Genomic DNA, 97809 nt, shown 5'->3' with positions numbered 1-97809 from the left:
CGGCCACTGTCAATGCACTGGGTGAGGTGATCAAGTATGTTTATGATGCGGCCGGCAACGTCATTGAGCGCGTGGCCTATGCCAACCGCGTGGCGATGTCGGGCGGCGGCGCCTGGGTGGCGGGAACCCTGCCCGCGCCCGTGGCAGATGCTGCCCATGACCAGCGCCTGCGCACTGTGTACGACCAGCTTGGCCGCGCCGTGCTGTCCGTCGACGGAACAGGCGCCGTCGTGCGGCAGACGTTTGACGGCAATGGCAACGTGCTGGAGCGACTGGCTTACGCCAGGCCTATAGCGCCGGCCACCAGTGCCACCGCTGCGGCCATCAACGCCGCCGTCGTGGCTTCCGGCAGCGATGTGCGCGAGCGCAATCTGTACGACCCGGCCAACCGGCTGGTGTACCGCGCCGACGGCGTCGGCGCCGTCACCCGCTTCGTCTACGACGCCAGCGGCAACGCCGTCAAGACCATCCAGTACGCCACGGCCATCGCCGGCTCGGCCGCGCCGGCCAGCGTCAGCGCCTCTGCCGCCGACCGCATCACCGTGTTTGCCTATGACAAAGCCAACCGCCAGACCTTCAGCGTCGACGCGCTGGGCGGCGTGACGAAATTCATCTACGACGCCAACGGCAATGTGGCGCAAAGGCTGGCCTATGCCGCAGCCATTACGCCGCCCACGGCAGCCGGCACGCCCAGCGCCCAGGCAATCCAGTCCGCGGTGGTCCCCGATGCCGTCAATGACCGCATCGAGCGCTTTGCTTACGACCTGGCCAACCGCAAAGTCTTTGGCATCGACGCCAACGGCGCGGCCACCGAAACGGCATTCGACGCTGCTGGCAACGCCGTGCAGCTCAAGCGCTACGCCGTGCTCGTCAATGTGTCGACCCTTGGCGCCACGGCCTCCGAAGCCGCGGTTCGCGCCTTGCTCGTGGCCGACGCGGCGAACGACCGGCTGGAAAAACGCGTGTTCGACGCGAGCAACCGCCAGGTCTACGGCGTTGACGCGCTGGGCTACGTCCGCAAGACGGTGTACGACGGCACAGGCGCTATCAAGGGCGTGACCGAATACGCCCTGGCCATACCGGCGGCCACGGCCGGCACGGCCAGTGCGATCGCAGGCGCCATCGTTGCTTCGGCCGCGAATGACCGCAGCAGCAGCTTCGTCTATGACGCCGCGGGCCGCCTGGCGGGCAGCACCGATGCGTTGGGCTTCACCGAATCGTTCACCTACAACGCCCTCGGCGAAAAACTCAGCTTCACGAACAAAAAATCTGCGACCTGGACCTACGACTACGACGCGGGCGGGCGTCTCGTCCAGGAAACTTCACCTCAGGTTGCCTTGACATCCGTGGTGGTGAATGCGAACGGCAACCTGGAGGTCAATGAGGCCGCCTCCGGCGCGGCAGGCATCGTCACGCGCCTGGCATACGACGCGCTCGGCAACCTCGTTTCCCGCACTGAAGCTTTCGGGCGTGCGGAGCAGCGGCTAACCAGCTATGAATACGACGCCCTCGGCCGGCAGGTCAGGACGACCTACCCCGCGGTGGGCGTGTACAACGCCGCCACCGACAACCTGACGACCAACGGCGCGACAGGCTTGGCCACCCGCACTGAAACGCAGCAGACGCTGTTCAGCCAGGTCAGCTACGACATGCTGGGAAACGCCATCGCCAACCGCGACGTCGCCGGCAACTTCAGCTACAAGGCCTATGACAAGCTTGGTAATGTCAGCTATGAGGTCGACAGCCTGGGCTTTGTGACGGGCTACACACGCAATGCCATGGGCGAGGTCACCCGTCTGGTGCGCTTTGGATCGGCGACGACTTTGCCGAGCGGCAACCCTGCAAGCCTGTCGGTGGCTCAGGTCGATGCCGCGGTCAACGCGGCAGGCGTCAACCACGGCATGGACCGCAACCTCCTGACCCAGTATGACCGTCTGGGGCGCGCTGTCCGGATCACCGAGCCGCAGACCTATGTCTACGACCCGGACGCCGCCAATGGCAGCCAGTATTTCATTGCGGGAAAAACCACCCGCAATACCTTTGACGCCTTCGGCAACCTGATCCGCGTCGCCTTGCTGAAAAACCCGGCGACTGATACCTGGACATCGACCACTAACTATTTCGACAAGCGTGGCCAGCAAACCGCCAGCGTGGACGCCTTGGGCTACCTGACAACCCAGGCTTTCGACGCCGCTGGAAACGTTAGCGCGCACACCGAATTCGCCACGGCGCTCACGGGCTGGAACAGCGCATCTCCCGCCGCTGCCGCGCCGACCGCCCCGGGCAGTGCCGACGACCGGACCACCCTATATATCTTCGACCGAGGCAACCGCAAGACCTCGGAAGTCAGGGTGAACGTCGAGTACAGCGACAACAGCAACGCGACCAGCGTACGCGGCAACCTGAGTACGACCTACGGATACGACAGCGTCGGCAACCTGACCCGCACGACTGACGCCGCCGGTGCCTCCACCTACAGCTACTACGACGCCATGGGCCGCGTCACCGCGATCGCCGCCCCTACGCGAGGGGGTGTGGCCGACGGCAGCTCGTTGACGCCCTTGACGGTGTTCCGCCGCGACGCCTACGGCAATGTGGTCGTCAAGACCGATCTGTCCAGCGGCGCCAGTGCCGCGAACGAGAGTGCTTACACGGCAGCCGCAGCAAATGCCGCAGACCGCACAACCATGGCGTACTTCGACCGCTCGGGCCATGTGACCCAGCTCGCGGACGCGCAAGGCTACAACCACTACAGCTCCTACGATGCGCATGGCAGCATCGCCAAGGAATGGCAAGCCGTCACCGGCAATGACGGTGTCACCAGAACACTGTTTCGGGCTTACCAATACGACAAGCTGGGCCGGCAGACCCACGTCATTGACCCGGCTTCCACCACCGTGCTGCAAGGTGGCCTCAACACGGTACAGGTCGGCTCAGCCACCACAGTAGCGGATGAGGCAGGATCGCTGACCCTGGTGGGCAGCAACAGCGTGTCCCTGACGTGGTCCAGCCTGGTCAATGCCGCGGGCGGCTTGGTGCGTGTCCAGGTCGACTACCAGACGCTATCGACCTACACCCCGATCGGCTCCAACGAGTCCGGCATTATCTATGGCGGCACGCCCAGCCATGCGGCGAGCCAGGTACAGGATTTCGGCGCCGCCGCCGCGAGTGGCGGTGTCACCCTCGGCTGGGGCAACGCCAGCGCGACGGACGGAGGCATGTCACAGCTCAGCTACATCCGGATCTGGCAACAGGATGCTGGTGGTAACTGGATCGCCAAATGGGAAGGTAGCGCGGCGCAGGCGACCGGTTCCGGCATCACCACCGTCAGCCAGGCGCAGGCCGGCGTGGTGGACACGGCGGTTGAGTACAACGCCTTCGGAGAGATGACGCGCAAGGGCGTCAATGGCGGCCGTCAGGAGTATTTCGACTATGACAACGCCGGCCATATCTGGCGGACCAACGGCGGTGACGGCGTCGACAAGGTCGCGCTCTACGATGTGCAGGGACATCAGACGGCCGACATCCGCAGCGCCGGCTCAGGCCGGGCCAATACCAACTTGCTGGCTTTCACCAGCGCTGACCAGGTTGCTGCGCTGACCGACGTGCGCCGCACCGACATGCGCTACGACGCAATCGGCCATCTCACGCAGCAGCTGCAGCCCGAGCGCCTGCAGACACAAGGCGGAGTGCTGGTGCGCCAGAACGCCACCCACGCTTATGTTTCCTCGTCTTCAAGCATCATCGGGCGCGACGAATCCGGCAACATCCTGGGCTGGACCGGCACCAATAGCGTGTCCCTGAGCTGGACCTCCCTCGCAAGCCTGGGCAGCGGCGACATCAAGGTAGTCATGGACTATGTGACGCCGGCCTACACCAGTCTTTTGGGTGCCACCATCATCGGCACCGACGAGGCCGGTCAACCCATCTATGCCAGGGACGAAGCCGGGAACATCATCGGAACGGTTGTGCAAGGCGGCGGTGCCGCTGGAAGTCGCAGCCAGATATTGACCGGCGATCAGGGGGCCAGTGGTGTCACCATGAGCTGGCAAGACCCTGCCGGCACCATCAATGGCGGCCTCAGCCGCGTCACGCGCCTGCAACTCTACAAAAAGGACCTGCAAGGCAACTGGCGGCAGATCAGCGACCAGACCAGCCTGGGCTACGCCGGCAACAGTATCGAAGTGGCCGTGCCGACCGACCCCGGCACAGACATCCAGCTGCAGTTGCGCCCTGCGGGAACGGCCGGAAGCGGCGGCTGGAGCAACGTCAGCCTGATCAATTTTGGCGATGCGCTGCGGCTTGATGCTTCCGCGCTCAGCGTCGGGAATTATGAATACCGGGTGTTGACCACGCCGCCCGGCGCTGCGACACGGACTACGGCCACCGGCACCCTGTCGATGGCCATGCCGGCGCTCTCGACCATCAGCGCACCGCTGGGGTTTGTCCAGACCGGCGTTTACGGCTGGGCAAGCCCGGGTGCGGGCGTCGAGCAAGTCTTGCGCGTCAGGCCTGCCGGCAGCACTGGTGCCTGGCAGGTCCGTACAGTGGTTCCGCGCGGTGGTGGCTATGACGGCGCCGACGTAAGCAACCTGGGTGCGGGCACTTACGACTACGAACTGCTCTGGACGCACGCCGGGGAGGGAGCTCCCTATGCGCACGCCACCGGACAGATCGCGGTCGTCGCGGCTTACACCCAGACCCAGTGGATCACCCCGGCCAACCCCGCCAACTACATTACCGGGTACACGAACGCCCAATACAGCGCGCCGGTCATGGTGCAAACGGTCACCTACAACGAAGCCGGTCAACCCGTCTACACCACAGCGTTAGGGGCCAATTACCAGTGGAGTGGCAATGTCGTTGTCGGCGTTCCTTACCCCGTGTGGACGCTGACCAGCTACACCACGGCGTACTACACCGTGCAGGTGCCGACACAAGGGCCGCCCATCATCGTCGGGTACGACGAAGCCATGCAGCCGATTTATGCGCGCGATGAAGCCGGCAACATCCTCTATCAGACGATCTACGTCCCCACGACTTACAGCTACCAGGCACCGGTGTATTCGAACGTGTGGTATTTGCCGCCGGACCCGGCCCAGTACATGACGGTCCCGAGCAAGCCCATTTACGGCCCACCCATCGCGTACCAGGTGGTTGTCGGGTACGACGAAAGCACCGGCTACATCTACGGCACGCAACTGGCCGAGCACTACCAATGGAGCGGCAATGTGGTGGTGGCCGTACCTTATGCGGTCTCTACGTATGTCCCCACGCAGTATTACGCCAACAACACGACGGTCGCGGGCAGCAGCTCGGTCAGTCAGAGTGCGGGTGCCCAGCTGGGGCAAACCGCCACGCAGAATGGGGACAGCCAGTGGGTGCGCCCGGTTGTCAACCAGAAGACCGACCGCTGGGGCAATGTGCTGGAGATCAACGACCCGCGTTCCGCCAACTGGAAAACCAGCTATCGCTACAACGCTAACAATGAACTGATCCAACAGACCCAGCCCGACAGCAACGGCAACCAGGGTGCGGCCAGCCCGGTGACCAGCATCTATTACGACCGCATGGGCCGGCAGGTCGCCATCAAGGACGCCAACGGCAACGTCAACGGCCAGGTGTTTGATGCCGCAGGCAACCTGGTGCAAGACATCCACGCGGACGCCGCTGTTTCCAGTTACCGCTACGACGCCTTCGGTAACCGGGTCAAGGCCACCGACGCGCGCGGGTTCGTCACCACCTTTAACTACGACAAGCTGAACCGCCTGCTCAGCACCGTACGCCCAACCGTCGGCGTCTACAGCGTCAACGGCGCCAATGCATTGGTCTACGTGGGCACCGGCGCCATCATCGAGTCCAGCACCTGGGACCAGGCCGGCAACAAGCTGACCGACACCAACGGCAACGGCGAGACACTGAGCTATACCTACGACCTGCGCGGCAACGTGGTGGCCACCCGCCAGCCGCTGGGCCAGACGGTGCGTGCCACCTTCGATCTGCAGGGGCGCAAATCCGGCGAGGTCGATGCCAACGGCTACACCAGCACCTGGAGCTACGACTACTTCGGCCGGCTGTACAGCCACACCGACCTGGGCGGTGCCAAGTACAGCTACACCTACGACAACGCGCGCCAGTTGACCTCGCAGACCAACACCCGCGGCCAGAGCCTGGGCTACGTCTACGACGCCGCAGGCCAGCTCACCCGCATCACCGACTACGCGCTCGGCAAAGTCACCAGCTATGCCTGGGACCTGGCCGGCCACCAGGTGCGCGAGCGGATGTCGCAGAACGGTGCGGTCTACCAGGACAACCACATGGCGTACGACGCCCTGGGCCGCCTGCGCTGGGTGCATGACACCCATGCGTTTGTCAACATCGACTACGACAAGATGGGCAACCGCACGCGCATCCAGACGCACGTCATCAACGGCGATACATCCAACGACAGCAACCGCTACTTCCAGTACGACGCGATGAACCGCCAGACCGTGGTGGATGCGGTGGACGCGGCCGGTAACCTCGGCACCCAGGGCCACCGCATCACCTATGACGGTAGCGGCAACCGCACCAGCGATACCTATTACGGGAGCAGCCGCGTCTATACCGTGCAGGTGGTGGACCACTACAACACGGTCAGCACCGGTGTTCCAGTCTGGGTTCTCAATGAGGCCGGCCAGCCGGTTCTGGACGAGTCGGGCAACCCCATCCCCATGCGGGACGAGTCCGGAAACATCGTCTACCAGACCCAGCAAGTGCCCGTGTACCGCACAGACTACGCCGCGGGCCAGGGCCAGACCACTGAGGCCTACAGCTACGACGGGCTGAACCGCCTGACCGGCGTTGTGCGCGACGGCGTGCAGCTGGACTACCGTTATTACGACGGCGCCAACCGTAACGTGCAGACCGGGCCGGCCGGTACCCTGCCGGTTGCCTATATCAACGCGCTCAACGGCGGCGCGTCCGGCGCCAGCGGCACCGAAACGCGGGTCAACCGCTTCGACGCCAATGGCCGCCTGATGCACCAGCGCGTGCTCAAGAGCGACAACAGTGCCAAGTACGAACTCGACTACAACAACTATGACGCGGCCGGCAACCTGCAAAGCTACACGCTGCAGAACTATGACGGCATGGCCTACACCAACTACTACAGTTACAGCCAGGCGCGTTACGAGGGCTACAAGGAAGCCAGCGTCTACGGCAGCAGCAGCTACTTCCAGCCGGGCACCACTACCAGCTATTACGACGTCAACGGCAACCTGTCCGCCATCACCGACAGCACCAACGGCGCCGCCAACCGGAGCTTCATCAGCGACGCAGCCGGCAAGGCCCTGTACACCAACCAGAACGGCCAGATCCAGCGCCAGCTGATCGTCGGTGGTGAGGTGCTGGGCCGCTATGGCAACGCCGGCAGCGGCGCCAACGTGGCCGACTTCAACTTCGGCTATCAGCCCATCAACGGCAATTACCCGTCGGCCAGCCCGGGCATCTACATCGTGGCACCCGGCGACACGCTGCAAAGTATCGCCAAGGGTGCCTTCGGTGACAGCTCCCTCTGGTACCGCATCGCGGAGGCCAATGGCCTGGCAGGCGACAACGACCTCAAGGTCGGCCAGACCCTGACCATCCCCAATCGCGTGGGGACGCTGAGCAACAACTTCAACACCTTCAAGCCTTACGACCCAAGCGCGATCGTGGGTGATACCACGCCTAACCTGCCAACGCCACCGCCGCCTGCGCAGGATGATGGCGGGTGCGGTGTCCTTGGACAAATTATAGTTGTCGTCATCACGGTGGTGGTGTCTGTTATGACCGGAGGCATCGGTGGCGCCATGCTGGGGTCGTTTCTAGGCCAAGTCGCCGGGAATGTGCTTGGCGTGCAGGACGGCATCAGCTGGGAGGCCATTGCCCTGGCTGGCATAAGCGCTGGCATTGCGCAAGGAGTGGAGGCGTTTATGCCAACACCGCTCAACGGGCTCACCACCGATTTGGGCAACGTGATTGTGAAAGCGGCGGTCACTAATGCCGTCACGCAAGGCATTGGTGTTGTCACCGGCTTGCAAGATCACTTTGACTGGCGTGGAGTCGCGGCCAGCGCGGTTGGCGCTGGTGTGGGTTGGGGTGTGAGCGAAGCGCTGGGCATTACCGCGAATGGCATACGCACTCAGGAGTTCAAGAGTGCCGACTTTGGTGAACGCCTCTTCAAGTCAGCGATCACCGGTTTGGCGGCTGGTACGGCCGCAGCAGTCGCACGCGGCGGCAGGATCGCTGTGCAGCAGATTGCGGCGGATGCGTTTGGCAATGCGTTGGGGGGGGCATTTGCGGACGACATGCTGACCCAAGGGCAGCAGCCGACAACGGGCGACTTTGCGCGTTTGGACCGCGCCAATGATTCAGCTCGCGCCCAAGATGAGCTTACGCGTACACCAGGAGACTTTGCGCGCTTGGACGGGGGCGGCTATCGGAGTGAGCCATATCAAGGACCTTGGACAGGCGGGCAGGACTGGGCGGAAGATGTCGCGGCACGCAGAGCAGGTAGGCCAAGTTGGGCTGCAATGCCAGTCATTTCACAGCCCCGTACCCATACCGTCCAAAGTGGCGACAATCCGGCAACCATCGGTCGTGCTTTCTTTGGCGATGAGCGAGCTGGTGCCGCGATCTTGGCCTTTAATGGGTTGAGTGCGTCAGTACAGGGCGCGCGCAACCTGCAAATTGGCCAGGTTCTGACTATCCCGAGTGACATTAGCGACTCCACTTTGAGCGCCGGTGGACGACTTATTGGCGCCGATACGGCCCTTCGGCAAAAAGAAGCCGCAGCGGCCTTAACCGCGGCTGCGGCGGCCGAGCGGCAACGTTTGGATGCATTGCAAGTAGGTGCATGGAGCGGCCGCACGAGTCTGACTGCAACCCCTACATTGACCGAACCGAGCCAAGCGTTTGTCGCACCCTATGACGAACTCGGCCTGTTCACCATGCCTGGTGCTGGGCCAATCTGGGGCGGAGTGGTTAATCCCGTTGCTAATGGCGTGTCGTCTGTTGTGAGCGGTATGGCCAACTTCAAGGCTGGGGCGCTCAATCAACTTGAGTACGAAGGTCAACTTGCGGCGCGTGCGGGTGATGACGCCGCACTGCGTAGCGCTGCCATGCGGCACACTTTTGTGGACTTGATGCTACCGGGCTCACCGCAGGAGGTGGCTTTGGGGGTTGCGGGTGGAGCGGTTATTGGCAAAGGGGTCAGTTTGTTGGCTGGCGCTACAACTCGCATTGCGGCTGAGTCAGTGAACTGGAAGTTCTTGACGAATGATATTGCTGGCGCAGTAAGTGACTATGCTGGCAATCTTTGGACAAAGATATCGCCGACTAGTTCGGGCAGCGCAACGTCTGAGTTCTTGACATTATTCCGTGGTGACGGTGTGCAGCTGGGTGAGTTCTACTCTAAAGTTGCACAAGCCCGTGGAATTGATGCCTCCAATCAGATGATCGCGAGTGCCGAACGCCAAGGCTCAGTTACAAATTTATTCGAGGACCACGGTCTAAATAGCGGAGACTCACCTTACATTGGGTTTTCTATGGCGCGCAAGGTCGCGGAGCGCTTTGCGCAGGGTCTGTCCAGAACAGAGAACGGATGGGTAACAGAAATCAAGGTGCCGAAGGATTTGTTCGAATTTAACTTTGAAAATCCAAATGGCTGGGAGAGAGAAATGCTGACAGCTACGCATCTCAGCGGTAAGTACATCGTTAGGCAATATCAGATGAATATGCCCAGCATAGCCAGGCAGGTGGGGGAATGGGGCACAACCCTTACGACTGCAACTCGTGATTGGTTAAACAAATGAAAAATTTGCTTGTCAACACGGCGTTAGTCATACCAATAGATATCGAGCGTATGGTCAATACTTGCCGATACTATTCAAATGGAAAGGTGAGGTTTGGTATTTACTCTTTTGGCACGGGGTTCTTTCCAAAAGGACCCCAGTTCGAGGAGCAAGGTCGTAGTTTGTTGGGTCAAGCTGCCAACACCCAAATGGATTTCGTCGTTAAAGAAATGGACGATAAAAACTTCTTGGTCGGTTTCGGGCAGCATGTCTTTGGGATTGTTTTTAAAGATGAAATTGAAGCCAATATGGAGTCAATTGAGCGCGACATTCAGAATCAAAACGCTGAGGAGTTTTTTATTGGAAAACCAGGTGCTCCGTTGATTCATAGACTCGTGGGTCTGGTAGCAAGAACACGGCTTCTAAAGGATGTCGAGGAAATGCATATTGCGCGCACTGTGGATGCTCTTGCATGACTTGCGGATGGTTGAGCCGCTCTGTTATCCACACGAAACCTGCTAGAAGGTTAAGAGCCGCTCTCGAACTGGGAAAAGATAAAGGACGCAACGATAGACTCTGATGAGTTTGCTGTCGCATCTGGCGATCAGATTTTCCCTGTGCAGCGGCTGCGCTTAAAGCAGCCTTGGACTTCGTACGCAGATGGTCCGGTTTCTAAAGCGCATACCCATCAAAAATAATATGCACACGCGGCGCACCCGACAGGTTCGCGGCTCTGTGCATCACCTTGTTGTCAAAGAACCAGAGTTCCCCGGGCTTCACATTGAAACGGTTGTTGCCGGACTCCAGCACATTGCTGTCACCGCAGCTCAGCACCAGATGATAGCGGTCTCTTCCCTCAAGAGACTCTTCATCGTCGTAGTGCCGGTAAACCTGGTGGTGAGCCGGTAGCTTGACCAACACAACGCGGCCCAGGGCCAGGCCCAGTTCCTGCGCCAAAGAGGTGACGAGCGCATTGGTTTTGGGGTATTTTCTGGAGAAAGCGGTTTCCTCGCTCTCATGGACGCCATCGGCGGGCAGGTAATCGCGTTCATGCTTCTTTCTGTTCCTGACCACAATGGACTGCGTGTGCCTGTGGTGATCAAGAGCCTCCTGCCTGTGGGTGTGAACGCCCCACCAATAAGGCGCAATGCCCTTCACCTCCGCGGCAATTTCACGCACATCCACAGTCTTCTGGAATACAAGGTATTTTTGTTCGCCGGGGTCTGCGGGCGGCATGGACTGCATCACGCGGGACAGGCTCCTTAACTGGCGAAAGATGCCCGCCCGTTTCCACAGGGAAAGCTCTTTTCTTTGCAGCCCCATCCGTAAAACCTCTCGCAGGCTTTCGAAATCTGATGATGTCCAGTGCGCCAAGGTGTTCAGTTGAAGCTTGCCGCCGCGGTAAAGCGTGGCCGCTGAGGCCAAGGCGACATGCAAAACCCCGGCATAGAGTTCCTCATGGTCTTTTTTCTGGGCACTCCACAACATCTCCAGATGCCCCCGCATGAAAAAAGGGTCTTGGTCCAGCAGGGTTGCCACATTCCTCAACAGCTCCGGCTCAAAAAGACTCTGGCAAAGAAGGTCTTCAAAAATGCCTCGGGAACAGTTTGCTTTTTGCATGGCAACTCAAGCGTTTTGTGTGAGAAATGGATAAGTCTTGCCTCTGCTTTGTTGTGCGAGGCCTGCGCGGGATGATGGTTTAAGTATATTCACGCCACGCGCCCTTGCCGGTGTTTTTGCACTGGCGATTGGCACCGAATCTTGAGGTGAAAAATGTTGGAAAAGCTTCTGCGGGACACTGCGGCAAATGTTCTTTGGGAAGTTGAGCGCAGTCCGGCAGGCGCTGTAGGCTCTACCCGCTTTTTGCCCACCGCGTATCGCCTGAAGGGCGTGTGTGTATGTGAAGCCGCACGCACAACTGCGTCTGACAAAAGAAAAAGCCGGATCGGTCTGAAACCGTCCGGCTTTTCGGGATGTGGTGCCCGGGGCCGGAATCGAACCGGCACGCCTTGCGGCGGGGGATTTTGAGTCCCCTGCGTCTACCAATTTCACCACCCGGGCTGCGAGGAGCGAAGCCTCAAATTATGGCACAGTGTGGCCATGAACTATCCAACCATTGAAGACGCGATTGGCAAAACGCCTCTGGTCGCGCTGCAACGCATTCACGCCGCCGAAAACGCCGCGCGCGGCAATGTCATCCTGGGCAAGCTCGAAGGCAACAATCCGGCCGGTTCCGTGAAAGACCGCCCGGCGCTCTCGATGATCAAGCGCGCGGAAGAACGCGGCGACATCAAACCCGGCGACACGCTGATTGAAGCCACTTCCGGCAACACGGGCATTGCGTTGGCCATGGCCGCCGCCATCAAGGGCTACAAGATGGTCCTGATCATGCCGGAGGACCTGAGCATCGAACGCGCCCAGACCATGAAGGCTTTTGGCGCGGAATTGATCCTGACGCCGAAAAGCGCTGGAATTGAATATTCGCGCGACCTGGCCGACCAGATGCAAAAAGAGGGCAAAGGCCGGGTGCTGGACCAGTTTGCCAACCCGGACAATCCGCGCATCCATTACGAGACCACCGGGCCCGAAATATGGACAGATACGTCAGGCAAGGTGACACATTTTGTCAGTGCGATGGGCACAACCGGCACGATCACCGGTGTTTCCCGCTATCTGAAAGAGAAAAACCCGGCGATCAAGGTCATCGGCGCCCAGCCCAGCGAGGGCTCGCGCATTCCCGGCATCCGCAAATGGCCACAAGAGTACTTGCCCAAGATCTACGACCCCCGCCAGGTCGATGAACTGGTACTGGTGAGCCAGGCTGACGCTGAGGACATGTGCCGGCGCATGGCGCGGGAAGAGGGCATTTTTGCCGGCATCTCGGCGGCCGGAGCCTGCTGGGTGGCACAGGAAATCGCCAAAACCGTGAAAGACGCCGTGATTGTCTTTGTCGTTTGTGACCGCGGCGACCGCTATCTGTCGACGGGTGTTTTTCCGGCCTGAGCCGTTTTCAGGCATAAAACGGGCTGTGGCCTATATTTGACGGGCGCAAGCAGCTATTAAAAATATAGCGTGCGACGCTGCTGGTCCTTCTTTTCCAATCTTCCTTTTTCACCATGACCCACGAATTCAGGTTTTGCCCCAACTGCGCGACGCCGCTGGCCATGGTGTCGCAGATGGAAGACGGCGGCGAGAAGGCGCGGCTGCGTTGCCCGGCCTGTGGCTATACCCACTGGAACAACCCCACCCCCGTGCTGGCAGCCGTGATTGAGTACAAGGGCCAGGTTTTACTGGCCCGCAATGCCGCCTGGCCCGGCAAGATGTACGCGCTGATCACCGGCTTCATGGAGGCCGGGGAAACGCCCCAAGGCGGCATAGCACGCGAAATCAAGGAAGAAACCAGCCTGGACACCACCTCGCTTGATTTGATTGGCGTCTATGACTTCCAGCGCATGAACCAGATCATCATTGCCTACCACGCAGTTTGCACGGGGGATGTCTGCCTGTCGCCCGAACTGGTGGACTACCGGCTCTACGACCTGGACAAGCTCAAATGCTGGCCTGCGGGCACGGGCTACGCGCTGGCCGACTGGCTGCGCACGCGCGGCCATGAACCTGAGTTTGTGGATTGGGCTACCGTGCTGAGCAAGGTGGAACCGGACGGCGACAGCAAGGCCGGGTAAAACCGGATGGACGGACAAAAGGGGCTTTGCGCTTTGCTTAAAATCGCGGCAACCCAAGGATTTTCATGAACATCGACAAAGAACTCGACACCCGCGGCCTCAATTGCCCACTGCCCATCCTGAAAGCCAAAAAAGCGCTGACGGAAATGCTCAGCGGCCAGCTGCTTCGAGTTGTATCAACCGACGCCGGCTCTACCCGCGATTTCCAGGCATTTGCCAAACAAACCGGCAACGAACTGGTCGAGCAGCAGGTTGCCGGCAGTGACTTTATTCACGTTTTAAAGCGGCGCTGATTCTGTAACAGGCGGTTATCAGGCCACCTGTTTGCGACGTTCACGGCCCGACCAGCCAATTTGCAGGTTGTCCAGGTAATTCCGGAAATACACGCCCACTTCAGGGTGCTCCAGCGCCAGCTCTACGGTTGCTTCCAGGAAACCTTCCTTACTCCCGCAGTCATAGCGTTTGCCTTCGTATTGGAAGGCATACACGTTCTCCTGGCCCAGCAGGCTTGATATGCCGTCGGTGAGCTGCAGCTCGCCACCCACGCCGGAAGTCTGCTTTCGGATGTGCTCAAAAATCGCGGGCGTCAGGATGTAGCGTCCGGCCACGCCCATGCGTGAAGGTGCCACCTCAGGCGCCGGTTTTTCGACAATCCTTTTGACTTTCATCAGGCCGGTGCTGGCGCCTTCCGTGGCTACGATGCCGTAACGGCGGGTTTGATCGAGAGGGACCTCCTGCACCGCCAGAATGGATTGCTGGACCTCGGCAAATTGCGCCGCCATCTGGGCCAGCACCGGCTGGCCGCCTTTCGGGCCGACCATCAAGTCGTCGGCCAGCAACACCGCAAAAGCCTCCTGGCCCACCAGGTGCTCGGCGCAGAGCACTGCATGGCCCAAACCCAGGGACCGGGGCTGGCGCACATAAGAAAAATTCATGTCGTCCGGCTGGACTGAGCGCACCAGCGATAGCAGTGCGTGCTTTTGGGCTACTTCAAGTTCGTTCTCTAGTTCATAAGCAGTATCGAAGTGATCTTCGATGGCCCGTTTATTGCGTCCAGTAACAAAAATCATGTGTCGGATGCCTGCGGCGTAGGCTTCTTCCACTGCGTATTGGATCAACGGTTTGTCCACCACAGGGAGCATTTCCTTGGGTTGGGCCTTGGTGGCTGGCAGAAAACGGGTGCCGAGACCAGCAACCGGGAAAACGGCTTTATTTAATGTAAATTTTTGCATCGACTTTGACCGAATAAAAGCCTAAAGTGTTGCGTTGTTGGTACAGCGCGTGGGTCGGACAAATGCCCGAATCTGCGTGAGCACAGCACGCAATCGAGAGTTTGCAGGAAAAAGGATTGACTGAGTGGACATCTTACTTCTTGATGCGTTAGTGCCCGAAGCAATGGCCTGGCTTGAAACCCGGCATGGCGTCGCCTACCATCCAGAGCTTGCCGACGATCTGACATCGCTGCGCAAGATCGCGTACAAAACCAAAGGCATTGTTTTTCCGCGCCAGACTGTGGTCACGCGCGAGTTCCTCGATTTCCTGCCCAGGCTCAAGGCCATCGGGCGCCTGCACGTAGGAACCGACAACACCGACCTGGAGGCCTGCAAGGAGCGCGACATCAAGGTCGTGCATGCCAGCAGCGCCAACGTCCGCTCCAACGCAGAATATCTTTTGAGCAGCCTGTTGTTGCTGTACCGTCGCGGCCTTGTCTCGGCCTTGATGGGACGCCGCCATCCCACGACGCAAATGGGGCGCGAGCTTCATGGCAGCACCGTGGGCATTCTGGGCCTGGCCCCGACGGCGCACACGCTGGCCGGCATGCTGAGCGGGCTCGGCGTGCGGCTTGTCGGCTATGACCCGGCGGTTCATCACACCGCGCCCATTTGGGAGCGCCTGCGCATACAGCCTGTTTCGCTGTCCGAGCTGGTCAGCCAGTCTGATGCGGTGTCAGTGCAGATGCTGTACGCCACCCGGTTCCGGGGTTTCGTGAACGACAAACTGCTGGCGGGCTGCAAGCGCAGCCAGTTGTGGGTTGGCATCAGCCGCAGTGAATTGTTTGATGAAGGCGCATTGGCCGCTGCGCTGTGCGACGGCCGGATTGAGGCCTGCATCCTGGACGGCGCTGAAGCAAGTTTCCTGGGTGACACCTCACCGCTCAAAGGGTTGAAGAACCTGTTTGTTACGCCACGCCTGGGCTCCCACACACGCGAGGCACGCCTGCGCTCGAGCTGGTATGTAGCCCACCGTATGCATGAAGCTCTGGGCACGCAGCACAGCGGCATGGACCAGTTGACCAGCACTCCCATGGGCCTGGAGCCAGGCAGTGTCCCGCCGTCGCAGTGGTCTGAACCTGAATTCATGATCAGATAGATGTTGGCCCCCACGTTCGCTCACTTCGTGTAGCTCTCTGCCCCCCGAGGGGTGCTGCGCCTGCGGTCTGGCAAAGCCAGTCCCGCGGCCCCTGCTGGTGAAGAACCATCCATCTTTTACCGTTGCAGTTGACTGGTCTTGGCGTATACGCAGCTCGCGGGTCTTACGGGGGCTCGCTTCGCATCCCGATCAATAAAAAAAGCCCCGCAATGCGGGGCTTTTTACTGGTGGTGGTCTGGCGCTTATTTCAAACGTGTCAGTTGTTCGCGAATCTTGGCCAGGGCTGCCTGGTTATCGGCCAGGCGCTTGCGTTCCTGTTCCAGTACGGCCGGGGGCACCTTGTTGACGAAGGCTTCATTGGCGAGCTTGGTTTCGGACTTGGTGATTTCTCCTGCCAGGCGGGTTTCTTCCTTTTGCAGGCGAATCTTTTCTGCCGCCAGATCGACTTCCATGTAAAGGCACAGGCGCGCTTCGCCGACGATGGCCACAGGTGCAGACTGCGCTGCAGCGGCCCAACTGGCTTCGTCGTCGAACACCTTCACTTCGCTGAGTTTGGCCAGTGCCTTGAGCACCGGGGCGACGCCCTGCATAAAGGCGGTGTCACCCAGCACATAAAGCGGCATGCGGGTAGCCGGAGACACCTTCATCTCACCGCGCAGATTGCGGCAGGCATCCACGAGCGTCTTGAGTTTGATGACATGCGCTTCTGCTACCACGTCAATTTTCTCGGGCTGGCTTTGCGGGTAAGGCGCGACGCCGATGAATTTGCCTGTTTTGCCGGCGACGGGCGCCACGGTTTGCCACAGCTCTTCCGTGATGAACGGAATCACCGGATGCGCCAGCCGCAGGATGGCTTCGAGTGTGCGGATCAGCGTGCGGCGTGTGGCGCGCTTTTGCGCGTCGGTGCCGGTCTGTATCTGCACCTTGGCAATTTCGAGGTACCAGTCGCAGAATTCGTCCCAGACGAATTGGTAAATGCTTCCAGCGACGTTGTCGAGGCGGTAGTCGGCAAAGCCTTTGGCCACGTCGGCTTCCACGCGCTGCATGGTCGATGAAATCCAGCGATCGGCCTGCGAGAAACTCAGGTAATTGTGGAATTCGCCGCCGGGTGCGCATTGCTCTTTGGTGTGGTCTTCCAGCCCGCAGTCCTGGCCCTCGCAATTCATCAGCGTGAAGCGCGTTGCGTTCCAGAGCTTGTTGCAGAAATTGCGATACCCCTCGCAGCGCTTGCTGTCGAAGTTGATGCTGCGTCCCAGGCTCGCGAGCGAAGCGAACGTAAAGCGTAGCGCGTCGGCACCGTAGCCGGGGATGCCGGCCGGAAATTCTTTCTCGGTGTTCTTGCGCACCTGCGGCGCGGTCTCGGGCTTGCGCAGGCCTTGCGACCGTTTTTCCAGCAAGGGTGCCAGTTCGATGCCATCGATCAGATCGACCGGGTCCAGCACATTGCCTTCGGACTTGCTCATCTTCTTGCCCTGTGCGTCTTTCACCAGGCCGTGGATGTACACGTGTTTGAACGGCACCTGACCGGTGAAGTGCGTGGTCATCATGATCATCCGGGCGACCCAGAAAAAGATGATGTCGTAGCCGGTGACCAGCACGCTTGATGGCAGAAAGAGATCGAGCTCTTTCGTCTTCTCAGGCCAGCCCAATGAAGAAAAAGGAACGAGCGCCGATGAGTACCAGGTGTCGAGTACATCTTCATCGCGCGTGAGTTTTCTACCGGGCGCCTGGGCCTGTGCTGCTGCCTCGTTTTCAGCGACGTAAATCTTGCCGTCTTCGTCGTACCAGGCCGGGATCTGGTGGCCCCACCAGAGCTGGCGCGAGATGCACCAGTCCTGGATGTTGTTCATCCACTGGTTGTAGGTGTTGACCCATTGCTCAGGCACGAACTTCACGTCGCCGCTGGCCACCGCATCGCGCGCCTTTTGCGAAATGGATTTTCCGGTCGGGTCCTGTTCACTCACCTTGCTGAGCGCCACAAACCACTGGTCGGTCAGCATGGGCTCGACCACCGCGCCGGTGCGCGCGCACACCGGCACCATGTTTTTGTGTGGCACGGCTTTTTCGAGGAAGCCTTGGGCTTCCAGGTCTTTCAGCACGGCCTTGCGGCAGTCATAACGGTCCAGGCCCTGGTATTGCACCGGGCCGTTCTCGTTGATCTTCGCGTCCAGGGTGAAGATGGTGATCAGCGGCAGGTTGTGGCGCAGGGCGACCTGGTAGTCGTTGAAGTCGTGCGCGCCGGTGATCTTCACCACGCCGCTACCGAATTCGGGGTCGACATAGTCATCGGTGATCACCGGAATTTTCCGGTCACACAGCGGCAGGTCGACCATCTTGCCGACCAGGTGCTTGTAGCGCTCGTCGTCCGGGTGCACCGCCAGCGCACCGTCGGCCAGCATGGTTTCGGGCCGTGTGGTGGCAATGTGCATGCCGCGCAGCGCCGAGCCGTCAGCGGCTTTCTGCGGGCCGTCGCTGAAGGGGTACTCGATGTGCCACATGAAGCTGTCGCGCTCTTCGTTCTCGACTTCCAGGTCGGACACGGCGGACTTCAGGATCGGGTCCCAGTTCACCAGGCGCTTGCCGCGATAAATCAGGCCCTGCTTGTAAAGCTGCACAAAGGTCGAGGTGACGACCGTCGACATCTTCGGGTCCATGGTGAAGTACTCGTGCTTCCAGGCCACCGAGTCACCCATGCGGCGCATCTGGCGCGTGATGGTGGTGCCGGACTCTTCCTTCCATTCCCACACCTTGGCGACGAAATTCTTGCGGCCCAGGTCGTGGCGGCTTTTACCCTCGCCCTGCAGCTTGCGCTCCACCACGATCTGCGTGGCGATGCCGGCGTGGTCGGTGCCGGGCACCCACAGGGTGTTGTGGCCGCGCATGCGGTGGTAACGCGTGAGCGAATCCATGATGGTCTGGTTGAAGGCATGGCCCATGTGCAGCGTGCCTGTCACATTGGGCGGCGGCAGCTGGATGGAAAACGAAGGCTTGGCCGCGTCCAGCGTGGGTTCGTACTGGCCGCTTTGCTCCCACTCGGGGCCCCAGCGGCTTTCAATCGCGGCCGGCTCGAAGGACTTGGCCAGGCCGTCCAGCCCCGGCGTGGAGACTTTCACGGCCTCGGGGGCTGTGTTGGCGGTATCGGCAAGGGCAGGGGCGGCAGCGTTGGTCATGGGGCAATGAAAAACGGCATCGAAGGGATGCCGCCTTGGGTTGGGTGAAACTCCGCTGATTTTATTCGACTGGGGCTGGCCGTTGCGTTTGCCGGCCGTTAGCCCTTGTAGCGCTCAGGCTTGGCGGGCCGCGGCCACGCAAGCCTGCAGTACCGCGGTGTCGCCCAGCTGGTTGGCCATCAGCAGGATCAGCCGGGCATTGAGCAGCTCGGATTCCTCCCGGGAGAGGCCCTGGTGGGCGTCCAGCAGGTATTCGTAAAACGCATCGGCGTCCTGAAAATGCAGGCGGGTGATCAGGGGGCTGTCTGGCTTCATGATGGATCCCTTGTTTCGTGGCGGGCGCCCGCACCCATGGCGCTTGCGACGGCGTGAACCACCGAGGCATCCGTACTTTCGCCCGTTGCGGCGACGTGTCCGTCGGGCCGCAGCAGCGCCCAGGCATGGCCAAAAACATGGCAGGTCGTCTGCAGATGACCTTCGCGGTCGATCACGTGCTCCCTTGCGGCGGCTTTCTCGCCGGGCCCGAGCACTTGCACGCAGCGCACGTCCGCTTCCCTGGAAAGCGCCGCCAGCCGCGCCAGCCCGGCGCCGGATACATCGCCAAACACCAGCAGCAGCAGGCGCCCATGAGCCCACGTCAACAAGTCCAGCAGCTCGCCTGAGCTGCCATCGGCCCAGGAGAAGCCCGCGTTCTGCGTGGCCCGCCCGCCCGCAGGCCCGCAGACGCCGGACCGCGTGTAGTGGTTGGGCGTCGACATGCGCCCGGTGTTCACCAGCTGCCGGGCAAACGGGTGCTCACGCGCCAGATCCAATGCCGCCGTGCGAAACAGCCGCTCCGCGCCATCGGCCGGCCGCAGAAAGCGCGCGGTGCGGTTGGTGACCAGCACGTTGTGCTTCGCCGCCTCATGCCTTTCGTGGTGATAGCTGTCGAGCAATGCGGGCGCGGCGCGGCCTTGCAGCACAGCGGCCAGCTTCCACGCCAGGTTGTCGGCGTCCTGAACGCCCGAATTGCCGCCGCGTGCGCCGAAGGGGCTCATCACATGGGCCGCGTCACCGGCAAAGAACACGCGGCCATGGCGCAGCTTGTCGAGGCATTCGCTGCGGTAGGCATAGGGGCCGACCCAGACGATTTCATAGTCACCATCGTCCAGCACCTGTCCCGCCTGGCTTTTGAACTGCGCCTTCAGGCGGGCGCGCACCACGTCCTCACGGCTGACTTCTTCGGGGTTGGCGTGCGGCGGCATCTGGTAGTCGATGCGCCAGACACCGTCGGCCATCAGGTGTTGCCACACGGCGCGGCCTTCGTTAAAAGGTGCTTCGATCCAGGTATGGCGCTCCACCGGCGGCGGGTTTTTAAAGCGTACGTCGGCAATGCACCAGCGGTCGTCGCCCTTTTGCGCGGTGACCGTCGCACCGCACCAGGCGCGAAACGGGCTGCGCGAGCCCGTGCAATCGATCACATGTTCGGCCTGCAGGGTGTAGCTGCCCGCAGGCGTTTCAAGCTGCAGCGTCGCGAAGTCGTCGTTTTGCTCAAAGGCCGTGACGCGGTGGCTCCAGCGGAGATCAATGAGGCGGTCCTCAGGCGCGGGTCGGTAGAGCTGCTCCACCAGGAAGCCCTCGACATAAAACTGCTGGATATTGATAAAGGGCGGTTGCCGGCTCAGTGAATGCGTTTGCTGCTGGCGCAGGTCAAACGAATACACCTCGTCGGCGCCCGCAAAGGTGCGGCCCACGCTCCACTGCACCCCTTTGGCGGCGATGCGCTCGTAAATGCCCAGGCGCTTGAAGATTTCCAGGGTTTTCTGGGCATAACAAATGCCGCGCGACGACGCGCCCTTCACGCCCACGGTGTTGTCTTCGTCCAGCAGCAAGGCCTTGATGCCGTACTGCGCCAGCGCACAGGCCAGCGTCAGGCCGGTGATGCCGCCGCCAACGATGACGACGCCGTGCCGTTTGACCTCGCCTGTTTGCAGCTCGGGCGGTTCCACGAATGGGTATTCGGGCAGGGTGTAGCCCGTGCCTTGGGCAAATTCATAGCCGTTGGTGAACGCGGCCGGCAGTGTGGCCGCAGCGGCGCTGCCTTTTGTGCTTGTCTCCGGCATGGATTGTTCCTGCGGTTCTTACGTGTTTTAGGCGTTTTAGCCATACCGGTCAAGCGCAAGCAGCTATCAAAAGAGTAGCAAATGCGAGGCGCCGGCACGCGCTTTTCCTGGAGGCCCGGTGCGGTGGGCAACTCGGACAGTATTGTTTACCTATCCGTAATAAATTTACCATAACGTAATTGATACGATGAATTTGTCTGCCGTACGTCGCTGGCTATGGTTGCCCTTCTTTAATTTGTTAAATTTATTAATAATATTAATTTGATAGTTTTAATTAATGGCATGCATTGATTCCGGCAATTAGACGAATCCCTCCAACAGGTCTATGGTGTTTAGGTCTTCGGTCCTGCGCCAGAAGTCGGGCGTGGGTTTGAAGCATTGACGATTTGTTCGTTCATCAACCCACGAAGGAGATTTCCATGGCTGCTCTTAAAGGCTCCAGGACGGAAGAGAACCTGAAAGCCGCATTTGCCGGCGAATCACAGGCCAACCGCCGCTACCTGTATTTCGCGAACAAGGCCGACGTTGAGGGTCAACCTGATGTCGCGGCGCTATTCCGTTCCACTGCGGAAGGTGAAACCGGCCACGCCCACGGCCACCTCGAATGGCTGGAACAGTGCGGCGACCCCGCGACCGGCCTGCCGTTTGGCGCCACGCGCGACAACCTCAAGTCCGCTGTGGCTGGCGAAACGCACGAGTACACCGACATGTACCCCGGCATGGCCAAAACCGCACGCGACGAAGGCCATGATGAAGTGGCCGACTGGTTTGAAACCCTGGCCAAGGCCGAGCGTTCACACGCCAACCGCTACAGCAAAGCGCTGGCCGAACTGGTCGACTGACTGGACAAGCGTGTCCCTCGCTGCGCCGCGAGGCGTGGCGGGTTTTGGAAAAGATTTCGCACGAGAGTCTTTTCTCAAACCCCCACCTGAGATTCAAAAGAAGAGGCAAGCATGGCCACAGAAGGCAACCTCCAGGCGCCCACGCGCCACGCGATCGACTGGAAAAACCCGGACTTCTACAACGAAGACGCGGCCCTTCACGAGATGGAACGCATCTTCGACATCTGCCATGGGTGCCGCCGCTGCGTGAGTTTGTGCGGCGCTTTCCCTACGCTGTTTGACCTGGTCGACGAAAGCAAGACCGGCGAGGTTGATGGTGTGGACAAGAAGGACTACATGAAAGTGGTCGACCAGTGCTACATGTGCGACCTCTGCTACATGACCAAGTGCCCTTATGTGCCGCCGCACGAGTTCAACCTCGACTTTCCCCACACCATGCTGCGCGCCAAAGCCATCAAGTTCAAGAAGGGCGAAGTGGGTGCGGGTGAACGGTTTTTGTCGTCCACCGATGTGCACGGCCAGTTCGCGGGCATTCCCATCGTGGTCCAGGTGGCCAACGCGGTCAACAAAACCAAACCGGCCCGCGCCGTGATGGAAAAAGTGCTGGGCGTCGACAAAAACGCCTGGCTGCCCGACCTGGCCACGAAGAAATTCCGCTCAGGCGCGCTTGAGTCGCCACCGCATGCGGTGAAAGACGGCGCCAAGACGCCCGGCAAGGTCGTGATTTATTCCACCTGCTACATCAACTACAACGAGCCTGGCATAGGTGACGACCTGCTCAAGGTGCTGGACCACAACGAAGTGCCCTATGTGCTGGTCGAAAAAGAAAAATGCTGCGGCATGCCCAAGCTGGAGCTCGGCGACCTCGCTTCGGTGAACACCAGCAAGGAGGCCAACATCCCGGTGCTGGTGAAATACGCCAAAGAGGGCTACGCCATCCTGAGCGCCGTACCCAGCTGCACGCTGATGTTCAAGCAGGAGCTGCCGCTGATGTATCCCGACGATGCCGACGTGCAGCTCGTCAAGGAACACATGTGGGACCCGTTTGAATACCTGATGGCCCGCAAGCGCGACGGCCTGCTCAAGACCGAATTCAGCACGCCGCTGGGCAAGATCAGCTACCAGATCCCCTGCCATGGCCGCGTACAGAACATCGGCAAGAAAACCGAGGAAATGCTCAAGATGGTGCCGGGCACCAGTGTGCACACGCATGAGCGCTGCTCGGGCCACGCCGGCACCTTTGGCGTGAAGGTGCCCTACCACCAGCAGGCCATGAAGATCGGCAAGCCGCTTTTTAAAGCCATGGCCAGCCACAAAGACGGCGGCCTGCCTGACGTCATCAGCAGCGACTGCCCGCTGGGCGGCCACCACATCGCCCAGGGCTTTGACGTCAACAGCCTGGGTGCACCGCCGCAAAAGCACCCGCTCACGCTGATACGCACGGCCTACGGCCTGAAATGAGATCACACCATGAAGACCACCGGAAAGATCACCCGCGAATCCCTGATGACGCTGGAGGCCTACAGCAAATACCGCAAGGAGAACAAGCCGGCCATCATCGCCCACCGCAAGCTGCGCAGCGTGCGCCTGGGTGAGCACATCAACCTGCAGTTTGAAAGCGAAACCAGCATCCGCTACCAGATCCAGGAAATGCTGCGCGTCGAGAAAATCTTTGAAGAAGAGGGCATAGAGCAGGAGATCGAAGCCTATGCCCCATTGATGCCCGACGGCAGCAACTGGAAGGGCACACTGATGCTGGAGTACCCCGACGTCAACGAACGCAAGCGCGAACTGGCCCGGCTCATCGGTGTGGAAGACCGCATGTTCGTCGAAGTCGAAGGCCACAAGCGTGTTTACGCCATTGCTGACGAAGACATGGACCGCGAAAACGACGAGAAGACCTCGGCCGTGCACTTTGTGCGCTTTGAGCTGGACCCGGCCATGTGCGCGGCCGTCAAGGCAGGCGCCAGTGTCAAGCTCGGCTGCGACCACACGCATTACCCGGCGCATACGACGATTGCAGCGGAAACGCTCGCCTCTTTGGCCTGCGATCTGCAGTAGTTGAAGGTTCATGGCCGTGGCGCCATCCTCCTGTCGTAAAGTGGGGGTTTCGCCTTACTTGCCTTACCCCTACGACTCAAAGCATGCTGTTTCTCATCTCGCCGGCCAAATCCCTGGACTACGACACGCCGCCGCACGTCGCGACCCACACCCAACCCCTCTTCACCCGCCAGTCGGACCAGTTGATTGACGTGCTCAAAACACGGACCCCGCAGCAGATCAGCGAACTGATGAAGCTGTCAGATTCGCTCGCAGGCCTGAATGTCGCGCGCTACCAGGCCTGGTCGCCGAAATTCACCGCGAAGAATTCCAAACAGGCCGCGCTGGCATTTGACGGCGATGTGTATGGCGGCCTCGATGCAAAAACGCTAGGCGACGCACAACTCGCCTGGGCGCAGGAGCACGTTTGCATTCTGAGCGGCCTTTACGGCGTGCTGCGCCCGCTGGACCGCATGCAGCCCTACCGGCTTGAAATGGGCACGCCGCTGGCCACACCCCAAGGCAAAAATCTTTACCAGTTCTGGGGCTCACAAATCTCCGCCTACCTGAACGAGCGCGCCGCTGCCCACACCACACCGGTCATCGTCAATCTCGCCAGCGAGGAATACTTCAAGGCCGTGGACCGCAAGACGCTCAAGGCGCGCGTGGTGAGCTGCGTCTTTGAGGAATACAAGGCCGGCAAGTACAAGGTCATCAGTTTTTTTGCCAAGCGCGCCCGTGGGCTCATGGTGCGCCATGCGATTGAAAAGAAGCTGACTACCGTCAAGAAGCTCGAAGGCTTTGACGCCGAAGGCTACCGGTTTGACTCCAAAGTGTCCGAACCCGACCGGCTCGTGTTCCGGCGCAAGCAGGCCGCCTGAGCAGCCCAGTCCCGCATGAGCACGCCCGCCCGCACCGACCAGCAGCTCACGCCGGAAGTGCTGGCGTGGATGACGGCGCAGGCAAACCTCGGCCACTCCAGGGACGAGATATTTAACGCCATGCTGGCAGCCGGCTGGAGCCGCGACGCCGCCACGCGGGCGGTGCGGCTGACGCCCGAAGATCTCGCCGCAGTGGTTGTGCCTGCGCTGGCTTTGCCGGTCACCAACAACATGGTCGATGCCGGCGACAAGTGGGTGGAAATACTTTTTTTCGCCCAGGTGCCCAATGTCATCGTGCTGGGCAACCTGCTGGGCCCGAGTGAATGCGAGGCGCTGATGGAGGCCGCCCGGCCGCGGCTGGTACGTTCGCTGACGGTAGACACCAAGACCGGCGGAGAGGAGCTCAACCCTGACCGTACCAGCGAGGGCATGTTTTTCAGGCGCGCTGAAAACGCCGTGGTGCGCCAGGTGGAGGCGCGCATTGCCAGAATCTTCGGCTGGCCGCAGGAAAACGGCGAAGGGCTGCAGGTGCTCCACTACGGGCCTGGCACCGAATACAAGCCGCACTACGACTACTTTGACCCGACCGAACCCGGCACGCCCGCCATACTGCAGCGTGGCGGTCAGCGCGTGGCGACGCTCATCATGTACCTGCATGAGCCCGAGGAAGGCGGCGCCACGGTGTTCCCCGATATCGAGGTGCGGGTGGCGCCGCGGCGCGGCAATGCGGTGTTTTTCAGTTACCCGCAGGCACTGCCTTCCAGCCTCACGCTGCATGGCGGCGAGCCGGTTACCACTGGCGAGAAATGGATTGCCACCAAGTGGCTACGAGAACGCGAATTTGTTTAATACCCGTCTCATGGGGGCTACCACCCCAGGTGGGGCCGCGGAACTGGCTTTGCCAGGCCGCAGGCGCCCGTCCCCTGCAAGGGGAGAGGAGGCTACACGCAGTGAGCCTCAACAGGGGTGTACATAATCCACTATGAAAATCACCGCAAACAACATATCCATCGAGATTGAAGACACCCACCCAGGCGACGCAACCGGCCGGCCTGTGGTGTTGCTCATCATGGGGCTGGGCATGCAGCTGATTGCCTGGCCGCCGGCCATGGTGCAGGCAATTGCTGATGCGGGCTTTCGTGTGGTGCGCTTTGACAACCGCGATATCGGCCTTTCGCAGCACTTCGACTACCTCGGCTCGCCCAGCCTTTTGTGGGAGGGGCTCAAGTTCCGTATGGGCTGGCGTATCCGGCCGCCCTACAGCATTGAAGACATGGCCGCCGACACCGTGGGCGTGCTGGACGCGCTGCACATCGGCAAGGCACATGTGGTGGGTGTGAGCATGGGCGGCATGATCGCGCAGCGCGTCGCGGTGCTGGCTCCATCGCGCCTGCTCAGCCTGACCAGCATCATGAGCTCCAGCGGTGCGCGCGGCCTGCCGGAAGCCAGTCCGGCGGTGGCCCGTGTGCTGCTCAGCCGGCCTGCCGGCAGGGGTGTGCAGGCCGCCATCGACCATACGGTGAAGCTGCTCAAGGCCATCGGCAGCCCGGGCTTTCCCATGAACGACGCCGAGATTCGCGAAAAAGTCGCTGCTGCGGCGCAGCGCAGCTTTCATCCGCAGGGCATTCTTCGCCAGATGGTGGCCGTTGCCGCTGACAGCACGCGCGCCTCGGCACTTGCCAGGGTGACGGCGCCGACGCTGGTGGTGCATGGCCAGGCAGACCGGCTGGTGCCTATGGCCTGCGGGCAGGACACGGCCAGGCGCATTCCCGGTGCACGCTTCGAAAGCATTGAAGGCATGGGCCACGATTTGCCGCCGGGTGTTGTCGACCGTTTGCTGGCTCTGCTGATTCCCCACTTCAAAGCGGCAAGCTGATACAGCCCCATAGCTTGGGGCTTTGTACGGCCGCTTTCAGCATGGCGGCGGTTAGCGGCGAAAATGGGTGCATGAACACCCCTGAACAATCCCAGCTCGGCAAAACGTCTGCCTATATCGACCAGTACGACGCCTCGCTGCTGTTCCCGATACCGCGCGAAGGCAAGCGTGCCGAGATCGGCGTCACCGGCACGCCGCCGTTTTTCGGCGCAGACATGTGGACGGCATTTGAGCTGAGCTGGCTCAATATGCGCGGCAAGCCGCAGGTGGCACTGGCCCACATCACCGTGCCCTGCGAGTCGCCGAACATTGTGGAGAGCAAGTCCTTCAAGCTTTACCTCAACAGCTTCAACAACACGCGCTTTGCCGATGCGCGCGATGTGCGCGAACGCATTCGCGCCGACCTGAACGGTGCTGTCGGTATGGGCGTGGGCATCAAGACGCTGGGCCCCGAGCTGTTCGACCGCGAACCCGTGCATGAACTCGACGGCCTGAACCTGGACAGGCTGGACGTGGAGTGCATTCATTTCACGCCTACGCCCGAGCTGCTGTTTGCCGAGTTCGACGAGCCGCCGGTGGAAGAGACGCTGACCAGCAACCTGCTCAAAAGCAATTGCCTGGTCACTGGCCAGCCCGACTGGGGCAGTGTGCAGATTCGCTATGCCGGCCCGCAGATCAACCAGGAAGGCCTGCTGCAATACCTGGTGAGCTTTCGCAACCACAACGAGTTCCATGAACAATGTGTGGAACGCATCTTCATGGACATCTGGACGCGCTGCAAACCCATGAAGCTCTCAGTGTATGCACGCTACACGCGCCGCGGCGGGCTGGACATCAACCCGTTTCGCACCAGCCATCCGCAGGCGCTGCCGCCTGCCATTCGCACAGCCCGCCAATAATTGCCAATGCAGGTTGCTATTAAATTAATAGCTGCTTGCGCAAGTTTTGTATAGGCTAGAGGCCGAATTCATTGAAATTCTTGATCGGTGAAAGCCCGGGAAAGCTCGCCGCGCGCTTTTCCTTCATGGCGGTAACCGCCTCACGGACATGCGCGTTACTCCAGATCGCGCCCTGCAGCCAGCCCATTTGTTTGAGCGCGTCATCCACCGAGTGGTCACGCGTGTAGTGGATGGCCTGCTTGGTGCCCCAGATGGCCACCGGCGGCTTGGTGGCAATCTCGCCGGCGCATTGCATGGCGGCCGCCAGCATCGCCTCGGCTGAGTCAAACACTTCATTGACGAGGCCGTAGCCCAGCGCTTTGGCCGCCGGCATTCGCCGCCCGGTGTAAGCCAATTCCTTGACGACCGCCAGCGGCACCAGTTTGGGCAGGCGCTGCAAGGTGCCCACGTCGGCCACCATGCCGATGTTGATTTCCTGGATGCAGAAGAATGCGTCGGCCGTGGCGTAGCGCAGGCAGCAGGCCGTCACCATGTCGACCGCTCCGCCTATGCAGCCGCCCTGGATGGCGGCGATCACCGGAATGCGCAGGGTTTCGAGCTTGGTGAAGGTGGCCTGCATGTCGCCCAGCATGTCAAAGATGGCGGCGCGGCCCTCGGGGCTCTGGTCGTCCATGGCGATGTCGCTGCCAAAGGTTTCCAGTGCCATGCCGGCGCTGAAGTGCTTGCCGGTGCTGGAGATCACCAGCACGCGCGCCTCGCCGGCCTTGTGGATGTGTGTGAGCACCGCATCCAGCTCGCGCCAGAAGGTCGGGTGCATGGTGTTCATCGCCTCGGGGCGGTTCAGCACCAGGTGGGCGATGTGGCCGGTGGTGTTGAGGGTGAAGCAGGTGAGGGCAGGTGGGGTGGGGGCGTTCATGCCCACACTCTAAGTCAGGCGACCAGGTCCAGCCAGTCACACCTGAGACGCCGCGCAATGTGCGCCCGTGCCCGCGCATACACATACAGCCGCGGCGCCAGTGTGCCCAGCACGCACAGTGGGTAGGCCCAGGCCGCCTCAAAAGTGAAGGCAGGCAACCAGCCCATCCAGCCCATCACCCAGGCCGTCAGCACTATCTCCCAGAGCTGGCATTCAAGCGGGTGCGCCGCTCGTTGCGCCTCGCGCCAGTCCTTGACGCGTTGCAACTGCGCCAGCGTGATGGGGTGCCAGTACGACGACCGGACAGGTAGTGATGCCTTGGACGGGTCAGAGGGATCAGACATAAAGCCTCCGTGCGGAAGCTTCAATGTAAGTTTCGTGAAAGGTGCTGTCAACGTCTGCCGACCTTCATTAATGCGTGATCGCCGCTGAGAAAGCCCGCCGGGCCTGTTTTCACAGGACGGGAGGTTGCTTGGTGTTGCGCTGCGTCCGCAGCATAGCGGCAACCAAGGCGGGCGGCTGACACACGTGCTTGGGCAGCTGTCAAGAAAGATGGTCGGCTCGGAATGCCGCCGGCGTGACCAGTGCGATCCGCCTGAAGAACTTCACGAAGTTGGTGGGTTCGATGAATCCCAATTCATGTCCGATCTCCGCGACAGTCGCCTTGCTGTGAACCAGGAGCCGCTTGGCCTCCAGGGCAATACGCCGGTCAATCACGTCCTTGGCCGTGCGGCCGACAGTCGCCACGCAAGCACGTGACAAGGTGCTTTCTGAAAACCCAATCCGCCTTGCCAGATCGAGCACGCTCGGGCGTGTCCTGAAGTTCGCTTCCAGCAGCCTGTGAAACAGGTGGTAAATCCCTCCCTCCCGTGTCGCTTCAGGCGTACCCGTCCCGCCGCGCAACGCGCGGGCAAGCCGCAAGAGCATGGTCAGAACCGCATGCCTGATGATGGAGGCATCGATCAGGGTTCCTTCGAAGCGATCGATATCCGCCCTGAGCCTGCTGCTGTCGGCCACGGCCTCGATGAACAGCTCCTTGCTGGGCGCGGAGACATTCGGCCATAGGTCCAGGCCGAGCAATCCCTGGCCGATGGTGGGCGCATCCATGGCAGGTGCCAGAGCCTCCGCCGAGATCAGGGTGAGCTGCCCTTGCAGTTCATTGGTCATCTGCCATTGCTGTATCTGACCGGGCCGAACCAGAAGAACCGAGCCAGGCTGCAAGGGATGTTCAATGAAGTCGACCATGTGTCGCGATCGTCCCTCCTGAACCAGCAGCAGGTGGTGGAAATCAACACGCTGCGTTGCCGAGAGCACGCGTGCGGGTGCGTGTTGCCTGAGTTCCTTGAGCGTCATCGTCTCCACCCCCACTTTGGCAAGCCGTGGGTTGTCGAAGCGAATCTCAGGAATATTGGGAGAGGCTGCTTTCATGTTTCCGGAGTCTAGAGCAGAAATCCGTAAAAATCCTAGTTTTGATCATTGTTTGAAGGGCTTCGATCTTTTCTACAACGAGGAAAACGAACAGAATCATCTCGTTCATATAGGCAAGACATCGAGCAGGAACCGACACCCTCAACAATGAATTGGCAGAATTTCACCATGACTATCGTTCGACCGTTTCGTTTGGCCCTGGCGGCATTGACCATCGCCGGCCTCGCCGCCTGCGCCGGCAATCCACCCCTTCACGCATCTAAGAAGAAAGAATCCATGACCCCTCAAAAACAACAGGTCGTTGCCCTGCTCAAAGCGATCGAAACCGGCGACGCTGCGCCGGTTGCTGTGATCAACCCCAATAAATACATTCAGCACAATCTGTCCGCCGCAGACGGCCTTGCTGGCTTCGGTGCGCTCCTGCAAGCCTTGCCCAAGGGATCAGCCAAGGCGAACACCGTGCGTGTGTTCCAGGACGGCGACCTGGTCTTCGCCCATACTGAATACAACTTCTTCGGACCGAAGATCGGTTTCGACATCTTCCGCTTCGAGGATGGCAAGATTGTCGAGCACTGGGACAATTTGCAGGAAACGCCGGCCAAAGCCAACCCGAGTGGCCACACCATGGTCGACGGGCCTGTGCAATCCACGGACCTGGAAAAAACGGTCGCGAACAAAGCACTTGTGAAGTCCTTCGTCGAGGACATCCTGGTCAATGGCCGGATGGACAAGCTTGCCGGTTACTACGACGGGGATCATTATGTTCAGCACAACCCCCAGATCGCGGACGGGCTGTCCGGCCTCGGTCAGGCGTTGCAAGCCATGGCCACGGCTGGCGTCACCATGAAGTACGACCGCATCCATCGCGTGCTCGGCGAGGGCAACTTCGTGCTGGTGGCCAGCGAGGGGATTTTTGCCGGAAAACCGACCAGCTTCTACGACCTGTTCCGCGTGCAGAACGGCAAGATTGCCGAACACTGGGACACCATCGAAACCATTGCGCCGCGTTCCGAATGGAAGAACGCGAACGGCAAGTTCTGAACTTGAAGAAGGAAAACTTCATGGACATCTCGAAATGGCTCTATGGCAGCATCGTTGTCTGCACGTTTGCGATGCAGGCCAGCGATACCGCTGCCGCAACACCTTCGGCCAAGGTCATCGAAGTCGTGACCTTCAAACTCAGGTCCGGCATTACGGCGGCGCAGTTCCGGCTTGTAGACCAGGAAGTCGAGGCGCAGCATGTGTCGAGGCAGCCTGGGTTCGTCTCGCGTGAGAGCGCGGCGGGCGAAAATGGCGAATGGCTGGTGATCGTGCACTGGCGGTCCGCCGCCGATGCCAACGCGTCCATGGCGAGCTTCGAGAAAGCACCAGCCGCAGCGAAATTCATGTCCAGCATCGATGTATCGACGATGCTTATGAGGCGGTATGACAAGTAACCCCTGGCGCCGCCCGAAACCACCGACTGGGCGAAAGTTCCACCGTATCCGTACGCTGCGTTCGGCGTACTTCATTTGATTGGCAAGAGTTCTCGCGCAGCTCTGAAATTTCCGGCGGGCTTTGCCTGATTGAAAGTTGCAGGAAAAGTAGCCAGGGAAGCGCTGAACAAGTCCTCCGTGGTGCGCGGTCAGCGGGCCCGGGCGGCCTGCTGCATTGGATTTCTTGCCAATAGCCCGCCATTGGCAAGAAATCCGCCTTGCATCCGATTCCGATCCGGCCGCCGCGCCTGCGCAAGACCTGAGTCAGCGCTTTCCTGAAAGATGTTTGCTTTGGGAAAATTTCCGGCGAGCTTTCTCCGTGGCAATCACTAGATCCGTCGCCGCCGCGGCACCACGCTGAGCTGCAGGGTCAGCTTGCCCGGCGACGCGGTCACGGTATAAGCCTGCGGCGCTATATCGATCAGCTGGTCGGCATGCCAGACCTTGATCTGCGCAGCGCCTTCGGGCAACTGCTCGACCTGCGCTACGCCGTCGGCGCCTGTCAGCACGGCCCAGGGCGATTCGCTCACATAGACATGGCCGCGCATGGAGCCGTGAATGTGGCAGCCCAGCAGCACGGCGCCGGCCTTGTTGAAAGTGGCGTCAGCGGTTTTGGCGGGTTTGCCTTCGGGCTTGCCGTCGAGCCGCAGCTCGAACCCCTCGCCCGGCGTTGCGTTGAACTGCGCTGCGCCGGCGGCCGAGCCGCGCACATGGTGTTCCCACGGATCGTTGTTGACGAACTGGGCCTTGGCGCCCAGCGCCACCACGCTGACGGCCGGTACAAAACGCATCTTTTCCTGGTAGATCGTCACCTGGGCGGGCAAAGGGCTTTGGGGCGCCCCGGTTTTGGCGGAAGGCACCACGACGACTACGGCGTCCGGCGCCGGCTTGCCTTCCTTGTCGAGCACTTGAATGGAAATGTTTCCGGCTGCAGCCCATATGGGTAGTGCGCAAGCAGCTATGAAAAACAGAGCAGTTGGCAGCATCCGGAAGGCAGGGCGTGTTAGCTTGGGCATGGGATTTCTTTCGGCTTAAGCTTCGCGGGGAGTCAGCAATGCCAGCACAGCCGCCACCGCGAACAGCGCCAGGACATCACCCCAGAGGTGCCCCATGTTGTGGTGGCCCTGAAACGACTGCACTGCCATCACCCCGCCGTGTGCAATGCTGGACCAGACGGTAAACCAGATGAGGCTGCGGTGCAAGAGAGGGTTACGGGCGGCGAGCATGAGGAATATCCCCAGCGTCGCATAAAGGGCGAGGATCATCTCCAGGTAATACGAACGCCCTTCCGCATGCCACGACCAGCCTGAAGGCCAGACGATGGTGAGCGGCCACAAGCCGAAAGTGAACGTCACCCCTATCAGCACCAGGGCAATGCGCAGGTATTTGATGCGATCAGCGTCAGTCATTGTTTTCTTTCAGATCATCAGAGGTCGCGCACCCAGAGACCCGCTCTGTGTGCGCCGGGAGGTGAGTGGCAACAGGAAACCATTGCAGCGCATGCCGCGCCGCAATGGTGGTGTTCAAGGGCGGCTTACTTGGCGGCCGGCTTGTACTCGGCCACGGCCTTGGCCAGGTCGCGGGTTTCTTCACAGGTCGCGCAAATCGCCTGCAGCTTGGCCAGCTGCGCGTCGGCCTGGGCTTTCTGGTTGGTCTTCAGGTAGGCAATGCCCGAGTATTCCAGCGCGCCCTTGTGCTTGGGGTCCAGCGCCAGCGCCTTGCCGTAAGCGGCAAAGGCATCGTCGTACTTGCCCATCCAGCGGTTGGAATAGCCGAGGTAGTTGTAGGCGTCGGCATTTTTCGGGTCCTTGGCCACCACCTTGTTAAAGCTGCTCACGGCCTCCGACCAGTTCTTGGCGCTGATGGCTTTTTTACCCGCCGCGAAGTCGTCAACCTGGGCGTTTTTAGCTGGTGTGGTTTCGATGTCGGCCGCCAATGCTGCACCGGCCAGGGCCAGGGCGATGACGGGCAATGCGACGAAGTTGCGGATGGAAAAAGTGTTCATGTCGGGCTCCTTGAGATATCGGTTGATTGAAACGCGCTGCAAACCAGCACCTATGACAAACGAAGAAAACCGTAAAACAGATGCAGGTGAGTTGTAATTTATTTGTAAATGGCCTAAACCAGCTCGTGCATGATCCGGGCCGTTCCGGAAACCTTGATCGAGGCCCCGGAAGCGGGTGGAATTTCCGCGTGCAGGCAGGAGCGCATGCCCATGTCTTCACCCTGCACGATATCGATGGCGCCGCCGTGCGGCCACTTCAGGTCGCGCAGGTAGCCTGCAAAAGCGGCTGTGGCTGCACCTGTGGCGGGGTCTTCATACACGCCGCCGGAAGCAAACGGATTCCGGGTGTGAAAAAACCGGGGAGTTTGTGCATGGGCCAGAAGGATCGTCACCAGCCCCGCCTTGTTCATCAGCTTGCGGCCCGTGTCCAGGTCATATTGCATGGCCGCCAGTTTGTCGCGGCTCTTCAGAACCAGTACCAGATGGTCTGCGCCGCCGTGGGCGAGCGCGGGGGCAATGCGCGGGTCCAGGTCATCCGGTGTGTAGCCGAACAGCGCCAGGGTGGCCAGCACCAGCGGCTGTGGGGCAGCCTGGCTGCGCGTGGGCGGCGATTGCAGCGCGGCGGTGATCGTCTCCCCGTTGCGCCGACCTTCAACCGTGATGCTGGCCTGGTTCAGGGTCAGCGCAAACACGCCATCGCCATGCTCAAGGGCCAGTGCTGCGCCCAGGGCTATCGTTGCATGGCCGCAGAAGGGTACTTCGGATTCCGGCGAGAAATAGCGCACCCGCCAGCCGGCGCCGCTTGCAACGGCAAAAACCGTTTCCGAGAAGCCAAGCTCCGCAGCGATCTGCTGCATCTCACGGTCATCCGGAAATTGGCCGGCGACCATCACGCCGGCGGGGTTGCCGCCGGTGTTTCCGTCAGAAAAGGCTGCAATCTTCAAGACACTCATCGTTTTCCTTGTGAAATGGAAGGCGGGCTGCTTGCCTGTCCGGCCAATTCATATTGCGCGCTGCCACTGAAGGCCGAAAGGCAGTATGCGCGGCCCGAACAGAAAATGCAGCACCCTTCGCATGCTGCCGCCGGTGGACCTGGATGAGGCGTGCAGCAGCAGCGGGCGCATGGCCATCGCACTTCCCTGCCCGGCCATGCAGATGAACTCGGTTTGGGCGTGGCGGGCCGCCGCAGCGGCTTTCACTTCCATTCGGCCGTACAGGTGGGAGCCTGGAACCACCCGCAGCGGGCCGTCTCCCGCGCCGCAGGCGTCGACGTGCAAACGTACCGCCACCAGTTGCTCCAGCAACTCGACAGGCGGCTGGACATACAGGATGCCTTCCTTCCTCGACCAGCCGCCCAGGCTTGCATGCTCCACATGGTCCGCCACCGGGATGCTCAGGTCCTGGTGCACCGGCACCAGCCAGTTGCGGGACACCGACTTTTCGAAGTAAGTGCACTGCACCGCAGCGAAATCGGCCGGAACCATCGAGGCCAGCGACGGATGCCGGCGCACCCTTGCCGCAAGCGCCTGGCACCAGGCCTCCGACAGCAGGCAACGTGTTCCCGCCGAGTTGGCGGAAATCCCGGCAAGGCGCGAAGCGGCCGATTCACACTGGGCGGCAGTCAGCACCTGCGGAACAAGTGCGAAGCCCTGAGTGGTGAATGCGGCGTGGTCCATCCCGGCTTGTTTTGCAAAGAGGTGTTGAATGCTCACAGCATCGACTGAAACAGCGAAAGGTACTGGGGATGCTGCGAGACCGTGTTGTGGGAGGTTCCGGGCAGCATCTTCAGCACAGCCGTGCCATGCTTGAAGTGCGCATGCAGCTGGTCGGTGCTGGCTTTCGGAATGACTTCATCGTGTTCGGCCGAAATCAGCAGCGTGGGCACGGTGACTTTGGCCGCGTACTTCCAGGACTCGAACTTGTCGACAAGAAGCCAGGGGATGGGAAACCAGGGAAAGCGCTGCGCTGCCAGTTCCTGGATGCTGTTGTAGGGCGTCACCAGAATCAGGCGCGACGCCGGCCGCTGGCTGGCCACCCAGACCGCAACGCCTGAACCCAGACTCCTGCCAACCACGGTGACATCCGAATGTGTCCGGCTGACATGGTCGAACAAGGCCAGGGCGTCGCTTTGAAGCGCCGCCTCGGTGGGGCTTCCGGTGCTTCCGCCGTAACCGCGGTAGTGAAGCAGGTAGAGGGCATGGCCTGGAAATGCTTCCGAGAAAGACGGCAAATTCGGCGAAACGTCTTCGGCATTGCCCCCGAAGTAAATGATGGCCTTGGGCCCGGCCGTTTGCCGGGCAGTGACCACGAGTGCCGCGTCGGGTGTCTGGAGATGGAGTGTCGTGGCCGGACCGCCCCATGACTTCGGTTGCGGGAAGTAGATCAGCGAGCGTTGAAACGCAAACAGCGCCGCGCAGATGCCCAGGTAAGCGAGCACCATGACCACCAGAAAAACAGTCACTGTGCGGCGCACCATGAAACTCGGCGTCTTCCCCCGCAGCGCGCCCTGCCAATCAGGATGATCCGGTCCAAAAGGCCACGAACAAGGTTCATCGGATGCGTCGCATTGAGTGAGTGCCTGAATAACTCAGTTGAGCCGCATGTCTGCACTGAGTTGTTTGACCAGCTCTGCACTCGTTTCCACATACTTCAAAAATGCCACTTCATCCTTGTTGATGGTCTTGCGCGCCATCATGTCGGTCAGGCGCGCGTCCAGGCTTTGCCAGTGAATTTGGCGATTGCCCACGAGATACACCGGAACCCTGGTCAGCTGCCTGCTTTTGATGATCTCGATGATCTGGAATATTTCCCATTCGGTGCCGGTCCCTCCTGGTGCAATCACGATGGCGGCCGAGTGCTTGATCATCGCCAGCTCGCGGATGGAGACGCTGGAAAAAATCAGGCCATGGGTCACATAGGCATTCAAGGCCTGCTTGGGGTCACCACCATAGGGTTTCAGCGTGTCGTTGGCCGTCGAGCGGTCGTAGTAGGTGGTGTACCCGACGCTGGGGCCTCCCGCCTCTTTTGCGCCGCGGTTGCCGGCTTCCATCAGGCCCGGGCCCGCACCCGTCATTATCGGATACTGCTTGCCATAACGCGTGGTCCATGCGTGAGCAAAATTCCGGATGTCTGCGTAGATGGCATCGTTTGCCGCCCTGATGGTGTCGTTGCAGTTCTCACCGCGCGCGTCGCAGGCGGCATTTTTCTCGCGGATACGGGAGCTGCCATAGATGGAGACAAAGCCCCGCGGAAAAAGCATGGCCTTCAGGGCGTCAGAGCAGTAGGTGTCCTGAGCCATCAGTTTCACGGGGACGATGTTTTCAACGCTCGCATAGGGGCCGATGTAATCGGCGTTCGGGACATCTGCTTTCGCTACCGCGCACTCCAGCCGCAACTCCGTGGGCTTGATCGCAGACGTTGCTGTGGTTGGCGGTGGTGTTGCACACCCGAGGAGGGTGGCGGTGACCACACCGAGGGATAGAAACAATTTGAGGCTGGCGTTCATGCTGGTTCTCCTTTTTACGGTACCTACCCGGATTGAGCCCCCGGATGCCGCCACGCTCACCACAGCTTGGCGCAATTGCCGCTGAACACCACGGTTCCGCTCGGGCTGGCGGGTGTGGCGCTGGTCTCCAGCGTTACCACCAGCTTGCTGACTTTGGACAGCAGCTTTTCCGAGGTGTCGGGCAGCATGGAAACCGCCGATCCGCTTGTAGGCACGGCGCCCAGCGAGAACGCCGGGCCATTGGCCGGCACCGCCCACAGCACCAGGGTTCCGGTGGCCGGTGGTGTGATCGGGCCTATGACCTTGACTGTCATGGTCTTGCCGTGGCGCAGCGAACTGGCCAGCAGCTTGCCGTTGCCCTGGGCGTCGGTGAGCAGGCCCACATAGCTTTGCGGCAGCCTTTCGCCGGAGCGCATCGCGATCTGGTCGCTGGACATGAACAGGGTGGGCATGGCGACAAAAAACACGCTTGCCGCGATCACGCCCGCGGCCAGGCCGCCGAAGCCGAAACCAGCAGGTTTGAGCCAGCCCAGCCAGGACGGTTTTGTTTGCGGCGCCTGTTGCGGCGCCGCAGGTTTGGTGCGTGCGGCGATCGCAGCCCACACCCTGGGAGACGGTTTGTGCGCCGGCACCGACATGGCGAGTTGACCCAGCCGGGCCTCCCATTGTGTGACGCGCACGCGCACATCAGCACGGTCGCGCTGCAGGCGCTCAAAGCGGCGGCGCGCGCCATCTTGCAGCGTACCCAGCACATAGGCCGATGCGAGGTGTTCGAGCAATTCGGGGCTGGAATATCTCATGACGCCACCACCCCTTGCGCCGCCAGGCAGCCCTTGAGTTTTTCGAGTCCGCGCCGTATCCAGGCTTTCACCGAGCCCAGCGGCGCGCCCATTTGTGCGGCCACTTCGGTATGTGACATGCCCTGGTAGTAGGCCAGCGCCAGGCTTTGGCGGTAGCTGCCTTCCAGTGCGCTCATGCAGCCTTCGATGTGCAGGGCCTCGGTGGCCTGTTCCAGCAGCTGCATGGCGCTGGGGGTGGGTGTGGCGGTGGTTTCGGTGTCTTCCTCATCCACATCACCGGAGTCGGGCAACTCGCTTTCCTTGCGGCGCGTGCGGGAGCGCAGGGCGTCCAGCGCCTTGTTGCGGACGATGGCAATCAGCCACGTCATGGGTTGAATGGTTTGCCCGTCTACCTCACTGCGGTAGCCGGTGGCATTTTTCCAGATGCTCACGTAAGCCTCTTGCAGCACATCTTCGGCCGCGTGTCCTTGTCCCAATATACGTACGGCAACGCCAAACAGATGCGTGTGGGTGCGTTCATAGACCTGCGCAAAGCAGGCGTGGTCGCCTTGCCCTGCGCCGGCAATCAGCGCCTGCAGGCTGCGGGTGTCCGTGTCGGGGGCCAGTTTCATGCGGCTGAGTATAGGGAGTTACGCCCAAGCGGCAAATCTTCCCCGACTATGGCATTTTTCTCAGAAAAACCTGCATCCAATCGGCGCTTGCTGTCGTTTGTCCCTGGTAGGCCGGGCGCCGCGCCGGCCCACGCCCCCTTCCGCCATGTGGTTGTTGGGACTTTTTTACTTTCTTTTAACCCGGAGACCTGTCAATATTTGCAGGACTCCTCTCAGGAGATCGCCATGACACCGATAGCAACCGCCACCCAACCCAGGCTTCACGCAGGCCTTGCCGCTGCCGCGTTGTGTACTGGACTGCTGCTAAGCGCCTGCGCCGGTGGCCCGGCCGCACCAATGGATGCCAAGCCGGTGCCCGCCGCGCTCAAGCCGGCCGACGGCGAACGCGTGGCCTTCACCTGGCACGCGGTGGGCTCGCAGATCTACGAATGCCGCTCCGGCGACAAGGGCTGGGCCTGGGTGTTTGTTGCGCCAGAAGCGGACCTCTTCAACCAGAAAGACGAAAAAGTCGGCACGCATGGCGCCGGCCCGAACTGGACCGCGCTGGACGGCAGCAAAACCGTGGGCACGGTAAAAGCGCGCGCCGACGGCGAGCGTCCCGCCGACATCCCATTGCTATTGCTGACGGCCAAATCCGCCGGCATGCCCGGCAAGATGGCCACCGTCACCAGCGTGCAGCGCCTGAACACCGAGGGCGGCAATGCGCCGGCCAAAGGCTGCACCGCGCCGGCCGATGCGGGCAAACGCGTCAAGGAAGGCTATACCGCCGACTACGTGTTTTTCACCGCCCAAAAAGCCTGACCCAAAAGCCAGAGGAAGCGAGGCCTGACATGTCCGTGCTCAAGAACCTTTTCAGCGCCAGCAAGAGTCCCAAGCACGATGCCACGGGGCCTGAGACGGGTCCGGTCAAGATGAACCTTGACGAGCGCATGGCGTTTCGGCGCGAGATGCTGTTCGAGGCCATCAAGGTCACGATGCAGGCCCACGGAATTTTGTCGGCCAGCTACAAATTCCGCGTGGTGCGTAACGACAAGCGAGGCCACCAGTACATGGTGCTGGTGGACCTTTCCACCGACTTCCTGGACAACCGGGAAGGTGGGCCGGCCCGGCTGGTCGAGGTGGGTGCGGCTATCGCCAAAAATGCCGCTGCGCGTTACAACCTGCTGGTCAGCGGTGTGTACTGGCAGATCAATGAGCAGATTCAGGCCTTCGCGCCCAGCCGGCCCGTCTCCTTGCCCGCGAGCCAGGATGCGGCCAGCCCACCGCCACCGGTACAACGCCGGGAGCGCGCCACGGCTGAAGAACTCGCGGCCTTTGAAGCCGCCTGGGAGAAGGGGCGGGCGCTGCATATCGGCGACCGGGTCTATTCGTCCGACCTGTCGCCGCTGGAGCCTGATTCCCAGAAGGACGACAGCCGGCGCTAAAAACCTCGGGGCCGGCCGTTCAAGACCTGCGCCTTCGCGGCACCACCGTGAGCTGCATGACGCTTTTGGCCGGCACGGGGCCCACCGTGACCTGCTGCGGCACGATGTCCACCAGCTGGTCGGGGTGCCAGACTTTCAGCTGCGCGGCACCCTCAGGCAGGTCCTCAAAACTCGCGATGCCTTCCGGGCTGGTTTTGGCCGCCCAGGGGGATTCACTGGCGTAGATATAGCCGCGCATCGAGCCATGGATAAAACAGCCCAGCAAGGTGGCCCCGACAACGCCGGCCCTGTCCAGCGTCACTTCACTGGACTTGCCCGGCTTTCCGTCGGGTTTGCCTTCCAGCCGAAGCTCGAAGCCGGCATTCGTCGCGTTGAACTGACCCATACCGGCGGGCGAGCTGCGCACGTGGTGGTCCCAGGGGTCGTTGTTCACAAACTGAATTTTTGCCCCCACGGGAACCACCGTCACCGCGGGAACAAACTGCATCTTTTCCTGGTGAATGGTGGCCTGCGCGGCCAGCGGCGTCCTGGGCTGGGCGCTTTTGTTGGCGGGTGCCACCACGACCACGGCATCCGGCACCGGTTTGCCGTCTTTGTCGAGCACCGACACCGTGAGACTGGCCGCATGAACCCCTGCGCCGAAGGCGAAGAGCGCGCTAATTGCTGTGAGCTGGATCGCTTTTTTCATGGTTTGACCGCCGTTTCAGGGGGCGTGATGATGTCCCGGTTCATGGGAGCCAGCAGCGCCAGCATTTCATTCTGTTTGCGAAAAGGAATGCCCCTGGCATCCATGCTTTGCTGCAGCACCTCCACCAGGGCGTGGAAGTCCGACTTCTTGATGTCGAGGTTGGCGTGCGCGCTTTTCATGTCCGCACCCTTGTAAACGCAGGGGCCGCCGCTCAGGGCGCAGAGCTGGTCCACCAGCTGCTCTTTCACGCGCTGCTGGTTCGACGGCTTGAAATGCGGCCCGGTGCGCGGATCGGCCAGCAGGCGAACCATGAAGTCGTCCATCAGCGCCACCAGGCCGGCTTTTTCACCGAAGGCTTTGTAAAGCTGGTCGTCTTTGGGTGCCGTCTGGGCAAATGCTGCGCCGGCCGTCAACAGGCTTGCCGCGAGGGCAAAAGAAACAAAAGGGTTTTTCATGGGGCGGTTCCTTGAAGGGGGTTGTTCGTCGGGCTTAAAAAGCGACCTGAGCCGAGAGGTAGTAGCCGGTCTGCTTCCGGCTGCCGGTGGTGGCAGGCACGATCACGCCCAGGTCCACATACGCCAGCGTGAGCGAAAGGTTTTTGGTCGGTGCCCAGGCAATAAAGATGTCTTTCCAGTCTTCAGAGCGCAGGCCGTTGCCCAGGCCGGCCGCGCGGCCGGCGCCCTCGAGCTTGTTGCGCATAAAACGGTATTCGGCGCCGATGGCGATGTTTTTGCTGAGCAGGTAAGCCACCGAGAATTCCGGTTGCAGCGTGTACTTGTCTTCGCTGCCGCCCAGCGTGGCGCCATAGCCCAGCAGGCCGTTCTGGTTGGCCTTGGTTGCGCGCAGCGTGCCGTTGAGCAGCAGGCTCTGGCCCAGGAAGAGTTTGGTGGCGCTGACATACACATCCACGCCGTGGCGTTTGGCGCCCAGTGCGGTGAGCGTAGGGTCCAGCCCGGTGGAGCCCAGCGTCTTGTACTGCATGCCCACTGCCACCTGCGGCATCAGCGTGTCGCTGTCCAGGACGGCATCGCCCAGCACGCGAACCTTGGCGCCCACGATGGTCTGTTTCAGGTGCAGCCCGGGTAGGCCCAGGGCCACGCCGGTGCCGCGGGTGTTGAAGTCCTGCTGCGCAATCGACAGTTCGTAGCGGTCATGGATGCCGACGGCCGCGCCGTACACATTCAGGCCGTAGTCGGTGGTGCCGGCGTGGGTGACGTAGGCAGAGCCGCCAATTTCGCCCGCCGTGGCGTTGCTGCCGATGACGGCCCAGGGCGTGAGGCCGCCGCCGGCCGCGCCTTCAATGGTGCTGACACCGCCGGTCAACAGCAGTTTGCCGGTGTCGGCGTGGGCGCCGGCGCAAAGCAGGGTGAGCAGGCTGGCAATCAGGGGGGGTGATACGGAGTGGCGCATGGTGATCCTGTGGGTGAAAAGGAAAAAGCCGGTTGCCGGCGTCAATGGAAGTGAACCTGTGTGGAATACGGAAAACCGGATTCACTGGATTCAATGAAACGAAAAAAGATGCGAAAAGAAGCTGGGTCGCTCTTCGAAAGGCTGAATCCGCGGGCCGGCCGTCAACGTATTCAGAACAGCTTGCGGGATGGCCTGGCAGATTGCATGGCTTTCCCACCCGTCAAAACCAGTGTCTGGAGTGCCGAATGCCTGCTTGTTCCCTGTTCATGCGCAATGCGCGTCATCTTTTTAGTACCGTGGCGGCACTGACGCTCTTTGGCGTGAGCGGTGCCCCGTTATGGGCCCAAACGGCGTCCGGACGCGAATGGGTCACGCCGCCGCCCGGCAACGTGGCGCGCGGCCTGGCCCTGTACCAGGCGCGCTGTACGGCATGCCATGCCGTCGACGGCAACAAGATCGGGCCCGCGCACCGCGGTGTGATGGGCCGCCGCGTGGGCAGCCTGCCTGGGTACAAATATTCGGACGAACTGGCGCGGTCGCGATTGCGCTGGACGCCGCAAACCCTCAACGCGTGGCTGGAAGACCCCGAGCAGCTGGTGGCCGGGCAGCGCATGGGCTTTCAGGTGGAAAGCGCGGCGGAGCGTGCCGACTTGATCGCCTACCTTGCCACGCTGAAATGAACAGACAGCTATCAATTCAGGAGCCGCTTGCGCTCGTCCTGCCTGCCTGGAAGGCCTTTTCTTCAGAAACTCTTTGTTCCGTGGCCGCCCATGAGATAAACGCCAGCCCGCCCTGATGCCGCAGCAAATGGGGCCCTGTGGCGGCTGCTACCATCTCAGCCATGAAACGACGCGACTTTCTGGCCACCACCACACTCGCTTTTACCGGAGGATTTGCCATGGCCGATGTTCCCAAAGTCCAGTCACTGGATGAAGCGCTGCGATGGCTGGACAAGGTCGACCAGGCCGCCAGTGTCAAAACCACCGGCCAATGGCCCCTGGTGTCGGTGCTGGAGCACATGGCGCAAAGCGTGGAAATGAGCCTGGACGGCTTTCCGCAGCCGAAAAGCGCGGTGTTCCAGAACACGGCGGGCGCCGCGGCCTTTGCCTTTTTCAAATGGCGCGGGCAAATGAGCCACAGCCTGAGCGAGCCCATCCCGGGCGCTGCGGCTCTCAGCCGTGAAGGCGACTGGCGGCCCGCCTCGGCGCGGCTGCGCGCGGCCATTGCCCGTTTTGCCGGGCACCAAGGCGCGCTCAAGCCGCACTTTGCCTACGGCGCGCTCAGCAAGGCTGATTTTTCGCTCGCGCACACCTTTCATATCGCCAACCACCAGGATGAGATCGTCCTGGTAGCGCGCTAGAGGCGCTGCTTAGAAAAGCTGGTCGGTTGCTATCGATTCAGGAGCTGCTGGCGCACGACCTGATTGGTCTGCAGGCACTTTTTGTTCATGAATTCCTTCTTCGCCGGGCTTGGCCAGCGTGGAAGCGCGAACGCCCAGCAGGCGCAGTTTTTTGTCCAGCGGCACCCGCTTGAGGCACAGCCCCGCCAGCTGGCGGATGGTTTTCCCGTCCGCGGTGTACGTGTCTGAGGTCTGGTCGCGTGTCGCGATCTTGAAGTCGTCGTAGCGCAGCTTGATGCCGATGGTTTTGGCCACGTAGCCCTTGCGCTGCAGGTCTTCGCCCAGCCGTTCGCACAGGTCGGTGAAGATGGCGCCCAGCGTGGCCTTGTCGCGCACCGCGTGCAGGTCGCGGTCAAAAGTGGTTTCGCGGCTCATGCTCACGGGCTCGCTCTCGGTGACCACCGGGCGGTCGTCGCGGCCCCAGGCGGCCTCGTGCATCCAGGCGCCGGTGGCCTTGCCGAAGTTGTCGATCAGCCATTGCGGGTCTTGCGCGGCCAGCTCGCCGACGGTGTGGATGTGCAGCCTCGCCAGTTTGTCGCCGGACTTCGGGCCGATGCCGTTGATCTTGCGAACGTGCAGCGGCCAGATTTTTTCCTGCAGGTCCGCTTCGTAAATGATGGAAATGCCGTTGGGCTTGTTGAACTCGCTCGCCATCTTGGCCAGCAGCTTGTTCGGCGCGACGCCGACCGAGCAGGTCAGGCCGGTTTTTTCAAAGATCGCTTTCTGGATGAGCCGGGCCAGCACACGCCCGCCCTCGCGCTGGCCGCCGGGCACGTCGGTGAAGTCGATATAGACCTCGTCCACGCCACGGTCTTGCATCAGCGGGGCGATGTCGGTGATGGTGCTTTTAAAGAGCTGCGAGTATTTGCGGATTTCCGAAAAATCCACCGGCAGCACAATGGCCTGCGGGCACAGCCTGGCGGCCTTCATCATGCCCATGGCCGAGCCCACGCCGAACTGCCGTGCCGCATAGGTGGCGGTGGTGATAACGCCGCGGCCCACATAGTCCTTGAGCAGCGGAAAACTTTCCACTGGAATAAAACGCAAAGCCCGCTCGCCCTGCGCGGCCCGCAGTTCTTCGTCAACCTTGCGCCAGCCGCCGCCTATGACGACCGGCAGGCCCTTCAATTGCGGGTAGCGCAGCAACTCGACCGACGCAAAAAACGCATCCATGTCGAGGTGGGCAATGCGGCGGATTTTGGGTGCGGGGGAGGGGGACGGGGCGCTCACCCGGCAAGCATAGCAATTCGCAATGGCTTGCGCGCGGTCGCCCCGACACGATTTGGCCCTATTTGGCCGGGTCAGCCGCAAGGCTCGTGCGCTCCTTGGTACTGCGCCGGCCAGGCCTTTCGGGCAGCGGTAAGCGGGCGTAAACGGCACTCAGGAAGCGCGGCGCTCTGGCATCATGGCCGGCTTGCCCACTCTTCTTGTCGAAAGTGAAACGCCATGCCCTCCCACGCCACCGGAAGTTTTGAAGTCATGCTCGCGCCGCAATCGCTGGCGAATGCCGATGCCGGCCCGCTGATGGGCCGGCTGTCCATCAACAAGACCTTCAGCGGCGACCTGCAGGCCACCAGTCAGGGCGAGATGCTGAGCGCCGGCACGGCAGTCAAAGGCTCGGCCGGTTATGTCGCGATGGAATGCGTGACGGGCACGCTGCACGGCAAAAGCGGCAGCTTTGTTCTGCAGCACAGCGGCACCATGAACCGTGGTGCGCCGCAGCTGGCGGTGAACGTGGTGCCTGATTCCGGCACCGGCGAGCTCACGGGCCTGAGCGGCACGCTCACCATCCAGATTGCCGACGGCAAGCATTCGTATGCGATGGACTATGAGATATCGCCTCAGGCTTGAGTGAGCGAAATAGGCGTGCCTCAACTTCACCGATTCTGGTTTTCTTTCGAAGACCTCCCACCCTTTTCCATATTGGGCGCTGGTTGTGGCGTAACTGCCTATAGCCATGACGACGCGGTTCAAATACTGAAGGACCGCGTGTTTCAGCAGTCGTTGCCGGCCTGCTCCGTGATTGCGGATGTTGATGTCAGCACGCTGGACGAGAACCACGTGCGGCCCAATATGGGGGTGGTGACGCAACGCTGTTGAATTCCGCTGAAGTCTGACCCGAGTTTTCCATCGAATATTGACCCACGCTCTTTGTGAGCAGAATGTGCTCACGATGTGGATAAGTTCTTGGTTTTCTCCTTTTTAGGCTGAGTCTGTGTGGATCTGCCTCAAAGTGCGCCGCTGTTTCCGCGATTTTGTTGCCTCGATATCCAGCCAGGTGGCCAGCTTCTCGGCGTAGGGATCGAGCTTGCTTGAGCTGGCCCGCCTTGGGTACTTGGGCTCGCGCTCTTCCGATCGCAGGTGCTTCTTTATTGTGTTGCGAGCCAGGCCTGTACGCCTTGAGATCTCGCGGATGGACATCTGATCCCGCAATGCCCAACGTCTGATGACATTCAATGTCGCCACGTCTATCACTCCTAGTTTCCCCCTGCTTTTAAAACAAGCAGGGTAGTGCCTACGTGGGTCAGTTTTGGATGGAAATTACTGCGATAAGTGGATCAGATTTCGACGGAATTCAACACACTGAGCTACCCCCATTCTCCAGGTACTTCCCCAGTGACGGCCTAGAAACCGGCAGCCGTAATTTTTTGGCGCCGCAAATTTCCGTTAAGAACCTGTTCAAGTTTCAGCTCATGTCCGAGTAGCTGATTCCCCTGCACGCTGAAAGTCACTGGCGTGCCCACCATTGAATAGTCCGTATCGGGACCAAACCAGATGTCTTCACCGTACCACTGCTGACCGGAGGCAAACTTTACCCGGTAGGTCCCAGGGGGAACGCCGATTTCAACTTGTTCGCCGGCTCTCACGAAGACAGCCATAACGGCTACACCCGATTGCCAATCTGCGAGTCTGATGAAGTAGTTCACTCCGCGACCGGCCGTCACCTTGAACGGGGGCTGGTTGGTCGCAAACTGACGCCACGGTGGTGCTTTGTGTTCGCCGCTCGGCGGGAGTGGCTGCAAGTTTGCTGCCAGCGTTGCTTGCTGTTGTCGCGCAATTGCAGCCGCTTTTTCGTATTCGATGCCGGCCTGCAAGAGCCGAGCTTCCTCCGCATCTACGCTTCTCTTGTATTCGACAAACCACCAGGTACCAAGTGCCAGAGTGAGCACGGCCACTATCGCGCTTTGGGCGTAAAGCGCCGGACTCATCATCCCCACACCATTGCGTAGTTTGGCGATAGCCTCATCGGATCCCGCTGACTGGATGAGGTCATTCAGGTTTTCGCGCAGCTCCTTGAGCTGGTCTTCAACCTTGTAGCCAAGCTTGGCGCGCATCCTCGCAGCCCTTGAGTTGGGGTTCCTCACGCGTAGCGTTGCCGCATAAGCCTCTCGTGCGATAGCCAGCGCGAGCGTCCTATTGCCGGTGGAAAGGAAGTACCCGGCCTGATGCGCGAGGAGTTTGGCGTTCTGTTCGGAAAAGGCATTGGCACCGAAAAGGTTCTGATAAAGCGCGTCTAGGCTCCAAAAAAAACCATGCAAGCTCCACCACCCCGTTACAACGGTGATTCCAGTACTCTTTACGCCTTCGTACATTTCACAACGTGCGCAGTAGACCCCTTGAAAAGGCTGGCGAGTGGCGCCGACTACATAGGAGAACACTCGGAAAAAGACGCGATAACGCGGACTGGCAGTGAGACTGTTGCACCTGCTACACCGTACGGGCTCGTATGACGTCGTTCCAGTCGAGGCGCGTGTTGAAGAGCTAGAAGCCTCTTGTACCGTGGATGAAGCTGTCGAGAGTGCAGGTTCAACGGATGAAGCGTCATAAGCGGCCCTCTCCACAGGATCGGACAGCACGTCATAAGCCCTCTGTAGCTCTTGAAAACGCCTGGTCGCATCGAACCCCTCATTCCGGTCTGGATGTCGCTCCATTGCGAGAGCGCGGTAGGCCGCCTTGATGACTGATGCTGGCGCGGTTGGTGCAACGCCCAAACACGCGTAGTAACCCAAAGGATCTGTTGTCCCCATATTCACCCCCTCCTATCACAAGGATACCTGCCCACGACAAACGCGCTATTGGATTTTTCCCGGCTTGGGCCTTCCTTTTCGGGGTTTATTCAGCTATTCGACCTACTTTGCGATACGTTGACTAGCTATGGTTCAAACCCGAACCAATCGTGGGGATGTCGGCAACCTGGAAGCAGACGAACTATGCTGACGGTCGTTGAATGGAGCCTGTATTTACCGATCCCCTTTGATCTCCAGGCCTCACCTCAGGTCATTGGCACTGGCCGCATATGTCAGCTGGTAGCGGGCTGCCATCGAACCGGGCTGGGCACCGTGGCGCTCGATACCTTGGCCGAGCGCCTCCTGCTGCAGGGCATCCAGCGCCGACGTGTCATAGGCGACGGCGACCACGACCCAGTCGGCCGTCTTGTCCTTGCCGCCGCGAATCTGCTGCTCCTTTGTGCTGACGGCCTGGGGCGTCTCGGTGCGCAGTACGTGGAAAGCGGCGCCACCGGGCTTGCTGACAAATGCCACCGCAATTGCTGATAGGTGGCCCAGCAGTTCTGCATCCCGGCCTTCGGCGGGTGACAGCCGCAAGGTCAGTGCATGACGGCCGATGCCGCCCCCTGCGCTGTGCAGCAGCCGGCACTGGCTTCGAACCATGTCCTGATGGTGCGGCATCATCTTGGTGGACCAGGGCGTCGGGTTGTTCAGGCGATCCCTGTAACCGGGCGATGTGAGTACTTCATAGTCCTCCAGCTCATACAGGACAAAGAAACCTTCTGCGTTGTCGACGCTGGACCAGCGTGAGCCGCGCAGAAATCCCTGGATGCCCATGCGCTCGGGAAAGTGCTCATGGGAATGCCAGTGTTCGAATTCTTCCCTGTGCTCTGTCGCCATGTTCCACCACATGGCGACGGCGGCTTGTCCCAAAAAGGCCATGGTGTTTACCGCCTCAGGCTCAGTAAGTGCCTGGCACAAAGATGCTGTTGTCCACCGACTTGATGTCGGTGCGCCCACAGAAAGCCATAGTCAGGTCCAGCTCCTTGTGGATGATCTGCAGCGCCTTGGTTACGCCTTCTTCGCCCATGGCGCCCAGGCCGTAGAGGAAGGCGCGGCCGATGTAGGTGCCCTTGGCACCCAGGGCGGTGGCTTTCAGCACATCCTGGCCGGAGCGTATGCCGCCGTCCATGTGCACCTCGATCTGGTTACCGACTGCCGCGACGATCTCGGGCAGGCAGGAAATGGAAGACATCGCGCCATCGAGCTGGCGGCCGCCGTGGTTGGAGACCACCAGCGCATCGGCGCCGGAATTGACGGCGAGCTTCGCGTCTTCAACGTCCTGGATGCCCTTGAGGATCAGCTTGCCGCCCCAGCGTTTTTTGATCCACTCCACGTCTCCCCAGTTGAGGGCCGGGTCGAACTGTTTGGCCGTCCACTCAGAGAGCGAGCCCATGTTCTCGACACCCTTGACGTGACCCACGATGTTGCCGAAGCCGTGGCGGCGGGTAGCGAGCATGCCCAGGCCCCAGCGCGGCTTGGTCATCAGGTTGAGGATGGTCGACAGCGTCGGCTTGGGCGGTGCGCTCAGGCCGTTTTTCAAATCCTTGTGGCGCTGGCCGAGGATCTGCAAATCGAGCGTGAGCACCAGTGCCGAGCAATTGGCTGCCTTGGCGCGGTCGATCAGACTTTCAATGAAAGCGCGGTCCTTCATCACGTAGAGCTGGAACCAGAAGGGGTGGCGGTCTGTGCCGGTGGCCACGTCTTCGATGGAACAGATGCTCATGGTCGAGAGCGTGAAGGGGATGCCGAATTTTTTGGCAGCGCGGGCGCCCAGGATTTCGCCATCAGCGTGCTGCATGCCTGTGAGGCCCGTGGGCGCGATGGCAACCGGCATGGCTACCGGCTGGCCGATCATCGTGGTCGCTGTGCTGCGGTTTTCCATGTTGACGGCCACGCGCTGGCGCAGCTTGATCTTCTGGAAGTCGCTTTCGTTGGCGCGGTAGGTGCTTTCCGTCCACGAGCCGGAGTCGGCGTAGTCGTAAAACATGCGGGGCACCCGCTTTTTGGCCAGGACGCGCAGGTCTTCGATGTTGGTGATCACGGGCATGGGGTCTCCAGACGACAGTTTTTTTGGGGAAGCTGCCGCCATGGTAGCGCCCGTGTTTGCGTTCTTGCGTGAATTCTGGTCCCGAGGCTTTGAAATTATTGATAAGCCACTGTCCCGCATAATCTGCGCCGGTGCGCCCCCGGGGGCGCTACCTCAACAAAAAGCGGCGACCAGGGCCTGTTCGCCAATACAAGGGAATTACTTATGCAACGCACTCTCTTCACACTGATTCCAGTCCTGACGCTCGCACTGCTGGCCGGATGTACCCGCATTGAAACCGGCGAAGTGGGCTTGCGCATCAACTTTGACAAAACCACAGACCCGACCGAGCGTCTGCCGGGCTCCTTTAACCAGACGCTGATCGGCGATATCCTGACCTTCAAGATTCAGGACGTGGCGGTGGCCGTGGACAACATGACCCCGCTGGCGTCCGACAACTCAACCGTCAAGGACTTTGACATGACGGTGGTCTATAACGTCAATCCGACGGCCGTTTCCGAGCTATGGACCACCAAAAACCGGACCTTCCATGGCCTGTCGGACAAAGGCGGCGACATCCTGCTGATGCAGAACTATGTGGCGATGAGCGCGCGCAATGCGGCTTACAAGGTGGCGCGCGAATATGAATCGCTCAAGATGGCCGACAACCGGCCGGCGATTGAGCAGAAAATCCGCGAAAACGTCATCAAGACGCTGACCGAGGAAAAGCTGGCGGACAAGATCACGGTTTCCCAGATCCAGGTACGTGCCATTACCCCCGCCGATGTGATTGTTCAGAGTGCCAACGAACTGGTGCGGGCGCAAAACGAGCTGAAAACCAAAGAGGTCGAGGTGCAGACCGCCAAAAAGGAGGCTGAGCGCATTGCTGCCTTGAACGCCAACGCGGGCGCGATTGGCTACATGAACGCCATGGCCAACCTGAAGATCGCCGAAGGCGTTGCCGCAGGCAAGGTGCATACCATTGTGGTGCCCTATGACTTCAAGGGCATCGTGAACGCAAAATGAGCCTGGGCCGGCGGCGCGCATCCCGCGCTGGCGGGGCTGAAATTATTTCCACACCCCCGCCGCCGCTGCCGCCGTCTCTTACCAGCTGCCGGACGACCCACCACCGCTGCTGGAGCCACCCGACGAACTCCGGCTGCTCGAGCTGGAGCTCGAACTGCTGCCCGACGAGCTGCTGCCATCCCGGTCATCGCGCCCACTGCTGCTGCCGGAACCCCCCGTGAAGAAGCCGAACAGCATCGCCAGCCCGAATGCCATGCCTGTCGGCATCCAGGATTCCCAGTCAGTTAGAAGCAGGTCTGGCGGGTTTTGAAACGCCACATACCCCACAACGCAGGCCACCAGGGCGCTGCGCACGCCAAACTCCACCAGGCTGCGTTTGTAGGCCGCGCGCATACCCATGGCGATCAGGCCGAGCAGTAAACAGCCTATACCGCCTCCCAGGGCGTAGAGCAGGCCCAAACCGAAGCGGTTGGCGCCCACCACGAAGGCAATGCCGACCATAGCGCTGATCGCCAGTGCGATACCACCCGTCACCAGGCGCACCGTGCGGGAACGGCCGCAGCCGAACCCCAGCGCAAACGCCAGCGGCACGGGGAAAGAGAGCAGGATGGCGCCGATGGCGGGACTCTTCAGGACAACCACCGCCACCGCCGGGACGGCCGCGACGACGCCGACCGTCACCGGCCACTTCCAGGTGCGGCGCGCCCGAACCACGCCCACGGCAAAACCCCACAGCAGTGCGGCAATAAAAGCCCAGCCAAAGGGCGTGATGCCACCGCGGCTCGCTTCCGGGGGGTCAATGTCGCCCCGCACCAGTGCGCCGATGTGGATGATGGCTGCCTCCAGTCCGCCCGCGTAGTCGTTGCGCTGAAAGCGCGGCTTCATGTCCTGGTCGATGATGCGGCCCGCCAGTACGTCGGGCACGATGCCCTCCAGGCCCTGGCCCACCTCGATGCGCATGCGCCTGTCTTCCAGGGCCACCAGGATCAGGATGCCTTCGTCGCGCTGGGTATCGCCGAGTTTCCACTTCTCGAACACGCGCGTGGCGTATTCCTCGATGGAGTCCTCACCCGTTGTCGGCAGCATGTACACGACGACTGCTGCGCGCGTGTCTGCTTCGATTGCCAGGATTTGTTCGTTCAGGGCCGCGACCTGGGCTGTGTTCAGCGTGCCGGTGGTGTCGAGCACGCGCGCGCTGTAAGGCGGAACCTGCACCCGGACGGCACCGGCGGGCGTGGCGATTTGCGCGGTATCGCTCGGTGTGGGTGCCTGGGCGGCATCGGACGGCACGTCTGTCTGTCCGGCACGCGCCTGTGCTGCCATGGCATCACCCGCCGCCAGCATGCACAGCGCCACCCACAGAACAACCAGCGTTCTATAGAGAAAACGCCGGGTTTCAGCCGCTGAAGGAAATAACGGGGCGCGTTGAAGGTGAAGCATGGAAGGTTTGGGATAGAGCACGGCCGGTACAGCGTTGTCGGATGCCGGCGCCGGAAAGATCAACGTGCCGCAGTCGCGCTGCCGCGCACGCTGGCTTCGCGCACACCGGCACCGCGCACTTCGAGCCGTATCTCGTCGGCCACCTTGCCGCCGGCATCGACCAGTTGCACCACATGCCGGCCCGGCCAGGGCATCCACTGCGCTTGGGCCCCGCGCGCAAACTCCTTGCCGTCCATCAGCCAGCGCGTGCCGCGGCCTTCGGCGCTGAAGCTGACGCGCTGGTGTTTCGGCGGGATGTCCGGGTCCAGGGCAATGATGGTGCCGGAGGCAGGGGCGGTGATGCGGGGCGGGGCGTCGGGTTCGGCAACCGGTTTTCTCAAGCCATTTCGTGCTGTAGCCCTTTCAGATCGGGCGCTACCAGCTCCTGAATTCATAGCAAAAACGGTTTGCTCCGTGCCTTTCAGGAACCATTCGTTGCGGGCTGCTTCGAGCGGCGTGCCGCCCTGGTTGCCAAACCGGGTCTGGCTTTGCACCAGGCCGGCGGGCGGCAACGGCGCGCGGCTGGGTTCGGTTTTATGCAGGTAATTCATCACCGCCGCCCAGATGGGGGCGGCGCCCGTGGTGCCGCTCACGTCCCACATGGGCGCGCCGCTGGCATTGCCCACCCACACGCCCACGGTGTAGCGCTGCGAGAAGCCCATGGCCCAGTTGTCGCGCATGTCCTTGCTGGTACCGGTTTTCACGGCGCTCCAGAAGCGGGTGGCCAGGATGCTGTCGGTGCCGAAGGTGCGGGCGCGCGCCATCGGGTCGGCCATGATGTCGGTGGCGATAAAGGCCGCGCGTGCATCCAGCGCGGGCTTGAAGACCGGTTTGGGGTTTCTCGCCAGCGAAGTCGCGCTGTAGCGACCGCCGTTGGCCAGCGTGCGGTAGGCATTGGTGAGGGACAGCAAAGACACCTCGCTGCTGCCCAGCGCCAGGCTGTAGCCGTAATAGTCACCCGACTCCTTGAGCGGCAGGCCCACGGCTTTGAGCTGTTTGTGAAAGGCATCGGGCGTCACCATCACCAGCGTACGCACGGCCGGCACGTTCAGCGACGCACCGAGTGCGGTGCGGGCCGATACCAGGCCCTTGAACTGGCGGTCGTAGTTTTGCGGAATGTAGAGCCCGCCCGCGGTCTGGATCTGCGAGGACGAATCTTCGAGCAGCGACGCTGCGGTGATGCGGCGCTCGGCAATGGCCTCTGCATACAAAAACGGCTTGAGCGTGGAGCCCGGCTGGCGCAGTGCCATCACACCGTCGACTTCGGCGGCGCCGCTCAGTTCGCCCGACGAACCTACCCAGGCCAGCACCTCGCCGGTGGCGTTGTCCAGCACGACAATGGCGCCGTCTTCGACGTGGCGGCCGCGCAGCTCGCGCAGCTGCTGGGTCAGGGTCTGCACGGCAAAACGTTGCAGCGGCGCGCGTGCGGTAGAAACCAGCGTGCGGGGCACGCCCGTACGCCCGGGGGTATCGGCCTGGGCCGCGAGCAGCCGGCGCGCCAGGTGCGGCGCCACGCCTTCACTCGGATCAAACGCCTTGCGCTGCAGCGCGGCAGTGGCAAGCAGGTCCAGACCCTCGCAGTCGGCCTTGGCCGGCGCTTGCATGGTTTTCAGCACGCCGCAAGCTCGCTGTGACACCTGCGCGGCCTTGGCGTTGGGCGCACGCACCAGCGCGGCGGCGATCGCGGCCTCGCGCTCATCCAGCCCATGCGCAGCCTTGCCAAACAGTGTGCGGCTCAGCGCGTCGATGCCGACAAGTTCGCCGCGAAACGGCACAAGATTCAGGTATGCCTCCAGGATCTGGTCCTTGCGCCAGCGTGCCTCCAGCACCTGGGCCGACACGGTCTGCCCCACCTTTTGCGCCATGCTGCGGCCACCCGCACCGGCGCGCCAGTCCTCGTCGAGCAGTCCGGCCAGCTGCATGCTGAGGGTGGAAGCGCCGCGGGTTTTGGTGTTCCACAGATTGCCCCAGGCCGCTGCAGAGACAGCGCGCCAGTCCACACCGCTGTGCTCATAAAAGCGCTTGTCTTCACTCAGAATCAGTGCCGTGCGCAAGGCAGGCGAGACATCGGGCAGCGCCACCCACTGGCCGCGCCGCACAGCGCTGTCGATGCGCAGGCGCTGGATGACTTCACCACTGCGGTCGAGGATGAGCGTGTCGGAGGGGCGGAAGTCGCGTTTGACTTCGTCGAAGGTGGCGACGGCATGGGCAGGCGATATCGCCCCGCCCGCCAGAGCAAGGGCCAGCGTCAAGCTTGTGAAAATGCGTTTCGGCTCGCGATTCATTTCTTTGTGCAAAGTCTCAGGTTGGTCCGGGTGGCTTGCACCACCGGCAGATAGGCCTCTGAATCGCTAGGAGGGTAGCTCCCCTTGATTTCATCGTCAGACTTTGCGGCATCAGGCGCGAGGCCTTGCAAAGTCTTGATGCAGGCCGCGCGGTCACCCAGCTTGAATTGTGTGAGAGCAAGGTCGTTCAATATCCAGGCCGATTCAATCCAATGGAGGAATGACTTGCACTGCATTGCAACAGGCTGGATCACAGCCAAGGCGGCAGCGTAGTCTTTCGCCACATAACTCTTCTTGAAATTCTTCTTCGACTCATTAATGCTCTTGCGCACGCAAAGAGGCTCAGGCTTGCGGTACGTCCCCTCAAACCATGCCCGCATACCGCAGAAATCGCGGCATGCGTCGGCGCCGTTGGTTGAGACCTTGACATCCTGGCCCTCGGTCTTGAAGCTCACCTGGCATGCGGATTTCCCGATCTTCGACTTGCCATCGACGATCACGCCGTCCAGGTCGCATACGTGTGCGTTGGCTCCCGTGGTCTCTATCGCGAACTTTCCGCGTGGCTGAACCCGCAGCGTGCCCGACGCACCGTCACTGATCACGTATTCACCCTCGGCAGGCGTGCTGAACTGTGCAAGGACCAGGTTGGCGCCCAGGAGCATGAATGCATAAAGGGCAAGTTTCACTTTGACGCCTCCAGTCTTTTTCATGCCGGCAACCCAATCTTCGTCGCCGCGTTGAAGAGCTGGAACAGCTGCGCCTGCCAAGGCCCCTCGGCCTCCACCGCGGTCTGCACCAGCACAGTTTGCGTAACACGGTCTACCAGCACGCGCTGTCCGTGGTGGCCATTCATCATCATCCAGCTGCCGTCGGCCCTGGGATGCCAGAAGAAATTCTTGTAGCCGAAGCCGCGCATGGCCGTGCCGTGCCGGACTTGCGCATCGGCGGCCGACCATGAGGAGCATTCGTCTATCCATTTTTTGCTAACGACCTGGCGGCCTTCCATGACGCCGTCCTGCGCGATCAGCTGCGCCAGGCGCGCCCAGTCGCGCAGCCGCGCGCCAAAGCCTATGCAATTGAACTCCTTGCCCTTGCTGTCGCACAGCCAGCTGGCGTCGCCCTCGGCGCCCAGCGGTTGCCACAGGGCTTCTTCGCAAAAGGCCGCCAGCGGTTTTCCGGTGACCTGGCGGATGACCATGCCGATGGTCAGTGGGCACAGTTCGTTGTAGTTGTAGCGCGTGCCCGGCGGCTCCTGCACGGCGTTCCAGCCGCGCACCACGGCTTCCAGGTCAGTATTTCCGCCAGTGAAAGCACGCGGGTAAATGGTGGGGTTGTCGCGGTCATGCAGGATGGCCGCGCCGCTGGACATATTGGCCAGGTGACGCAAGGCAATCCCGCCGTGCAGCGTTCCCTTCAGTTCGTCAACGTACATCTGCGGCGTGTCGTCCATGGAACGGACCAGGCCGCGGTCCAGGCAGATGCCCAGCAGCAGCGAGGTCACGCTCTTGGCCATGGACCAGCTCGTCATGCGCATCTCGGGCTTGCGCTCGAACTGGTAGGACTCCAGCAGCACCGTGCCCTTGCGCGCGATGAGCAGGCCGGTCACCGGCCAGGCCTTGAGATAGTCCGCCGCCGATTGCGCGACCGGCGCGAAGGCCTGGAGGCTTTCGGCCGATGCCGCCTTCAGCGTGGAAGCCTGCGCGGGCGCGGCGATGGGTCGCGCCCGGAACATGGTTTCGTAGCCGCCGGAATAATTGCCAATGCGGTAGTCCTTGTCGGTCCAACTGCGGTTGCCGCCCCAGCCGGCCGGGTAGCCGGAGCGTTGCTGCCAGTCGGCGGCGGCCGCGGCCGCCCCGCGCGGCAGGGCAATGCCCGCAGCCAGTGCGACGGCCAGGGAACGCCGCTGGATCATTTCGCCGCTTCCACCTTCACCCGTGCATTCGGCGACTCGCCAAACATCTCGGGCGCATACATGGCCTCGACCCGGCTAGGCGGCAGCGCGAAGTCGCCGACGTTGTTCAGGCGCACGGTGTATTCCATCTTCACCACGCCCTTGGGCAGGTATTCGTAATAGCTGCGGAAGGCTTCGAAGCTGCGCTCTTCAAACGCAGGCCAGCCCGCACCGGTTTTCTTTTCGCCGCTGGTGGCGATTTCGGAGTCACGGCCCAGACCGCCACCCAGGATCGTTGCGCCGCCCGGCACCGGGTCGCTGATGACGACCCAGGTCATGTCGGCGCTGGCGTTGACTTCCAGCGTGATGCGAATCACGTCGCCGCGCGTGTAGATACCTTTGACGGCCTGCTCCACCGGGGTGATCATTTTCTTGATCTGGTAACCGGCATTGAAAGGCGCCTTCAGCTGGATGGCTGTGATGGATTGCAGCGTGAGCCACGGTTTGCCTGCTCCCTGATGCGTCACGGTCAGCGTGTCCTTCGCTGCGCTGCCCCAGGGCAGGAACATGCTGTTGTTGCGCAGGTTGCCGGGTGAGGCGGGTGCGCCGAAGAAGGTGGTCTGGTTGGGTGCGCCGGCTGCGTCGGTGGTCTTGACACGGTCAACCTTGGCCCAGTCCACGCTCGCCACGCTGGCGGCTGCCGCTGCCAGCGTGGCCTTGGTCACACCCGCTACCGGCGTGGCTTCAAACCTGGCCGAGAACTTGTCGAGGGCCAGGCCACCCCACAGGTTGGCCGTGGTGGTGTGCCACGCACCTTTTTGCTGGCGCGCGATAAAGCCATTGGCCAGGCGCCCCATGTCGTCTTTCCAGGCCGGGTCGTCCATCACCGCCAGCATCAGGCGCGCGGTGTTCACATCACCGTTGGTCATCAGCCACCACCAGTAGTCGTCCTTCTCGGTGCTGAAGATCAGCTTGGTGCCCTGGAAGGACAGGCGCGAACGCAGCACCTGGTTGGCTTCGGCGATGCGCTGCTCACGCTGCGGCACATCGGCCACGCGTTTCAGGATATTGAGCCAGTCGATCACCGCGTGTGTGGGCCACTGGTTGGGCGCAATCGTGATGCTGCCCAGCATGCGGCCCTGCGCCTTGCCGTAGCGCGAGAGCGCTTCCAGCGCGGCCAGCTTGCGCACGTCGAGGTCTTTGCGTGGGCTCCAGAACTCGCGCTGGATACGGCCTTCCACAAACGCGATCAGGCCGCGTTCCATCGGGGCGCGCGCATCGTCGGGCAGGGCAAACGCCGGGTTGATGCCCGAGGCTTCGTGCGTGGCGGCCAGCAGGTAGGCCGTCAGTGCATCGCTGCCGCGATTCGCTTCGCCGTCGCGCGGCGGGAAGTAGTTGGCCAGGCCATCACTGTCCAGGTAGCTGGGCAGTTGTGCCAGCACGGTCTGCCAGAGCTTGCTGTCGCGCAGTCCCACCGACTTGCTGGTTTTTTGCTCCAGGCAGATGAACGGGTACATCGCGAAATAGTCGCGCACGCCGTCCATGCCTTCGGCCAGTTTCGGCTGCAGCGACATCTTCAGGCCGCCGCGGCCGGGCAGGGCGTCAGCCGGCGGGTTCACGTCCAGCGTGAAGCTGCCGTCGACCTGCACCAGCGTGGCTTGCTGCACGGTCAGTGGCACGGCCGGGATGATGCGCTGACGCGCCTTGAGGCCGTCGCGTGCGCCGGAAATCGTGTCTTTGGCCTCGATCTCCCACAGGATGGCTTCGGCGCGTGTGAACGCGAGCTGCGCCGGCGCGGTGACCATCCAGGCCACCTCACGCGCTTCGCCCGCGGGGATGTCTACCATTTGCGGTTTCAGGTCCAGCATCGTGGCGCGCGGGCTCACTTCCACCTTCATGGCCACCTTGGTGGTGTTGCGCAGCGTCAGTTGCGCGCGGAACTGGTCGTCTTCCCGCACCAGTGGCGGCAGGCCGCTGATGATTTGCAGGTCCTGTGTGGCCTTGATGCTGGTCTGGCCCGTGCCGAAGAGGCCGGTGCCTGCGTCAGCCACTGCCACAATCTTGAAGGTGGTCAGTGCGTCGTTGAGCGGCACCATCACCACGGCCTGGCCGTTGGCGTCCAGTTGCACCTTCGGGTTCCACAACAGCAGGGTATCAAGCAGTTCGCGTGTGTTGCTGCGCCCGCCGCCACCGCCGGCTGCTACAGCCTTGCGGCCGAAATGCCTGCGTCCGATGATTTCCATTTGCGCGGTCGAGGTTTCCACGCCCCAGGCGCGGCGCTGCAACATCGCATCCAGCAGGTTCCAGGAGGTGTTGGGCATCAGCTCCAGCAGGGCCTGGTCTACCGCGGCCAGCGCCACTTCGGCATTGGCGGCCGGCTGTCCATTGGGCAGCTTCGCGGTAATGGTGACCTTGGCCTGGCTGCGCACGGCGTAGCTTTCCTTGTCGGTCTTCACGCTGACGTCGAGCTGGTGCGCCTTGGTGCCCACACGTATTTCAGCCACGCCCAGGCGGAAGGCCGGTTTGCTCAGGTCGACCAGCGCGGTGGGTGCAACGTATTCGCGGCCTTCATACCAGAAGGATGTCCACCATTCACGTGGTGCCTTGTAGCCCCAGGTGAAGAAGCTGTACCAGGGCACTTCGCGCAGCCGGCCGCGCAGGGCCAGCACGCTCACGTACACATTGGGCCCCCAGCCTTCCTTGATCTGCAGGTTCACCGTCGGGTCCTGGCCGTTGAGCTGTACCACCTGGGTTTCGACGATGCCTTCACGCTCAACGGCGACCAGTGCCGTGGCAAACCGGAAGGGCATGCGCACCTGGAACTTGGCGGTCTCGCCGGGCTGGTAGCTTTTCTTCTCGGGCAGCACGTCCATGCGGTCGTGGTCTTCGCCGCCAAACCAGAGTTCGCCCTGGCGGGTGACGTATACGTTGCTGGCGGCCTGGATGGTGTTGCCGTCCTTGTCCTTGGCCGTCACGATGAGTTCGACCTCACCGGGCTCGCCGAGCTTGGTCTCGCACAGCAGCAATCCGCGCGAATCGCTCTTGCCGCTGCAGACGCTGCCGAGGTCTTTGACCTCAGTTTTGTTGTCGTAGGTGTAGAAGCCGCCCACCATGCGCTTGCGGCTGGTGGTGGTGATGCGCGCCACGGCCTTGACCTCCAGCGAGACACCAGGGGCGATCTTGCCGGTCAGGTCAAGCGCCAGCGCCTGGAACTTGATCTTCTGGCTGGAAGACACCCAGCCTTCTGTCTTGATGCCTGCCACCACAGCCGCCGGCCAGACGGTGGAAGTGCTGCGAATGGTCTGCACTTCGCCGTTCGGGTCGGCATAGGTGGCTTCCATCAGCAACTCCTGCGGCTGCCTGCGCTCGGGAATGTCGTTGATGGTGAGCTTGCCTGCGCCATTGCGGTCCAGCGTCAGCGGGAGTTTGTCGGCAATCACGCGCTGGTCCTGCGAAGAGGTGCTTTCCTCTTCGCCCTGGTTGCCGGCGCTACCGCGGCCGGTGCTCGGTGGCGAGAAGTTGAATTCGTCGAAATCGCTGTAGCTCAGGGACTTGCCGCGCACCAGCGCCGACACCCGTACGGGCAGGGCCACGGCGCCGCCGCCCGCCACGTAATTGATCTGCACGTCGGTTGGCACGGACTTCACATTGACGAGTGGCTTTTTATCGGAAGGATTGATGCGGCCTTCAAGCACCGGCAAACGGAACTCTTCCACACGGAACTGCCCGCTGGAAAAACTGCGCTCGCGGCTGCCGCGTTCGCCCTTGAGCTGCACTTCATACACACCCAGCTTGGCAGCAGGCGGAATGGCAAAGGTGTTTTCGGCGCTTTGCCCGCCCGTGGCGGTCTTGCGCCAGGTGATCGGCTGGGTGTATTGCTGGCCGCTGCCGACATGCGTGATGACCAGCGTGGCGGGTGCGCCTTCGGGCAGGCCAAAACCCTTGCTGGTTTCAGTGCGCAGCAGGTGTTTCATCGACACCGTTTCGCCGGCGCGGAACAGCGTGCGGTCAAAGACAGTGTGTGCCCGTTCGTTGGGCAGGGGGTCGCGGCTGGTCGGCACGTTGAAGCGCCAGGGTTCAATGCCCTTGTGCCAGTCGCTCCAGGTGAAGGCCAGGTCTTCAATGCCGGCCACTGAGCTGCGCGCACTCACGAAATAGGCATTGGCGGAGTCGCTACCCGGGCAGCGTGGAGGCTCGGAAGACAGGCCGCTGAAATTGGCGATGCCCTGTGCGTTGGTGACAGCCTTGGCGATCTCGGTGCCGTTGCAGCCCGAGACGCGCACCGTGGCGCCAGCCACCGGGGCGCCCTTGTCGAGCGTGGTGACCCAGGCCAGCGAGTTCTCGCGGCCCAGCTTGAAGTGCACGCCCAGGTTGGTCACCAGGGCGGAAGTGCGCACATACATGGTCCGGCTATTGCCGTAGCGTTCGTCGAGCAGCGAGCTGCCCAATTTTTGCGAAGCGATCTCGACCACGTGAAAACCGGGTGCCAGCGGGATGCCGACCACCTCAAACGGACGTGGGTCGGTGCCTGCGGCGGGCTTGGGCAGGTCCAGTGTCTTCACGCCGGCCTGGCCGGCCAGCAGCGATACCATGCGCGACTGGACATAGTCGCGATCGCGCGATTCGAGTGGTTTGGGTAGCGGCCCCTTGATATCAGCAGCCGCTGCCTTGCGTGAAACCTGGTAGTCGTCGTAGCGCTGTACCTTGCGGAACCAGGCAATGATGTCGGCGTCGGTGCGGGGCTGGAGGTCGCTGACCTTTCCGGCCGGTGCCGCGCCGGGTGTGAGCCCTTTCACGGGCAGCAGGGCTTCGACATTGCGCAGCGTGACGGGCAGCAGGGCCGGGTCGCCCGGTTTGGTGTTGGGTTCGGCAAAGCGTTCGACGATGCCGAAGGGAGAGGCGGCGAACTTGGCCAATGGCGGCATGGAGCCTGTAGCCACCTTGAGCGGGAAGCTGTCGGCATTGCGCAGCGTGCGGCCCGAAGCATCCTTGAAACCTCTGGGCAGCTCCAGCATGAATTGCCCCTGTTCAGGAAACAGCGGCTTGAAGGTCACGTTGCTGACCAGGCTGTCGCCGTCACTGTTGCCTTCCTCGAAGGCGGGCTTGAACGTGTCCTTGTCGCCCTTCAGGCGTATGGCCTCGGCCAGCTTGCGCGGCACGGGGGTGTTGAAGTTCAGGGTCATGGGCCGCATCGGCAGGCAGGCCGACTGGGCGTTTTCGCGTTCGCAGGTGAAGCTGGCCGCAAACGGCTCGCGTACCTGGAAGTTGTAGCGTTTTTCCACCGAATTGGGTATGCCGCTGGGTGTGCTGACGCCTTTGCCGTACACCAGCTGCACTTTGGCAGCCGATGTCAGGCGCCGGTTGCAGGTCAGGGTGGCGTAGCGCAGCGGATCCTGGGCTGCAGCCTTTTCCAGGCCCAGCGACTTGAGCAGTTCGTTGCGCTCGTTACCGTCGATGAGCTTGACAGGAACACGTTCACCCAGGCCTTCCACGTTGCACCAGACGTTTTCGCGAATGCTGGCCAGTGTGGCGGCGCCGTTGAACTGCAGCACGAAGTACTGTTCTTCGTCGATGCGCTCATAGGTGCCGGGACGGAGGTTCTGGATGAAGGGGCCGCCAGTATTGAATTTATAGGAAGTGTTGCCGCCCACGGGCTGGCTTTTGGGCGACTTGAAGGTGCTGACCACCTGCACCGAACAACTCACGCCAGGTGGCAGGTCGTTTTCAAATTCGAACGCCCATTCGCGTTCATTGATCCAGCGGCCGGAGCCCTTGGTGGCCTGTGCATCACTACAGCTTAGTGACAGCGGGGCAGGCGCCTTGGGATCGCCGAAATTGACGGCGCCTTCGTCAAATTTGGCGACGATTTGCCTGACACGGGCGACTTCGCCTTGCGGCGAAAGGCTGGTGATTTGCAGGGCATGGGCATGCAGCGAGACAGCCGCGATCAGTGCCAAAGCGGCTTTTTTCATTATTGGGCTCACGTTTTCCTCTCCTTCGGGAGGCCAAGCGTAGCCGATTTGGATGTAACAAAATGTCCCGTGAAATGGGCGAAAACCGCTCAAAAAAAAGCGGGCCTGGAGCCCGCTGGTGTGATTTTCAGAGGGCCTCCAGCAAAAAGCGGAGAGCCTCTGCGTCAGGATGCTCAGCTGAAGTTCACCGGCACAAAAATTTTGCTGTCGCCCCGCTGTATCAGAAGCGCCACGGATTTCTCTGCTTTGGCCACGGTGGCGCGCACCTGGTCGATGTTTTTCACCGGAACGCCGTTGATGGACAGCAATACGTCGCCAACCTGCACCCCGGCCATTGCCGCCGGGCCGCTGGCCTGTTGGACCACCAGGCCGTTGTCCACGCCGGCTTCCTGCTTTTCATCGGGCTGCAGCGGGCGCAGCGCCAGGCCCAGCTTGCCCTGGTTGGGCGTGTCCTTTTTGGCTGCGGCCTGGGCCGTCTTCTCGTCGGCATTGGCCAGCCTGGCAGTGACCACCTTGGCGGCGCCCTGCCGCCAGATGTCCAGCCGGATGCTGTCGCCGGGCGCTGCCAGGCCGATCAGCGCGGGCAAGTCGCCCGAGGACACGATGGGCTGGCCGTTCACGCCGCGGATCACGTCACCCGACTGCAGGCCGGCCTTGTCTGCCGGGCCGCCTTTTTCCACACTCGAAACCAGCGCGCCTTCGGGCTTGTCCAGCTTGAAGGAGTCGGCAAAGGACTGGTTGACCTCCTGCACCGCTACCCCCAGGCGCGCATGCTCGACCTTGCCGGTCGCCACGATCTGGTTCTTGATCCGAACGGCCACGTCGACCGGGATGGCGAAAGACACGCCCTGGTAGCCGCCGCTGCGGGTGTAGATCTGCGAATTGATGCCCACGACTTCGCCGCGTGCGTTGAACAGCGGGCCACCCGAGTTGCCCGGGTTGACGGCCACGTCGGTCTGGATGAAAGGTACGGCGCTGTCGTCAGGCAGCGAACGGCCCTTGGCGCTGACCACGCCGGCGGTCACGGTGTTTTCAAAGCCGAAGGGCGAGCCGATGGCCAGCACCCATTCGCCGACCTTGAGCTCGCTGATCTTGCCGAGCGTCACCACGGGCAGGTTTTTGGCGTCAATGCGCAGCACCGCCACGTCGGTCTTGGGGTCGGCGCCCAGCACCTTGGCGCGGTATTCGCGCCGGTCGGTCAGCTTGACGGTGACCTCTTTTGCATCGCGCACCACGTGGGCGTTGGTCAGGATGATGCCGTCGGGGCTGACGATGAAGCCCGAACCCTGGCCGCGTGTGGGCATTTCCTGTTGCTGGCCGCCGCGGCCGCCACGGGCCCCCGGGCCCTGCTGGAAGCGTTTGAAGAATTCGAAGAACGGATCACCGGAGGGCGTGTCGTCGTCATCGCCGTCGTCCTGTGCCATCGGGGAGTCGTTTCGTACTTTGGTGATGCCGGTCACGCTGATGTTGACGACCGCCGGGCCGTAGCGTTCGGTGATCTGCGAGAAGTCGGGCAGGGCCATGGGCACCGAGGCTGTGGTGCCGGCGGTGATGGCCGGGGGGACGGCTGCCGTGGCGGCAGGGTGCACAGCATTAAGCGCACTGACGCCGGCGCCACCGATGGCGCCCGCAGCCAGAAGTGCAGCGACAAGCCGGGTATTTTTCAATGCTTCAGATTTCATGGATGGGCTTCCTTGCGTTGAGGGCACACACCGGTGCCGATGGGTACAACTATGGGGCGGCAGCCTTAGGCGGGGCTTAAATTTGCGCGACGCAGGAAGGGCAGCGCTGCGGGCGTGAATTTTGATAAAAAGTGGCTGTAGACCACAATAGTACTGCGCGAGCAGCTATAAAAATGGTAGCAAATGATGGCTGCTAGCCGGTGATCTCGCCCGCCGGAAACCGGACTTCAATCCGCAGTCCACCCAGGCGGTCTGACGTGCCGAGCTGTAGCGTCGCGCCGTGCCGCTCGGCAATCACCTTGACGATGGCCAATCCGAGGCCGCTGCCGGCTTCCGGAGAGATCGCCGATCCAGCCGACCCGCCCGCCATGTCCGTGACGCTGGCGGCGCGAAAGAAGCGGTCAAATACGCGGTGGCGGTCTTCTGCGGCGATGCCCGGGCCGCTGTCTTCCACCGTCAATACCGGCTGTCCGTCCTGCACGCCCACCGACACATCGACCTGGCCCGCCACCGGCGTGTACTTGACCGCGTTGTCCAGCAAGTTGCGCAGCAGGATACGCAAGGCCTCGCTGTGGCCTTTCACCTGCACGGGCTGCAGTGGCTCGCTGCCCGCCAGGCCCAGGTCAATTTGCCTGTGGCCGGCATGGGGTAATACATCGGCCACGGCCAGCTTCACCACGTCACGCAGGTCCACAAAGGTGGCAGCGGCAGGTGCCTGGCCTGAATCGGCTCCGGCTTGTGCCGTGCCGGCGGCTTCTTCGCGGGCCAGCACCAGCAGCTGCTCGACCAGCCGTATCGCCCGGTCTATGCCCTGGTTCAACCGGCCAATGGCGGCCTCCCGTGCCGCAGGTTCTTCGTCGTTTCGGCGCAGGGCCTGCGCCTGCAGCTTGAGCGCCGTCAGCGGCGAGCGCAATTCGTGCGCCGCATCAGCCACAAAATGCCGCTGCGCCTCGAAAGCGCCGCGCACCCGGCCGAACAGCAGGTTCAGCTCTTCCACTAGCGGCCGCACTTCGTCGGGCAGGCCGTCGTCGGCCAGCGGCGACAAATCGTCGGCCGGGCGCCCGGCCACCTGTCGCCGGGCACGCTCGACAGGCGCCAGCGAACGGCTGATGACCCACCACACGGCCAGCATGAGCAGCGGGGTTAGGTAGGCAAAGGGCAGCACGGCGCGCACAGCCAGCGTGCGGGCGCGCGCCGAGCGGGCGTCCAGGTCTTGCGCAATCTGCACGGTTTGCAGCGCGGTCTGCAGGGTGTAGACGCGGTACCGGTTGCCGTGCGCTTCGACGTCCGAAAAGCCGAGCACTGCGCGCGGCGGAAGCGCCGATCGGGTGGAGCGGAAAATCTGTGTGCCGTCCTGGCCCCAGATCTGCACGTAGACCTCGAAGCGGTCGTCTTCGTCGGTCTCGTCCAGGGGAATGTTGAGTGGAATGCCGCTGCGCAGTGAGCGCGCCATTTGCTGCAAATGGTCGTCGAACATCGCGTCGGCCTGCTGCAGTGCGCCGCGATAGGCGGTGGCCGCCTGCAGCAAGGCGGCCAGGAAGATGGCGGCCAGCACGAACCATAGCAGCCTCCTTCTCAGGGAGTGACTTGCTGGCTTCCTCATTGCTTGGGCACCAGGTACCCCAGACCGCGCACGGTCTGGATCACGTCGTTGCCGAGCTGAATAGGCCCCCACGCTCTCCACTTCGTGTGGTCGCTGCCCCCCGAGGGGGCGCTGCGCCTGCGGCCCGGCAAAGCCGGTTCCGCGGCCCCTGCTGGTGTTTGATCTGCGGGAGTTGTCATTGTTTGGGTACCAAGTATCCAAGGCCGCGCACGGTCTGGATCACGTCGTTGCCGAGTTTTTTGCGTACGCCGTGGATGTAGACCTCGACAGCGTTGCTGCTGATGTCGTCTTTCCAGCTGAAGAGTTTTTCCTCGAGTTGCGCGCGTGACAGCACCACGCCTGGGCGCGCCAGCAAGGGTTCGAGCACCGCCCATTCCCGTGCCGAGAGCGACACCGGCTGGCCGTTGAGGCTGGCTTCGCGCGTGGCGGGGTTCAGGCTCACGCCCTTGTGTTCAAACGCCGGCTCGGCCCGGCCCGCACTGCGGCGTATCAGCGCGCGGATGCGTGCCAGCAGTTCGTCGGTGTCATAGGGCTTGACGACGTAGTCGTCGGCGCCGGCATCCAGCCCGGCGATGCGGTCGCCGACCGCATCGCGCGCCGTGGCCACCATCACCGGGGTGGTGTTGCGTCGAGCCCGCAAAGCGCGCAGCACTTCCAGGCCGTCGCGCTTGGGCAGGCCCAGATCCAGCAGCACCAGGTCGTACTGTTCGCTGTTCAGGGCCTCGTCGGCCATGCGGCCGTCACGCACCCAGTCGACGGCATAGTGCTCACCGCGCAGCACCTGTAGCACGGTCTCGCCGATCATGGCGTCGTCTTCAACGAGCAATAAACGCATGTTTCTTTCGTCAAGGGTTAGGCCGCTTGCCTTTTGCAAAGATTATGCGGCGGCGGGACTTAGGCGGGCCTTAAACCACGATGGGCAGGCTGTTTTTCCCGCATGCCCTGCCCAGACGGAGAGCCCGTCCCGAAAGCCTGGCCCTGTAGCGAGCCCGGCGCACTAAAATCACAACACAACAATAGGGAGCTTAGATGGGAGAGTTCATGCGGGCGGGGCGGTTCGTCACAACACACGGCGCTCTTTAGACATGGTGGCCGGCAAGTCCGCGGTCAAGCCGTTCTGGCATCGCCTCAACAAATTCTTCGCATTCCCGTTCCAGGGGGCGCCTTTGGCCTATGGGCTGTTCCTGGCGTTTTGCAGCCTTCTGCCGCAGCTATTCTTTTTCCTCCCGCGGGGGATGATGTGGGTGATTGTCGAACTCGGCATCCTGCTGGCCGCGAGTCGGTACGGCTTCAAGGTCGCCGTGCTCGGCTCGCGCGGAATATCGCGCGCCAGCGATTTTCCATCGCGGCTTGACGACGAGTGGAGCAGCCTTCCCTGGAAGCTGTTCGGCGTCTTCGTGGTGCAGGCCGTTATCCTGGGCCTTGTGGCATCGGTCAACAGCAAGCTCGCCACGGTCGCGACTTTCGCGTTTTCATTCCTGCTTCCGGCGACCGTCATTGTCCTGGTGCAGTCGGGCAGCGCGATGCGCTCGTTGAACCCCGCCGCGATTCTGGGTGTTGTGCGTGTCATCGGCGCGCCTTATCTCGCGCTATGCCTGTTCCTGTTTCTGTTGAGCAGCGGTGCGCAGGTCGCGCTGGTGCTGCTGCTGCCACTGGTCAGCCTCTGGCTGCTGGTGCCGTTGTTCAATTTTGCATTCATCTATTTCGGCTGGGTCATGGCCAGCCTCCTGGGCTACGTGATGTATCAGCACCATGAGGGGCTCGACATCGATCTGCTGCCCGGTGCCGGCGCGGACGACGCCCCGCCCGAGCGCCGCAGCCCCGAGCAGATCGCGCGCCAGGAAACCGACGCGCTGGTCGCCGAACTGGTGACCGAAGGCGATATTCCCGCCGCGCTCAATATCGCCTACGAAGACCAGCGCATGCGGCCCAGCGACGTCGCTGCGCTGCGGCGTTATCACCGCGTATTGCTGATGGCCGACAAGACGCCGACGCTGGTTGAGAATGCAAAGCGGTTTATTGCGCTGCTGCTGCAGCAGGAGTTGGGAGCCGAGGCGCTCAAGGCCTGGCAGGACTGCCGTGCGCGTGAACCTGCGTTTGTCCTGGAAGATGGCGGGCAGACACTGGCCCTGGCACGCGCCGCCTGGCGCGCCGGCGACGCGCAGGCGGCGCTTGCCATTCTGCGCAGCTTCGACAAGCGGTTTCGCGGCCACGCCGCTATTCCGCAGGCCTATGAGCTCGTCGCGCGGGTGCTGACCCAGGGCATGAACCGTGCCGACATGGCTCGCCCAGTGCTGGCCGTGCTCGAGGAACGCTATCCCGACAGCGAGGCGACGCGCGAGGTGCGCTGGCTGCTGCGCGACCAGCCGGCCGCCTGAAGTGGCTGAGACGGCGGTTCAGACCTGCGCGAGCGCGCGCGTGGCCATGTCGTTGGGGGCGAGCCGCTGCAGGTGCGGCAGCCAATACAAGGCGCGCTCGCGCTGCCCTGCGCGCAACCAGCCCTGGGCGCAGACGCCCAGCGTGTCGGCGAGTCCCGAATGCTCCGGCGCGCTTTTGAGCAGCGCGCGGCACAACTTGTCGGCGTCATCGAACTGGCGGGCGCGCGTGAAGCGGCGCGCCAGCCGCGCCATGTCATCGGGTTTTAGGCGCGCGCCGGGTTTGGCCTGGTCCAGATAGGTGCGGTAGCTGGCATGCTGCAGTTCCAGTGTGGCGTCGTCGCTGGGCGCGAGGCGGAAGATGCGGCGCGCGGCACCGTGGAAATCTTCGCCGGCCGGCTGCAGCCGCGCGGTGTTGAACCAGGCACGCAGCACTTCGCCGTCGGTGGGCCGCAGTTTCGCCGCGGCCCGCCATTGCGCGCAGGCGGCGTCGAATTTCATCTCGGCCGCCAGCCGTTTGGCCTCGGCGACATGCCGCTCGAATCCGTCTTCGGCCTGCTCGGCCGCCGCGGGCGGTGGCGTGAGTTTGCGCCAGTGCATAGCCGCGGCCATTAGAAGCGCACCGGTGAGCAGCCCGCCCAGATGCGCCATATAGGCCACGCCCTTGCCGCCGATGACATGCTGCAGCAGTTCGTTGGCGATCCAGGCGGGCAGCAGCAGCAGCGCGGGCGCTGTGACGTAGTTGAAATAGAAAAACAGCTGGTAGAAAAAGCGGATGCGGCGCAGGCGGTACATCACGGCATACATGCCCATCAGGGCGGAAACCGCACCGGAGGCACCCAGGCCGTAGCCGCCCTGCCCGGCATAGGCCCAACCGGCCAGCAGCGAAGCACCCAGTGCGCCCGCGAGATAAAACGCCAGATAAAGACTGCGGCCTAACGCGAGTTCGACTGAAAAGCCAAACAGGAAGAGGAACACCATGTTGCCGATCAGGTGGCTGGTGTCGGCATGCAGGAAGGCCGCGGTGATCCAGGTCACGGGTCGCAGCAGTGCGTCCTTGCTGTTGTCTTGGGCCCAGTGGGCGGTGAAGGGGGCCGGCTGCATTCCTTCGTAGCGGCGCCTATCCTGCTGCCACTGCGGATGGGCCGGGTTCCCGGGCCGGACGACGAGGCCGGCGTGCAGGCGCGCCAGGAAGGTTTTTTCGTATTCCAGGCCGTCGAGCAATTCGCCGTAGCGGCGCTGCTCCAGCATGCGCCTGGCTGCCGGCGCGCGGGATGATCCGGTCTCCTCAAGCCAGCCGACGAAAGCGGGCAGTTCCAGCGCCGGCAGGCTACTCGAGAGATAAAAGACCGCGGCCTTGTTCTGCGCATTTTCCTCGGCGCGCTGCGGGCCCCAGAACACCGTCATGTTCACCAGGATCAGCAGAATCGTCAACCATGGCGGGTTGCTCCAGGTCGGCCGGTTTTCCAGCGGAATTGCGTAAAACATGCTCCCGCCGACGGCTCAGTTCAGCCCAGCCGCGCCCGGTGCCGCGCGATTTGTGCCTTGACTTGCGCCGGCGCCGTGCCGCCCAGGATGTTGCGGGCGTTCAGCGAGCCGCGCAGGCTCAGGCAGTCGTACACGTCTTTTTCGATGCTGGGGTTGAATTCCTGCAGCACAGCCAGTGGCAACTCGGACAGGTCCACCGCATGGGTGGTGGCAGCTTTGACGGCGTGGGCCACGGTTTCGTGGGCATCGCGGAAGGGCAGGCCTTTTTTCACCAGGTAGTCGGCCAGGTCGGTGGCGGTGGCGTAGCCGCGTAGCGCGGCCTTTTCCATGGCTTCGGGCTTGACGGTGATGCCGGCCACCATCTCGGCAAAGATGCGCAGCGTGTCCTTGAGCGTGTCGACGGTGTCGAACAGCGGCTCCTTGTCTTCCTGGTTGTCCTTGTTGTAGGCCAGGGGCTGGCCCTTCATCAGCGTGATCAGGCCCATCAGGTGGCCGACCACGCGGCCGGTCTTGCCGCGCGCCAGCTCTGGCACGTCGGGGTTTTTCTTCTGCGGCATGATGGACGAGCCGGTGGTAAAGCGGTCGGGGATGTGGATAAAGCCGAAGTTCTGGCTCATCCACAAGATCAGCTCTTCGCTCATGCGGCTGATATGCACCATGGCGAGCGACGCGGCTGCCGTGAATTCAATCGCGAAGTCACGGTCGCTCACGGCGTCCAGGCTGTTCTGGCAGACCTGTGGCTTGCCGTTTTCGTCGACCATGCCCAGCGTTTTGGCCACGCGTTCGCGGTCCAGCGGGTAGCTGGTGCCGGCCAGTGCTGCAGCACCCAGCGGCAGGCGGTTCACGCGTTTCCTGATCTCCAGCATGCGCTCGGCGTCGCGGCTGAACATTTCCACATAGGCCAGCATGTGGTGGCCAAAACTCACCGGCTGGGCCACCTGCAGGTGGGTGAAGCCGGGCAGGATGACTTCGACATTTTTCTCGGCGATGTCAACCAGCGCTTTTTGCAGGTCGGTCAGCAGCCCGCCGATCAGGTCGATCTCACTGCGCAGCCACAGGCGCACATCGGTGGCGACCTGGTCGTTGCGGCTGCGGCCGGTGTGCAGGCGTTTGCCGGCGTCGCCCACAAGCTGGGTCAGGCGCGCTTCGATGTTGAAGTGCACGTCTTCGAGGTCCAGCTTCCACTCAAAAGCGCCGGAGTCGATTTCGGACGTGATTTGCGTCATGCCTTTCTGGATGTCGGCGTAGTCGGCGGCGGGAATGATCTTTTGCGCTGCCAGCATTTCGGCGTGAGCGAGTGAGCCGGCAATGTCGGCTTGCCACAGGCGCTTGTCAAAAAACACGCTGGACGTGTAACGCTTCACCAGGTCGCTCATGGGTTCGGAAAAAAGGGCGGACCAGGCTTGGGACTTTTTGTCGAATTGATTCACGTCAGGCTTTCTTTGAGGCAGTCGCTGGCCGGTCTGTGGGGTAAAGCACGCCATTTCGGGCAGTTGTGCAGCCGGCCGGGCCTAAATAGTGTTTAACCCATGGCCGAATCGCCTTGGGCAGTGCAATACTCTTCCCAATGATTTTATCTGGGTGCCGGACCCCGTGGGAAACCCCTGCCGTGCGCTGCCCCAGCTGATCCGTTTTTCCACGATACCGAAGAGCCGCCGACGTCCATGAAGCCTGTGCCCGATCAGAAGAATTTCAGCGAATCCACGTTGCTGGGCAGCTTTATTCCAGGCGATGAGGAAGCGGCGCCGCGCACTTCCACGCGTACCAGCATGTTTGATGCTTGCCACGTGGGTGTGGTTTTGCGTGCCGTGCTGTTTGTAGAGGCGGTGACCGGCGTGTGTGTGATGTTCGCTGCGCGCGAACCCCTGGACTGGCTGCTGAGCTTTTCACTGCTCACCGGCGGTGTGCTGCCGGCCACCCTGGCCTGGCTGATTGCGGTGTGTGCGCTGAAGGGGCAGTTGAACCGGCTGGAGCCTTCGCACCAGTGGGCGGCGGGTATTGCACTGGGTGTTGTGTCGGGGCTGTACGGCTGTGGCTTGCTGGCCCTGCTGGGCCTGCTCCAGCCGGTGCCCTGGTGGGCCAGTGCGGCGGCGGGTGCCTTGCTGTCCGCCATGATGCTGGCGGGGCTGTTCTGGCGGGCCAAGGCGCGTACGCCGGCAGCCACGGCGGCACGCCTTGCCGAATTGCAATCGCGCATTCGCCCCCATTTTCTTTTCAATACCCTGAACAGCGCCATTGCGCTGGTGCGTGCCGAGCCCGCCAAGGCCGAGGCGGTGCTGGAAGACCTGAGTGAGCTTTTTCGCAGCGCACTGGCCGACCCGGCCGAATCCGTGACGCTCGGCCAGGAGATCGCGCTGGCGCAGCGTTACCTCGCCATTGAGCAGATCCGCTTTGGTGAGCGGCTGCAGGTGCAGTGGAGCCTGGACACCGAAGCGGACCAGGCCAAGCTGCCACCACTGCTGCTGCAGCCGCTGGTAGAAAACGCCGTCAGGCATGGCGTGGAACCCAGCGCCAGCGGCGCGCAGCTGAAAATATCCACCCTCCGGCGAGGCAGCACGGTGGTGATCAAGGTGACCAATTCAACCCCCGCAGGCGCCGGTGAGCGCGGCCACGGGTTGGCGCTGGCCAATGTGCGCGAACGCCTTGCGCTGCTGCATGATGTCGAGGCGAAATTCAAGACCGTGTTCAAGGACGGCATATTTCAGGTTCGACTGGAGATTCCCGCATGACGCTCAAGGTACTGGTAGTTGACGATGAAGCCCTGGCGCGTTCGCGCCTGCGCACCCTGCTGGGCGATTGCACCGCCCCGGCTGCAGTGGCGGCAGCTGAAGCCGCCGATGCTGTTCAGGCCATGAAGGCCTTGCAGCGTGAGTCATTCGATGCGGTGCTGCTTGACATCCGCATGCCCGGCGTTGACGGTATCGCGCTGGCACGCACCATTGCTTCACTTGCACAGCCACCTGCCCTGGTGTTTGTCACGGCCCATTCCGAACATGCCGTACAGGCCTTTGAACTGGAGGCCGTCGACTACCTCACGAAGCCGGTGCGCCTGGAACGCCTGCAGCAAGCGTTGCAGAAGGTAGAGCGTTTGGGCCAGTCTGCCCGGATGTCCACGGCGGATGTGGCGGAAGAAACGCTCATCATCCAGGACCGCGGCCGCACCGAACGTGTGCCGCTGGCCGAGGTGCTGTATTTCAAAGCCGAACTCAAATACATCACTGTGCGTACCGCGACCCGCAGCTACATACTCGATGGTTCCCTGAGCGAGCTGGAAGAGCGCCACGCGACCCGTTTCATGCGCATTCACCGCAACGCACTGATTGCGCGCCGGGCCGTGCGCGCGCTGGAAAAACATTTTGATCCAGAAGAGGGCGAGGGCTGGGCGGTACGGCTCAATGGTATTGATGAACTGCTGGCGGTGTCCAGGCGCCAGCTCAGCGCCGTTCGGGAAGCCATTGCGGCCTGATTTCATTTCTCTTGCTGCTTCTTCCAATCCAACATCCTGTTTATGCATACACGTGCCGATTTCATCCAGCGGCACGTCAGCCGCTTCAGCAATGAGCCTGCCGTAGAGCGCCAGCTCGTACGCGACTTCTTCGGTGGCAAGACTGGCTTTTATGTTGATATAGGGGCTAACGATCCGGTGCTGGATTCGCAATCTCAGCATCTGGAACAGATGGGTTGGACGGGCCTCCTCGTGGAACCTGACCCGGACTGTTGTGAGCTGCTGCGCAGGAGTCGAACCGGCGTGGTCATTGAAATGGCTTGTTCCAGCCCTGAAAACGCAGGAAGGTACCTGGATTTGAATCGGGCCGGACCCCATTCAACGCTCGAAGCGAGGCCTATTGCCATGGGCGCCGTGGTCCGTTCAACGGTACAGGTACGGTGCGAGACGCTGGATGCCATCCTGGAAGGAAATGCTGTGCCAGAGGGGTTTGATTTCCTGTCGATCGACATCGAAGGGCACGAACTGGTTGCGTTGTCCGGTTTCAACTTTGCACGCTGGCAGCCCCGCCTGGTGCTGATTGAGGATCACGTGACCCATCATAAAAAGCACGACCTGATGCGCGACAACGGCTACCAGCTGATCCTGCGAACCGGCTTGAACAGCTGGTACGTTCCGGCGAAAGCGTCCTACACATTTTCCTGGCCAGCTCGGTTTGAATACCTGCGTAAGTACTATCTGGGGCTTCCATTGCGCAAATTTCGTTACGCGCGCCCCGGCACAAAAACGGATATGGGAGACACATGAACGAAGAACCCGCAGAGCGTGTCGTACGCGCGGCGCCGCCAGTAGTGCCGGGCGATCCTGAACAGCTGCATGTTCGGGTTCCGGTCGATATCCGCAGCATGTCGCTGGTGGTACTGGCGGGTCTGGCCTGCCTGTTTGTACTGCACTGGGCCAAGGCCGTCTTTATTCCGGTGATGCTGGGTGTGCTGTTCAGCTATGCTTTTTCACCGGTGGTCAACTGGTTTGAAACGAAACGCGTTCCACGCTGGCTGAGCGCCGCCGTGGTGTTGTTGACGATTGTGGGCAGCATCGGTGCGACGGCGTATTCGCTCAGCGACGAAGCGGCGCAGCTGCTGGAAGCGCTGCCGGCTGCGGCGCAGAAATTCCGCCAGGCCGTGAAGGTGCGCACCAACCAGTCTGACAGTGCACTGGAAACCGTACAGAAAGCAGCCGCACAGCTTGAGCAGGCCGCGCAGGAAAGTGCTGCGACCAGCAACACGCGAGGGGCGATGCGTGTCGTGGTTGAGCCTGCCCGTTTCAACATCAAAAATTATCTCTGGTCAGGCACCATCGGGCTGATTGCACTGATCGGCCAGGCGACCGTGGTGATTTTCTTTACCTACTTCCTGATGCTTTCGGGCGACAGCTTCCGGCGCAAGCTGATCAAGCTTGCGGGCTCCAGCATCAGCAGCAAAAAAATCACGTTGCAGGCTCTCAATGAGATCACCGACCAGATTCAGCGCTACCTGCAGGTGCAGCTGCTGACCAGTGCGCTGGTCGGGGTGTTGACCTGGCTTGCGCTTTGGGCGTTGCGGCTGGAAAACCCCGCCGTGTGGGGCGTTGCCGCTGCCGTGCTGAACCTGATTCCTTACGTAGGCTCGCTGGTCACGGCGGCGACATCGGCCCTGGTGGCCTTTATGCAATTTGGCTCGCTCAACATGGCGCTGGCTGTGGGTGGGGCCTCGCTGGCTATTCACACCGTGGTGGGTAACCTCCTGACGCCGTGGCTTACCAGCCGCGCCAGCCGTATGAGTCCGGTGGCGGTGTTCGTCGGCTTGCTGGCCTGGGGCTGGCTTTGGGGGGTATGGGGCCTGTTGCTCGGCATTCCCATCCTGATGATTGTCAAATCGATTTGCGACCGCATCGATGACCTGAAGCCGATTGGTGAGTTTCTCGGCAGTTGATATGGCCCCCACGATCGCTCACTTCGTGTAGCTCCCTGCCCCCCGAGGGGGCCGCCCGCCTGTGGCCCGGCAAAGCCGGTTCCACGGCTCATGCTGGTCTAGATTCATGTGGTCGCTGCTATGTCTGCTAAATAGTTGAAAAGAATGAGGAAAAAAAGCCATGATGGAACTGCTGACTGATCCGCAAATGTGGATTGCTTTTGCCACGCTCACTGCGTTGGAGCTGGTGCTGGGCATTGACAACATTATTTTCATCTCCATCCTGGTGGACAAGCTGCCCAAGGACAAGCAGGAACTGGCCCGGCGCCTGGGTCTTTTTATGGCGATGTTCATGCGCATTGGCTTGCTGTTTGTGCTGTCGTGGATCATCGGGCTGGTGGATCCGCTGTTCACCATTTTGAAGCAGGAAATCTCGGGGCGCGACCTGATCCTGATTGCCGGTGGCCTGTTCCTGATCTGGAAGAGCACCGGCGAAATTCACCAGTCGATGGAGGGCGAGGAAGGCCACGCCTCCAGTGCGGTCAAGGCCACATTTGCGGCCGTGATCGTGCAGATCATGATTGTCGACATGGTGTTCTCGCTGGACTCCATCATCACCGCAGTCGGCATGGTTGACAGCCTCCCGGTCATGATTGCCGCGGTCATCGCTTCGGTGGGCCTCATGATGCTGTTCGCTCCGGCCATCGGCCGCTTTGTCTCCGACCACCCGACCATCAAGATGCTGGCGCTGTCCTTCCTTGTCGTCGTCGGTGTGGTGCTGATCGCCGAGGGCCTGGACCATCATGTGCCCAAGGGCTATGTCTACTTTGCCATGGCGTTTTCTGTGGCGGTGGAAATGCTCAACATCCGCATGCGCAAGAAAAAGAGCAAGCCGGTGCATCTGAGAAATGCCTATGTCGATGGCGACAAGGCAGACGTGGCCGACAAGCGCAAGCCCTGAGACGGGTCGCTGCCCGTGACACGCCCGCGCTGCGCCGCGTGCCTTCGCCCACAAAGCGCCTGCATCTGCGCCTGGATCAGGCCGACGGCGCATGAAGCGGAAGTGCTTATCCTCCAGCACCCGCTGGAGGTCGACCACGCCAAAAACAGTGCCTGCCTGCTGCATCTGAGCTTGCCGCGCAGCCGGATGCTGACGGGTGAAGCCTTTGACGAGGCTGGCTTGCATGATGTGCTGAAAGAGACGAGGTACACCGTGCTCCTGTATCCGCAGACGCCGGAAGACAAAGCAGCCGCCGTGGATACCGCGCAACTCAAAGACCCGTCGCGCGTGCGGCTCGTGGTGCTGGACAGCACCTGGCGCAAAAGCCGCAAGATGCTGCACCTGAGTCCGGTGCTGCGGCAACTCCCTCGCTTGTCGCTGGAGGATATGCCGGCCTCAAACTACCTGATCCGCAAGGCGCACAAGCCGGGGCAGCTCTCAACATTGGAGGCAACGTGCGCGGCACTGGCGCAATTGGAAAGTGATCCCGAAAAATACCAGCCGTTGCTCAAAGCCTTTGACGGGTTTGTCGCGCAGCAGCTGGCTTTCGTTCCGAAGTAATTCGGTTCCCGTTCAGTCGCCCAGGTCGATCACACCGGCCAGCGGCACTCCGCTGGGGGCCTCATAGTCCGCAATCACGGCAGCGCGCCCTGTATGCGCTGAAATGTCTTGAAGCCGTCCTTTGACGAAGGCAATCGAGGGTGCATCCAGCGCGGCAAAGGGCTCATCCAGCAACAACACCGCCGCACCCGATGCAAACGCCGCTGTCAGCCAGACCTTGCGCTTCGACCCGGTGGACAGCATGAAAAGCTGCTTGCCCATGTGCGGCTCAAGCCCGAGGCCGTCGACCAGCGGCACTACCAAATTCGCATCAAAACCCGGGTACCGGCTGCGAACATCTTCGAAATACTGCGCCGGCGTGAGTTGATCAAACGTGTTGGCGCGCGGCTCCATCCAGAAGAGCTGCCGGCGGTAAGCGTCGGGCTTGTCGTTGAGCGAGATGCCATTGAGCGTCAACTTTCCCTTATCGGCAGGCAAGGCCCCCGCCAGTAAACGAAGCAGGGTGCTCTTGCCGCGCCCGTCGCCGCCTTGCACCAGCGTGACGCCTGGCGGGATTTCGCCGGACCAGTTGGCAAGGATTTCAACCTGTGGGTTGGGGTAGCGGAACCACAGTTCTTCGATGGTGAGCATGCTGGTGTTTGACAGGGTGGCTTGATAGAGGATCTTTGAAATATCTATTCGGAGGAAAGCTAGGCCACGTGAGCAATCGCCTTCAGTTGGCGCAGGCGCATGACAAGGCTTTCTGCCGCGACCTCGGTTGCCACCGGGATTGATACGGGCGTACCTTCCAGCACTGAATCTGTGGCTGCCTTCGCCTCGCTCAACGACATGGCTGCAGTCTCTTGAAGCAACTTGGAATGAGAAACCTTGAGGAAGCCGGCTTCCCAGCCAGTGATGATGACGGTGTGCATTTGACGGCCTGATTCTTGAATTGATGCGAGAGTCTGGGCAAATGTTAATCTGCAATTTTGGGTCCTATGCCGGGCCACTATTCAATTGGACAAGAAAGTTGCAGTTATGAGCTTCGGAAAAACCACCCCCATCCTTCGCATCTTCGATGAAGCCAAGGCCAAGGAGTTTTACATCGACTTCCTCGGCTTCAAGGTCGATTGGGAACATCGCTTTGAGCCCGGCATGCCGCTCTATCTGCAAATCTCCAAAGGCGGCTGCGTGCTGCATTTGTCGGAGCACCACGGCGACTGCAGCCCGGGCGCGGCGATGCGGATTGAAACGGATGGGCTTGATGCGTATCACCAGCAGCTTTTGGCGAAGAACTACAAGCACGCCCGTCCCGGAATTGAAGACACAGCGTGGGAGAGCCGGGACATGTCGATCAGGGACCCTTTTGGTAACCGGCTGACATTTACCAATGCCATCAGCACCTGACCTCACCTCTTTCATCCGCTTCACTTGACTGCACTTTGCAAACCGGGCGAATCTCACGCAGGAGCGCTCTAAACACCCAAATCTTGACTGCCGTCAAGAACGCCGTGTCAGGTGGGGCCTCATTCTTGATTTCCGTCAAGAATACTTCGTTGCCTACAGATTCACCATGAGTGCTGCTGAAGGAAACACCCATGACCTCGACCCACGCGCCCCCTCTTCCAGGCCTCGCCTTACGCTGTTACCGGCTGACGCCGGGAGGCCGCGCCTGTGTGGACACGGTCAATACCAAAGCGCAGACCACGGGCTCGTTGTCGCGCTACCTGCACGATGTACTGGAGATGTGCGGCACGGGCGTGTGGTTTGAGCAGTTGCAGCAGTTCATGCCGCCGCGATCACTTGATGAATCCTTGCGTTCGTTGCTGGCGTCGGGCCTGATTGAAGCCGTGGATGCGGGCGAAGTGCCTGTGCACCTGCCCCCTGCGAGGCGCCGCACACCGTCGATGTTGGGCGACCTGACGAACGCCTGAGATGCCCTGGAGTCAAAGAAGGGGCGTTTATAAGTAAAAAAGGCTTCCAGCCCATACGTGAAAAGCACGAGCAGCTATTAAATCAATAGCGGCCCGAAATTCAACTTTCTTCAGCCTGCACCAGCAACGCTGCTTGCGCCGGCAGCTCGGCCAGCAGCACCACCTGTCCTGGCGTGATCACCAGGTCGGGCTTGAAGCTGTCTTCTGCGGCAAGCCCTGCGCGTTGCCACCGAAGCTTCACCACGCGCTCCTGCAGGCGCAGCGTGATCTCAAACGAGGGCCATTGTGCCGGCACGCGGGGCGACAGCGACAGCGCGCCTTGCTGCACCTTGAGGCCCAGAATGTTTTCCATTGCCGCGCGGTGCAGCCACGCAGCCGAGCCGGTGTACCAGCTCCAGCCGCCGCGGCCTACATAGGGGGCCGCGCCATAGATGTCTCCCGCCATCACGTAAGGCTCCAGCTCATAGGCGGGACCGCGAACGGGGTGCTCGCTGCGGTGGGCCGGGCTCAGTGCCTTGAAGCTTTCCCAGGCGGATTCGGTGTCGCCGGTGATGGCTTGCGCCATCATGGCCCAGACGGCGGCATGCGAGTACTGACCGCCGTTTTCACGCACGCCTGGCGGGTAGGCCTGGATGTAGCCCGGGTTGTTGTCCGACTTTTCCAGCGGTGGCGCCAGCAGGCGCAGCAGGCCCGTTTCGTTGTCCACCAGCTGTTCATTCATGGCCTGCATGGCCGGGCCGATGAAGGCCTCGGTGGAGGCGCCGGAGAGAACCGACCAGGCTTGTGCAATCAGGTCGATGCGGCATTCATCATTGGTGGAGGAGCCGAGCGGTGCGCCGTTGTCGAAGAACGCCCGGCGGAACCAGGCACCGTCCCAGCCCGCGTCGTGCAGGGCGGCAACCCAGCCGGAGCGGGCCTGGCGCCAGCGTTGCGCGCGGCCGTCGTCGCCGCGCGATGCGGCCAGGGGCAGAAAGTCATTGACCACGCGGCATAAAAACCAGCCCAGCCAGACAGACTCGCCGCGGCCTTCGTGGCCCACGCGGTTCATGCCGTCGTTCCAGTCACCCGTGCCCATGAGCGGAAGGCCATGTGCGCCTATGGCCAGGCTGCGGTCCAGGGTACGGGCGCAGTGTTCGAACACCGTGGCGGTTTGTCCGCTGGTTTGCGGCGCGTAATACGCGTCTTCCGCACCTTCGGGAATCGACGGTCCGTCGATGAAGGCAACCTCTTCATCCAGGATGCTGGTGTCGCCTGTGACCTGGACATACCAGGCGCAGGCATAGGGCAGCCACAGCAAGTCGTCCGAAAAATGGGTGCGCACGCCTTCACCGCCGGGCGCGTGCCACCAGTGCTGGACATCCCCTTCGGGGAATTGGCGCGAGGCGTTCAGCATGATTTGCGCACGCAGGCGGCCCGGTTCAATGACGGCGAAGGCCATGGCGTCCTGCAACTGGTCCCGAAAGCCGAATGCGCCGCCGGCCTGGTAGAAACCGGCCTTGGACCACAGGCGCGACACCAGTGTCTGGTAGAGCAGCCAGCGGTTGACCAGGGCGTCAAACAGCGGATCGGGCGTCTGCACCTGGACTTTGCCCAGCAACCCGGACCAATAAGCCTTGACCTGTTCAAGCGCCTGCGCCGCATCTTTGCCTTGCCAGCTGCGTGCCAGTTGCAGCGCCTGCGTGGCGTCCCCGGCATGGCCGAGGAGGAAGGTGAACGCAAGAGTCTGGCCGGGAGGCAGGGAGAACTCGCCTGCCAGTGCAGAACAGGGGTCCGCACCGCCGGCAGCATTCTGGCCCAGGGCGGAAGGAAGCACCAGCCGGCCTGTTGCGTCGAAAAATTCGCTTCGGTCGCAGGTCCACTCGGGTGTGCCGGGCAAACCGGTCAGCGACAGGAACGCCGTGCTGCCGCCGAAGCCCGCCCGGCTTTCACGCTGCTGCGCAAACACGGCTGTCAGCAGGCTGTCTTTGTCTTTCCACGCATGTATGGTGCGGCGTTCGTGGCGTGCAGCACCCATCTGCCATTCGACCATGGCCAGGGCGCGCAGCTTGCGCGTGGCGCTGCCCTGGTTATGAAGCGTGACCTGCACCAGTTTGACCGGATCAGTTTGATCAACAAAAAAAGTGGTTTCCGCATGAAGCGCACCGTGCTGGCATTCGAATACGGTGTAGCCCTGGCCGTGACGCACACGGCAGGCAGGCGCCGGGCCGTGTTGTGCCGACGGGCTTAATGCCAGCACTTGCTGCGTGTCCACATCCTGCAGCAGATAGTGCTCGAAGGTGGGATCCGCCACCGGGTCGTTGGACCAGGGCGTGACCTGGTGCAGCCGGCTGTTGACTGCCCATGTGTAGCCGGCGCCGGTCTCCGACACCTGAAAGCCGAAAGAGGGATTCGCGATCACGTTGATCCATGGTCGGGGCGGACGATGCAGGCTGTCAACGTCAAACCGGAACTCGCCGGTGCCGGCATCGAAGTGTCCCCGGGGTGTCTGCAGTGCTTCTGGCTGCCCGGTGGCGCTGGCAGAACCGGAGGAGAGTGCCGGCAGCGGACGGGTGGCGGGGCCCGCACGGCGCTGGGCGTTGGCCGTGTTGCGCAGCGCTGCGGCCTGTTGTTCAAGCGGCCTGCCGTCTGCCACAAGAATGACGCGTGCCAACCCCGTCAGTGCGGCTTTTTCCGAGGGCACGATTTCCTGGTCGCGCAGCAGGTAAAAGCCACCGGCGTCGCTGCGCGGAAAGCTATTTTCCGTTTGTTGCAGTGTGCGGTCGCGCAGCGCCAGGATGTCGCGTTGCAAGGGCATCAGGTAGGAGTTGACTTCGCTGTTGAGGATGACCACGTCGGTACCCAGCCCGCAGAAACTCCACCAGGGCTGGGCCCGCAGCAATGAATGCACCAGCGCCATCCCGTTGCTGGAGTGGATGAGCACCAGTACGATGGGTTTGTCTCCCGAGATGCCGAAACGCCAGAGCTGGCGCTGGTCCAGCAGGCCGCGTTCCGCCATCGGCCGGGCACAGCTGTACATCAGTGCGGTGTTGAGGTCCTGCAACGCCGCGTTTTCCTCGGGGTCGACCCCGAGGTCGCGCAGGCGCACCTGGGCCAGCGTGGCGGCCATGCGGGTAGCGCGCTCCACGTGCATGGGCTGCAGGTATTTGTCGATGCGTGCCGCGAGTTCGTCGCTGCTGGACGCGGCGGCTGTGGCAAAGCTGAGCCGGGCCACGCCGCCCGCCGGAATGCGGATGCGAAGACGCAGGCCCGCAACCGGGTCCAGCCCGTTGATGGGTGAGCCGTCCTGGCCGTGCGCCTCTGCCCGCAGTGCCGGGTGGCCGGGCTCGCGGTTACGGCCCAGAAAGGCGCGGCGGTCCGAGATGAAATCGATGGCGCGGACGTTGGCTTCTGAATTGGCGAGGAAATGTGCGACCGCCATGACAGGATCGCCCTGCAGCCGGGGTTTGCGTGACAGCAGCAGGGCGCGCCATTCGGGATGCCAGCGTGTCTGGACAAACAGGTTCGAAAATGCCGGATGGGCCTCGTCGGCGCGCGGATCGGTCAATACCGCTTCAAAGCATGAAATCACGTCGAGCGTCATCTCCGTAGCCGACAGGTTGCGCAGCGTGACGTTGCGCATTTCAGTGTCGTCCTCGGGACTGACCAGTACGCTGGTGCTTGCCTCCAGCTGATCGGAATTCACGTCAAATTGCACGCGGTCCGGCAGGTAGGTGGCCTTGTATTGCCAGCCGGGATGCGGCGCCGGATGTTGCGTCAGGGACCATGCCTGCTCCTGGCCGGACGGACGCAGGTAGATGAAGGTACCGCAGGCATCGCGGAGCAGGTCGTCGCGCCAGCGGGTGATGTTGTAGGTCTTGCCTGCGGTGCGCCAGCGGCTGACACCGGCCCCATTGGCGCGCAGGGCGACGCTGTAACGCCCATTGGACAGCAGCTGTGTAGGTTGCCAGCCGGGCATGGCCGGGTCGATCTCACGCGAATGGTACAGCCGTGCTTCGGCCAGCTCCGCGGGTTCGGGCAATGCGCGCGGGTCTGCGCTTTCGATGATCTGGCGCGGCGTCTTTTCATGCAGCAGCGATTCGAAAGCCTGCACCAGCGGCGCCGAAGCGAACCAGYGGCGCGGCGCTTCGTTGCACAGCACATTGCACAGTGCCACCAGCGACATGCCCTGGTGGTGCGCCATGTAGGTGTTGACCAGGCTCATCGCCTGGGCGCCCGGTTGCCTGGCGACGGTGAAATCCAGCGCGTCGGCAAAACCGTATTCGCCGCGCGCACCCCATTGCTCAAGCTGGCGCAGGTTAGCCACCGCCTCCTGCGGCGTGAACTGGGATGCCATGATGCTGGCATAGGGCGCCACGACGCGGTCGGCCGGCGGGGTCCGTCGAAGGGCCAGCCGCGGCACGCCAAACGGCGAATACTGGTAGGCCAGCGTATGGTCTTGCCCAAAGTAGGCCGACTCCGAAACGCCCCATGGCAGGCCCTGTGCCTGGCCCCAGGCCTGCTGCTCCTTGACGGCCGCAAGGCCGGACACATGCAGCAGGCCCTCGTCGGGCTCGCTCATGACCAGCGAAGGCATCAGGTATTCAAACATCGAGCCCGACCAGGACTTCAGGCCGGGCGTTACGCCCACCGTCAGGAAGGCGCGGCCCAACGCCAGCCAGTGGCGCCGCGGCACATCACCTTTGGCAATCGCCAGGAAGCTGGTCAGGCGCGCCTCCGAGGCGATCAGGTCGTAATAGCTGGCGTCAAGTGCCTGCTCGTGCACACGCAGCCCGATATGAAACAGGTGGCGCTTGGGGCTGTAAAGGCCGCCGAAATCCATCGCCATACAAAGCTTTTCACAACGGGCACCCAATTCCAGGAGCTCGGCGGATTCGCCTGGCAAGGTTTCCTGGTGCGCCGCCAGCTGGCGAACACACTGCGCGACGGCCAGCAGGTGGCCGGCCAGGTTACCGCTGTCTACGGTGGAAACATAGGCCGGAGGCAGCACCTGCAGCGACCGGGTTTCATACCAGTTAAGCAGGTGGCCCTGGTGCTTGGGCAGGGCTTCGACCGTGCCCAGCGTGGCGCCCAGCCGCGCGATCAGCTCGGCGGTGGATATCCAGTTGAACTCGCGCGCGCAGGCTGCAGCCATCAGGTACAGGCCGATATTGGTTGGCGAGGTGCGGTGTGCGATCGTCGGTTCCGGCTCCATCTGCAGGTTGTCCGGCGGCAGGTGGTGGTCTTCGGGGCCGACGCAGCGTTCAAAGAAGCGCCAGGTCTGGGCCGCCAGCTTCATGAGGTAGGCGCGGTCTGCGGTGCTGAGTGACAGATATGGCGCGCGAACAGCCGGCTTGCTGCCCCACCAGGCCACTGCGGGCGCCAGCGCCCACAGCAGGAAAAGCACCGGACCGATCAGGGGATGCGGCCCCCAGCACGCGGCTGTGCCCAGCGCGAGGCATAACGCGGACACCGGAGCATGGTTGCGGACAAAAGCGCCCAGCGTGTATTGGGCGGAAGCCTGGGCCTGGGCGGCAGTGGTCCACTGCAGCAGATGGCGTCGGCTGATGGCCATGCGCCAGAGGGCCCGTGTGATGGCGTCGAACGACAGGGCGGCCAGGGCGGGCAGCTGGCTCAATTGCCAAAGCGCCTGGGCCATGCTGCGCGCCACATCGCGCATGCCGACGTCAAAGAAGTGCCCCCAGGCGATGCCTCGCCGCGTTGGAACCAGCCCTGCCAGCGCACCCATCAAGGGGCCGGCCAGGAATGCCAGCACGGTGAAAACCAGTGCCGTCGCCACAGGCAGCGTACCCGTGAATATTGTCCAGGTTAGAAGCGCGAAGCAGGCCGGGGCGATCATCGAGCGGCGCAGGTTATCCGCCATGCGCCACAGGCCCAGGGCATCAATGCCGTAGCGCTTCGCATGCAGCATCAGCGGCAGCAATTGCCAGTCGCCGCGCGTCCAGCGGTGCACGCGTGATGCGGCCACGCCTGCGTGATGAGGATGTTCTTCCATCAGCACGACATCGCCTGCGTAGCCGCAGCGGGCAATGCTGCCTTCCAGCAGGTCGTGGCTCAGGATGGCGCCGTCGGGCATGCGGCTGTCCAGCACGGCATGCACGGCCTCGACATGCAACAGGCCCTTGCCGATGAAGTTGCCCATGCCGAACACGTCCTGGTACAGGTCGGAGGTGCCGTTGCTGTAAGGATCCAGGCCGCGCTGGCCTGCAAACATCGCATGGAAAGGTGAACGCTCGTGATGGGCCGACAGGGGCATGGCCACGCGGGGCTGCAGGATGCCGTAGCCGGCGGTCACGCGCCGCGTCTCGCGATTGACGTGCGGCGTGTTCAGCGGGTGCGCAGCGATGGCCACCAGTTCGCGCAGGGAACCCGCCGGCAGGCTGGTGTCGCTGTCAAGCGTCAGCACGTAGCGTATGCCCGGTGCCAGCTGCATGTTGACGTCCACAGGGATAAACGGCGATGACGAGTGTCCGGCCAGTTGCCGCAACAGCATTTCGATCTTGCCCCGCTTGCGTTCCGCTCCGATCCAGCGGCGCTCCGTCGCGGACCAGCTGCGCGGGCGATGCAGCAGTAAAAACCTTGCCGGTGAGGCTGGGCTCGCCGGCGGGCAGGCTGCGTTGAGCGCGCGCAGTTTGACAAGGACGTCCTCGAGCAGCTCTGCATCGCCGGCCATGCTCTCGGCGTCGGCGTCGTCCCAGTCTGTCAGCAAGGCAAACTGCGCATGGGTTTCGCGGCTGGCCAGCCAGTGCAGCTGCAGGCGGTGCACCAGTTCGCTGTTGGCGCAAGCTGAAGAAAGCATCGAAGGGATCACCACCAGCACGCGGTGTTCAGCCGGGATGCCCGTGCTGAAGTCGAGACGGGCCAGGGGTTGTATGCGTGTGGATTCAGCGATCAGCCGGTGGATCAGCGCAGCGACCACTTCCGACGCTGGCCAGGCCATCAGCACCAGGGCTACCCACGCCGTCCAGGGTAGCGTGGCGAGCGGGTGTGCGGCCCAACTGAGCAATGCAGCGGTTCCGGCAATCCATGCGGCTGCGTAGAGCGGCAGGCGCCAGGCACGCGGTGTTTCAGGGGCCGGCGATGATTTGTGGAGCGCTGCGGCGGGCTGCAATGCTGCTTCCAGCAGGGGGCGGCCCGGCCCAATCAGGTAGTAGCCGGCAGTGTGGGCTGCCGGGGCGTTGTTGGGCTGGTGCGCGGCGGCCAGTACCGCTTCGGCGACGGCGCGCTCGGATTTGCCGGTTTGCTGCGCCAGACGCTCCATGGCGCGCGTGATCTGCTGGCGCGTCATCTCGCTTTCGCGGGAAAAGCTTGGCAGCCGGCGCAAGACCTGCAGGGAATGGCTGACCGGCTCGATCAGCTCCACCCATTCCACCTGGCCTATGAGCCGCAGGGTGGTGATGATGTTGCTGACGGTCAGGTTGGCGGCGACCTGGGTGGTTTGCCCTTCGCCGATCATGCCCAGGGCATCGCCGCAATGCCTTTCGGTCCAGCGGACGAGGGGTGGCGCCGAAGGCGAGTCCGGCTCTTCACGTTCGGCAGGCATGCGCTGCCAGAGCTGCGTGAGATAGCTGCGTTCAAGGCCATGGGCCTGCATCAGGCCATACAGCTCGTCGAGATCCTGCAGGCTCAGTACGCCGGCCTTGTCCCAGGTGGCATGCGCCACTTCGCGGGCCACCTTGTTCCAGGCGATGCGGTCGGCCATACGGCGCAGGTTTTCCAGCAGGACCACGCGCAGCGTGGTTGGCAAGGCCCAGAGTTCGCCGAGATTGAGTTCACTGACCTCCTGGTAGGCATGCAGGAAGGCCGTGAAGAGCTCCGGGTCCAGCACGCTGTCGGTATGTGCTACATAGGCCCAGGCAATACCGTATACCCGGGGAAGGCCCTCCAGCGGCTTGCTCGCCAGCTTGGGCAGATCCGCGTAGTAGCGCAGGGGGACGCCATCCTGGATCTGTTGCAGCTGGGCTTCGACAAGGTGGAAATTGTCGAGCAGCCATTCGGCGGCCGGCGTTACGTAGTGGCCTGTCAGCGAAGTCAGGGCAATGTAGTCGTAGGCAAGACGGATGGCGGCGATGTTTTCCTGCACGCGCGGGAAAAAAGGCGGACCGTGATCAGGGCTGCCAGCAGGCCTGACGGGCTGGGCTGCGGCCAGACTGCGGCCGTGCTCCTCAAAGCGTTGTGCACCGAAAAGTTCGGCGCGGATGGGCTGCTCTGCGCCGCCCTGGCGGGAGGCGAGCAGTTGCCGGGCGTAGGCGCTTAGGGTGTCCAGCCGCTCGATGACCGCGGTGGTCACGCGCTCAGGCTACGGCTAACAGGCCAAGAAAAATAGCCAGTATGGCCGCGACTGTGATGATGCGCGGTGAGGCCAGGGAGTGCGCGGACTGAAGCCCGGACTGGAGCGTAAAAAACCGGCTGCGCGAATGCGCGCACTGATCCATGTGTGACGCCAGATCGGCGGCGTCGGTGGAAACAAAATCGTTTTGAATGGCGGACGGTGAGTCGGCCATGATCTCCAGGGTAGTCATGATTTTGCGCTCCGGGGGTAAGCTGGTTTGGGCAACGCGTGGCGAAATACCCGCGTTGCTCCGTGTCTGACACCATGCTACGCACCGGCCCCTCGCGGGGCCATCAGAAGACGCTGGAGTTTGTCTAGGACAAGGCCTACAGTATGCGCCCCTGGCAATACCCCTACAGCGGGAAACCTCTCACGCGCTGCATGGCTGCCTGTTGTTCACGGCCGTTCAGCCTGTGTTGCGCAGGCCCGCGGCAATCCCGTTGATGGAAATGTGAATGCCGGTTTGCACCCGCTGGTCGGCCTGGCCGGCGCGGTAGCGCCGCACCAGCTCCACCTGGAGGTGGTGCAGGGGGTCGATGTACGGAAAACGGTGGCGGATGGAACGCTGCAGGGCGGCGTTGCCCGCCAGCCGCTGCTTTTCCCCTGTGATCAGCGTCAGCGCCTCGGCCGTGCGGTGCCATTCGGACTCTATCGCACTGAAGATTTTTTTGCGCAGGCGCGCATCGCCCACCAGCTCCGAATAACGTGAGGCCAACGCCAGGTCGCTCTTGGCCAGCACCATGTCCATGTTGCTGAGCAGGGTGCGGAAAAACGGCCACTGCTTATACATTTTTTGCAGCAATGCCAACGCTTCCCTGCGGCTGGCGGGCGTACCGCCCTGCTGGAGGAATTGCTCGATGGCCGAGCCGAAGCCGTACCAGCCGGGCAGGGTCAGGCGGCACTGGCCCCAGCTGAAACCCCAGGGAATCGCACGCAGGTCTTCAATTTTCTGCGAAGCTTTGCGTGACGCCGGGCGGGATCCGATGTTGAGTTCCGCAATCTCGCGGATTGGCGTGGAGCCAAAGAAGTATTCAGTGAACCCGGGGGTTTCGTAAACCAGGTTGCGGTAGGCCGCCATGCTGGCCTGTGACAACTCGGCGGCGGCTTGCAAAAAGGCCTTGGTAGCGGGCTTGGTCGGCTGCAGCAGTGTGGCCTCCAGCGTGGCGGCCACCAGCGTTTCCAGGTTGCGCCGGCCGATTTCCGGATTGGCGTATTTGGAGCCGATCACTTCGCCTTGCTCGGTCAAACGGATCTGGCCACGCACCGTGCCGGGCGGCTGCGCCAGGATGGCCTGGTAGCTCGGACCGCCACCGCGGCCGACCGTGCCGCCGCGGCCATGGAACATCCGCAACTGGATGTTGTGCGAGTTGGCCAGTTCGTCGAACAGCTCGACCAGCGCGATCTCGGCGCGGTACAACTCCCAGTTGCTGGTGAAGATGCCGCCATCCTTGTTGCTGTCGGAATAACCCAGCATGATGTCCTGCTCGGCACCGCTGCGCTTGACCAGCTGGGCGATGCCGGGCAGGGCATAGAACTCGCGCATGATGGGCGCGGCATTGCGCAGGTCTTCGATGGTTTCAAACAGCGGCACGACGATCAGGTCGTTGGTGGCGTGGCTGTCGAGCGTGGCGTGCATGAGGCCGACTTCTTTTTGCAGCAGCAGCACCTCGAGCAGATCGCTCACGGTCTCGGTATGGCTGATGATGTAGTGTCGGATGGCTTCCTTTCCGAAGCGCGCGCGCGCGATGCGGGCCGCCTCAAAAATCGCCAGTTCACCGCGGGCGTGGGCTGAATATGCGGTGCCGACCACGCGCAGCGGCCGTGCATCGTTGAGCAGGCCCATCAGCAGCGCGCGTTTGGCCGCTTCGTCCAGCTTGCCGTAATTCGCCTCGATGCGTGCAACGGCCAGCAGTTCGGCCACCACTTCTTCGTGCTTGTCGGAACTCTGGCGCAGGTCGACCGTGGCCAGGTGAAAGCCGAACACTTCGACCGCGCGGATCAGCGGGTGCAGGCGCTGGGCGATCAGTGCTTCGCCGTGATGGGCCTTGAGGGAGTCTTCGATGGTGCGCAGGTCGGCCAGGAAGTCTTCCGACTTGAGGTAGGCGTTTTGCGGCGCCACGGCATGGCGCGCGGCATCGCCGCCGGTCAGGTCCTTGAGTGTGGCGGCCAGGCGTGCGTAGACGCCGGTGAGGGCGCGGCGGTAGGGCTCGTCCTTGCGGTGTTCACTGGTATCGGGTGAGCTTTCGGCGAGCAGCCGCATCGCGGGGCTGAACTCGACCAGCATGGCTGACAGCGAGAGCTCGCCGCCCAGGAAATGCACCTCGGTCAGGTAGTGGCGCAGCGCCACTTCTGCCTGCCGGCCCAGCGCGTAATTGAGGGTGTCGGCGCTGACGTTGGGATTGCCGTCGCGGTCGCCGCCTATCCATTGGCCCATGCGCAGAAAACTGTGCACCGGCTGGTTGCCCAGCTCGCGTTCCAGGTTGGCGTAAAGCTTGGGAATTTCCCGCAGGAAAGTGGCTTCGTAGTAGCTCAGCGCATTTTCGATTTCATCGGCGACGGTGAGTTTGGAAAAACGCAGCAGCCGGGTTTGCCACAGCTGCATGACGCGGGCGCGAAGCTGCGCTTCATTGGCGGTCAGCTCGCGCGGTGTCAGCGCATCCTTGGCGGCGTTGACAGCTTGCGCCAACGCCTTGATGTCGTCCCGCGCCGTCAGCAGCAGGGCGATGTCGCGCTCGGCGTCCAGGATGCTTTTGCGCTGCACTTCGGTCGGGTGGGCGGTCAGCACCGGCGAGACAAAGCTGTGCGCCAGGGTGGTGGAAATGGTTTTGGTCGAGATGCCGGCCCAGCGCAGTCGGGCCAGCGCTACGTCGATGCTGCCTTCCTGGGTGTCGCCCGCGCGCTCATGCACTGCGCGGCGGCGGATGTGGTGGCGGTCTTCGGCCAGGTTGGCCAGGTGGCTGAAATAAGTGAAGGCGCGGATCACGCTGACCGTCTGGTCGCCTGACAGGCCCTTGAGCAATTTTTTGAGCGACTTGTCGGCTTCGGGATCGGCGTCGCGCCGGAAGCTGACGGAGAGCTTGCGCACCTGTTCGATCAGTTCGTAGGCGGCAACGCCTTCCTGCTCGCGGATCACGTCGCCCAGGATACGGCCCAAAAGGCGGATGTCTTCGACCAGCGGGCGTTCGTTGTCTCTGGAACGACTGAACGTTTTGGTTGCACCGGCCGCGGCGGCGTCTTTGGCGCCCTCGTTGACGTTTGGTTTAACCCTCTTGGCGCGCGCGGAAGTGACCATCTCTACCCTCTAGTTCTTTAGCCTTGCATGCTAGCATTCACTTCCCCCCAAGTATTACAAGCAGGTTACGAGTGTCCGCAGCGTTTGAATCCAGACCGAATGATATGAAAAAAGTGGTCATCGCCACCCGCGAAAGCCGCCTGGCGATGTGGCAGGCCGAGCATGTGAAGGCGCTGCTGGAGGCCCGCCTGGGCTGGCAGGTGGAACTGCTGGGCATGACCACACAGGGCGACCAGATACTGGACCGCTCGCTGAGCAAGGTCGGCGGCAAGGGCCTGTTCGTCAAGGAACTCGAGGTAGCGCTCAGCGAAGGGCGGGCCGATCTGGCGGTGCATTCGCTGAAAGATGTGCCCATGGACCTGCCCGAAGGTTTTGCGCTGGCCTGTGTGCTGGAGCGTGAAGACCCGCGCGATGCTTTTGTCTCTAATCAATTTGCCACACTCGCGGATCTGCCGCAGGGCGCCGTGGTGGGCACTTCCAGCCTGCGCCGGCTGGTGCTGCTCAAGGCCATGCGTCCCGACCTGGTCGTACAGCCGCTACGCGGCAACCTCGACACGCGCCTGCGCAAGCTCGACGAAGGCCAGTACCAGGCCATCGTGCTGGCGGCTGCGGGCCTGAAGCGCCTGGGTCTGGAGTCACGCATCCGCAGCGCATTCGAGCCCGAAGACATGTTGCCGGCCGCAGGTCAGGGCGCCCTGGGCATTGAAGTGTGCGCCGACCGCGCCGACCTGATGGCCGCGCTTGCCACGCTGGCGCACCAGCCGACCTGGCTGGCGGTAACGGCCGAGCGCACGGTGTCGCGCGCCATGGGCGGCAGTTGTTCCATGCCGCTGGCGGCCTTTACGCAGGGTGCTGCTAACGGGGACGCCATGCAGCTCAATGCCGCCTGGGGCGACCCGGCCAGCGCCGAGGCGCCATCCGCCATTGCGGGCCCACTGGCGCCGCTGGTACAGGTCAACCAGACCGCCGTGGTGCGCAGTTTTGCCGAGGCCGAGGCCCTGGGCGAGGCCGTGGCGGCACAATTGCGCGCCGGCGGCGCCGTGTGGGCCGGCAAAGCCCCGGGCGCCTGATGCTACAGGCGCCGGTGCCTCCGGGTGGCACTATGACCCGCGTCATCGTGACGCGGCCCGAGCAGGATGCGCAGCACTGGGTGCAGCAGCTGCAGCAGGGGGGCTTTGCCGCCGAGGCCCTGCCGCTGATTGATATCGCCCCCGCTCTGGATACGGCCGCGCTGGAGGGCGTCTGGCAAACACTGGGCCAATACGCCGCCTGCATGTTTGTCAGCGGCAATGCGGTGGAGTACTTTTTCAAACAAAAAATGGCTGCAGCCCATACGGGACAAGCGCAAGTAGCTATCAATAGCATAGCGAATGCCGATACAACGCTGCCGGCTGCGCTGCGTTTTCTGGCGCCCGGGCCGGGCACTGTGACGGCTTTGGTAGCCGCCGGGGTTCCTGCCGGGCAGATCGATGCGCCGCCGGCCGATGCGGCCCAGTTTGATTCGGAAGCCCTGTGGGCCGTGATAGGCGAGCGCGACTGGCAGGGCAAGCGCGTGTTGGTGGTGCGGGGGGAGGGTGCTGCCTCGTCTGGGGCCACGGCATCTTCCGGCCGCGACTGGATCGCCCGCCAGTGGGAGGCTGCTGGTGCGCAGGTGGATTTTGTGGGGGTTTACCGGCGCCTTGCGTCTGTGCTCGACGAAACGCAACTTCAGCGCGCGCGCGCGGCCACCGTGGATGGGTCTGTATGGCTCTTCAGCAGCTCTGAAGCCGTGGCCAACCTGACGGCCTTGCCTGCGCTGGCCGGGGTAGACTGGCGCCGCGCCCGCGCGGTGGCCACGCATCCGCGGATTGAGGAAGCCGTGCGTGCTGCCGGTTGGGGTGTTGTTGTGGCGTCACGTCCTGCCCTGAAGGACATCAGGGACACACTTGCCTCGATAGAATCTCTTTATCCATGAGTGACAGCCCTAACGCCCAGCCTCCATCCTCCACGCCAGACAACGAGCCGGTGCTGGAACGCGCGCTGGTGCCGCTTCCCCCGCAACCCGTTTCGCCCGACGTCTGGGTGGTGCCGCGCAAATGGGCGTTTCTGGTTGCCGCGCTGGCGGCTGCGGGAATGCTGGTAAGCGGCTTGTTGTGGCAAAAACTCGGCAATATCCAGGAAGAGCTGGCCCGCCGCAGCATTGATTCCGGCGCGCAGGCCATTGAAGCGCGCACACTGGCGCGCCAGGCCCAGGAAGGTACGCGCGAACTTTCCGCACGGCTGGCCATCCAGGAAACCCGCATCAGCGAAGTCAGCCTGCAGCGCACCCAGCTGGAGGAGCTCATGCAGAGCCTGTCGCGCTCGCGCGATGAGAATCTGGTGGTTGATGTGGAGTCGGCCCTGCGCCTGGCCCAGCAGCAGGCCCAGCTCACCGGCAGCGCCGAACCGCTACTGGCCGCACTCAAGTCGGCCGACCAGCGCCTGTCGCGCGCCGCGCAGCCGCGCCTGAACCCGCTGCAACGCGCCATTGCCAAAGACATGGACCGCATCAAGGCCGCAACGCTGACCGACGTGCCGGTTCTCATGCTCAAGCTCGACGAACTGGTCCGCATGGCAGACGACCTGCCGGTGGCCAACGCCATGGTGGCAGCCGGCCAGCGTCCATTGCCCGCGGCGGCCGCGCCGGCTTCCGCGCCGCGCGCTGCTGCGTCGGCGGCATCTTCCGCCAGCAAGCCTTCCATGCTGGGATTCGACAAGCTGGCTCTCGATGCCTGGTCGCAGCGCACGCTGGACAACCTGCGCGAAGAAGCACGCAAGCTGCTGCGCGTGAGCCGCATTGACCAGCCCGAGGCCGCCCTTGTGTCGCCGGAGCAGTCGTTTTTCCTGCGGGAGAACCTCAAGCTGCGCCTGCTCAATGCGCGCCTGGGCCTGTTGTCGCGGCAGACGGATTCGGTGCGCGCCGACCTTGGTAGTGCCAATGCCTGGTTGGGCAAATATTTTGATGCCTCGTCCCGCAAAACGCAGGCCGCAGCGCAGTTGCTGGCCCAGGTCCAGGGCCAGCTGAAAACCAGCGAGCTTCCGCGCCTGGACGAAACCATGGCCGCGCTGGCCACAGCGGCCGCAGGCCGCTGAGCGGGAAAAGGCAGGAACCAGCAATGCGCGCCGCCCTCTGGCTTTTGGCCCTGTTTGGCGTAGCCGTTGCCGTGGCCCTGTTTACGGGCAACAACCAGGCCGTGGTTACCATCTTCTGGCCGCCGCACCGTGTCGATATTTCCTTCAACCTGATGGTGATGCTGCTGGCAGCGCTTTTCCTGGTGCTGTACCTGGCCTTGCGCGCGCTGTCGGCGGTGTTTTCGCTGCCGGCGGAAGCCAGGCGCTGGCGTGCCCAGCAAAAGGAGCGCGCCATGTACGGCGCCCTCATGGATTCTCTGGCGCATCTGCTGGCGGGGCGCTACATCCGCTCGACCAAGTCGGCACAAAATGCGCTTGCGCAGGCAAAGAGCCTGAACCTGCTGACCGACGAATCCGGCCATGTGACAGGCCACAGCACCAGCCGCGGCAGACAGTTGCGTTCGCTGGCCCATCTTCTGGTGGCCGAAGCCGCGCAGGCGCTCCAAAACAAGAGCTTGCGCGACCAGCACCTGCAATTGGCGTTGAAGAGCTCACGCCATGCGCAGGAAGTGCGCGAGGGCGTGCAGTTCCGTGCGGCTCGCTGGGCGCTGGACGACCGTGACGCGGGTGCGGCACTGGATTGGCTGGGCCAGCTTCCGCAGGGGGCATCGCGCCGCACGCTGGCCCTGCGCATGAAGCTGCGTGCCTCGCGGCATGCGCGGCACACGGCGCAAGCGCTGGAAACCGCGCGCCTGCTGGCCAAGCACCGCGCTTTTTCGCAGGCGGCGGCGCAAAGCATTGTGCGCGGCCTGGCCCTGGAGCTGCTGAACGATGCGCACGACCCCGCGCAGCTGCAGCAGGCCTGGTTCTCTCTGGATGACACCGAACGCGCCATGCCCGAGCTGGTGGTGCATGCGGCGTCGCGCCTGATGGCGCTGCACGGTGACCCGGAACTGGCCCGCAGCTGGCTGCTGCAGGTCTGGGACCGCACGATGCAGCCTCGCTCGGAGATCGGCGACAACCTGCGCATCAAGCTGATCAGCGTGCTCGAAACAGGCCTCGATTCGCTGGACGCGGCCTGGCTGGCCCGCATTGAAAACGCACAGCTCAGCCGTCCACGCGATGCCAACCTGCAATACCTGGCGGGCATGGCTTGCCTGAGCCGCCAACTCTGGGGCAAGTCCCGCCAGTTGCTGACGCAGGCGGCGCCGGCGCTTCAGGATGTAACGCTTCACCGCAATGCCTGGCGCGCCCTGGCGCTGCTGGCTGAGCAGCGTGAGGACGAGGCGGGTGCTGCGCAAGCTTACAAGCGCGCCGCGCAGATATAAGACAGGCTCTGAGCGCGCGCCTCGTTCCTGGCGGGCATGCCGCCCGCCGTGGCAGGCTTAGGGCTTGACCACCTGAGCCGCTTTGGCCCGCTGCACATAACCCTGGTAAGCCGGCAAAGCGATGGCGGCGATGATGCCGATGACCACGATGATGGGAAACATCAGGGCGCCGATTTTGACCAGCGTGGTGTTGGGAGGCGGAGGGGCGCCAAAGCGGTTGCTGCCCTCGGTTCCCGAATTGAAAATCCAGACCAATCCCACCAGGGGGATGAAGGCCAGGATCGCCGTCCAGCCGCTCCATCCCATGTCGTGGCTGCGCTGGATAGTCAGCAGGATGAGAAAAAGAAAATAGGGAATCATGACCACGAAACCAACGATGCCCGCTGCGGCGCCGGCGCCGGCAGCGCCTGCCAGCATGCTGAGTCCGAAGACGCCCACCAGCAAAAGCAGGTAACCCACAAAGGTGCGGGCCAGGTACCGCATGCGTCCGACGCGACCCCTGGCAGAGAACCACTTGACGGGTTGTGTATCTCCCTCACGGTCATACACATCAGCGACAGCTGCGCGCGGTGCGGCATAAGGATTCATGGCTTCAGACATTTCTCTTTCCCTCCTGTTGTTGAAAAACGAAGAATAACCGCTGCCGGGCTGAATGCAATGCCCGCTTACAGCAGGCCGGCGCGTTTGACCGCGTGGTAGCGGTTCACCAGCGAGACGGCCAGTTGCGTCGGCTCCACATCCATCGACAGCGGGTCATTGCCGACCACCCGCGCAAAGGCATCGCGCCGCGACTGCCCGAAGAGGTGGGCTGCCGCGACATCCACGGCATCCGCCGGGCTGGACAGCGCCTGGCCGGCGATGCGGCCAAGCACCCGCTCGCGCAGGCTCGCCACCAGGACGAGGTGCTTGCGGCGTAATAGTTTGAGCGCGGGACGCAGCTCAGCCGAATCCTCGTCGCGGAAGTTGGTGAGCACTATCACCAGTGCACGGCGACGTTGTACACGCAGCAGTTCCTGCGCCGCCATGAGATAGTCCGAATGCATGGCGCCGGGCTGGATGTCGTGCAGGCGGTTCATGAGGGCATTGAGTGTGGCGGCGCCTTTGCGGGGCGCAAAGTCACGCCGATGCCCGGGCAAACCGCCGAAAGTCATTGCGCCGACCTCGTCGCCTTCTTTCAGTGCGACATAGCTCAGCAGCATCAGCGCGTTGAGGGCCTCGTCGAAATGGCTGCTGCCGCGCAGCTCTTGCTCCGGGCTGCTTTCATCAGCGCGCATGCGGCGGCCGCAGTCCAGCAGGAAAAACACACACTGGTCGCGGTCGTCCTGGAATTCGCGCACGATGGGCCGCTGGTGGCGCAGTGTGGCCTTCCAGTCGATGTGCCGCAGGGAGTCCCCGGTTTTGTAATCAGCAAGCTGGCGGAAATCAGTGCCCAGCCCGCGCTGGACATAGGTTTTAATGCCGATCTGGGCGAGCCGCCGGTCACCGGAAAGCCAGGCATAGCGGGCCAGTGCGGCAAAGTTGGGATAGACACGCAGCTTCCCGGGCTGGCCTAGCGCCTGCTGCACCTCGAGACAGCCGCCGCGGGTGTGCCAGCGCAGCTGGGTCGTGCCGAAAAGGGCGACGCCGCGCTCTCTCGCGGTCACCGTGTATCGCAACTCGGCGCGCGAAGCCGGTGGCACGGTGACGGCCTGTGGCAGGCCTTCAAAGGTAAACCGCGGATCGACCTCATCGAACACCGTCACTGCCCAGGCCAGGGGGCCGTCATTGACCAGCGCCAGTGTCAGCACCGTTGGCACGCCCAGTGAAAAAGCGCCAGGCAGCGTGCGCTCAATGCGCAGCGGCGCTGTCCTCCACAGGCGCAGGCTGCGCCAGAGATCAAAAATGGCGCCTGCCAGCGCCGCCAGCAAGACGGCGCTGGCCAGTATCGCGACCCGGTCAACCGGCAAACCCCCGAGCAAGGCCAGCGCGGCGGCCGCCGTGATGCAAGCCAGCACCCTGACGGTCGTTTTTGCGGGGATCACCAACCAGCGCATGAGTTGCGGCCTAGAGACGGGGGGCCTGGACGCTGCCCAGGGCACTGCGCAGCAAGTCGTCAACACCCAGGCCTTCCAGCTGCGCATCGGGCGAAATCATCACCCGGTGGCGCAAGGCCGGCAGGGCCTGCCGTGCCACATCGTCGGGTGTGATGAAGTCCCGTCCGTGCATGAGCGCGCCGGCCCGTGCAGCCCGCACCAGGGCCATGGTGCCGCGCGGCCCTGCCCCCGACGAAAGGCCTGGCCAGTCGCGCGTGGCGCGGGCGATGCGGACCGCATAGTCAATGACCTGTTCGTGCGCCTGCACCAGGCTGGCCAGCCGCTGCAGTTCAAGCACCTGCGCGTCGTCCAGGCACGGCCTGACCGCATCAAGCGGCAACTGGTTGCCGGCACGCTGGCCGGTGGTCAGCTGCACGATCGCCTTTTCTTCAGCATGGCTGGGGAAGTCGATGTTGATTTTGAGCAGGAACCGGTCCAGCTGCGCCTCCGGCAGAGGGTAGGTGCCTTCGGTATCGATCGGGTTTTGTGTCGCCATCACCATGAAGGGACGGGGCAGCGGCATGGCCTTTCCTTCGAGCGTGACCTGGTATTCCTGCATCACTTCAAGCAAGGCGCTCTGGGTTTTGGCTGGTGCGCGGTTGATTTCATCCGCCAGCAGCAGGTGCGTGAACACCGGTCCCTGGTGTACCCGCAGCGTGCCGATGCCGGCTTCGCTCCGGGTCGATGGGTCCAGCACGGAATGACCCGTGATGTCCGAAGGCATCAGGTCGGGCGTGAATTGCACGCGGGCGTAGCGCAGGCTCATGGCTTGCGCCAATGCGCGCGCCAGCAATGTCTTGCCCAGTCCCGGTACACCCTCAATCAGGACGTGGCCGGATGCGACCAGCGCCACCAGGGTCTGGTCGACGGCTTCCGATTGGCCGACCACGGCTTTGCCGACCTCTTGGCGCAGGGTTTGCAGCGACTCGGCTGCGCGGCTCAGTTCTTCGTTGGGAATGAATGACATGGTGTTTCTCGGTTCAGGATGAAGGAGGAGATGAAGCGGCAGATGAGGCGCTGGGTGAGGCGCCGGGTGAAACGGGAGACGTGAAAGCTGTTGGCTGCCGCGTGTCGGGCCCCGTGGCGTCGAGGCGCCGGCGGGCGGTTTCGATCAATTCGAGGTCGGCGGCCAGCACGCCGGGGTTGCGCGACCTGACTGCCTGGGCGCGTTCCAGCAACAGGGCGTCCAGGCCGGTGGCGCGTGCGATCTCGACTGTGCGTTGCTTCGGATCAAGCTGTGAAAACCGGCGCAATTGCCGGGTGGCCGACTCGTGCAGCGCGCGAAGCTGCGCTGTATGCAAGGCCTTCGGCCCGTGCATATGCAGAAAACGCGCCGTACCGCGCACTTGCTCGGCCATCGAGCGCCGGTGAGCGCTTGCGGACGCTGCCAACGGCCCGAAGCGCACGCTGGCGCGCCACAGGGCCAGCGCCAGCGCCAGCAAGCCGAGCAACAGGGCGGCCCAGGCCTGGTGCCACAGCCAGGGCATGAAGGGCTCCCGGGCCTCTTCGGCAACAAACCAGAATTCAGTGCCGGCGCGCGCCTGCAATGCCGCGGCCGCCAGCTGCGCATTGTCGGCGCGCAGCAGGTTGCTAT

The 97809-nt window shown here is 62.5% G+C and carries 77 protein-coding genes, 1 tRNA gene and 2 pseudogenes (1 of these 80 running past the window's edge); 34 read left to right on the top strand and 46 right to left on the bottom strand.

Annotation, left to right across the window (positions count from 1 at the left end; translation table 11 throughout):
• Positions 1-26 precede the first annotated feature (26 nt).
• Both AC1DZE_RS16180 and AC1DZE_RS16175 read left to right on the top strand, forming a co-directional pair.
• Positions 27-9836, top strand: coding sequence for a LysM peptidoglycan-binding domain-containing protein (locus AC1DZE_RS16180; RefSeq protein WP_477700293.1), 9810 nt, complete (start codon positions 27-29; stop codon positions 9834-9836).
• Entirely contained in the window at positions 9833-10291 is a 459-nt protein-coding gene (locus AC1DZE_RS16175) for a hypothetical protein (RefSeq protein WP_477700292.1), read from the top strand. The genes AC1DZE_RS16180 and AC1DZE_RS16175 overlap by 4 nt, the downstream gene beginning before the upstream one ends.
• A gap of 196 nt (positions 10292-10487) precedes the next feature.
• Here the strand turns inward: AC1DZE_RS16175 and AC1DZE_RS16170 are convergent, their stop codons facing one another.
• Together AC1DZE_RS16170 and AC1DZE_RS16165 are read right to left on the bottom strand one after the other, a co-directional pair.
• Positions 10488-11435, bottom strand: coding sequence for an aspartyl/asparaginyl beta-hydroxylase domain-containing protein (locus AC1DZE_RS16170; protein ID WP_477700291.1), 948 nt, complete (start codon positions 11433-11435; stop codon positions 10488-10490).
• Positions 11436-11791: 356 nt separating this feature from the next.
• A tRNA-Leu gene (locus tag AC1DZE_RS16165) sits at positions 11792-11876 on the bottom strand.
• A 39-nt stretch (positions 11877-11915) separates the two neighbouring features.
• Here AC1DZE_RS16165 and cysM point away from each other — a divergent pair.
• From cysM to AC1DZE_RS16150, 3 genes are all read left to right on the top strand, one after another.
• A complete protein-coding gene (gene cysM / locus AC1DZE_RS16160; RefSeq protein WP_477657234.1) occupies positions 11916-12818 on the top strand; it encodes a cysteine synthase CysM in 903 nt (300 codons plus the stop codon).
• Between the two features lie 113 nt (positions 12819-12931).
• Positions 12932-13498, top strand: a complete 567-nt coding sequence (locus AC1DZE_RS16155; RefSeq protein WP_477700290.1) for an NUDIX hydrolase — start codon at positions 12932-12934, stop codon at positions 13496-13498.
• A gap of 65 nt (positions 13499-13563) precedes the next feature.
• Positions 13564-13791, top strand: coding sequence for a sulfurtransferase TusA family protein (locus tag AC1DZE_RS16150; RefSeq protein WP_007867181.1), 228 nt, complete (start codon positions 13564-13566; stop codon positions 13789-13791).
• Positions 13792-13809: 18 nt separating this feature from the next.
• Here the strand turns inward: AC1DZE_RS16150 and galU are convergent, their stop codons facing one another.
• Positions 13810-14730 carry a UTP--glucose-1-phosphate uridylyltransferase GalU gene (galU, locus tag AC1DZE_RS16145; protein ID WP_477700289.1) on the bottom strand — a complete coding sequence of 307 codons (921 nt, stop codon included), beginning with the start codon at positions 14728-14730 and terminating at the stop codon, positions 13810-13812.
• Positions 14731-14854: 124 nt separating this feature from the next.
• Between galU and AC1DZE_RS16140 the strand changes: the two genes are divergently transcribed.
• Complete coding sequence (locus tag AC1DZE_RS16140; RefSeq protein ID WP_477671237.1) at positions 14855-15868, top strand: NAD(P)-dependent oxidoreductase; 1014 nt, start codon at positions 14855-14857, stop codon at positions 15866-15868.
• A 242-nt stretch (positions 15869-16110) separates the two neighbouring features.
• Here the strand turns inward: AC1DZE_RS16140 and AC1DZE_RS16135 are convergent, their stop codons facing one another.
• The 3 genes from AC1DZE_RS16135 to AC1DZE_RS16125 form a co-directional block, all read right to left on the bottom strand.
• Positions 16111-19038, bottom strand: coding sequence for a valine--tRNA ligase (locus AC1DZE_RS16135; protein ID WP_477672932.1), 2928 nt, complete (start codon positions 19036-19038; stop codon positions 16111-16113).
• Between the two features lie 114 nt (positions 19039-19152).
• Positions 19153-19353 (bottom strand): DUF2783 domain-containing protein, encoded by a 201-nt coding sequence (locus AC1DZE_RS16130; protein ID WP_477672933.1) that lies wholly within the window; start codon positions 19351-19353, stop codon positions 19153-19155.
• Positions 19350-21140, bottom strand: a complete 1791-nt coding sequence (locus tag AC1DZE_RS16125; RefSeq protein WP_477700288.1) for an FAD-dependent oxidoreductase — start codon at positions 21138-21140, stop codon at positions 19350-19352. Before AC1DZE_RS16125 ends, AC1DZE_RS16130 begins: the two co-directional genes overlap by 4 nt.
• Before the next feature lie 419 nt (positions 21141-21559).
• Between AC1DZE_RS16125 and AC1DZE_RS16120 the strand changes: the two genes are divergently transcribed.
• From AC1DZE_RS16120 to queF, 7 genes are all read left to right on the top strand, one after another.
• Positions 21560-21982 (top strand): rubrerythrin family protein, encoded by a 423-nt coding sequence (locus tag AC1DZE_RS16120; RefSeq protein ID WP_007867167.1) that lies wholly within the window; start codon positions 21560-21562, stop codon positions 21980-21982.
• 111 nt (positions 21983-22093) lie between these two features.
• A complete protein-coding gene (locus AC1DZE_RS16115; protein ID WP_477700287.1) occupies positions 22094-23443 on the top strand; it encodes a (Fe-S)-binding protein in 1350 nt (449 codons plus the stop codon).
• A gap of 9 nt (positions 23444-23452) precedes the next feature.
• A complete protein-coding gene (locus AC1DZE_RS16110) occupies positions 23453-24043 on the top strand; it encodes a DUF3501 family protein (protein WP_477700286.1) in 591 nt (196 codons plus the stop codon).
• A gap of 83 nt (positions 24044-24126) precedes the next feature.
• Positions 24127-24903 (top strand): peroxide stress protein YaaA, encoded by a 777-nt coding sequence (gene yaaA / locus AC1DZE_RS16105; RefSeq protein ID WP_477673067.1) that lies wholly within the window; start codon positions 24127-24129, stop codon positions 24901-24903.
• A 15-nt stretch (positions 24904-24918) separates the two neighbouring features.
• A complete protein-coding gene (locus tag AC1DZE_RS16100) occupies positions 24919-25752 on the top strand; it encodes a 2OG-Fe(II) oxygenase (protein ID WP_477673068.1) in 834 nt (277 codons plus the stop codon).
• 133 nt (positions 25753-25885) lie between these two features.
• Positions 25886-26779: an alpha/beta fold hydrolase gene (locus AC1DZE_RS16095; protein WP_477700285.1), complete on the top strand. Its 894-nt coding sequence runs from the start codon at positions 25886-25888 to the stop codon at positions 26777-26779.
• A 71-nt stretch (positions 26780-26850) separates the two neighbouring features.
• Positions 26851-27678, top strand: coding sequence for an NADPH-dependent 7-cyano-7-deazaguanine reductase QueF (queF, locus tag AC1DZE_RS16090; protein ID WP_477700284.1), 828 nt, complete (start codon positions 26851-26853; stop codon positions 27676-27678).
• Positions 27679-27733: 55 nt separating this feature from the next.
• On the opposite strand, the gene AC1DZE_RS16085 is transcribed toward queF, so the two are convergent.
• From AC1DZE_RS16085 to AC1DZE_RS16075, 3 genes are all read right to left on the bottom strand, one after another.
• Positions 27734-28594, bottom strand: a complete 861-nt coding sequence (locus AC1DZE_RS16085; protein WP_477672886.1) for an enoyl-CoA hydratase-related protein — start codon at positions 28592-28594, stop codon at positions 27734-27736.
• Positions 28595-28608: 14 nt separating this feature from the next.
• Positions 28609-28938: a hypothetical protein gene (locus AC1DZE_RS16080; protein WP_477672885.1), complete on the bottom strand. Its 330-nt coding sequence runs from the start codon at positions 28936-28938 to the stop codon at positions 28609-28611.
• A gap of 199 nt (positions 28939-29137) precedes the next feature.
• Positions 29138-30022, bottom strand: a complete 885-nt coding sequence (locus AC1DZE_RS16075) for an AraC family transcriptional regulator (protein WP_477672884.1) — start codon at positions 30020-30022, stop codon at positions 29138-29140.
• Positions 30023-30190: 168 nt separating this feature from the next.
• Here AC1DZE_RS16075 and AC1DZE_RS16070 point away from each other — a divergent pair, with 168 nt between their 5' ends.
• Together AC1DZE_RS16070 and AC1DZE_RS16065 are read left to right on the top strand one after the other, a co-directional pair.
• Positions 30191-31063, top strand: coding sequence for a nuclear transport factor 2 family protein (locus AC1DZE_RS16070; RefSeq protein ID WP_477672883.1), 873 nt, complete (start codon positions 30191-30193; stop codon positions 31061-31063).
• Between the two features lie 20 nt (positions 31064-31083).
• Positions 31084-31458: an antibiotic biosynthesis monooxygenase family protein gene (locus AC1DZE_RS16065; RefSeq protein ID WP_477672882.1), complete on the top strand. Its 375-nt coding sequence runs from the start codon at positions 31084-31086 to the stop codon at positions 31456-31458.
• Between the two features lie 368 nt (positions 31459-31826).
• Here AC1DZE_RS16065 and AC1DZE_RS16060 read toward each other — a convergent pair whose 3' ends face one another.
• The 9 genes from AC1DZE_RS16060 to AC1DZE_RS16020 all read right to left on the bottom strand — a co-directional run bounded on the left by AC1DZE_RS16060 (position 31827) and on the right by AC1DZE_RS16020 (position 38418).
• A complete protein-coding gene (locus AC1DZE_RS16060) occupies positions 31827-32405 on the bottom strand; it encodes a cupredoxin domain-containing protein (RefSeq protein WP_477672881.1) in 579 nt (192 codons plus the stop codon).
• A gap of 123 nt (positions 32406-32528) precedes the next feature.
• Positions 32529-32906 (bottom strand): DUF6632 domain-containing protein, encoded by a 378-nt coding sequence (locus AC1DZE_RS16055; protein ID WP_477672880.1) that lies wholly within the window; start codon positions 32904-32906, stop codon positions 32529-32531.
• 125 nt (positions 32907-33031) lie between these two features.
• On the bottom strand, positions 33032-33502 hold the full coding sequence (locus AC1DZE_RS16050) for a tetratricopeptide repeat protein (RefSeq protein ID WP_477700283.1): 471 nt from the start codon (positions 33500-33502) through the stop codon (positions 33032-33034).
• A 113-nt stretch (positions 33503-33615) separates the two neighbouring features.
• Positions 33616-34455, bottom strand: coding sequence for a PhzF family phenazine biosynthesis protein (locus tag AC1DZE_RS16045; RefSeq protein WP_477700282.1), 840 nt, complete (start codon positions 34453-34455; stop codon positions 33616-33618).
• 48 nt (positions 34456-34503) lie between these two features.
• Entirely contained in the window at positions 34504-35178 is a 675-nt protein-coding gene (locus AC1DZE_RS16040) for a phytanoyl-CoA dioxygenase family protein (RefSeq protein WP_477673299.1), read from the bottom strand.
• A gap of 32 nt (positions 35179-35210) precedes the next feature.
• Entirely contained in the window at positions 35211-35978 is a 768-nt protein-coding gene (locus AC1DZE_RS16035) for an alpha/beta hydrolase (protein ID WP_477673298.1), read from the bottom strand.
• Between the two features lie 111 nt (positions 35979-36089).
• Positions 36090-37007 carry an LOG family protein gene (locus AC1DZE_RS16030; RefSeq protein ID WP_477673297.1) on the bottom strand — a complete coding sequence of 306 codons (918 nt, stop codon included), beginning with the start codon at positions 37005-37007 and terminating at the stop codon, positions 36090-36092.
• A 56-nt stretch (positions 37008-37063) separates the two neighbouring features.
• Positions 37064-37807 (bottom strand): anti-sigma factor, encoded by a 744-nt coding sequence (locus AC1DZE_RS16025; RefSeq protein ID WP_477671257.1) that lies wholly within the window; start codon positions 37805-37807, stop codon positions 37064-37066.
• Positions 37804-38418, bottom strand: a complete 615-nt coding sequence (locus AC1DZE_RS16020; protein ID WP_477671258.1) for an RNA polymerase sigma factor — start codon at positions 38416-38418, stop codon at positions 37804-37806. Before AC1DZE_RS16020 ends, AC1DZE_RS16025 begins: the two co-directional genes overlap by 4 nt.
• A 225-nt stretch (positions 38419-38643) precedes the next feature.
• On the opposite strand from AC1DZE_RS16020, the gene AC1DZE_RS16015 reads away from it, so the two are divergent.
• Together AC1DZE_RS16015 and AC1DZE_RS16010 are read left to right on the top strand one after the other, a co-directional pair.
• The gene (locus tag AC1DZE_RS16015; protein WP_477671259.1) at positions 38644-39219 is read left to right on the top strand and encodes a DUF3455 domain-containing protein; all 576 of its coding nucleotides are present in this window, start codon (positions 38644-38646) and stop codon (positions 39217-39219) included.
• Between the two features lie 29 nt (positions 39220-39248).
• Positions 39249-39842: a hypothetical protein gene (locus tag AC1DZE_RS16010; RefSeq protein WP_477671260.1), complete on the top strand. Its 594-nt coding sequence runs from the start codon at positions 39249-39251 to the stop codon at positions 39840-39842.
• Between the two features lie 19 nt (positions 39843-39861).
• Here AC1DZE_RS16010 and AC1DZE_RS16005 read toward each other — a convergent pair whose 3' ends face one another.
• The 3 genes from AC1DZE_RS16005 to AC1DZE_RS15995 are packed head-to-tail and all read right to left on the bottom strand — an operon-like array spanning position 39862 to position 41940.
• Positions 39862-40530 (bottom strand): cupredoxin domain-containing protein, encoded by a 669-nt coding sequence (locus tag AC1DZE_RS16005; RefSeq protein WP_477674411.1) that lies wholly within the window; start codon positions 40528-40530, stop codon positions 39862-39864.
• Positions 40527-40985, bottom strand: coding sequence for a group I truncated hemoglobin (locus AC1DZE_RS16000; protein WP_477674412.1), 459 nt, complete (start codon positions 40983-40985; stop codon positions 40527-40529). Before AC1DZE_RS16000 ends, AC1DZE_RS16005 begins: the two co-directional genes overlap by 4 nt.
• Positions 40986-41019: 34 nt before the next feature.
• On the bottom strand, positions 41020-41940 hold the full coding sequence (locus AC1DZE_RS15995) for a DUF3034 family protein (RefSeq protein WP_477700281.1): 921 nt from the start codon (positions 41938-41940) through the stop codon (positions 41020-41022).
• 245 nt (positions 41941-42185) lie between these two features.
• On the opposite strand from AC1DZE_RS15995, the gene AC1DZE_RS15990 reads away from it, so the two are divergent.
• Together AC1DZE_RS15990 and AC1DZE_RS15985 are read left to right on the top strand one after the other, a co-directional pair.
• The gene (locus AC1DZE_RS15990) at positions 42186-42620 is read left to right on the top strand and encodes a c-type cytochrome (RefSeq protein WP_477672280.1); all 435 of its coding nucleotides are present in this window, start codon (positions 42186-42188) and stop codon (positions 42618-42620) included.
• A 161-nt stretch (positions 42621-42781) separates the two neighbouring features.
• A complete protein-coding gene (locus AC1DZE_RS15985) occupies positions 42782-43300 on the top strand; it encodes a DUF1569 domain-containing protein (protein WP_477700280.1) in 519 nt (172 codons plus the stop codon).
• A 9-nt stretch (positions 43301-43309) separates the two neighbouring features.
• On the opposite strand, the gene AC1DZE_RS15980 is transcribed toward AC1DZE_RS15985, so the two are convergent.
• Positions 43310-44569, bottom strand: coding sequence for a Y-family DNA polymerase (locus AC1DZE_RS15980; RefSeq protein WP_477672282.1), 1260 nt, complete (start codon positions 44567-44569; stop codon positions 43310-43312).
• Between the two features lie 216 nt (positions 44570-44785).
• Here AC1DZE_RS15980 and AC1DZE_RS15975 point away from each other — a divergent pair, with 216 nt between their 5' ends.
• Positions 44786-45190, top strand: a complete 405-nt coding sequence (locus AC1DZE_RS15975; RefSeq protein WP_477671267.1) for a DUF3224 domain-containing protein — start codon at positions 44786-44788, stop codon at positions 45188-45190.
• A gap of 360 nt (positions 45191-45550) precedes the next feature.
• Here AC1DZE_RS15975 and AC1DZE_RS15970 read toward each other — a convergent pair.
• The 5 genes and pseudogenes from AC1DZE_RS15970 to AC1DZE_RS15950 form a co-directional block, all read right to left on the bottom strand.
• Positions 45551-45814 (bottom strand): annotated as a pseudogene (locus tag AC1DZE_RS15970) (IS21 family transposase); the annotation flags it as partial.
• 149 nt (positions 45815-45963) lie between these two features.
• Entirely contained in the window at positions 45964-46932 is a 969-nt protein-coding gene (locus tag AC1DZE_RS15965; protein ID WP_477672287.1) for a hypothetical protein, read from the bottom strand.
• 240 nt (positions 46933-47172) lie between these two features.
• Positions 47173-47367: pseudogene (locus AC1DZE_RS15960) on the bottom strand (J domain-containing protein); the annotation flags it as partial.
• Between the two features lie 240 nt (positions 47368-47607).
• Positions 47608-48288 (bottom strand): hypothetical protein, encoded by a 681-nt coding sequence (locus AC1DZE_RS15955; protein ID WP_477700279.1) that lies wholly within the window; start codon positions 48286-48288, stop codon positions 47608-47610.
• A gap of 19 nt (positions 48289-48307) precedes the next feature.
• The gene (locus AC1DZE_RS15950) at positions 48308-49456 is read right to left on the bottom strand and encodes an alpha-hydroxy acid oxidase (protein ID WP_477700278.1); all 1149 of its coding nucleotides are present in this window, start codon (positions 49454-49456) and stop codon (positions 48308-48310) included.
• 204 nt (positions 49457-49660) lie between these two features.
• On the opposite strand from AC1DZE_RS15950, the gene AC1DZE_RS15945 reads away from it, so the two are divergent.
• Positions 49661-50461: an SPFH domain-containing protein gene (locus AC1DZE_RS15945; RefSeq protein ID WP_477671271.1), complete on the top strand. Its 801-nt coding sequence runs from the start codon at positions 49661-49663 to the stop codon at positions 50459-50461.
• Between the two features lie 78 nt (positions 50462-50539).
• Here AC1DZE_RS15945 and AC1DZE_RS15940 read toward each other — a convergent pair whose 3' ends face one another.
• From AC1DZE_RS15940 to AC1DZE_RS15905, 8 genes are all read right to left on the bottom strand, one after another.
• On the bottom strand, positions 50540-51901 hold the full coding sequence (locus AC1DZE_RS15940) for a TPM domain-containing protein (RefSeq protein ID WP_477672285.1): 1362 nt from the start codon (positions 51899-51901) through the stop codon (positions 50540-50542).
• Between the two features lie 59 nt (positions 51902-51960).
• The gene (gene pbpC / locus AC1DZE_RS15935) at positions 51961-54225 is read right to left on the bottom strand and encodes a penicillin-binding protein 1C (protein WP_477700277.1); all 2265 of its coding nucleotides are present in this window, start codon (positions 54223-54225) and stop codon (positions 51961-51963) included.
• On the bottom strand, positions 54222-54992 hold the full coding sequence (locus AC1DZE_RS15930; protein WP_477700276.1) for a hypothetical protein: 771 nt from the start codon (positions 54990-54992) through the stop codon (positions 54222-54224). Before AC1DZE_RS15930 ends, pbpC begins: the two co-directional genes overlap by 4 nt.
• Positions 54932-56137 carry a serine hydrolase domain-containing protein gene (locus AC1DZE_RS15925; RefSeq protein ID WP_477673220.1) on the bottom strand — a complete coding sequence of 402 codons (1206 nt, stop codon included), beginning with the start codon at positions 56135-56137 and terminating at the stop codon, positions 54932-54934. The genes AC1DZE_RS15930 and AC1DZE_RS15925 overlap by 61 nt, the downstream gene beginning before the upstream one ends.
• Positions 56134-62088 (bottom strand): alpha-2-macroglobulin family protein, encoded by a 5955-nt coding sequence (locus tag AC1DZE_RS15920; RefSeq protein WP_477700299.1) that lies wholly within the window; start codon positions 62086-62088, stop codon positions 56134-56136. Before AC1DZE_RS15920 ends, AC1DZE_RS15925 begins: the two co-directional genes overlap by 4 nt.
• Positions 62089-62261: 173 nt before the next feature.
• Positions 62262-63770 carry a Do family serine endopeptidase gene (locus tag AC1DZE_RS15915; protein ID WP_477671276.1) on the bottom strand — a complete coding sequence of 503 codons (1509 nt, stop codon included), beginning with the start codon at positions 63768-63770 and terminating at the stop codon, positions 62262-62264.
• 193 nt (positions 63771-63963) lie between these two features.
• Positions 63964-65373 (bottom strand): ATP-binding protein, encoded by a 1410-nt coding sequence (locus tag AC1DZE_RS15910; protein WP_477700275.1) that lies wholly within the window; start codon positions 65371-65373, stop codon positions 63964-63966.
• A 175-nt stretch (positions 65374-65548) separates the two neighbouring features.
• Complete coding sequence (locus AC1DZE_RS15905) at positions 65549-66208, bottom strand: response regulator (protein ID WP_457279431.1); 660 nt, start codon at positions 66206-66208, stop codon at positions 65549-65551.
• Positions 66209-66458: 250 nt separating this feature from the next.
• Here AC1DZE_RS15905 and AC1DZE_RS15900 point away from each other — a divergent pair, with 250 nt between their 5' ends.
• Complete coding sequence (locus tag AC1DZE_RS15900) at positions 66459-67751, top strand: tetratricopeptide repeat protein (RefSeq protein WP_477673006.1); 1293 nt, start codon at positions 66459-66461, stop codon at positions 67749-67751.
• A gap of 18 nt (positions 67752-67769) precedes the next feature.
• On the opposite strand, the gene AC1DZE_RS15895 is transcribed toward AC1DZE_RS15900, so the two are convergent.
• Both AC1DZE_RS15895 and argH read right to left on the bottom strand, forming a co-directional pair.
• Positions 67770-69236, bottom strand: coding sequence for a rhomboid family intramembrane serine protease (locus tag AC1DZE_RS15895; protein ID WP_477673007.1), 1467 nt, complete (start codon positions 69234-69236; stop codon positions 67770-67772).
• A 20-nt stretch (positions 69237-69256) separates the two neighbouring features.
• Positions 69257-70666 (bottom strand): argininosuccinate lyase, encoded by a 1410-nt coding sequence (gene argH, locus AC1DZE_RS15890; RefSeq protein ID WP_477700274.1) that lies wholly within the window; start codon positions 70664-70666, stop codon positions 69257-69259.
• Between the two features lie 234 nt (positions 70667-70900).
• On the opposite strand from argH, the gene AC1DZE_RS15885 reads away from it, so the two are divergent.
• The 6 genes from AC1DZE_RS15885 to AC1DZE_RS15860 all read left to right on the top strand — a co-directional run bounded on the left by AC1DZE_RS15885 (position 70901) and on the right by AC1DZE_RS15860 (position 76191).
• Positions 70901-71965, top strand: coding sequence for a sensor histidine kinase (locus AC1DZE_RS15885; RefSeq protein WP_477671281.1), 1065 nt, complete (start codon positions 70901-70903; stop codon positions 71963-71965).
• Positions 71962-72702 (top strand): LytR/AlgR family response regulator transcription factor, encoded by a 741-nt coding sequence (locus AC1DZE_RS15880; RefSeq protein ID WP_477671282.1) that lies wholly within the window; start codon positions 71962-71964, stop codon positions 72700-72702. The genes AC1DZE_RS15885 and AC1DZE_RS15880 overlap by 4 nt, the downstream gene beginning before the upstream one ends.
• Positions 72703-72744: 42 nt before the next feature.
• A complete protein-coding gene (locus AC1DZE_RS15875) occupies positions 72745-73488 on the top strand; it encodes an FkbM family methyltransferase (RefSeq protein ID WP_477700273.1) in 744 nt (247 codons plus the stop codon).
• Positions 73485-74651, top strand: a complete 1167-nt coding sequence (locus AC1DZE_RS15870) for an AI-2E family transporter (RefSeq protein WP_477671284.1) — start codon at positions 73485-73487, stop codon at positions 74649-74651. The genes AC1DZE_RS15875 and AC1DZE_RS15870 overlap by 4 nt, the downstream gene beginning before the upstream one ends.
• Positions 74652-74811: 160 nt before the next feature.
• Entirely contained in the window at positions 74812-75591 is a 780-nt protein-coding gene (locus tag AC1DZE_RS15865; RefSeq protein WP_477671285.1) for a TerC family protein, read from the top strand.
• Positions 75592-75600: 9 nt separating this feature from the next.
• Positions 75601-76191 carry a tRNA-uridine aminocarboxypropyltransferase gene (locus tag AC1DZE_RS15860; RefSeq protein ID WP_477700298.1) on the top strand — a complete coding sequence of 197 codons (591 nt, stop codon included), beginning with the start codon at positions 75601-75603 and terminating at the stop codon, positions 76189-76191.
• Positions 76192-76203: 12 nt separating this feature from the next.
• Here AC1DZE_RS15860 and AC1DZE_RS15855 read toward each other — a convergent pair whose 3' ends face one another.
• Both AC1DZE_RS15855 and AC1DZE_RS15850 read right to left on the bottom strand, forming a co-directional pair.
• Complete coding sequence (locus tag AC1DZE_RS15855; protein ID WP_477700272.1) at positions 76204-76821, bottom strand: ABC transporter ATP-binding protein; 618 nt, start codon at positions 76819-76821, stop codon at positions 76204-76206.
• Between the two features lie 59 nt (positions 76822-76880).
• Positions 76881-77102 (bottom strand): hypothetical protein, encoded by a 222-nt coding sequence (locus AC1DZE_RS15850; RefSeq protein ID WP_477671288.1) that lies wholly within the window; start codon positions 77100-77102, stop codon positions 76881-76883.
• A gap of 106 nt (positions 77103-77208) precedes the next feature.
• On the opposite strand from AC1DZE_RS15850, the gene AC1DZE_RS15845 reads away from it, so the two are divergent.
• Complete coding sequence (locus AC1DZE_RS15845) at positions 77209-77577, top strand: glyoxalase superfamily protein (protein WP_477674598.1); 369 nt, start codon at positions 77209-77211, stop codon at positions 77575-77577.
• A 191-nt stretch (positions 77578-77768) separates the two neighbouring features.
• The gene (locus AC1DZE_RS15840; protein ID WP_477671290.1) at positions 77769-78104 is read left to right on the top strand and encodes a hypothetical protein; all 336 of its coding nucleotides are present in this window, start codon (positions 77769-77771) and stop codon (positions 78102-78104) included.
• Between the two features lie 100 nt (positions 78105-78204).
• On the opposite strand, the gene AC1DZE_RS15835 is transcribed toward AC1DZE_RS15840, so the two are convergent.
• The 3 genes from AC1DZE_RS15835 to ppc form a co-directional block, all read right to left on the bottom strand.
• Complete coding sequence (locus AC1DZE_RS15835) at positions 78205-86391, bottom strand: GH36-type glycosyl hydrolase domain-containing protein (protein WP_477700271.1); 8187 nt, start codon at positions 86389-86391, stop codon at positions 78205-78207.
• Positions 86392-86395: 4 nt separating this feature from the next.
• Positions 86396-86623, bottom strand: coding sequence for a hypothetical protein (locus tag AC1DZE_RS15830; RefSeq protein ID WP_457279414.1), 228 nt, complete (start codon positions 86621-86623; stop codon positions 86396-86398).
• 216 nt (positions 86624-86839) lie between these two features.
• Entirely contained in the window at positions 86840-89725 is a 2886-nt protein-coding gene (gene ppc, locus AC1DZE_RS15825) for a phosphoenolpyruvate carboxylase (protein WP_477672028.1), read from the bottom strand.
• Between the two features lie 104 nt (positions 89726-89829).
• On the opposite strand from ppc, the gene hemC reads away from it, so the two are divergent.
• Genes hemC through AC1DZE_RS15805 form a run of 4 tightly spaced genes read left to right on the top strand, consistent with a single transcriptional unit; the run spans position 89830 to position 94143 of the window.
• Positions 89830-90795 (top strand): hydroxymethylbilane synthase, encoded by a 966-nt coding sequence (hemC, locus tag AC1DZE_RS15820; protein ID WP_477672027.1) that lies wholly within the window; start codon positions 89830-89832, stop codon positions 90793-90795.
• A 32-nt stretch (positions 90796-90827) separates the two neighbouring features.
• Positions 90828-91679 carry a uroporphyrinogen-III synthase gene (locus AC1DZE_RS15815; protein ID WP_477671294.1) on the top strand — a complete coding sequence of 284 codons (852 nt, stop codon included), beginning with the start codon at positions 90828-90830 and terminating at the stop codon, positions 91677-91679.
• Positions 91676-92836 (top strand): uroporphyrinogen-III C-methyltransferase, encoded by a 1161-nt coding sequence (locus tag AC1DZE_RS15810; RefSeq protein ID WP_477671295.1) that lies wholly within the window; start codon positions 91676-91678, stop codon positions 92834-92836. Before AC1DZE_RS15815 ends, AC1DZE_RS15810 begins: the two co-directional genes overlap by 4 nt.
• A 23-nt stretch (positions 92837-92859) precedes the next feature.
• Positions 92860-94143, top strand: coding sequence for a heme biosynthesis HemY N-terminal domain-containing protein (locus AC1DZE_RS15805; protein ID WP_477671296.1), 1284 nt, complete (start codon positions 92860-92862; stop codon positions 94141-94143).
• Between the two features lie 57 nt (positions 94144-94200).
• On the opposite strand, the gene AC1DZE_RS15800 is transcribed toward AC1DZE_RS15805, so the two are convergent.
• From AC1DZE_RS15800 to AC1DZE_RS15785, 4 genes are all read right to left on the bottom strand, one after another.
• On the bottom strand, positions 94201-94743 hold the full coding sequence (locus tag AC1DZE_RS15800; RefSeq protein ID WP_477671297.1) for a DUF805 domain-containing protein: 543 nt from the start codon (positions 94741-94743) through the stop codon (positions 94201-94203).
• A 65-nt stretch (positions 94744-94808) separates the two neighbouring features.
• Positions 94809-96176 (bottom strand): DUF58 domain-containing protein, encoded by a 1368-nt coding sequence (locus AC1DZE_RS15795; RefSeq protein WP_477672025.1) that lies wholly within the window; start codon positions 96174-96176, stop codon positions 94809-94811.
• A 10-nt stretch (positions 96177-96186) separates the two neighbouring features.
• The gene (locus tag AC1DZE_RS15790) at positions 96187-97182 is read right to left on the bottom strand and encodes an AAA family ATPase (protein WP_457279406.1); all 996 of its coding nucleotides are present in this window, start codon (positions 97180-97182) and stop codon (positions 96187-96189) included.
• Positions 97183-97195: 13 nt separating this feature from the next.
• Positions 97196-97809, bottom strand: the 3' end of a protein-coding gene (locus AC1DZE_RS15785) for a DUF4350 domain-containing protein (RefSeq protein WP_477671299.1). 655 nt of this gene lie beyond the right edge of the window; only the last 614 of its 1269 coding nucleotides appear in the window; its start codon lies off the right edge, out of view — the gene reads right to left on this strand; its stop codon occupies positions 97196-97198.

Source organism: Polaromonas sp. P1_F1 (assembly GCF_056405795.1).
The sequence above is the reverse complement of the archived record's forward strand: the minus strand, read 5'-3'. Positions and strand labels throughout refer to the sequence as shown.

Bases quoted from the DNA above. Each gene is read 5' to 3' on its own strand.
- AC1DZE_RS15855 (WP_477700272.1), bottom strand. From the start codon at position 76,821: ATGCTCACCATCGAAGAACTGTGGTTCCGCTACCCCAACCCACAGGTT.
- AC1DZE_RS15845 (WP_477674598.1), top strand. From the start codon at position 77,209: ATGAGCTTCGGAAAAACCACCCCCATCCTTCGCATCTTCGATGAAGCC.
- AC1DZE_RS16170 (WP_477700291.1), bottom strand. From the start codon at position 11,435: ATGCAAAAAGCAAACTGTTCCCGAGGCATTTTTGAAGACCTTCTTTGC.
- AC1DZE_RS16070 (WP_477672883.1), top strand. From the start codon at position 30,191: ATGACTATCGTTCGACCGTTTCGTTTGGCCCTGGCGGCATTGACCATC.
- AC1DZE_RS16085 (WP_477672886.1), bottom strand. From the start codon at position 28,594: ATGAACGCCCCCACCCCACCTGCCCTCACCTGCTTCACCCTCAACACC.
- AC1DZE_RS15985 (WP_477700280.1), top strand. From the start codon at position 42,782: ATGAAACGACGCGACTTTCTGGCCACCACCACACTCGCTTTTACCGGA.
- AC1DZE_RS16095 (WP_477700285.1), top strand. From the start codon at position 25,886: ATGAAAATCACCGCAAACAACATATCCATCGAGATTGAAGACACCCAC.
- hemC (WP_477672027.1), top strand. From the start codon at position 89,830: ATGAAAAAAGTGGTCATCGCCACCCGCGAAAGCCGCCTGGCGATGTGG.
- AC1DZE_RS15910 (WP_477700275.1), bottom strand. From the start codon at position 65,373: ATGAGGAAGCCAGCAAGTCACTCCCTGAGAAGGAGGCTGCTATGGTTC.
- AC1DZE_RS15995 (WP_477700281.1), bottom strand. From the start codon at position 41,940: ATGCGCCACTCCGTATCACCCCCCCTGATTGCCAGCCTGCTCACCCTG.
- AC1DZE_RS16035 (WP_477673298.1), bottom strand. From the start codon at position 35,978: ATGGTGCGCCGCACAGTGACTGTTTTTCTGGTGGTCATGGTGCTCGCT.
- AC1DZE_RS16135 (WP_477672932.1), bottom strand. From the start codon at position 19,038: ATGACCAACGCTGCCGCCCCTGCCCTTGCCGATACCGCCAACACAGCC.
- AC1DZE_RS16040 (WP_477673299.1), bottom strand. From the start codon at position 35,178: ATGGACCACGCCGCATTCACCACTCAGGGCTTCGCACTTGTTCCGCAG.
- AC1DZE_RS15850 (WP_477671288.1), bottom strand. From the start codon at position 77,102: ATGCACACCGTCATCATCACTGGCTGGGAAGCCGGCTTCCTCAAGGTT.
- AC1DZE_RS15875 (WP_477700273.1), top strand. From the start codon at position 72,745: ATGCATACACGTGCCGATTTCATCCAGCGGCACGTCAGCCGCTTCAGC.
- AC1DZE_RS15955 (WP_477700279.1), bottom strand. From the start codon at position 48,288: ATGGCCTTTTTGGGACAAGCCGCCGTCGCCATGTGGTGGAACATGGCG.
- AC1DZE_RS15925 (WP_477673220.1), bottom strand. From the start codon at position 56,137: ATGATCCAGCGGCGTTCCCTGGCCGTCGCACTGGCTGCGGGCATTGCC.
- AC1DZE_RS16110 (WP_477700286.1), top strand. From the start codon at position 23,453: ATGAAGACCACCGGAAAGATCACCCGCGAATCCCTGATGACGCTGGAG.
- AC1DZE_RS15810 (WP_477671295.1), top strand. From the start codon at position 91,676: ATGAGTGACAGCCCTAACGCCCAGCCTCCATCCTCCACGCCAGACAAC.
- AC1DZE_RS15900 (WP_477673006.1), top strand. From the start codon at position 66,459: ATGGTGGCCGGCAAGTCCGCGGTCAAGCCGTTCTGGCATCGCCTCAAC.
- ppc (WP_477672028.1), bottom strand. From the start codon at position 89,725: ATGGTCACTTCCGCGCGCGCCAAGAGGGTTAAACCAAACGTCAACGAG.
- AC1DZE_RS16125 (WP_477700288.1), bottom strand. From the start codon at position 21,140: ATGCCGGAGACAAGCACAAAAGGCAGCGCCGCTGCGGCCACACTGCCG.
- galU (WP_477700289.1), bottom strand. From the start codon at position 14,730: ATGCAAAAATTTACATTAAATAAAGCCGTTTTCCCGGTTGCTGGTCTC.
- AC1DZE_RS16120 (WP_007867167.1), top strand. From the start codon at position 21,560: ATGGCTGCTCTTAAAGGCTCCAGGACGGAAGAGAACCTGAAAGCCGCA.
- queF (WP_477700284.1), top strand. From the start codon at position 26,851: ATGAACACCCCTGAACAATCCCAGCTCGGCAAAACGTCTGCCTATATC.
- AC1DZE_RS16010 (WP_477671260.1), top strand. From the start codon at position 39,249: ATGTCCGTGCTCAAGAACCTTTTCAGCGCCAGCAAGAGTCCCAAGCAC.
- AC1DZE_RS15795 (WP_477672025.1), bottom strand. From the start codon at position 96,176: ATGCGCTGGTTGGTGATCCCCGCAAAAACGACCGTCAGGGTGCTGGCT.
- AC1DZE_RS15790 (WP_457279406.1), bottom strand. From the start codon at position 97,182: ATGTCATTCATTCCCAACGAAGAACTGAGCCGCGCAGCCGAGTCGCTG.
- AC1DZE_RS15885 (WP_477671281.1), top strand. From the start codon at position 70,901: ATGAAGCCTGTGCCCGATCAGAAGAATTTCAGCGAATCCACGTTGCTG.
- AC1DZE_RS15815 (WP_477671294.1), top strand. From the start codon at position 90,828: ATGACCCGCGTCATCGTGACGCGGCCCGAGCAGGATGCGCAGCACTGG.
- AC1DZE_RS15945 (WP_477671271.1), top strand. From the start codon at position 49,661: ATGCAACGCACTCTCTTCACACTGATTCCAGTCCTGACGCTCGCACTG.
- AC1DZE_RS15915 (WP_477671276.1), bottom strand. From the start codon at position 63,770: ATGAAATCTGAAGCATTGAAAAATACCCGGCTTGTCGCTGCACTTCTG.
- AC1DZE_RS15920 (WP_477700299.1), bottom strand. From the start codon at position 62,088: ATGAAAAAAGCCGCTTTGGCACTGATCGCGGCTGTCTCGCTGCATGCC.
- AC1DZE_RS16155 (WP_477700290.1), top strand. From the start codon at position 12,932: ATGACCCACGAATTCAGGTTTTGCCCCAACTGCGCGACGCCGCTGGCC.
- AC1DZE_RS16030 (WP_477673297.1), bottom strand. From the start codon at position 37,007: ATGAACGCCAGCCTCAAATTGTTTCTATCCCTCGGTGTGGTCACCGCC.
- AC1DZE_RS16005 (WP_477674411.1), bottom strand. From the start codon at position 40,530: ATGAAAAAAGCGATCCAGCTCACAGCAATTAGCGCGCTCTTCGCCTTC.
- AC1DZE_RS16020 (WP_477671258.1), bottom strand. From the start codon at position 38,418: ATGAAACTGGCCCCCGACACGGACACCCGCAGCCTGCAGGCGCTGATT.
- AC1DZE_RS16055 (WP_477672880.1), bottom strand. From the start codon at position 32,906: ATGACTGACGCTGATCGCATCAAATACCTGCGCATTGCCCTGGTGCTG.
- AC1DZE_RS15905 (WP_457279431.1), bottom strand. From the start codon at position 66,208: ATGCGTTTATTGCTCGTTGAAGACGACGCCATGATCGGCGAGACCGTG.
- AC1DZE_RS16045 (WP_477700282.1), bottom strand. From the start codon at position 34,455: ATGAGTGTCTTGAAGATTGCAGCCTTTTCTGACGGAAACACCGGCGGC.
- AC1DZE_RS15805 (WP_477671296.1), top strand. From the start codon at position 92,860: ATGCGCGCCGCCCTCTGGCTTTTGGCCCTGTTTGGCGTAGCCGTTGCC.
- AC1DZE_RS15975 (WP_477671267.1), top strand. From the start codon at position 44,786: ATGCCCTCCCACGCCACCGGAAGTTTTGAAGTCATGCTCGCGCCGCAA.
- AC1DZE_RS15870 (WP_477671284.1), top strand. From the start codon at position 73,485: ATGAACGAAGAACCCGCAGAGCGTGTCGTACGCGCGGCGCCGCCAGTA.
- AC1DZE_RS15965 (WP_477672287.1), bottom strand. From the start codon at position 46,932: ATGTACGAAGGCGTAAAGAGTACTGGAATCACCGTTGTAACGGGGTGG.
- AC1DZE_RS16025 (WP_477671257.1), bottom strand. From the start codon at position 37,807: ATGAGATATTCCAGCCCCGAATTGCTCGAACACCTCGCATCGGCCTAT.
- AC1DZE_RS15880 (WP_477671282.1), top strand. From the start codon at position 71,962: ATGACGCTCAAGGTACTGGTAGTTGACGATGAAGCCCTGGCGCGTTCG.
- AC1DZE_RS16130 (WP_477672933.1), bottom strand. From the start codon at position 19,353: ATGAAGCCAGACAGCCCCCTGATCACCCGCCTGCATTTTCAGGACGCC.
- AC1DZE_RS16050 (WP_477700283.1), bottom strand. From the start codon at position 33,502: ATGAACACTTTTTCCATCCGCAACTTCGTCGCATTGCCCGTCATCGCC.
- AC1DZE_RS16075 (WP_477672884.1), bottom strand. From the start codon at position 30,022: ATGAAAGCAGCCTCTCCCAATATTCCTGAGATTCGCTTCGACAACCCA.
- AC1DZE_RS15990 (WP_477672280.1), top strand. From the start codon at position 42,186: ATGCCTGCTTGTTCCCTGTTCATGCGCAATGCGCGTCATCTTTTTAGT.
- AC1DZE_RS15950 (WP_477700278.1), bottom strand. From the start codon at position 49,456: ATGCCCGTGATCACCAACATCGAAGACCTGCGCGTCCTGGCCAAAAAG.
- AC1DZE_RS16115 (WP_477700287.1), top strand. From the start codon at position 22,094: ATGGCCACAGAAGGCAACCTCCAGGCGCCCACGCGCCACGCGATCGAC.
- AC1DZE_RS15830 (WP_457279414.1), bottom strand. From the start codon at position 86,623: ATGACTACCCTGGAGATCATGGCCGACTCACCGTCCGCCATTCAAAAC.
- pbpC (WP_477700277.1), bottom strand. From the start codon at position 54,225: ATGAATCGCGAGCCGAAACGCATTTTCACAAGCTTGACGCTGGCCCTT.
- AC1DZE_RS16100 (WP_477673068.1), top strand. From the start codon at position 24,919: ATGAGCACGCCCGCCCGCACCGACCAGCAGCTCACGCCGGAAGTGCTG.
- AC1DZE_RS15895 (WP_477673007.1), bottom strand. From the start codon at position 69,236: ATGTTTTACGCAATTCCGCTGGAAAACCGGCCGACCTGGAGCAACCCG.
- AC1DZE_RS16000 (WP_477674412.1), bottom strand. From the start codon at position 40,985: ATGAAAAACCCTTTTGTTTCTTTTGCCCTCGCGGCAAGCCTGTTGACG.
- yaaA (WP_477673067.1), top strand. From the start codon at position 24,127: ATGCTGTTTCTCATCTCGCCGGCCAAATCCCTGGACTACGACACGCCG.
- AC1DZE_RS15865 (WP_477671285.1), top strand. From the start codon at position 74,812: ATGATGGAACTGCTGACTGATCCGCAAATGTGGATTGCTTTTGCCACG.
- AC1DZE_RS15940 (WP_477672285.1), bottom strand. From the start codon at position 51,901: ATGCTTCACCTTCAACGCGCCCCGTTATTTCCTTCAGCGGCTGAAACC.
- cysM (WP_477657234.1), top strand. From the start codon at position 11,916: ATGAACTATCCAACCATTGAAGACGCGATTGGCAAAACGCCTCTGGTC.
- AC1DZE_RS16150 (WP_007867181.1), top strand. From the start codon at position 13,564: ATGAACATCGACAAAGAACTCGACACCCGCGGCCTCAATTGCCCACTG.
- AC1DZE_RS16015 (WP_477671259.1), top strand. From the start codon at position 38,644: ATGACACCGATAGCAACCGCCACCCAACCCAGGCTTCACGCAGGCCTT.
- AC1DZE_RS15800 (WP_477671297.1), bottom strand. From the start codon at position 94,743: ATGTCTGAAGCCATGAATCCTTATGCCGCACCGCGCGCAGCTGTCGCT.
- AC1DZE_RS16175 (WP_477700292.1), top strand. From the start codon at position 9,833: ATGAAAAATTTGCTTGTCAACACGGCGTTAGTCATACCAATAGATATC.
- AC1DZE_RS16080 (WP_477672885.1), bottom strand. From the start codon at position 28,938: ATGTCTGATCCCTCTGACCCGTCCAAGGCATCACTACCTGTCCGGTCG.
- AC1DZE_RS16065 (WP_477672882.1), top strand. From the start codon at position 31,084: ATGGACATCTCGAAATGGCTCTATGGCAGCATCGTTGTCTGCACGTTT.
- AC1DZE_RS15840 (WP_477671290.1), top strand. From the start codon at position 77,769: ATGACCTCGACCCACGCGCCCCCTCTTCCAGGCCTCGCCTTACGCTGT.